The 115343-nt window shown below is 41.0% G+C and carries 109 protein-coding genes, 4 tRNA genes, 1 riboswitch and 1 other annotated feature (2 of these 115 only partly in view); of the genes, 75 read left to right on the top strand and 38 right to left on the bottom strand.

The window, feature by feature from the left end; all coding sequences use genetic code 11:
• From noc to M2369_RS08315, 4 genes are all read left to right on the top strand, one after another.
• Window positions 1–309: the 3' end of a nucleoid occlusion protein gene (noc, locus tag M2369_RS08330; RefSeq protein WP_160758321.1), read on the top strand. Its footprint begins 567 nt before the window's first position; only the last 309 of its 876 coding nucleotides appear in the window; its start codon lies beyond the left edge, outside the window; its stop codon occupies window positions 307–309.
• Window positions 310–437: 128 nt separating this feature from the next.
• Complete coding sequence (locus M2369_RS08325; RefSeq protein WP_041508097.1) at window positions 438–1271, top strand: YiiX/YebB-like N1pC/P60 family cysteine hydrolase; 834 nt, start codon at window positions 438–440, stop codon at window positions 1269–1271.
• Window positions 1272–1509: 238 nt separating this feature from the next.
• Complete coding sequence (gene soj / locus M2369_RS08320) at window positions 1510–2271, top strand: sporulation initiation inhibitor protein Soj (RefSeq protein WP_008360890.1); 762 nt, start codon at window positions 1510–1512, stop codon at window positions 2269–2271.
• Complete coding sequence (locus M2369_RS08315) at window positions 2264–3118, top strand: ParB/RepB/Spo0J family partition protein (RefSeq protein WP_017359871.1); 855 nt, start codon at window positions 2264–2266, stop codon at window positions 3116–3118. Before soj ends, M2369_RS08315 begins: the two co-directional genes overlap by 8 nt.
• 25 nt (window positions 3119–3143) lie before the next feature.
• Here M2369_RS08315 and yyaC read toward each other — a convergent pair whose 3' ends face one another.
• Window positions 3144–3770: a spore protease YyaC gene (gene yyaC / locus M2369_RS08310; RefSeq protein ID WP_025208343.1), complete on the bottom strand. Its 627-nt coding sequence runs from the start codon at window positions 3768–3770 to the stop codon at window positions 3144–3146.
• Window positions 3771–3842: 72 nt separating this feature from the next.
• Here yyaC and M2369_RS08305 point away from each other — a divergent pair, with 72 nt between their 5' ends.
• Window positions 3843–4898, top strand: a complete 1056-nt coding sequence (locus M2369_RS08305; RefSeq protein WP_080964591.1) for a YkvI family membrane protein — start codon at window positions 3843–3845, stop codon at window positions 4896–4898.
• Window positions 4899–4923: 25 nt separating this feature from the next.
• Here the strand turns inward: M2369_RS08305 and M2369_RS08300 are convergent, their stop codons facing one another.
• Complete coding sequence (locus M2369_RS08300; RefSeq protein ID WP_007497462.1) at window positions 4924–5334, bottom strand: hypothetical protein; 411 nt, start codon at window positions 5332–5334, stop codon at window positions 4924–4926.
• Between the two features lie 15 nt (window positions 5335–5349).
• Window positions 5350–6669 carry a hypothetical protein gene (locus tag M2369_RS08295; RefSeq protein ID WP_048001992.1) on the bottom strand — a complete coding sequence of 440 codons (1320 nt, stop codon included), beginning with the start codon at window positions 6667–6669 and terminating at the stop codon, window positions 5350–5352.
• Window positions 6670–6963: 294 nt separating this feature from the next.
• Here M2369_RS08295 and M2369_RS08290 point away from each other — a divergent pair, with 294 nt between their 5' ends.
• From M2369_RS08290 to wrbA, 10 genes are all read left to right on the top strand, one after another.
• Window positions 6964–7170, top strand: coding sequence for a DUF951 domain-containing protein (locus M2369_RS08290; protein ID WP_008347561.1), 207 nt, complete (start codon window positions 6964–6966; stop codon window positions 7168–7170).
• A gap of 215 nt (window positions 7171–7385) precedes the next feature.
• Window positions 7386–8486, top strand: a complete 1101-nt coding sequence (gene ychF / locus M2369_RS08285) for a redox-regulated ATPase YchF (RefSeq protein ID WP_007497458.1) — start codon at window positions 7386–7388, stop codon at window positions 8484–8486.
• Window positions 8487–8594: 108 nt separating this feature from the next.
• A complete protein-coding gene (gene rpsF, locus M2369_RS08280) occupies window positions 8595–8882 on the top strand; it encodes a 30S ribosomal protein S6 (RefSeq protein ID WP_008347557.1) in 288 nt (95 codons plus the stop codon).
• A gap of 36 nt (window positions 8883–8918) precedes the next feature.
• Window positions 8919–9461, top strand: coding sequence for a single-stranded DNA-binding protein SsbA (gene ssbA / locus M2369_RS08275; RefSeq protein ID WP_007497456.1), 543 nt, complete (start codon window positions 8919–8921; stop codon window positions 9459–9461).
• A gap of 41 nt (window positions 9462–9502) precedes the next feature.
• Window positions 9503–9742, top strand: coding sequence for a 30S ribosomal protein S18 (gene rpsR / locus M2369_RS08270; protein ID WP_008347556.1), 240 nt, complete (start codon window positions 9503–9505; stop codon window positions 9740–9742).
• 199 nt (window positions 9743–9941) lie between these two features.
• Window positions 9942–10907 (top strand): ABC transporter ATP-binding protein, encoded by a 966-nt coding sequence (locus M2369_RS08265; protein WP_259253954.1) that lies wholly within the window; start codon window positions 9942–9944, stop codon window positions 10905–10907.
• Window positions 10900–12417 carry an ABC transporter permease/substrate-binding protein gene (locus M2369_RS08260; RefSeq protein ID WP_159145290.1) on the top strand — a complete coding sequence of 506 codons (1518 nt, stop codon included), beginning with the start codon at window positions 10900–10902 and terminating at the stop codon, window positions 12415–12417. The genes M2369_RS08265 and M2369_RS08260 overlap by 8 nt, the downstream gene beginning before the upstream one ends.
• Window positions 12418–12608: 191 nt before the next feature.
• The gene (locus M2369_RS08255; RefSeq protein WP_007497450.1) at window positions 12609–13580 is read left to right on the top strand and encodes a ring-cleaving dioxygenase; all 972 of its coding nucleotides are present in this window, start codon (window positions 12609–12611) and stop codon (window positions 13578–13580) included.
• Window positions 13577–14188 (top strand): alpha/beta hydrolase, encoded by a 612-nt coding sequence (locus M2369_RS08250; RefSeq protein WP_024718443.1) that lies wholly within the window; start codon window positions 13577–13579, stop codon window positions 14186–14188. Before M2369_RS08255 ends, M2369_RS08250 begins: the two co-directional genes overlap by 4 nt.
• 59 nt (window positions 14189–14247) lie before the next feature.
• A complete protein-coding gene (gene wrbA, locus M2369_RS08245; RefSeq protein ID WP_045034926.1) occupies window positions 14248–14871 on the top strand; it encodes an NAD(P)H:quinone oxidoreductase in 624 nt (207 codons plus the stop codon).
• Between the two features lie 48 nt (window positions 14872–14919).
• Here the strand turns inward: wrbA and katX are convergent, their stop codons facing one another.
• Complete coding sequence (katX, locus tag M2369_RS08240) at window positions 14920–16419, bottom strand: catalase KatX (protein WP_236552389.1); 1500 nt, start codon at window positions 16417–16419, stop codon at window positions 14920–14922.
• Window positions 16420–16615: 196 nt separating this feature from the next.
• Here katX and M2369_RS08235 point away from each other — a divergent pair, with 196 nt between their 5' ends.
• The 3 genes from M2369_RS08235 to rsiV all read left to right on the top strand — a co-directional run bounded on the left by M2369_RS08235 (window position 16616) and on the right by rsiV (window position 18774).
• Window positions 16616–17272, top strand: a complete 657-nt coding sequence (locus tag M2369_RS08235) for a hypothetical protein (protein WP_259253953.1) — start codon at window positions 16616–16618, stop codon at window positions 17270–17272.
• Between the two features lie 149 nt (window positions 17273–17421).
• Window positions 17422–17916, top strand: coding sequence for an RNA polymerase sigma factor SigV (locus M2369_RS08230; protein WP_007497431.1), 495 nt, complete (start codon window positions 17422–17424; stop codon window positions 17914–17916).
• A complete protein-coding gene (gene rsiV, locus M2369_RS08225; protein WP_017368457.1) occupies window positions 17917–18774 on the top strand; it encodes an anti-sigma-V factor RsiV in 858 nt (285 codons plus the stop codon). It begins immediately after the preceding gene.
• 44 nt (window positions 18775–18818) lie between these two features.
• Here the strand turns inward: rsiV and M2369_RS08220 are convergent, their stop codons facing one another.
• Entirely contained in the window at window positions 18819–19748 is a 930-nt protein-coding gene (locus tag M2369_RS08220) for a manganese-dependent inorganic pyrophosphatase (RefSeq protein WP_100325664.1), read from the bottom strand.
• Window positions 19749–20051: 303 nt separating this feature from the next.
• Between M2369_RS08220 and M2369_RS08215 the strand changes: the two genes are divergently transcribed.
• Genes M2369_RS08215 through rplI form a run of 3 tightly spaced genes read left to right on the top strand, consistent with a single transcriptional unit; the run spans window position 20052 to window position 23445 of the window.
• Entirely contained in the window at window positions 20052–20999 is a 948-nt protein-coding gene (locus M2369_RS08215) for a YybS family protein (protein WP_017359883.1), read from the top strand.
• Window positions 21000–21019: 20 nt separating this feature from the next.
• A complete protein-coding gene (locus tag M2369_RS08210) occupies window positions 21020–22999 on the top strand; it encodes a DHH family phosphoesterase (RefSeq protein ID WP_017359884.1) in 1980 nt (659 codons plus the stop codon).
• Window positions 22996–23445, top strand: a complete 450-nt coding sequence (rplI, locus tag M2369_RS08205; RefSeq protein WP_007497423.1) for a 50S ribosomal protein L9 — start codon at window positions 22996–22998, stop codon at window positions 23443–23445. Before M2369_RS08210 ends, rplI begins: the two co-directional genes overlap by 4 nt.
• Before the next feature lie 40 nt (window positions 23446–23485).
• Here rplI and M2369_RS08200 read toward each other — a convergent pair whose 3' ends face one another.
• From M2369_RS08200 to M2369_RS08140, 13 genes are all read right to left on the bottom strand, one after another.
• Window positions 23486–24700, bottom strand: coding sequence for a CynX/NimT family MFS transporter (locus M2369_RS08200; protein WP_100325665.1), 1215 nt, complete (start codon window positions 24698–24700; stop codon window positions 23486–23488).
• Window positions 24701–24722: 22 nt separating this feature from the next.
• Window positions 24723–24866: a YycC family protein gene (locus M2369_RS08195; protein ID WP_008347524.1), complete on the bottom strand. Its 144-nt coding sequence runs from the start codon at window positions 24864–24866 to the stop codon at window positions 24723–24725.
• A gap of 72 nt (window positions 24867–24938) precedes the next feature.
• Window positions 24939–25673: an alpha/beta hydrolase gene (locus M2369_RS08190; RefSeq protein WP_259253952.1), complete on the bottom strand. Its 735-nt coding sequence runs from the start codon at window positions 25671–25673 to the stop codon at window positions 24939–24941.
• A gap of 89 nt (window positions 25674–25762) precedes the next feature.
• Window positions 25763–26728: an iron-hydroxamate ABC transporter substrate-binding protein gene (locus tag M2369_RS08185; protein WP_259253951.1), complete on the bottom strand. Its 966-nt coding sequence runs from the start codon at window positions 26726–26728 to the stop codon at window positions 25763–25765.
• Window positions 26729–26826: 98 nt separating this feature from the next.
• On the bottom strand, window positions 26827–28452 hold the full coding sequence (locus M2369_RS08180) for an ABC transporter substrate-binding protein (RefSeq protein WP_259253950.1): 1626 nt from the start codon (window positions 28450–28452) through the stop codon (window positions 26827–26829).
• 122 nt (window positions 28453–28574) lie between these two features.
• Window positions 28575–28802, bottom strand: coding sequence for an MbtH family protein (locus tag M2369_RS08175; RefSeq protein ID WP_024718451.1), 228 nt, complete (start codon window positions 28800–28802; stop codon window positions 28575–28577).
• 20 nt (window positions 28803–28822) lie between these two features.
• Complete coding sequence (locus M2369_RS08170; protein ID WP_259253949.1) at window positions 28823–35971, bottom strand: amino acid adenylation domain-containing protein; 7149 nt, start codon at window positions 35969–35971, stop codon at window positions 28823–28825.
• 15 nt (window positions 35972–35986) lie between these two features.
• Window positions 35987–36895 carry an isochorismatase family protein gene (locus M2369_RS08165; protein WP_039169005.1) on the bottom strand — a complete coding sequence of 303 codons (909 nt, stop codon included), beginning with the start codon at window positions 36893–36895 and terminating at the stop codon, window positions 35987–35989.
• Window positions 36896–36913: 18 nt separating this feature from the next.
• Entirely contained in the window at window positions 36914–38533 is a 1620-nt protein-coding gene (locus M2369_RS08160) for a (2,3-dihydroxybenzoyl)adenylate synthase (protein ID WP_041508081.1), read from the bottom strand.
• A 25-nt stretch (window positions 38534–38558) separates the two neighbouring features.
• A complete protein-coding gene (gene dhbC, locus M2369_RS08155) occupies window positions 38559–39740 on the bottom strand; it encodes an isochorismate synthase DhbC (protein ID WP_041508080.1) in 1182 nt (393 codons plus the stop codon).
• 26 nt (window positions 39741–39766) lie between these two features.
• Window positions 39767–40552 (bottom strand): 2,3-dihydro-2,3-dihydroxybenzoate dehydrogenase, encoded by a 786-nt coding sequence (locus M2369_RS08150; RefSeq protein ID WP_041508079.1) that lies wholly within the window; start codon window positions 40550–40552, stop codon window positions 39767–39769.
• A gap of 7 nt (window positions 40553–40559) precedes the next feature.
• The gene (locus M2369_RS08145) at window positions 40560–41441 is read right to left on the bottom strand and encodes an alpha/beta hydrolase (RefSeq protein WP_041508078.1); all 882 of its coding nucleotides are present in this window, start codon (window positions 41439–41441) and stop codon (window positions 40560–40562) included.
• A gap of 745 nt (window positions 41442–42186) precedes the next feature.
• The gene (locus M2369_RS08140) at window positions 42187–43044 is read right to left on the bottom strand and encodes a hypothetical protein (protein WP_039168997.1); all 858 of its coding nucleotides are present in this window, start codon (window positions 43042–43044) and stop codon (window positions 42187–42189) included.
• Between the two features lie 109 nt (window positions 43045–43153).
• On the opposite strand from M2369_RS08140, the gene M2369_RS08135 reads away from it, so the two are divergent.
• The 3 genes from M2369_RS08135 (at window position 43154) to M2369_RS08125 (ending at window position 46305) form a co-directional block, all read left to right on the top strand.
• A complete protein-coding gene (locus M2369_RS08135) occupies window positions 43154–44110 on the top strand; it encodes a DUF4885 family protein (RefSeq protein WP_041508077.1) in 957 nt (318 codons plus the stop codon).
• 285 nt (window positions 44111–44395) lie between these two features.
• Window positions 44396–45760 carry a replicative DNA helicase gene (dnaB, locus tag M2369_RS08130; RefSeq protein WP_003214779.1) on the top strand — a complete coding sequence of 455 codons (1365 nt, stop codon included), beginning with the start codon at window positions 44396–44398 and terminating at the stop codon, window positions 45758–45760.
• A 131-nt stretch (window positions 45761–45891) separates the two neighbouring features.
• On the top strand, window positions 45892–46305 hold the full coding sequence (locus M2369_RS08125; RefSeq protein ID WP_178929678.1) for a VOC family protein: 414 nt from the start codon (window positions 45892–45894) through the stop codon (window positions 46303–46305).
• A 232-nt stretch (window positions 46306–46537) separates the two neighbouring features.
• On the opposite strand, the gene M2369_RS08120 is transcribed toward M2369_RS08125, so the two are convergent.
• Window positions 46538–47743: a cytochrome P450 gene (locus M2369_RS08120; protein ID WP_259253948.1), complete on the bottom strand. Its 1206-nt coding sequence runs from the start codon at window positions 47741–47743 to the stop codon at window positions 46538–46540.
• 137 nt (window positions 47744–47880) lie between these two features.
• Between M2369_RS08120 and M2369_RS08115 the strand changes: the two genes are divergently transcribed.
• The 4 genes from M2369_RS08115 (at window position 47881) to M2369_RS08100 (ending at window position 51465) form a co-directional block, all read left to right on the top strand.
• Entirely contained in the window at window positions 47881–48462 is a 582-nt protein-coding gene (locus tag M2369_RS08115; RefSeq protein ID WP_282746253.1) for a TetR/AcrR family transcriptional regulator, read from the top strand.
• Between the two features lie 216 nt (window positions 48463–48678).
• A complete protein-coding gene (locus tag M2369_RS08110) occupies window positions 48679–49974 on the top strand; it encodes an adenylosuccinate synthase (protein WP_007497400.1) in 1296 nt (431 codons plus the stop codon).
• 132 nt (window positions 49975–50106) lie between these two features.
• Complete coding sequence (locus M2369_RS08105; RefSeq protein WP_259253947.1) at window positions 50107–51240, top strand: DUF418 domain-containing protein; 1134 nt, start codon at window positions 50107–50109, stop codon at window positions 51238–51240.
• Window positions 51241–51255: 15 nt separating this feature from the next.
• Entirely contained in the window at window positions 51256–51465 is a 210-nt protein-coding gene (locus tag M2369_RS08100) for a hypothetical protein (RefSeq protein ID WP_024718463.1), read from the top strand.
• A gap of 30 nt (window positions 51466–51495) precedes the next feature.
• Here the strand turns inward: M2369_RS08100 and M2369_RS08095 are convergent, their stop codons facing one another.
• A complete protein-coding gene (locus tag M2369_RS08095; RefSeq protein WP_041092094.1) occupies window positions 51496–52020 on the bottom strand; it encodes a peroxiredoxin family protein in 525 nt (174 codons plus the stop codon).
• A 332-nt stretch (window positions 52021–52352) separates the two neighbouring features.
• On the opposite strand from M2369_RS08095, the gene M2369_RS08090 reads away from it, so the two are divergent.
• From M2369_RS08090 to M2369_RS08040, 11 genes are all read left to right on the top strand, one after another.
• Window positions 52353–52428 (top strand) — tRNA-Lys (locus M2369_RS08090).
• Between the two features lie 6 nt (window positions 52429–52434).
• A tRNA-Glu gene (locus M2369_RS08085) sits at window positions 52435–52506 on the top strand.
• An 81-nt stretch (window positions 52507–52587) separates the two neighbouring features.
• Window positions 52588–52664, top strand: a tRNA-Asp gene (locus M2369_RS08080).
• A 26-nt stretch (window positions 52665–52690) separates the two neighbouring features.
• Window positions 52691–52763: transfer RNA gene (locus M2369_RS08075), tRNA-Phe, on the top strand.
• Between the two features lie 347 nt (window positions 52764–53110).
• Window positions 53111–53818: a response regulator YycF gene (gene yycF / locus M2369_RS08070; protein WP_017359978.1), complete on the top strand. Its 708-nt coding sequence runs from the start codon at window positions 53111–53113 to the stop codon at window positions 53816–53818.
• Between the two features lie 7 nt (window positions 53819–53825).
• On the top strand, window positions 53826–55664 hold the full coding sequence (gene walK / locus M2369_RS08065; protein WP_007497390.1) for a cell wall metabolism sensor histidine kinase WalK: 1839 nt from the start codon (window positions 53826–53828) through the stop codon (window positions 55662–55664).
• Window positions 55654–57033, top strand: coding sequence for a two-component system activity regulator YycH (gene yycH, locus M2369_RS08060; RefSeq protein ID WP_024718466.1), 1380 nt, complete (start codon window positions 55654–55656; stop codon window positions 57031–57033). Before walK ends, yycH begins: the two co-directional genes overlap by 11 nt.
• Window positions 57020–57883 (top strand): two-component system regulatory protein YycI, encoded by an 864-nt coding sequence (locus M2369_RS08055; RefSeq protein WP_024718467.1) that lies wholly within the window; start codon window positions 57020–57022, stop codon window positions 57881–57883. Before yycH ends, M2369_RS08055 begins: the two co-directional genes overlap by 14 nt.
• Before the next feature lie 6 nt (window positions 57884–57889).
• Window positions 57890–58684: an MBL fold metallo-hydrolase gene (locus tag M2369_RS08050; protein ID WP_007497388.1), complete on the top strand. Its 795-nt coding sequence runs from the start codon at window positions 57890–57892 to the stop codon at window positions 58682–58684.
• Between the two features lie 81 nt (window positions 58685–58765).
• Window positions 58766–59953, top strand: coding sequence for a S1C family serine protease (locus M2369_RS08045; RefSeq protein ID WP_259253946.1), 1188 nt, complete (start codon window positions 58766–58768; stop codon window positions 59951–59953).
• A 68-nt stretch (window positions 59954–60021) separates the two neighbouring features.
• The gene (locus M2369_RS08040) at window positions 60022–60486 is read left to right on the top strand and encodes a GNAT family N-acetyltransferase (RefSeq protein WP_259253945.1); all 465 of its coding nucleotides are present in this window, start codon (window positions 60022–60024) and stop codon (window positions 60484–60486) included.
• Window positions 60487–60525: 39 nt separating this feature from the next.
• On the opposite strand, the gene M2369_RS08035 is transcribed toward M2369_RS08040, so the two are convergent.
• Window positions 60526–61407, bottom strand: coding sequence for an ABC transporter ATP-binding protein (locus M2369_RS08035; RefSeq protein WP_017359972.1), 882 nt, complete (start codon window positions 61405–61407; stop codon window positions 60526–60528).
• Complete coding sequence (locus tag M2369_RS08030; RefSeq protein WP_008347476.1) at window positions 61408–62097, bottom strand: ABC transporter permease; 690 nt, start codon at window positions 62095–62097, stop codon at window positions 61408–61410.
• Between the two features lie 192 nt (window positions 62098–62289).
• Window positions 62290–62560: a binding site (T-box leader), on the top strand.
• A gap of 110 nt (window positions 62561–62670) precedes the next feature.
• On the opposite strand from M2369_RS08030, the gene M2369_RS08025 reads away from it, so the two are divergent.
• From M2369_RS08025 to M2369_RS07955, 15 genes are all read left to right on the top strand, one after another.
• On the top strand, window positions 62671–63531 hold the full coding sequence (locus M2369_RS08025; RefSeq protein ID WP_041508072.1) for an SAM hydrolase/SAM-dependent halogenase family protein: 861 nt from the start codon (window positions 62671–62673) through the stop codon (window positions 63529–63531).
• A gap of 14 nt (window positions 63532–63545) precedes the next feature.
• On the top strand, window positions 63546–64103 hold the full coding sequence (locus M2369_RS08020; protein WP_041508071.1) for an ECF-type riboflavin transporter substrate-binding protein: 558 nt from the start codon (window positions 63546–63548) through the stop codon (window positions 64101–64103).
• 19 nt (window positions 64104–64122) lie between these two features.
• Window positions 64123–65838 (top strand): ABC transporter ATP-binding protein, encoded by a 1716-nt coding sequence (locus tag M2369_RS08015; protein ID WP_041508070.1) that lies wholly within the window; start codon window positions 64123–64125, stop codon window positions 65836–65838.
• The gene (locus tag M2369_RS08010; protein WP_041508069.1) at window positions 65829–66659 is read left to right on the top strand and encodes an energy-coupling factor transporter transmembrane component T family protein; all 831 of its coding nucleotides are present in this window, start codon (window positions 65829–65831) and stop codon (window positions 66657–66659) included. The genes M2369_RS08015 and M2369_RS08010 overlap by 10 nt, the downstream gene beginning before the upstream one ends.
• Window positions 66660–66820: 161 nt before the next feature.
• Window positions 66821–66991, top strand: coding sequence for a CxxH/CxxC protein (locus M2369_RS08005; RefSeq protein ID WP_084231789.1), 171 nt, complete (start codon window positions 66821–66823; stop codon window positions 66989–66991).
• A gap of 80 nt (window positions 66992–67071) precedes the next feature.
• Window positions 67072–67551, top strand: a complete 480-nt coding sequence (rlmH, locus tag M2369_RS08000) for a 23S rRNA (pseudouridine(1915)-N(3))-methyltransferase RlmH (protein ID WP_041508068.1) — start codon at window positions 67072–67074, stop codon at window positions 67549–67551.
• Window positions 67552–67648: 97 nt separating this feature from the next.
• Window positions 67649–67840 (top strand): hypothetical protein, encoded by a 192-nt coding sequence (locus tag M2369_RS07995; RefSeq protein ID WP_235340299.1) that lies wholly within the window; start codon window positions 67649–67651, stop codon window positions 67838–67840.
• Window positions 67803–68108 carry a hypothetical protein gene (locus tag M2369_RS07990; RefSeq protein ID WP_235340298.1) on the top strand — a complete coding sequence of 102 codons (306 nt, stop codon included), beginning with the start codon at window positions 67803–67805 and terminating at the stop codon, window positions 68106–68108. Before M2369_RS07995 ends, M2369_RS07990 begins: the two co-directional genes overlap by 38 nt.
• 683 nt (window positions 68109–68791) lie before the next feature.
• Window positions 68792–70345 (top strand): restriction endonuclease FokI C-terminal domain-containing protein, encoded by a 1554-nt coding sequence (locus M2369_RS07985; protein ID WP_041508067.1) that lies wholly within the window; start codon window positions 68792–68794, stop codon window positions 70343–70345.
• A 97-nt stretch (window positions 70346–70442) separates the two neighbouring features.
• The gene (locus M2369_RS07980) at window positions 70443–71612 is read left to right on the top strand and encodes a DNA cytosine methyltransferase (protein ID WP_041508066.1); all 1170 of its coding nucleotides are present in this window, start codon (window positions 70443–70445) and stop codon (window positions 71610–71612) included.
• Window positions 71613–72024: 412 nt separating this feature from the next.
• Window positions 72025–73854, top strand: coding sequence for a hypothetical protein (locus M2369_RS07975; RefSeq protein ID WP_041508065.1), 1830 nt, complete (start codon window positions 72025–72027; stop codon window positions 73852–73854).
• A 59-nt stretch (window positions 73855–73913) separates the two neighbouring features.
• Window positions 73914–74780: an MBL fold metallo-hydrolase gene (locus M2369_RS07970; protein ID WP_041508064.1), complete on the top strand. Its 867-nt coding sequence runs from the start codon at window positions 73914–73916 to the stop codon at window positions 74778–74780.
• Window positions 74781–74886: 106 nt separating this feature from the next.
• Complete coding sequence (locus tag M2369_RS07965) at window positions 74887–77001, top strand: MMPL family transporter (protein ID WP_259253944.1); 2115 nt, start codon at window positions 74887–74889, stop codon at window positions 76999–77001.
• Window positions 77002–77673, top strand: coding sequence for a response regulator transcription factor (locus M2369_RS07960; protein ID WP_039164830.1), 672 nt, complete (start codon window positions 77002–77004; stop codon window positions 77671–77673).
• Window positions 77670–79043, top strand: a complete 1374-nt coding sequence (locus M2369_RS07955) for a sensor histidine kinase (RefSeq protein ID WP_041508062.1) — start codon at window positions 77670–77672, stop codon at window positions 79041–79043. Before M2369_RS07960 ends, M2369_RS07955 begins: the two co-directional genes overlap by 4 nt.
• A gap of 54 nt (window positions 79044–79097) precedes the next feature.
• Here M2369_RS07955 and M2369_RS07950 read toward each other — a convergent pair whose 3' ends face one another.
• On the bottom strand, window positions 79098–79340 hold the full coding sequence (locus tag M2369_RS07950) for a hypothetical protein (protein ID WP_041508061.1): 243 nt from the start codon (window positions 79338–79340) through the stop codon (window positions 79098–79100).
• Between the two features lie 14 nt (window positions 79341–79354).
• The gene (locus M2369_RS07945; RefSeq protein ID WP_058336403.1) at window positions 79355–79603 is read right to left on the bottom strand and encodes a hypothetical protein; all 249 of its coding nucleotides are present in this window, start codon (window positions 79601–79603) and stop codon (window positions 79355–79357) included.
• A 99-nt stretch (window positions 79604–79702) separates the two neighbouring features.
• Here M2369_RS07945 and M2369_RS07940 point away from each other — a divergent pair, with 99 nt between their 5' ends.
• The 5 genes from M2369_RS07940 (at window position 79703) to M2369_RS07920 (ending at window position 82722) form a co-directional block, all read left to right on the top strand.
• Entirely contained in the window at window positions 79703–80296 is a 594-nt protein-coding gene (locus tag M2369_RS07940; protein WP_259253943.1) for a Crp/Fnr family transcriptional regulator, read from the top strand.
• A 71-nt stretch (window positions 80297–80367) separates the two neighbouring features.
• Window positions 80368–80709, top strand: coding sequence for a darcynin family protein (locus tag M2369_RS07935; protein ID WP_259253942.1), 342 nt, complete (start codon window positions 80368–80370; stop codon window positions 80707–80709).
• Window positions 80710–80814: 105 nt separating this feature from the next.
• Window positions 80815–81324: an LURP-one-related/scramblase family protein gene (locus M2369_RS07930; RefSeq protein ID WP_024718486.1), complete on the top strand. Its 510-nt coding sequence runs from the start codon at window positions 80815–80817 to the stop codon at window positions 81322–81324.
• 17 nt (window positions 81325–81341) lie between these two features.
• On the top strand, window positions 81342–81848 hold the full coding sequence (locus tag M2369_RS07925) for a hypothetical protein (protein ID WP_142153380.1): 507 nt from the start codon (window positions 81342–81344) through the stop codon (window positions 81846–81848).
• Between the two features lie 13 nt (window positions 81849–81861).
• A complete protein-coding gene (locus M2369_RS07920; protein ID WP_259253941.1) occupies window positions 81862–82722 on the top strand; it encodes a LysR family transcriptional regulator in 861 nt (286 codons plus the stop codon).
• Between the two features lie 39 nt (window positions 82723–82761).
• Here the strand turns inward: M2369_RS07920 and M2369_RS07915 are convergent, their stop codons facing one another.
• On the bottom strand, window positions 82762–83658 hold the full coding sequence (locus tag M2369_RS07915) for a PhzF family phenazine biosynthesis protein (RefSeq protein WP_259253940.1): 897 nt from the start codon (window positions 83656–83658) through the stop codon (window positions 82762–82764).
• A gap of 320 nt (window positions 83659–83978) precedes the next feature.
• On the opposite strand from M2369_RS07915, the gene M2369_RS07910 reads away from it, so the two are divergent.
• Window positions 83979–84542, top strand: coding sequence for an Imm64 family immunity protein (locus M2369_RS07910; protein WP_259253939.1), 564 nt, complete (start codon window positions 83979–83981; stop codon window positions 84540–84542).
• A 38-nt stretch (window positions 84543–84580) separates the two neighbouring features.
• Here M2369_RS07910 and M2369_RS07905 read toward each other — a convergent pair whose 3' ends face one another.
• A complete protein-coding gene (locus tag M2369_RS07905; protein ID WP_259253938.1) occupies window positions 84581–85291 on the bottom strand; it encodes a GntR family transcriptional regulator in 711 nt (236 codons plus the stop codon).
• A 155-nt stretch (window positions 85292–85446) separates the two neighbouring features.
• On the opposite strand from M2369_RS07905, the gene M2369_RS07900 reads away from it, so the two are divergent.
• Together M2369_RS07900 and bglA are read left to right on the top strand one after the other, a co-directional pair.
• Window positions 85447–87345, top strand: a complete 1899-nt coding sequence (locus M2369_RS07900; RefSeq protein WP_259253937.1) for a beta-glucoside-specific PTS transporter subunit IIABC — start codon at window positions 85447–85449, stop codon at window positions 87343–87345.
• Window positions 87346–87354: 9 nt separating this feature from the next.
• On the top strand, window positions 87355–88794 hold the full coding sequence (bglA, locus tag M2369_RS07895; protein WP_100325713.1) for a 6-phospho-beta-glucosidase BglA: 1440 nt from the start codon (window positions 87355–87357) through the stop codon (window positions 88792–88794).
• Window positions 88795–88845: 51 nt separating this feature from the next.
• On the opposite strand, the gene M2369_RS07890 is transcribed toward bglA, so the two are convergent.
• Window positions 88846–89007, bottom strand: a complete 162-nt coding sequence (locus M2369_RS07890; RefSeq protein WP_041508051.1) for a hypothetical protein — start codon at window positions 89005–89007, stop codon at window positions 88846–88848.
• 160 nt (window positions 89008–89167) lie between these two features.
• Here M2369_RS07890 and M2369_RS07885 point away from each other — a divergent pair, with 160 nt between their 5' ends.
• The 6 genes from M2369_RS07885 to M2369_RS07865 all read left to right on the top strand — a co-directional run bounded on the left by M2369_RS07885 (window position 89168) and on the right by M2369_RS07865 (window position 95412).
• Window positions 89168–90403 (top strand): TerD family protein, encoded by a 1236-nt coding sequence (locus M2369_RS07885; RefSeq protein ID WP_058336393.1) that lies wholly within the window; start codon window positions 89168–89170, stop codon window positions 90401–90403.
• A 240-nt stretch (window positions 90404–90643) separates the two neighbouring features.
• Window positions 90644–92200 (top strand): ribonuclease YeeF family protein, encoded by a 1557-nt coding sequence (locus M2369_RS07880; protein ID WP_396126106.1) that lies wholly within the window; start codon window positions 90644–90646, stop codon window positions 92198–92200.
• Window positions 92201–92212: 12 nt separating this feature from the next.
• A complete protein-coding gene (locus tag M2369_RS07875; protein WP_096882099.1) occupies window positions 92213–92752 on the top strand; it encodes a DUF2247 family protein in 540 nt (179 codons plus the stop codon).
• 21 nt (window positions 92753–92773) lie between these two features.
• Window positions 92774–93439, top strand: a complete 666-nt coding sequence (locus M2369_RS07870) for a hypothetical protein (protein ID WP_045033623.1) — start codon at window positions 92774–92776, stop codon at window positions 93437–93439.
• A 346-nt stretch (window positions 93440–93785) separates the two neighbouring features.
• Window positions 93786–93911 carry a YxiF family protein gene (locus tag M2369_RS19485; protein ID WP_427243602.1) on the top strand — a complete coding sequence of 42 codons (126 nt, stop codon included), beginning with the start codon at window positions 93786–93788 and terminating at the stop codon, window positions 93909–93911.
• A gap of 307 nt (window positions 93912–94218) precedes the next feature.
• A complete protein-coding gene (locus M2369_RS07865) occupies window positions 94219–95412 on the top strand; it encodes an MFS transporter (protein WP_024720468.1) in 1194 nt (397 codons plus the stop codon).
• A gap of 47 nt (window positions 95413–95459) precedes the next feature.
• On the opposite strand, the gene M2369_RS07860 is transcribed toward M2369_RS07865, so the two are convergent.
• The 3 genes from M2369_RS07860 to M2369_RS07850 all read right to left on the bottom strand — a co-directional run bounded on the left by M2369_RS07860 (window position 95460) and on the right by M2369_RS07850 (window position 99023).
• Window positions 95460–96362, bottom strand: a complete 903-nt coding sequence (locus M2369_RS07860; protein ID WP_008344408.1) for a shikimate 5-dehydrogenase — start codon at window positions 96360–96362, stop codon at window positions 95460–95462.
• 18 nt (window positions 96363–96380) lie between these two features.
• The gene (locus M2369_RS07855) at window positions 96381–97562 is read right to left on the bottom strand and encodes an MFS transporter (RefSeq protein ID WP_024720467.1); all 1182 of its coding nucleotides are present in this window, start codon (window positions 97560–97562) and stop codon (window positions 96381–96383) included.
• Between the two features lie 444 nt (window positions 97563–98006).
• A complete protein-coding gene (locus tag M2369_RS07850) occupies window positions 98007–99023 on the bottom strand; it encodes a LacI family DNA-binding transcriptional regulator (RefSeq protein WP_024720466.1) in 1017 nt (338 codons plus the stop codon).
• Between the two features lie 276 nt (window positions 99024–99299).
• A riboswitch (glycine riboswitch) is annotated at window positions 99300–99379 on the top strand.
• Window positions 99380–99541: 162 nt separating this feature from the next.
• On the opposite strand from M2369_RS07850, the gene M2369_RS07845 reads away from it, so the two are divergent.
• On the top strand, window positions 99542–100888 hold the full coding sequence (locus M2369_RS07845) for an amino acid permease (protein ID WP_259253936.1): 1347 nt from the start codon (window positions 99542–99544) through the stop codon (window positions 100886–100888).
• A gap of 46 nt (window positions 100889–100934) precedes the next feature.
• On the opposite strand, the gene M2369_RS07840 is transcribed toward M2369_RS07845, so the two are convergent.
• Window positions 100935–101615 carry a DUF3169 family protein gene (locus M2369_RS07840; RefSeq protein ID WP_096882097.1) on the bottom strand — a complete coding sequence of 227 codons (681 nt, stop codon included), beginning with the start codon at window positions 101613–101615 and terminating at the stop codon, window positions 100935–100937.
• Window positions 101612–101818 (bottom strand): helix-turn-helix transcriptional regulator, encoded by a 207-nt coding sequence (locus M2369_RS07835; RefSeq protein ID WP_008347396.1) that lies wholly within the window; start codon window positions 101816–101818, stop codon window positions 101612–101614. The genes M2369_RS07840 and M2369_RS07835 overlap by 4 nt, the downstream gene beginning before the upstream one ends.
• A 170-nt stretch (window positions 101819–101988) precedes the next feature.
• On the opposite strand from M2369_RS07835, the gene M2369_RS07830 reads away from it, so the two are divergent.
• Entirely contained in the window at window positions 101989–102612 is a 624-nt protein-coding gene (locus tag M2369_RS07830; protein WP_024720463.1) for an NUDIX hydrolase, read from the top strand.
• A 10-nt stretch (window positions 102613–102622) separates the two neighbouring features.
• Here the strand turns inward: M2369_RS07830 and M2369_RS07825 are convergent, their stop codons facing one another.
• Both M2369_RS07825 and M2369_RS07820 read right to left on the bottom strand, forming a co-directional pair.
• Window positions 102623–103111 (bottom strand): DUF4188 domain-containing protein, encoded by a 489-nt coding sequence (locus tag M2369_RS07825; protein ID WP_008347392.1) that lies wholly within the window; start codon window positions 103109–103111, stop codon window positions 102623–102625.
• 4 nt (window positions 103112–103115) lie between these two features.
• Window positions 103116–103667 (bottom strand): PadR family transcriptional regulator, encoded by a 552-nt coding sequence (locus M2369_RS07820; RefSeq protein ID WP_008347390.1) that lies wholly within the window; start codon window positions 103665–103667, stop codon window positions 103116–103118.
• A gap of 182 nt (window positions 103668–103849) precedes the next feature.
• On the opposite strand from M2369_RS07820, the gene M2369_RS07815 reads away from it, so the two are divergent.
• The 5 genes from M2369_RS07815 (at window position 103850) to M2369_RS07795 (ending at window position 110278) form a co-directional block, all read left to right on the top strand.
• Window positions 103850–104743, top strand: coding sequence for a hypothetical protein (locus M2369_RS07815; RefSeq protein ID WP_168948350.1), 894 nt, complete (start codon window positions 103850–103852; stop codon window positions 104741–104743).
• Window positions 104744–104844: 101 nt separating this feature from the next.
• The gene (locus M2369_RS07810; protein WP_045033641.1) at window positions 104845–105723 is read left to right on the top strand and encodes a hypothetical protein; all 879 of its coding nucleotides are present in this window, start codon (window positions 104845–104847) and stop codon (window positions 105721–105723) included.
• 344 nt (window positions 105724–106067) lie between these two features.
• Window positions 106068–107927 carry a beta-glucoside-specific PTS transporter subunit IIABC gene (locus M2369_RS07805; protein WP_259253935.1) on the top strand — a complete coding sequence of 620 codons (1860 nt, stop codon included), beginning with the start codon at window positions 106068–106070 and terminating at the stop codon, window positions 107925–107927.
• Between the two features lie 4 nt (window positions 107928–107931).
• The gene (locus M2369_RS07800; protein WP_025208280.1) at window positions 107932–109398 is read left to right on the top strand and encodes a glycoside hydrolase family 1 protein; all 1467 of its coding nucleotides are present in this window, start codon (window positions 107932–107934) and stop codon (window positions 109396–109398) included.
• Window positions 109399–109429: 31 nt separating this feature from the next.
• Entirely contained in the window at window positions 109430–110278 is an 849-nt protein-coding gene (locus M2369_RS07795; protein WP_008347382.1) for a PRD domain-containing protein, read from the top strand.
• A 93-nt stretch (window positions 110279–110371) separates the two neighbouring features.
• On the opposite strand, the gene M2369_RS07790 is transcribed toward M2369_RS07795, so the two are convergent.
• From M2369_RS07790 to M2369_RS07775, 4 genes are all read right to left on the bottom strand, one after another.
• Window positions 110372–111550: a response regulator aspartate phosphatase gene (locus M2369_RS07790; RefSeq protein WP_041508040.1), complete on the bottom strand. Its 1179-nt coding sequence runs from the start codon at window positions 111548–111550 to the stop codon at window positions 110372–110374.
• Between the two features lie 658 nt (window positions 111551–112208).
• Window positions 112209–112970: an ABC transporter ATP-binding protein gene (locus tag M2369_RS07785; RefSeq protein WP_024720456.1), complete on the bottom strand. Its 762-nt coding sequence runs from the start codon at window positions 112968–112970 to the stop codon at window positions 112209–112211.
• A 13-nt stretch (window positions 112971–112983) separates the two neighbouring features.
• Window positions 112984–115311 (bottom strand): FtsX-like permease family protein, encoded by a 2328-nt coding sequence (locus M2369_RS07780; RefSeq protein ID WP_259253934.1) that lies wholly within the window; start codon window positions 115309–115311, stop codon window positions 112984–112986.
• Window positions 115308–115343, bottom strand: the end of a protein-coding gene (locus tag M2369_RS07775; protein WP_259253933.1) for an MFS transporter. Its footprint extends 1218 nt past the window's final position; only the last 36 of its 1254 coding nucleotides appear in the window; the start codon falls outside the window, past its right edge; its stop codon occupies window positions 115308–115310. The genes M2369_RS07780 and M2369_RS07775 overlap by 4 nt, the downstream gene beginning before the upstream one ends.

Here is a 115343-nt window from a genome sequence, read left to right as displayed (position 1 = left end):
ATCTCTGAGAGGCATGCCCGTTCACTTGTACCTCTAAAGCTGCCAGAATTACAGATCACGCTGTTGCAGGAAATCATCGAAAAGCAGCTGAATGTGAAACAGACTGAAGAGCGTGTAGTGAAGATGCTTGAACAAAAAACAGATCGCAAACCGAAGCCGAAACGTAAGGCGTTTAGCCGAGATACGCGAATTGCGATGAATACCATTCGTCAGTCTCTCCACATGGTAGAAGACAGCGGACTTAAAATAAATACCGAGGAAGAAGAATTTGAGGAATATATCCAATTAACGATTCGAATTCCTAAATAGAAAGAAGCTGATGAGCATTACTCGTCAGCTTTTTTGTCTTTCTCTCCCTTCAATTCATGATATTTACTTATTATTAATTAATTGGTAAAATATGATTTTCATAGTAGAAGGGAGGTGACATATAACCGATGAAAATGAAAAAGACTATTTTTGCTATTATCTGTTATTTACTAATCTCTTTTTCTCTTTTTTCAAATGAAACGACTGTGTTTGCTGTGAGCACGTCAACGAATCATGATACCCATTCAGCGGAAGAAACGATTACGAAAGAAGAACTGAGTACTCTGAAGAAACAAGGTGTGGTTTCGACAGATGTAACGGTTCAACAATTAAATCAAGAGCAAGCGTCTCAGGACGATGCGATCGATGTGATCACAGCTGATGATGATTTGGAGAACTATGGTTTAAGGCAAAACAAACAGGATGAAATGGTAACAGATGAAAGACCGAATACCATTCGCCATCTTTTTGGTAAACCGTATCCTGGAACCGATATTATGCCTCAAAAAGGGGATATATTGGTGACGAGCACTGGTGCTTTGAATGGTTTAATTGGTCATGCAGGCATCGTCATTAATGAGAAAAGCTATGCATCCATTCCTGGGTTCCGGCAGCATCCCAATATTGATTCCATTCAAAGCTGGTTTCGCTATAGTGCCAATACAAAGGTGATTCGGATTAATCATCAGGAAAAGGCAGATTTAGCTGGGGATTGGGCGCACGATTACGTGAAAGACCATCCGAAGGCTCGATATTCGATCACTATGTCTATTCAATCTTTGGACCCTACATATTGTTCAAAGATTGTATGGCAGGCTTACGCGAAAACCGGGGACGCTGTTGGACATGCCACATTTACCATTAAAGCACCCTATGGGTTTTTGAAAAAAAAGAACTATAAAACAGTGACACCTAAAGTCATTGTGAGCGAAGGTCGTAAAATTGGCGGATTAAACTTTTGATTGTATCTCCCTCACTTTTCATGAAAAGTGGGGTTTTTTTGTCTCGTTATTTTCTTTGAAAAGATATATCAATATATCTTTAGAACGCATTTTTATGCAACTATTCATGTACGGAAACACAGATTCATTCACGAATTTATAATGGGGGAACAAAAAAAGCAAACGTTTCATACTTTTTTTGATAGAATAGGAAGTATGAATGAATGAGAAACTTGTTAAGTTGAAAGTGGGTGACATCGTGGGGAAAATCATAGCGATTACCAACCAGAAGGGCGGCGTTGGGAAGACGACAACTTCTGTTAATTTGGGTGCGTGTTTAGCATACATAGGAAAACGAGTGTTGTTAGTTGATATTGATCCGCAGGGAAATGCCACAAGTGGTATTGGGATTGAGAAGGCAGACGTAGAGAAGTGCGTGTACGATATTTTAGTAGACGATGCAGATGTACTTGATGTGATTAAGACGACAGAGGTCGAAAATCTTGATGTCATTCCTGCGACGATACAGCTTGCAGGGGCAGAAATTGAGCTTGTGCCTACGATCTCACGTGAAGTGAGGTTGAAAAGAGCACTTGAATCTGTGAAGCAAAATTATGATTATATGATTATTGACTGCCCGCCATCACTTGGATTACTGACGATTAATGCGTTAACTGCATCCGATTCTGTTTTAATACCGGTTCAGTGTGAATATTATGCGCTTGAAGGATTGAGTCAATTGTTGAATACGGTTCGTCTTGTGCAGAAACATCTAAATACCGACCTTGCCATTGAAGGTGTCTTACTGACAATGCTGGATGCAAGAACAAACCTTGGAATCCAAGTCATCGAAGAAGTAAAAAAATACTTTAGAGATAAAGTCTATCAGACCGTGATTCCGAGAAATGTGAGACTAAGTGAAGCGCCTAGTCATGGGAAACCTATTATCTTGTATGATCCACGTTCAAGAGGTGCAGATGTCTATTTAGACTTAGCAAAGGAAGTGGATGCGAATGGCTAAAGGTCTTGGAAAGGGTATTAATGCGCTATTTAACAATGTGGATTCCAATGAAGAAACTGTCGAAGAAATTAAGTTGAAGGATTTGCGTCCGAACCCTTATCAGCCAAGGAAAACGTTTGATGATGATGCATTGTCTGATCTCAAAGAATCGATTCAGCAGCATGGTGTTTTACAGCCGATTATTGTTCGTAAATCGATTAAAGGATATGACATCGTCGCAGGAGAACGCCGTTTCCGTGCAGCACAACAAGCTGGTTTGACAACGATTCCTGCGATCGTCAGGGAATTTTCAGAAACACTGATGAGGGAGATCGCTCTTTTAGAAAACTTACAGCGCGAGGATTTATCTCCATTAGAGGAAGCAGAAGCCTATGCCTCCTTGCTAGATCATTTAAGTGTGACTCAAGAGGAATTAGCCAAGCGGTTAGGAAAAAGCAGACCGCATATTGCGAACCACCTTCGTTTATTAACATTACCAGATGAAGTACAAAAGCTGATTGCGGATGGAACATTATCCATGGGACATGGACGCACGCTGCTTAGTTTGAAAAACAAAAAGAAGCTGGCGCCATTGGTAAAGAAGGTCGTGGACGAAGGATTGAATGTCCGTCAGGTTGAGAAACTTGTTCAGCAATTAAATGAAAATGTTCCACGTGAAACAAAGAAAAAAGAAGCACCAAAGGATCGCATGTTGAAAGAAAGAGAATCTTTCTTACAAAATTACTTTGGTACTTCAGTGACGATCAAGAAACAGAAGAAAAAAGGGAAAATTGAGATTGAATTTCTCTCAAATGAAGATTTAGAAAGAATCCTTGAATTGCTTTCTACGAGAGAATCATCGGAATGACCATCTTGATATGAGATGGTCTTTTTTATATTCTTCCCGTGATATTTTGAATAGGGGTGAAGAGAGAACGGCTTTTTTCTCTCGTCCAATCCATTTGATCAATGTGGGATAGACTTTCAGAAAGTGTATTGGCCATAGACATTACAAGATGAAGACGTGTGTTTTGGAGAACGAAGTATTCCATAAAACCGCTCACGTTGACGATTCCATTAATATGAATATTGCCTACTTCTGGCAGCTCTTTTTGCACACCTGCACCGGGCTTTAACGGTCCTTCTCCAATTTGAAACGATCCTACACTTTTCACTCTCCCTAAACAGGCATCAACGGCTACGATAAATGGGTGTTTATGAGCTTGTTCAATTTCAGCGAGCTTTTCCTTTAAATTGACCGCATGCACTGGGTCAGAGAGAGTGCCGTATACATGCAGCTTTTTTAAATCAAGACTTGAAAGCTTTGTTCCTACAAGTGGACCTAGAGAGTCACCGGTTGAGCGGTCTGTTCCTATGCAGACGATGGCAACGGGTCTTTTTCCTGCTTTCTGAAGATGCGAGAATAAAATACTTTTAAGCTGCTGAATGGCATTTGTATCCGTATGGGACACGTATTCTTTCACCCTATTTCTTAAAAAAAGACCGTTCTTGCTATTCATAGGTCTCACTTCCTTGTCATAGTAGTTAGTATCAGTATACGGAAACAAGCTTAATTCTATACCTATGAGGTGATGATTGTGTGGAAGGCTGGTTCAAGGTGGACGCTTTTAATTTTAGGAAGCTTGATAGGAGCGGGATATGCCTCCGGTCAAGAAATTTGGCAGTTTTTTGGCCTTGATAGCGGACTAGCCATTCTACTGTTTACGCTCATGTTTATGCTGTCTACCTATGTGGTGTTAAAAATCAGTTATGAGGTGCGTGCCGATCATTTTGTGCCGGTGTTAGAGCGTCTTGTAGGTCCTTGGCTGGCCAAGGTGTATGATATTTTAATTGTTCTTTATCTATTCACGACAACAACAGTCATGATTGCCGGTGGCGGGGTGACACTTGAGATGTATCATGTGCCATTTTGGGTTGGAATCGGTGCATTTTGTTTATTCTCATTTATGATTTTTTTCTGGGATGTGAAAGGGCTCTTATCTGTGAATGCTTTCATTATACCAATTTTGGTGGCGGGGCTCATCTATGCGTTTGTTTTTTATTATATGAATCATGATCATATGTGGAGAATTGATTTTGGCCAGCAATACAATTGGCCTGCCAGTATCGTCTTTGCTTCTTTGAATATATTATCTGTTGTGGCGGTGCTGTCTTCAGTGGGGAAAGAAATGAAGGGGCTTGGAGAGGCCAAGGTTGCGAGTATATTAAGCGGTTTGATTTTTGGTGTCATTTCTTATGTGTATAACGAAATACTAGTTGATATTTCTGGGAGTCTTTCAGCAGAGGGGATTCCTTTGTTTACAGTATTAGAGGGGGCACCAACATCATTGTTTGTGTTTATGACCATTGTTCTTTGTTTAGCGATTTATACAACAACCGCTGCGGGATTATTTGGTTTATCCAGCCGCATGCTCTCTTTTGTACGAATGCCCCGCTGGCTCATTGTATTCATCATGCTTCTTTTGATGGCACCTTTAACCTCTCTTGGATTTGCTGATTTGATTGCTTTCTTGTATCCGATTTACAGCTTGCTCAATCTTTATTTGCTTGTCTGTTTAATGCTGTATCCGATTTTAAGTAAAAAGATATTTTTCCGTTCTAAAAATTATACTGATAAAATAAAATAAACACCTCTCTTTCAAAGAGAAGTGCTTATTTTATCCGAATGGAATCAATCGCTTCCTTGATATCGTCATATACAGGCATGTGCTGGAGACGCTGCATGCGTTCCTCTATTTCTGAGATGGCTTGTCCCTTTAAATGCTGGGATACATGCTGTTTGACAATGGTTGTCTGGTTCATCATGTCTTCTGTTTTGGACAATTGGTACTCCAAGTGCATGCGTGTGTTTGCCAATTCATCGTGAAGCCGCATTTTCAGCAATCGCTTTAAATCTTTTCGTTGTCCTTCTCTGCGCATGGCCTGAATAGCGGCAATTTCTTCAGGTGATTGCGATTGTGTTTGTGGTGCAGATTGACTTTCGAATACAGACATGGAGCGGCGGGCACTCACATTTTGCAAGAAACGCTGGGCGTCACTAGGAGGTTTATTTTGATTGATCATATGGCGGCTCCTTTCTTAACGAATACCCATTTGCATCGCAAGGCGTCTATCTGCCTTGGCATAGTCATCACCCATTGTGTACATATGTCTTGAAAGGGTGGAAAGTTCTTGTTCGTAGTCTCTCAAGGTGTACAAGGCATTCAGTTGTTTTTCATGAGAATAAAAGGATGATTGCGGCTGCTCCATCCTTACTTCCTCTAACAGTGCTTCTACATCGCTATGGGTTAATAAATCATAGTGACCAAAGCCGACAAGTCCTTTCAGTTCTTGTTTTACATGATGGACGGCATCTTTTACACTATCATCAATTCCATCTATTTTCTCAAATACAGTGTGTACTTCATGTTCAATAATACTTTGTAGATCATAAGATGAATTTTTTAGTAAATGGGATTTTATGATAATTTCAAGCCCGCTTTGTGCATATGCACGGCCTGAATGGATTTCTTGTAAAAGCATCGCTGTAAAACTTGTATTGTGATCAAGCTGTTCATCTAAAATACGAGCGGTTCCATTTGAATGGAATGAATACCCATTTACTTTAAACTCTCCTGAAACGAGAGCTAAAAATGCATTTGTATCAAATGATTCGTTCCATTCTATATTCATTGATGCAAAAGCTGATCTTAAAAAGGTGTCAATTTCTCTTGGTTTATATTTTATGGATTCTTGGACCGATCCCTGCTCCCGGGGCGGTACGGTGTACTTGACTTGTCCAACTCCATGATCATGGCGATTGAGTAAACCTACATAATGATTGGGTTGAATATATTCTGTGAGAACATGGGTGTATTTTCCTTCTACTGCTTTTTGCTGAATGGAAGGTGCCAGGCTGCTCCATATATTTGGGCTATCGAATGTGATGGCTTTTTTGACAGCTGGCTGTTCTGTTGCAATATAAGCACAAACAGCACCGGCAAGCGCTTGTCCAGTGAGATAGATGGTTGCATTCGGGTTCTTCTGACAGACGTCCTCGATGTATTCCTTCCCTTTAAAAAAGACATGATCTTGCTTTCCGGCTAAGGATTTTCTTTCAATGGGGTAGGCATAATCCGTTTTTAACAATGATTGGGTAGCCGTTTGAACATCTTGTGTCGATGTCACCGTCATTTGTTTTGGCAGAGGACAGTGAAACGCGACAATGAACTCATCTGACTGTTCCTGCTGCATCGTTAAACCATATAATTGATGATCTATTTTTAGAAAATCGTTGACAGTGAGCGTATGCTGACCTACTTCTATCGTATGGTTCTGCTGGTAATTCTCTGCGTTTCCAGCGTGATCGGATATGATTTTATAATCTTTGTCGGTTAATCTATCCTTTCGATTGACCATCGTACCTGCTCCCTCACATAACATTTATGCAGATATCATAAATCAAAAAATATGGAAAAACCACAGCGTTCTACCAATAAAAACCTTTTGACCTACAGTGTTTGTGACAATATTGAAAAAAAGCGGAGTTTAAGTAACTATTGGTCACAAATAAAATGATCTAAAAGAAGGGTTTTTTCTATAAAAAAGAACGGGATTGATACATGACAGCGGCTCTTTATTTTGTGCATTGCTCTCCATCGGCGTTTTTTTGTACAATAGATTTAATGAAGTGAGCAAGAGAGGTGAATGCTGATGGCAGACAAAGCATTTGGGTTACATGACGTCGTTGAAATGAAAAAACCCCATCCATGTGGTGCCAATCGGTGGAAAGTCATTCGTTTGGGCATGGATATTCGTATTAAATGCGAAGGGTGTGGGCACAGCGTGATGATCCCAAGAAGAGATTTTGAACGAAAAATGAAGAAAATTCTCGTCAAGCATGAGGAGCCAACTGCTTAAGTAGGCCTCATGCTTTTTTGATGAAATTTGTCTTTTGTTCAGAGAAACAGATGCAATTTCTTATTTTAAAGCTCCGATTTAGTCTTTTTGGTAATGTTTCTTCTATTGAAAATGCATGATGGTTAGCTTGTCTTTTCATGTAAACCTACTTATAATTGCTCTAGGTTCATATTACGCAGTATAACGAGCACGTTTCATATAGAGGAGATGAAAGAATGGCTTTAACAGCTGGTATTGTTGGCTTACCTAACGTCGGGAAGTCAACGCTATTTAATGCAATTACACAGGCTGGAGCGGAGTCTGCTAACTATCCGTTCTGTACCATTGATCCAAACGTCGGAATTGTAGAAGTTCCAGACGAGCGTTTGCAAAAACTAACAGAATTAGTGCAGCCAAAAAAGACAGTTCCGACTGCTTTCGAATTCACTGATATTGCTGGTATTGTGAAAGGTGCATCTAAAGGAGAAGGTTTAGGAAATAAATTCCTTTCTCATATTCGTCAAGTAGATGCGATCTGTCACGTGGTGAGAGCTTTTGCTGATGATAACATTACACATGTGTCAGGTAAGGTTGACCCAGTGTCAGATATTGAAACGATTAATTTAGAATTGATTTTGGCTGATCTAGAAACGGTTGAAAAGCGTTTAACTCGTGTGAGTAAGCTTGCGAAACAAAAAGATAAGGAAGCGGTAGCTGAATTTGATATTTTGGAAAAGCTGAAGGACGCATTTGAAGCTGGAAAATCTGCAAGATCGGTTGAATTTACAGATGAGCAGCAGAAGCTTGTGAAGCAGCTTCATTTACTCACGTCAAAACCTATTCTGTATGTAGCAAATGTGAGTGAGGACGAAGTAGCAGATCAGGACGGAAACGAATATGTACAGCAAATTCGTGAGTTTGCATCTGGCGAAAACGCTGAAGTCATCGTCGTTTGTGCGAAGATTGAGTCTGAAATTGCAGAGCTTGAAGGAGAAGAGAAGCAAATGTTCCTTGAAGAGCTAGGCATCAAAGAATCAGGTTTAGATCAGTTGATCAAAGCGTCTTATTCACTTCTTGGCTTAGCTACGTATTTCACAGCAGGTGAGCAAGAAGTACGTGCTTGGACATTTAAAAAAGGAATGAAGGCACCAGAATGTGCTGGAATCATTCATACGGACTTCGAGCGTGGATTTATTCGTGCTGAAACGGTTGCTTATGAAGATTTACTAGCTGGCGGAAGTATGTCTGCTGCAAAAGAAGCAGGAAAAGTTCGTTTAGAAGGTAAAGAATATATAGTGAAAGATGGAGACGTCATTCATTTCCGTTTTAACGTATAGGTTCTTGTCATAGGCCAAGTAATTTGTTATAATATACAATTGTGAGTAATATAATTTATTGCTCCTTGCCCGTATAGGGCCGCTTAGACCAAAAGGAGGTGCAATCAGATGAGAAAGTACGAAGTTATGTACATCATCCGCCCAACAGTTGACGATGAGGCTAAAAAAGCAGTTATCGACCGTTTTAATAACGTGTTAACTTCTAACGGTGCGGAGATCACTGGAACAAAGGATTGGGGTAAACGTCGTCTTGCATACGAAATCAACGATTTCCGTGAAGGCTTCTACCAAATCGTAAACGTTCAATCTGACGCTGCAGCAGTTCAAGAATTTGACCGCTTAGCTAAGATCAGTGACGATATCATTCGCCACATTGTTGTTAAAGAAGAAGAATAAATCATTGAAATATATATTTAAAGGTGGTCTTTCAATATGCTAAACCGTGTTGTATTGGTCGGAAGACTAACAAAAGACCCTGAGCTTCGCTACACGCCTAATGGTGCGGCTGTAGCCACGTTTACTCTAGCTGTGAATCGTACGTTTACGAATCAATCTGGAGAGCGTGAAGCCGATTTCATTAACTGTGTTACTTGGAGAAGACAAGCCGAGAACGTGGCTAATTTCTTGAAAAAAGGAAGTCTTGCCGGTGTAGACGGTCGCTTGCAGACAAGAAACTATGAAAACCAGCAAGGACAGCGTGTCTTCGTGACAGAAGTTCAAGCTGAAAGTGTTCAATTTCTTGAGCCTAAAAGCGGCGGTGCTGGTTCAGGTGGATACAGCGGCGGTGGCAATAGCGGAGGCCAGTATTATGGCGGCAGCCAAAATGATCAGAATCCATTTGGAAATGAACCAAGTCAAAATCCATATGGCAATCAAAACAACCAAAATCGTAATCAGGGAAATAGCTTCAATGATGACCCATTTGCGAATGATGGTAAACCGATTGACATCTCCGATGATGATTTGCCATTCTAATTGATCTGAAAAAAATGACCAAAGGAAAGGTGTGAAAACAAATGGCAGGTGGACGCAGAGGCGGTCGTGCGAAACGTCGTAAAGTATGTTTCTTTACTTCTAACGGAATCACGCACATCGATTACAAAGATGTTGATCTTCTTAGAAAGTTTGTTTCTGAGCGTGGTAAAATTTTACCTCGTCGTGTAACAGGAACTAGCGCTAAGTATCAACGTAAATTGACATTAGCGATTAAAAAATCACGTCAAATGGCATTACTTCCATACGTTACTGGTGAGTAAGTTGTTGACTTAAAAGCGAAGGGCCTTGAGCTCTTCGCTTTTTTTATTTGTCTCACTTTTATGAGAAAGTCGTTTCTGGCAGTCTAACTAGGGGAAGTATGTAAAAAGAGAGTTAACGTGACAGTTTGTTCTATACAAATACTAGGTTAATCTGTCATATTGGTATTTTAAAATATACTTGCAGTCAGGGCGTGGGAAGATGATTGAATTTAAGAATGTATCGATGCAATTTTCTGATGACCGCTATGCCGTTCAATCTGTTGATTTGGAGATTCAGAAAGGTGAATTTTTTGTATTGATTGGACCTAGTGGAAGCGGGAAAACGACGACTTTGAAAATGATCAATCGTCTCATCTCTTCTACAGAAGGTGAGATTCACATAAAGGGTCGAACCATCAGCGATTATGATATTTATGAGCTGCGCTGGGATATTGGTTATGTGCTTCAGCAAATAGCGTTGTTCCCTCATATGACCATAGAAGAGAATATTGCTGTAGTGCCAGAGCTGAAACAATGGAAGCGGGCTGAGACGAATCAGCGTGTTGATGAGTTGATGTTCATGGTGGGGCTTGAGCCTGCTACCTATCGACATCGAAAGCCAGCAGAGCTTTCAGGAGGTCAGCAGCAGCGAGTCGGCGTAGCACGGGCACTTGCTGCTGATCCTGAGATTGTCCTGATGGATGAACCTTTTAGTGCGTTAGATCCACTGACGAGAGAGAAATTACAAGATGATCTGCTTGAGTTACAGCGCCGTATTCAAAAGACCATCGTTTTTGTGACACATGATATGCAGGAAGCCATGAAGCTTGGGGATCGGATATGTGTGATGAATGAAGGAAAAGTGGTGCAGGTTGGACGCCCAGAGGAATTGATTCAGCATCCAGTGAATCCATTTGTGCGGGAGTTTGTTTCAGGAGCTGCCCGTCATGTAGACCATCAAGCATTTGAGCTGACAACTATTTCTCAGCCCATGCCTCAAGATGATCTGTTAGGCGATGAGGCGGTCTCCATCCATGCGACGCTGGAAGAGGTTCTATCTCGACTGGCAGAGCATGAAGAGCTTGTTGTTGAGAAGGATGGGGAACGGATCGGACTCATCACTCGTCAAGCGATGATTCAGTATTTAGCCGGTACTTCTGCTGAGAGGGGCGAGACACATGAATGAATGGACCAGTGTGTTATGGGCTCGAAAAGATCAGCTCGGACACGCCTTACTTGAGCATATTCAAATTTCCTTCATTGCGTTATTTCTAGCGATTTTGATTGCCATTCCATTAGGGATTTATTTAACGAGAGTCCCTAAGATAGCAGAGTGGATCATTGGGGTGACGGCTGTCTTGCAGACAATTCCGTCTTTGGCGCTGCTTGGACTGCTGATTCCTCTCGTTGGGATTGGTCAAGTGCCCGCAATTATCGCTCTTGTCGTCTATGCTCTTCTTCCTATTTTAAGGAACACATATACAGGCATTCGTGAGGTCGATCCGTCGCTGCGGGAAGCGGCGCTCGCTATGGGAATGAATCACCGCAAACGCTTATTAAAAGTAGAACTCCCTCTTGCTATGCCTGTGATCATGGCAGGTATCCGAACGGGGATGGTCCTCATTGTAGGGACAGCCACTCTTGCAGCTCTTATTGGGGCAGGTGGATTAGGGAGTCTGATTCTGCTTGGAATTGATCGAAATGATATGTCGTTGATCATCATTGGTGCTATTCCAGCTGCATTACTTGCGCTCTTATTTGATGTGGTCTTGCGGACACTTGAGAAAATCTCCTTTAAAAAAACCGTGATCTCTGTGACGGTCTTTGCTGTAATAGCAGGAGCAGTTGTCGCTGCCCCATTGCTGTTTCAACAAGAAAAGAAAGAGATCACCATTGGAGGGAAGCTGGGGTCAGAGCCTGAAATTTTGATCTCCATGTATAAGCTTTTAATTGAGCAGGATACAGATATCCAAGTCAATCTTAAGCCTGGTCTTGGTAAGACGTCCTTTGTTTTTCAAGCACTGCGGTCTGGTGATATTGACATCTATCCTGAATTTACAGGGACAGCGATTTCTGAATTTCTGAAAGAAACAGCGAAAAGCACGGATAAGGAAAAAGTGTATGAGCAAGCGCGCCAAGGTTTGGCGTCATCCTTTCAGCTTCAGCTTCTTCAGCCGATGGCTTATAACAATACATATGCTTTAGCCGTGCCTCAATCACTAGCGGATCAATATGATTTATCAAAGATTTCAGATCTGGGTCAAATCAAGAATCGTATACGTGCTGGCTTTACTTTAGAGTTTTCTGATCGTCAGGATGGATATTTAGGCATTCAAAAAGCTTATCAGTTTTCTTTTGACGATGTGGTCACGATGGAACCGAAACTTCGATATCGAGCCATTCAAAAAGGGAATATTCAGTTGGTCGATGCGTATTCGACAGACAGTGAATTGAGACAATACAAGTTGAAGGTGCTGGATGACGACAAGCATGTTTTCCCGCCCTATCAAGGAGCGCCCTTGCTAAGACAGGAGACATTAAAAGAGTATCCTGAGATTGAGGCCTCTCTCAACAAGCTCGCTGGTCAAATCACAGATGATGAGATGAGAGAAATGAATTACGAAGTCAATGTGAAGGGGAAAGATGCATTTCAAGTAGCCGAAGCCTATTTAAAAAAGAAAACATTGCTTCAATAATCAAGGGGAAGCAGGTCTGCTATATTTAAAGCGGCCTGCTTTTTGAAAAGAAAAAAACAAAAATCATTGACATCTATTTCAAAAAAGAATATCCTTAATTCGAGATAAATATATTTTTTGGACATATATCTCGAATTCGAGATAATATAAAAGCGTCAGTCAAGACATAATGAGTAGAGACATGTTACGTCATGAAGAGGAGGTCATTAGAAGTGAAGAAAACAGAAGGAATTCACCATATCACAGCAATTGTTGGTCATCCTCAGGAGAACGTTGATTTTTATGCAGGTGTTTTAGGTCTGCGTCTCGTGAAAAAGACCGTCAATTTTGATGATCCAGGCACATACCATTTATATTTTGGAAATGAAGGAGGTTCTCCAGGTACCATTATTACGTTTTTCCCTTGGCCAGGTGCACAAAAGGGACAAATTGGAGCAGGTCAAGTAGGTGTGACAACATATGTCGTACCGACCGGTGCCTTCTCTTTTTGGAAGGAACGCCTTGAGCAGTTTGACGTTTCTTATGAAATGATTGAACGCTTTGGTGAGGCCTTTCTCTCATTTGAAGATCCGCACGGTTTATTGATAGAACTTGTAGAGCGTGAAGAAGGAAAACAGAATGACTGGACATTTAATGGGGTGACACCAGAAGTAGCGATTAAAGGGTTTGGCGGAGCTGTTTTATTAACTTCACAGCCTGAGCAAACGATGCAGCTGCTAGAGCAAACGATGGGACTTGAAAAAGTCGGCACAGAAGGAGATTATGTGAGATTCCGTTCGTTTGGAGAAATCGGCAATGTCATTGACGTGAACAAGACACCTGTTGCACGAGGACGTATGGGCGTGGGTGTTGTACATCATATTGCGTGGAGAGCAACAGATGATCAGGATCAATTAGATTGGCAAAGACATGTTGCGCAAAGCGGATATCAAGTGACGCCTGTGCAAGATCGAAATTATTTCAATGCGATTTATTTTAGAGAGCTTGGCGGCATATTATTTGAGATTGCGACCGATCCTCCAGGGTTTGCACACGATGAATCTGTGGAAACGATGGGTGAAGCGTTGAAACTGCCACCGCAATATGAGGCGCAGCGTAGTCAAATTGAACAAATCGTGCTACCGATTGAGGTAAGAGAAATCAAAGGGAAAGGAGATTCATGATGAAGCATCTTTTTCAAAAAGGAAAGAATGAACAAAAGCCTGTCCTCCTCATGCTGCATGGAACTGGCGGGACAGAGCAAGACTTATTGCCGCTTGCAGAAGTGGTAGACCCTGAAGCATCTGTTCTTAGTGTGAGAGGAAATGTATCAGAAAACGGCATGCCGCGTTTTTTCAGGCGTTTGGCAGAGGGTGTTTTTGATGAGCAAGATTTAATTGAGCGTACAGAGGAATTATATACATTTATCGGGGAAGCAGCAGATAAGTATGGATTTGATCGTCACAATGTGGTAGCCATCGGCTATTCAAACGGGGCGAACATTGCTGGAAGTCTGTTATTCCATTACGGAGATGCGCTGAAAGGAGCGATCCTGCATCATCCGATGGTCCCAAGACGAGGGGTTTCATTACCTTCATTAGCGGGGAAACAAGTCTTTATAGCAGCTGGTGAAAATGACCCAATGTGCCGTCCGGAGGAATCTCAGGAACTGGAGCAACTGCTTCAGGAGGCGGGAGCATCCGTAACGCTTCATTGGGAAAATCGTGGACATCAACTAACGAGAGAAGAAGTCGATGCTGCGGCATTGTGGTATCGTCGTCAATTTAAATAAGGTGGGGAATACAGGTGGGATTTTTACAGAAGCTATTTGGACAAACCAAACAAAAGGAGATGGAACAAGTGGAAAACGTAAAACTAGCGATTATTTATTATAGTTCAACAGGTACAAACTATCAGATGGCAAAATGGGCTGAGGCTGGAGCGAAAGAAGCTGGTGCTGAAGTCAAAATTTTAAAGGTTCCTGAATTGGCACCAGAAGCCGTTGTTGCATCAAATCCAGCATGGAAAGCACATTTAGATGAAACAAAAGATGTCCCTGAGGTTCAGTTAAGTGACTTAGAGTGGGCAGATGCTATTATTTTCAGCATGCCGACACGTTTCGGTAACTTACCGGCTCAAATGAAGCAATTCTTAGACACAACAGGCGGTTTATGGTTCCAAGGGAAACTAGCAAACAAAGCAGTGAGTGCGATGACATCTGCACAAAACCCAAATGGCGGACAGGAGCAAACAGTTCTGAGCCTTTATACAACGATGTTCCACTGGGGAGCCATTATTGCCGCTCCTGGATACACGGATGATTCCCTATACGGCGCAGGGGGTAACCCTTACGGTGTGAGTGTGACTGTTGACCAAAATGGAAAGATTCAAGAGGATGCAGAAGCAGCCGCAAAACATCAGGCGAAACGTACAGTGAATGTAGCAGAATGGATCAAAAAAGGTCAAAACGCATAATAGATGTATACAAAAAGAATGCAGCCACTCCGCTGCATTCTTTTTTCATTAATAAGGATCTGAAGGGGTGCTGTTGTTGATCGCATCGTTGACAGCCTGTGCCGCGCCTGTTGATCCAATGGGTCCGCTTGGCTCCTCTTGTTTGAAGGCTTTTAAGCCATCGGCCACACGTTTTCCGTAGTCAGGATCAGCTTTTGTAAAGTTTTCGATCATTTGGTCTTGGATGTCTTTTTGGCAGGTAGCTAAGGTGTTGACTAAGTTTTTAATCAGTTCCTCACGTTCCCAATCATTGAAGCGGCGATAGGTTTCTCCCGCTTGTCCGAAATTGTTCGGGCGGTCAATGGCTTCTCGTTTGACTTCACCCTCTACAAAAGGCGTATGATCCTTTCCATCTTGCTGCGCTTCTTTTAATCCCCCGAGAATGGACGGTTCATAATTCACATGGGGGTTTTGTCCTTTTCCTTGATCCACATGATATTCCATTTGCCCATCTCGCTGATTGGTGGCAACATGCTTTTTCGGGGCATTGATCGGCAGCTGTAAATAATTTGGCCCGACACGATATCGCTGCGTATCAGAGTATGAGAAGGTACGTCCTTGCAGCAATTTATCATCTGAGAAATCTAATCCGTCTACAAGAACCCCCGTCCCAAAGGCAACCTGTTCCACTTCTGCAAAATAATTTTCTGGATTTTTGTTTAGCACCATTCGTCCGATCGGTTTCCATGGATAGTCATCCTTGTACCAGAGCTTTGTCGGATCGAGTGGATCAAAGTCTAGTTGGGGGTGGGTGTCATCTTCCATGATTTGCGCGTATACTTCCCATTCAGGATGATCCCCTTGTTCAATGGCTTCATATAAATCCTGTGTGGCATGATTAAAGTTTTCCCCTTGAATGGCTTGGGCTTGTTCTTGTGTCAGGTTGCGAATTCCTTGCTTTGGTTCAAAGTGATATTTGACCAACACTGCTTTTCCTTCATGATTCACCCATTTATAGGCATGGACGCCAGAGCCTTGCATGTGCCGGTATGTGGCAGGAATGCCCCATGGCGAGAAGAGAAATGTCACCATATGTGTTGCTTCAGGTGATTGTGAAACGAAATCAAAAATGCGCTCACCATCCTGACGATTGGTGACAGGGTCAGGCTTAAAGGCATGAACCAAATCAGGGAATTTCAAAGCATCTCGAATAAAGAAAATTTTGAGGTTGTTCCCAACGAGATCCCAGTTGCCGTCTTCTGTATAAAATTTGATCGCAAATCCCCGCGGATCGCGTAAAGTTTCTGGTGAATGTCCGCCGTGAATAACAGAAGAGAATCGAACGAAGACAGGGGTCTTTTTTCCTTTCTCTTGAAATAATTTGGCTCTTGTATAAGTGGAAATGGGTTCTTCACCGAATGTACCGTAGGCTTCAAAGTATCCGTGTGCGCCAGCACCTCGTGCGTGAACGACACGTTCAGGGATGCGTTCACGATCAAAATGACTGATTTTCTCTAGGAAATCGTAGTTTTCAAGCGTAGTCGGTCCTCTATTCCCAACGGTTCTCATGTTTTGATTATCTGTTACCGGGTGACCTTGGCGATTCGTCAAGGTTTCTTCTGACTCTGAAGATGATGTAGGCTGTTGATCTTCTTTCAAGGTAGAATCCCTCCTTCAATATCTCCTTAACAATATGGTCATGTTGCTCCCTATTTCATACAAGGATTGATATAATGAGTGAAAACTTTTATGAGGAGCGGACCTAATGATTCGATTACACTGCCTTCACGCACATCCATCTAATATTTCTTACATTGACGACGCTTTTTATGACACAGGATTTGATCTGCATCACATCGTCGATTCATCCTTTATGGAACGAGCCAAACAAGATCCCGCATTTGATCTTGAGCAGCAGCAAACCTATGCTATCAACAGACTCATGCAAGAAGGAGAGGCTGATCTTGTTTTATTAACGTGTACACAATACATTGCGGCTTTGGGGGAGCAGCAGCACCTGTTCAAACAACCAATTGTTCCGATAGATGAGCCGTTATTTGAGCAGATTTGTGAGCGAGAGGGTCCGCTTCAGCTGGTGTTTTCAAACCCAGATACAGTAGAAGGAACGATGAAGCGACTGTCTTCATATGTAAAAGAGCGGGGAAAGCAGTTGATGGCAGAAGTGGTTGTGCTAGAGGATGTCTTTCATCTTTGCTTGAACGGTGATATACAAGCCTACCATGAGCGAATTATGGAACAGTTAAGGCGATCTGTGAAGCAGCATGGAGATATTTGTGTGATGCAGCTCTCGATGGTTCACGCTGCAAAGCAGGTGGAGCAGGAAACAGGAGTGTCCATCATTCATCCGCTTTCACCACTTAAACCATTTGTTTATCAAAAAATAACGGCTTTAAAAGAGTGAACCCGTCAGGTTCGCTCTTTTTGCATAGAAACGTAAATGGGATGACATGTTAAAAAAATAATGGAGCGCAAACTATTTTTAACAGGAGCGCGTCTATCCAATGTAAGAAATAACAGATGCGCATTTAAGATAAAGGAGCTCTTTGTAAAATGAAGAAACGAAAGATTGATGATCAATTTGCGGATTACGTAATGGAGCATAAACACAGTTTTTATCGATTGTCCTATAGCTATGTCAAAAACCCAGAAGATGCGATGGATGTCGTTCAAGAGGCGATTCATAAAGCACTCAAATCTGTTCACCGATTAGAGGATGCGACCAAGATGCATAGCTGGTTTTATAAAATCGTCGTAAACGCTGCCCTCGACTTTTTACGAAAGAAGAAGCGTGTGCAAGTGACGGACGATGACACGCTGGAATTTTTATCACAGGGTGAATCGGATGTCTATGAGGATCAAGATGTCAGACGAGCGATAGAAGATTTGCCGGAGATGTATCGGGTCATCATTATATTAAGATTCTTTGAGGATTTAAAGCTAGAGGACATTGCTCATATTCTTGGAGAAAATGAAAACACCATTAAAACAAGATTATATAAGGCGTTGCGGCTTTTAAAAGTAGAATTATCGCAGGAGGAAATATAAATGGATAAGCATTTGGAACAGTTAAAAGAGGAATATCTAGAAATCCCTATTCCCCCGGAATACGATGCTATGGTTGAACGGACATTAAAACGTAAAAACAAGCAACCTCATTTTCAGAAATGGACGATCGGACTTGTTGCTGCGGCTGCTCTTTTTGTCACCACTGTAAATGTCAGTCCGCAGGCAGCAAGAGCGATTTCAGAAGTACCCGTCATTGGAGAGCTTGTGAAAGTCGTGACGTTCACAGAATTTAAAAAGAGCGATCAGGGAACAAATATTGATCTCAAAACACCACATGTTTCAGGGCTTGGGGACGGAAAATTACAAGACAGCCTGAATCAAAAATATTTAGCTGAAAACAAAAAGCTGTATCAAGATTTTGAAAAGGAAACAAAGGGTTATAAAAATGGTCATTTGAGTGTAGAGAGCGGATATGAAGTAAGAACAAACAATGATCAAATTCTTTCACTAGGTCGATACAAGGTGACGACTCAGGCTTCTGCGGCAGAGGAAATGACATATGATACGGTGGATAAGAAAAACCATGTACTCATTACATTACCAAGTCTGTTTAAAGATGACCGTTATATTGATGTGATTAGTGAAAATATTAAAGAACAAATGAAGAAACAGATGAAAGAGGATTCAAATAAGATTTACTGGATGACGAAGCAAGATACGGTTGATCCGTTTAAGAAGATTCAGCCAGATCAAAGCTTCTATATCAATTCAAAAGGCAAACTGGTGATTTCCTTCAACGAATATGATGTGGCGCCTGGTTACATGGGTGTAGTTGAATTCACGATTCCAACAAGCGTGCTAAAGGATATTCTCGTCAGCGATATGTACATTCATTAAAAGAAGAAAAAAGACTGCTGAAGGTGTCAGCAGTCTTTTTATGTTTATGAAGAAAGTGCGTCTGTTAGTGCAGGCACGACTTGTTTCTTTCTTGATACAACACCTTTTAGTAAAGCAGTGTTGTTTTCAAGTGTGACATTGAATGCTTTTTCTACTTTTGCTGCTTCAGCACCAAGGGCAAGCGCAAGAGAGTCATTTTCTAGAATGTCTGTGATCACTAAAACAAATAGATCAAGACCTTTCGCTGCGATGACTTCATTGATTTTTGCTTCGATGTCAGCTTGTCTTGCTGTTACTTCAGCGATATCAACTGTATTAACTTGTGCAATTTCGACTTTGCTGTTACCTAGTGCAAATTCTTTTGCATCCAGTGTGATTAATTCTTGAACTGTTTTTTGGCTTAGGTCAGCTCCTGCTTTCAGCATATCTAAACCATATACTTCAGGGTCTACTCCTGCGATTTTTGCCAGCTCATGCGCAGCATCAACATCCTGCTGTGTGCATGTTGGGGATTTGAATAGTAAGGAATCAGAAATGATCGCAGACAAAAGCAAACCAGCGATTTCTTTTTCAATTGTGACTTGGTGCTCTTTGTACATTTTGTTTAAGATCGTTGCTGTGCAGCCAACTGGCTCAGCACGATAGTAAAGAGGTTCACTTGTTTCAAAGTTGGCAATACGGTGATGGTCAATGACCTCTGTCACTTGTACTTGATCAATATCGGTTACACTTTGTTGGAATTCGTTATGATCGACAAGAATGACTTGTTTTGTTTCGTTTGCAGCCGTTTCAATGAAACGAGGTGCTTCTTGTTTAAAGAAATCTAATGCGTATTGTGTTTCTCCATTGATTTCTCCAAGTCTGACAGCTTCTGCTTGAACGCCAATTTTGTTTTTCAGATCAGCGTAAGCGATAGCAGAGCAAATCGTGTCTGTGTCAGGGTTTTTGTGTCCGAATACGAGTGTTTTTCCCATGTGAATTCTCCTTCTTACTTTTATTGATGATGTTTCTATTCTAACAGCTTTTGACCTTGAATTCAGGGTTTATAGCTAAGAATAATCTAAAAAATTGTAACATGCTGTCTGAAAAGTTGCATGTACAAGACGATCTAAGTTGTTCCACGTGAAACGCTCTTGGGATAGCCTGCATTTTACTTGCGATTTACGGCTATGGTAAAATAAAGGTTGGGTCAAGATATGACGGAGCGTACATCGTACGTATACATAGAAGTACACATTGAGCAAGATATAGAAAAATGATTGGATTGAGGTGAAGGTGTGAAACAAACAAAAGCGTTAGTAGAAGGCGCTATCATGATCAGTATTTTTGCGGTCATGACGCTGTTTTATTTGTATGTGCCACTTTTAGCCATTATTTTCTTCATGGCTGCTCCGATTCCGATCATTCTCTATACAATCAGGCATGGCTTGAAAAAAGGAATTGCGGCTGGCGCTATTGGCATAGTGATCAGCTTTTTAATTGGGTCTATTAATGGGCTGTTAAGTGCGCCAATGCTGATTGCTGTTGGAGTAGGTATGGGTGTTTTCTACAGCAGGAGGCAGCCAGGTCAGGCTATTATTACGGGTGCGCTGATCTACTTATTCAGTTTTCTCATTTACTTTGTTGTCAGTGTCCAGCTGTTTCAAGTAGATATACTGGGTGTCGCAAAGGAATCAATTGACCAAATCATGCCGATGGTAGAGAGTACCTTAAAACAATCTGGCGCTTCTGATCAGGAGATAGCAAAACAACTCAAGCAGTTTAGAGAGATGCAGGATACGGCATTAAATTCTTTACCTGTAGCGCTTTTGATTTTTGTCACGCTCATGTCTTTCGTCAATCATTGGTTTGTGCGGCCGTTGATCAAACGGTTTGTTCCAGACATGCCAGCTCTTAAGAAATTTAAGGATATGCGGCTGCCAAAAAGCATGGTATGGTATTATTTACTCACACTGCTTTTGATGCTGATTCAGCCGGAGAAAGGCAGCTTTTTATCGCTCGTGCAAACGAGTGCTTTTCAAATTTTATTTATACTGGTGCTTATTCAGGGCTTTTCTTTTATCTTCTATTATTGCCACGAAAAAAACATCTCAAAAGTGGTACCCATTTTTGCCGTCGTATTGACGATTCTCTTTCCGCCAATCGGTGTGATTGTGCGTATTATAGGGATTGCTGACATAGGCTTTGATTTAAGAGAAAAAGTAAAAACAAATAATTCACTCTGAATGTTGAGGAGTTGATATCAGTGCCAAGCTTCTATCGAAAACCTGTCATCAAGTATCCGATCTTCGCGTTAATTGTCCTTGCGGTGATCACAGTCCTCCTCAACCTTTATTTTAATTGGATCATAGGAGCGGTTGGTCTTTTAGTCCTTGCGGGTGTGCTCTACTTTTTAAAGTGGGCAGATACGCAGGTGCAAAAAGAGATTGATTCATATATTTCAACATTATCCTATCGAGTCAAAAAGGTTGGAGAAGAAGCATTAATGGAGATGCCAATTGGTATTATGCTGTTTAATGACCAGTATTATATCGAATGGACCAATCCATTTCTCGCTTCGTGCTTCCATGAAAGCACACTTGTCGGCAGATCCTTGTATGATACATTTGAATCCATTGTGCCTCTTATTAAACAAGAGGTTGAGACAGAAAATGTGACGCTGAATGACCGGAAATTCAAAGTCATTATTAAACGGTCAGAGCGCCTTTTATATTTCTTTGATGTCACGGAACAAGTGCAGATTGAAAGGCAGTATGAAAATGAACGAACGGTGTTATCTTATATCTTTTTAGACAATTATGATGATGTGACGCAGGGTCTTGATGATCAGGTGCGTAGCGCGATAAATAGTGAAGTCACATCGCTGTTAAACAATTGGGCACAAGAATACGGCATTTTCTTAAAAAGAATTTCATCTGAACGATTTATGGCTGTATTAAATGAGAGCATCTTAGCAGAGCTTGAAGCGTCGAAGTTTTCCATTTTAGACGAGGTTCGTGAGAAAACAGGGGCACATAGCGCCACACTTACCCTTAGTATTGGAATCGGTGCGTCTGTTCCTTCTTTAAAAGAACTTGGCGCACTTGCGCAGTCGAGTCTTGACCTTGCCCTCGGACGAGGCGGGGATCAGGTAGCGATTAAACAGCCGAATGGGAAAGTGAAATTCTACGGTGGAAAAACCAATCCAATGGAAAAACGGACACGAGTACGCGCACGGGTCATTTCACATGCTTTAAAAGAAATTGTATCTGAAAGCGGTAATGTCATGATCATGGGGCATAAGTTCCCCGACATGGACTCTATCGGTGCCTCGATCGGGATTTTAAAGGTTGCTCAGGCGAATGGAAAAGAAGGTTACATCGTCATTGATGCCAACCAGATTGGGGATAGCGTTCAACGCTTAATTAGTGAAATTAAGAATTATGAAGAACTTTGGTCCCGTTTTATCACGCCTGAGGAAGCGATGGAGCTTGCAAAGGATGACACATTGCTTGTGGTCGTAGATACACATAAACCGTCCCTTGTGATGGAAGAACGACTGCTAAATAAGATCGAAAACGTCGTTGTCATTGACCACCATAGACGTGGTGAGGAATTTATCCGTGATCCTTTACTTGTCTATATGGAGCCGTATGCTTCATCTACAGCAGAACTTGTGACAGAGCTGTTAGAGTATCAGCCGAAGAAATTGCGGATTAACATGATTGAGGCCACAGCACTTCTTGCTGGGATTATCGTGGATACGAAGAGTTTCTCCCTCAGAACGGGGTCAAGAACGTTCGATGCAGCATCCTACCTTCGTGCAAAAGGGGCAGATCCTGTCCTTGTGCAAAAGTTTTTGAAAGAGACAGTCGATCATTACATCAAACGGGCAAAGCTCATTCAGCATACAGAGCTGTATCAAAATCAGGTAGCGATTGCTTCCTTGCCGTCTGACAGATCTGAGTATTATGATCAAATTACGATCGCACAGACGGCTGATTCTCTCTTGTCGATGAGTGAGGTTGAAGCATCATTTGCTGTCGCAAGGCGAGATGACGATACGGTCTGTATTAGTGCAAGATCGTTAGGGGATATCAACGTTCAAATTATTATGGAAGCATTAGATGGCGGCGGTCATTTGACTAACGCTGCGACCCAGATTTATGGTATAACCATTGAAGAAGCGGTAGAGAAGTTAAAAGCTGCCATAGACGAATATTTCGAAGGAGGGGTTCAAAGATGAAAGTCATCTTTCTAAAAGACGTAAAAGGCAAAGGGAAAAAAGGCGAAGTCAAAAATGTAGCAGACGGATACGCTCACAACTTTCTCATCAAACAAGGGTTAGCTGTTGAAGCAACTCCAACGAACCTAAGTGCATTGGAAGGGCAGAAAAACAAAGAGAAAAAGAATGCCATCCAAGAGCTTGAGCAAGCGAAACAATTAAAAGAAACACTTGAGGCGCTGACAGTGGAACTCACTGCTAAATCAGGTGAAGGCGGTCGTCTATTTGGATCGATTACAAGCAAACAGATCGCTGATAAATTGCAAAAAGAACATCAAATCAAACTCGATAAGCGTAAAATCGAGTTGAATGATGCCATTCGTGCGTTAGGATACACAAATGTACCGGTGAAGCTTCACCCAGAAGTACAAGCAACATTAAAAGTGCACGTCACAGAACAAGCATAAACAGAAAAGAACCCGTCTCCTCGTGAGGCGGGTTCTTTTTTTATGATGGATCTGAAATATAGATGCTTCGTCCAGCACGCATACCGGATAAAAACATGAAAAATAGGACGATGATAAAGATGATAATAGATGGCGTCCATGTATGTGTCACATCAAAAAGGATACCGATCATGAATGGACCAACAGCGGCTAATAAATAACCGAGTGACTGCGCCATTCCAGAAAGGGCAGCTGCTTGTTCCATATTGGTTGTTCTTAATCCGATAAATGTGAGGGCAAGACTGATACTGGCCCCTTGTCCGACGCCGATTAATAGCACAGAGATGACAAGAATAGGCGTCGACCCTCCGAGAAGGAGACCAATCATGCCGAGTAAATACACAAGGACAAGGCCAACGACAAGCGGTCTTTGCGTTTTTAATTTTTCTGCAAAAACGGGCGTTAAGAAGGTGGATGGCAGACCAGTGAACTGCATAATAGAGAGCATCCATCCCGCTGTCGCTAGGTTCATGCCATGTGATGTCAAAATATCAGGAAACCATGCGATACTGCTGTAGAAAAGGAATGATTGCAAGCCCATAAAAAAGGTCACCTGCCATGCGACACGTGAACGCCATATTGGCTGCTCTTTGAGCGAAATGCTTTTGACAGCCGCTGTGTTCTGATGAAGAAGCTGCGGCGCCCACACCATCATTGCAAGAAGGGCAAGTCCTGCCCAGACAAGGAATGATGTATTCCAGCCGCCAGGCATTGCATGACTGAGCGGAACACTGACACCAGATGCAAGTGCAGCAAAAACGGACATCGATGTCGTATACACGCTTGTCATTAATCCAGCATGTGCAGGGAATTTATGTTTCACAAGTCCAGGTAAAAGCACATTACAAATCGCAATCCCGACGCCGACTAGCGCTGTTCCTATCATTAAAAAGGTGATGCTGCCAAATGAACGAATGACAATCCCAAAGAGCAGGACAGCAAGCCCAAGCCAAAGTGTTCGTTCATTCCCAAGACGTTTTCCGATTTTAGGTGCAATGGGAGATAGCAATGCGAATGAGAGCAGTGGTAATGTCGTGAGGAAACCAGCCAGTCCATTTGAAAGCTGTAAATCAGAACGAATGGCACCGATCACAGGACCAACAGACGTAATGGCTGGCCTCAGGTTAAAGGCAATGAGTAAAATCCCAGCAATCAGCAAAATGGTTTGCCCTGTACTGCGAGGATGAAATGTTGATTTTTCTAGTTGTTGTTCCATGAATGTAAACTCCTTTATTTCTTTAAGAACGATCTTTCTTCTGTTCAAGCTCCGCTAATTTAGCTAATAAGATGTGCTGCGGCATATGCATGATTTGCTCTAACGGTACATTGAGTGATGCAGCAAGCTTTTGTGCGGTATCGGCTGAGATTTGTAAAGGTCTCATGCGCAAATCCCTCCTCTTTCAATCTATACGTTCCAATATACCATATCGACTTTGTGACTTGCTGATAAAAAATTAAGTTTTTCTTTTATAAAACCACTTGATAGCCGATAAGAAATTTTTTTGAAATTGTTTCAGATGGTGGCCCTCTCCTTGTTCAATGTGAAAGTGAAGCTTTCGTTCCTGCATCCCTTTCTGTAATAAAAGATCATGGAGTTGTTTGTTGAATAAAGGCATGTGCTGTTGGACAGATGTTTTGCCTTTCCCTTCTTCACTGCCTACAGACAAATAGACAAGGTGGTCCACAGACTGAATGCTTTGTTGTTTAGCAAATGGTAGAAAATCTTGATACCAAAATGATCCAGAGATAGATGCGATGTTTTTAAAAAGAGCAGGGTACATCAATAAAGTATAAATTGCAAATAGCCCTCCTAATGAAGCACCTATGTGACTATGTTCATGACCGGTCTGTTTGACTGGGTATTCTCTTTTGATATATGGAAGCAAGTCATTTGCTAAAAATGACACATATGTCTGTGCCTCACCTTTAAAGTCAGGGAATCCAGAATGCAGTGATGATGCTTTCCATGGTGTATATTCGTCAAGTCGATTGAAGGGGTGTATACCGACGATGATGATTGGCGAGATGGTTTTGGCTTCAATCATGCTTTCGATCTCTAGCAGGTGGGTTCTAAACAAAGAAGAGCCATCTTGTACAAAGACAGCTGGAACATCAATAGAGGTGTCCGGTGGAAGGTAAATATCAAGCTGCCGCCCGTTCAATTCGTCATATAGAAACGTTCCGTTCATGTGTATTCTCTCCTTCAAGTTTTCAAGCTCCGCTGAAAAGAAGAACAAAGGACTAAAATGTTTAGCCCTTTGTCAAGATGCGCATCTTTTTAGTTGGTTTGATCTAGCCATTTGACAGCCTGATCAAGGAAGGTGGTTTTGCTTAGTGCTGTTCCTCCCTGAAGCATAGGATCAACGACATTTTCATTGATGTGTCCATTTTTCACAGCTTTTAGGCTGTTCCAAATTTTATTTCCCTCTAAGTCCTTCAATGCATTTGGATTCGATGAGTTTTCCTCTTGGGAGAACTGAACAAAGATATAATCAGGATTGAGTTCACCTAGGCGTTCCAATGAAATCATTGCTTGTGCTTTGGCTTTTTTGATATCACTTGGTGCTGTAAACCCTAAGTCCCCATATAAAGTAGAGTTGAAATATACGTCTTCAGGATACACGTACAGGTCGCCCTGTCTAATGCGTAAAATGACAGCTGTTTTGTTGTTGCTTTTGTCTTTCAGGGTTTCTTTCGCTTGTTTGAGATCTTTCTGATAATCAGAAATGATGCTTTTCGCTTCTTCACTTTTTCTAGTCAGTTCACCGAGTAATAAAAGGTTGCTTTCCCAGTCGGAAGAGACATGTGATACTGGGATCGTCGTTTGGACTTTATCTAGTTTTTTAATTGTTGCAGGCGGGAACTTGGTTGATCCGAGTATCACGTCTGGTTTTAGTTTTAAGATTTTTTCTAGATTCGGTTCTGTTTTTTCCCCAATGCCTTCTGTTTTTGCTGTAATGTCTTTAAATAATTCAGGGAAAGTGCCGCCGACAGTAGAAGCACCAATAGGGTCGATACCAAGTAGTTTTGCATCTTCCATCGATTCTAGGCTTCCAGCAATGACGATTCGTTTCACTGGTGTTTTCAGTTTGTACGTTTGATCTAAGTATTTGATGTTTGTTTCTGCTGCTTCAGCTGACTTGCTTTTGGTTGTGTTTGAAGCCGGTTTATTTTCTGCAGCACCACAGGCTGCTGCGATGATCGTCATGATACAAAGGATAAGCAATGCGAACCATTTTTTCATTTGTTTTCTCCTTTAACTGATAATTGTTCTCAATTAAAGATTGTAGTAGTCATTCGTCCTTTTATCCATAGACAATGATCTGTCTAGTGATGGACTTTTTACGGAAAAAAAGATAAAAGGTCCTGAATGACTCGTTGATGACTGGCTGCTGTGTATTCACGCCAAGGGTCAGAAGCGAGTGGATAGACGGCTTGTTGCGTCACAGCCTTGAGATTTTGCCAAGCCTCCTGTTGCTTTAACTTTTGATAAAAAGCAATGGTTTTTGGTTCTTTATGCAACAAGAGGAAGATGGCATCTGGGTTTAACTGCTGTATAGAGTGAATGCTGATTTTTTTTTCGATGAGCTGGCCATCATTCTGAAAAGCTGGTAGAAGGCCAATGTCATGAAAAATTACTTCTGACAAGGTGCGATTGACAGATAAGTAGAGCTGATCTTGAAAGATACGAAGAGGCAGGACGGTTCTTGGTGGATGATCAACAAGGCATGCCTTTTTCGCTTGAATGACGAGTTCTTCGTAATGAAGCAGCCATTCTTCTGCTTCCCTCGTTTCGTTTAAGAACAGAGCTGTTTGTCTGAATTGAGTGCGCCAATCCAATTGTGTGAATGGAACAAAGTGCACAGGACAGATGGTTTTCAACACTTGTTTTTCTGCCTCTGTCACATGATCATTGGCAATGATCAGCTCAGGTTGTGCTTCCTTCAATTGCTGTATATTGGCTTCAGCGTGCTCGTTGATACGATGTGCACTCAGATGGATCGGAATTTCTTCTGCATAATGCTCAAAGTCATGTGCTGTCCATTTAGGGTGAAGAGGGGCAGCATATGGGATGATATGAATAGGTGTGAGCTGCCCGAGTATGGAATGGCCATAGGCAGCTATTTTCCGTTGACGGCTTTTCATATAAGCAGAAGGAGTGATACCCGTTTTTTTCTTAAAGATGCGGCTAAAGTAATAGGGGTCTTGATAGCCGATGTCCTGTGCAATATCTTTGAGTTTTGCATGACCTTTCGCCATTAACTGTTTGGCTCTAGCCAGTCTTTTCTTGGTGATATAATCAGTGACACTCACATCAAAATGCTTTTTAAATAGCTCGCTGTAATGATTGGCGCTGATACCAGCCATATGAGATAGACTTGTAAGGCTGAGAGGTTCTTCGGAATGTTGATCGATATATTGTTTTGTTTTGAAAAGGGCGTGTGTTGTGTCACAAATGTCTTCTTTATGCAGTGTGAAAAGCTGCAGGATGAGCTGTTGAAAAAGGGTTTGGCTTCTAAAAAAGCTAATGGATTCAGGTTTTTGCCATTCTGTTGTCATGTCGGACAGTAAAGAATGAATTTGTTCAATCGAGCTAATATCGATAAATTGCCATACATTCAGTAAAGAACGGGCATGTTCAGTTGATACTTCTTCTATGTTTTGACCTTGTGGCGTGTACATCTGAAAGCGAAACAGATAGAGCTCGTGTTTTTGATAAGGCTCTGTTTTCAACATAAATGTTTCCCCAGGCATCATCGTATAGAGTGTTAGATCTTTCAATCGCCATCTTTGATCATTCAATGTAAGTAAACCACTGCCGCTTATGCTAAAGAGGAGGCAGAATGTATCTGACAACTGCTGCTCCGTATGTGGAAGATCTGCATTATTTATTTTTTCAGTATATGTTAATCGATAAATGCATTGTTCTGCATTTACCTTTGTACATAATTGATGATTGTGTCCCATAAAACCACCTGATCTCTTATTAATTGATAAATATTCTCAATTGAATTGTATCAGAAAGAGCTGGAAAATGGTGTGTTTATTCTGTCAAAAAAGCACCCTGATGGAGATCAGGGTGCGATGATTTATTCCGTTTTTCCATGTGCTAACGCAGGTTCTTTTGTTAAGCTTAATGGCCGTAAGTCCTGCCAGTGTGTCTGGATATAATCAATGCAGGCATTTCTAGTGTCTTCACCAAAGACCTTTTCCCATCCATCTGGTATTGGTGCAAATGATGGCCAAAGTGAATGTTGTCCTTGTTCATTGACAAGCACAAGAAATACACCGTCTTCACGATCAAAGGGATTTGTCATTTGTCATCTCTCCTTTATTCTTAGTGCTTTTGTTTGACCCGGTGCAGAGCGTTGTCTAAGATGACACCAATTTCTGCTAGGGGTTTAGGCTGGCACATGTCTTTGTGCCGGCAATGAATGTCGTGCTGTTCAATGGTTCCATTGATATAAGGTGCCCATGCTTCGGGATCAATCGGTGTAAACCAGTCTGGGATAATGGTAGATCTAAAGAATAATATGTCCCCTTGATAAGTTTTTGGCTGATATTCCCCGAGCAATCGCACTGAGTTGACATAGGTTTCTTTTAGATTTCTAATGGCATCTTCACTTAAGCTTGCTAGTGCACTGCCGTCTTTCTTCAAGATGTCGACAGCACTTTTCATCGTGAGCGGTTCACCTGTTAAGGTATCTGGATCATAACCGCCGAGTGCAAGAAGAGCGATTAGTGCTTCTTCTTCATCAGGTGCTTCTTTAATCGGTAAGAAATGGTTCGGATAGGCATCCAGCATCGCAACGAGAGCGATTTCTTCACCTTGCTGCTGGAGTTGAGTAGCCATTGCTTGTACAACGTTTCCGCCAAGTGACCAGCCAAGTAGATGATAAGGGCCTTTTGGCTGAATCGTTTGGATGTGCTTAATATAATCGGCAGCCATATCATCGAGTGTATGCGGATAGTCATCTTTTCTTGCGATTCCTCGTGCCTGTAATCCATAAATAGGGATGTCTTTCTCTAATGTGTTCAAGAGACCTGCATAGCACCAGCTAAGACCACCTGCTGGGTGAACACAGAAGAGAGGATGTCTTTCTTCATTTGTTCGTAGCGGCAGTAAGATTTCTAGTGCGTTTTCATCGCTTCCTGTTTCTAGTTTCTCTGCCAAGCTGGCAACGTTCGGTGCTTCAAACAACGTTCCGATGCTCAGTTTCACACCAAGTGCATCACGAATGCGGCTGATTAAACGAACCGCAAGTAAGGAATGCCCGCCAATGTCAAAAAAGCGATCGTCAATGCTGATTTTTGGCAAATCAAGCACCTCTTCAAAAAGATGACACAGGATTTCCTCTTTCGGGTTTCTTGGGCCGCGGCCATCCGTCTGCTGTATGTGCAATTGAGGTGCCGGAAGTGATTTTTGATCAAGCTTCCCGTTTGCTGTAAGTGGCATCGTATCAATCTGTACATAAGCCGCAGGCACCATGTAATCAGGAAGACTGGCTGCCGCAAAATGGCGAAGAGTCTCTGTATCGAAATGGTCTTCTTCAGTTGTGACGATGTATGCAACTAAGCGTTTGTCGCCAGGCTGATCCTCTCGCAAAATGACGGCAACTTGTGCAACTGCGTCGTGGCGTGATAGAACGGCTTCGATTTCTCCAAGTTCAATCCTAAACCCGCGTATTTTAATTTGATGATCAGCTCTACCAATGTAATCAAGTGCCCCTTCTTCTGTCCAGCGAGCGAGGTCGCCTGTACGATACATCCTTGTGCCAGGCGCTCCATAAGGATCGGCAGGGAATCGATCTGAGGTCAGGTCAGGCCTGCCTAGATAACCTCTTGCCAAACCAGCTCCAGCTACATACATTTCACCTGTTGTCCCAGGTGGAACAGGTTGTAGGTATCCATCTAGTACGTACACGTGTAAATCAGGAATTGGTTCGCCTATTAAACTGCTGGATTTCTTTGCGATCATGTCTCGATTGAGTACATTGTACGTAACGTGAACGGTGGTTTCTGTAATGCCATACATGTTAATTAATTTTGGCTTGCAGTCTGAGTGACGGCTGTACCAATCTTCTAATCTGCTAAGCTCTAATGCTTCACCGCCAAAGATGACATAGCGGAGTGATAATGCTTGACCAAGTGTTTGTTGTTCCTTGTCTATCTGCATGAGCTGATAGAAGGCGGAAGGTGTTTGATTAAGCACAGTCACACCTTCATCGACTAGAAGCTGCATCATCTCTTCTGGAGAACGAGAGATGGTATGAGGAACAATGACAAGTCGCCCGCCATATAAAAGGGGTCCCCATATTTCCCAAACTGAAAAGTCAAAGGCATATGAATGGAACATTGTCCAAACATCCTCTTCATCGAAATGGAACCAATGTTCAGTAGATGTCAGAAGACGGATGACATTTTGGTGTGGAATGACCACTCCTTTTGGTTTCCCTGTAGAGCCGGACGTATAAATAATATAGGCCGGATGCAGAGAAGATAGCGGCTCAATTCTGTCTATATCAGCCGGATTGTGATTTGGCGTAGTCAGCAATTGATCAATTGTTTCTTTTTCGTCTAACAAAATCAAATCGCAATCAGCAGGGAGATGCAATGCAGCTGCTTTTGTTGTGATGCTGCAAACTGGTTTGGCATCTTGTATCATGTATGCCAGCCTGTCTGCTGGATAGTCAGGATCAAGAGGAACATAGGCTGCGCCTGCTTTATGAACAGCTAATAAACTGACGAGCATATCAATTGATCTAGGCAGAGCAAGTGCAACGAACTGTTCTGGTCCAACGCCTCTTTGTATTAATAAATGAGCAAGACGATTGGCTTTGTTGTTTAACTCACCATAGGTCAGCTGCCTCTTGCCATCCGTTACAGCCACTCGATCAGGGAATTGTTGCACCGTTTTTTCAAATAAGGCTGGGAGATTAGGTGCTTGGTCTGACTGAGCGAATGTCTGTTTGTCAGGGAGAAATGTTTGTCGTTCTTGATCTGATAAAATGTTCACTTGACCAATCGGCAGATGTGGGCGCTCAACTATCTCTGTTAAAAAGCGCTTCATTCTGTCAGCGATTGCTCGAACGGTACTTTGTTTAAATACATCTGTGCTGAATTCAAACAATCCTGTTAATCCTGCTGCTGATCTAGTTTCAGTTCTTTGTTCTGTCAATTCGATGGTCAGATCAAATTTAGCTGATCCCACTGGTTTCACGTAGAGATCCGAATCAAGTTGTGTCATCTTCATTTCTGCCTTCGGTGTATTTTGGAAGGCAAGCATGACTTGGAATAATGGATTCCGTGATCTGGAGCGGGTTGGATTTAGGATTTCCACTAGCCGTTCAAATGGCAGATCCTGATGCTCATAGGCTGCTAAGTCAACGTTTCGCACTCGCTTCAATAGCTCACTGAAGGTTGGATTACCAGCTGTATTTGTACGTAATACTAGTGTGTTCACAAACAATCCGACAATATCGTCAAGTGCATCGTCATTCCGTCCAGCAATTGGACTGCCGATTGGGATATCTGTCCCCGCTCCAAGACGTGTCAGTAATGCTGCAAGGGATGCTTGAAGCACCATGAACAAACTCACTTGATGTTGTTTCGCAAGCTCAAGAAGGTTTTGATGTAAAGCCGGTTCGATCATAAAGTCTATCGTCGCACCGTTGAAGCTTCCTTCCTGTGGACGCGGGAAGTCGTAAGGAAGTTCAAGTTCTTCAGGCAGGTCATGTAAGGCATCTTTCCAATAGCTGAGCTGTTTGGCAAATAGACTATCCGTCTCTTTTTCACTGCCCAACAGTTTCTGCTGCCAAATAGCATAGTCAGCATATTGAACAGGTTCCGCTGGCAATGAGGTGGATTTCCCTTGAATACGAGCTTCATAAGCAGCAGCTAAGTCTCGTGTCAACGGTGCAAGTGACCAGCCGTCACCAGCGATGTGATGCAGCAACAGAAGCAGCACATATCGATTGGCATCAAGCGTGAATAATTCTGCTCGCAGTGCAGGTTCTTCTTCAATCTGAAAGCTATAGCGAATGGCTGTATTTAATTGATTCTCAATTTGTTGATCACTCGAAGCTGTGACATGGAGTTCAGGCTGAACACTTTTTGGGTGTAAAATAACCTGTCTTGGCATGCCATTCTTATTTGGAAAAATGGTTCTAAGGGTTTCATGTTTTTCAGTGATATCTGCCAAAGCACCAGTTAGAGCTTGTTGATCTAGTGTACCTGTTAGCTGAATGACAAGTGGAATATTGTAAGTTGGACTTGGACCTTCAAGGCAATGAAGGAACCAGAGCCGTTTCTGAGCAAAGGATAACGGAATCTCATCTGGCTTGTTTTCTACCTGAAGCGGCGGCCGAATGTCCTTCGCTTTGTCCAAGTGCTGCGCAAGTTCAGCAACCCGAGGTGATTCAAAAATGGTGCTCATGCTTAGGTCTGCACCGAATGTATCTCGTATACGTCGAAGCAGACGAGCGGCAAGTAAAGAATGCCCACCTAAGTCAAAGAAACTATCATCTATACCAATTTGAGATAGGCCAAGTGTTTCTGCAAATAAACTACATAACATGTCTTCTTGGGGTGTTCTAGGTGTACGATCGGAACTAACTAAAGACATATTTGGCACTGGTAATGCTTTGCGATCGATTTTGCCGTTTGGTGTAAGTGGCAGTTCCGGCAAAACGACAACAGCAGAAGGCACCATGTAGTCTGGAAGTAATGCAGCCACAAATTGCCTGAGCTCTGAAGGGTGAAGAGCTGAGTCGTCTGTCAGCACAACATACGCACAAAGCAACTGTTGTCCAGGTTGATCTTCACGAACGATCACAGATGTATGCTTTATAGCTTGATGCTGCATAATCACGGTTTCAATTTCACCCAGTTCAATACGGAAGCCGCGGATTTTAATTTGATGATCGGCACGGCTTATATAATCAATCGAACCATCTTCACGCCATCTGGCTAAATCTCCAGTACGATACATTCTCGTACCTTTTGTGCCGAACGGATCAGCGACAAATCGTTCTGCCGTTAAGTCGTATCGTCCAAGATATCCTCTTGATACTCCTTCACCTGCAATATAAAGTTCACCGATTGATCCTGCTGGGACTGGGTTTAGTCCTTCATCTAAAATGTAAATGCTCGTATTCCAAATGGGTTTACCAATTGCCGGCCCGCTATTCTCTTGATGTGCTGTGACATTTTGCATCGTAGACCAGATCGTCGTTTCTGTAGGTCCGTACAAATTGGTAATGTCGCATTGAAGAGATTGCAGTGTGTGCAAAAGGGAGGCAGGAAGTGCTTCTCCTCCAACAAGAACACGCATACCTGTGATCACGTCAGGGTATTCATCTGCCAATGCATGCCACAACGTTGGTGTTGCCTGCATGATTGTGACATGATGAGAACGAATCATGTTTGAAAGCTTTGCTGGTTCTTGTATCGTTTCTTTTTTTGCCAATAAAATAGCAGCCCCATGTAAAAGTGGGAGGAACATTTCTAGCCCGGAAATATCAAAGGCTATGGTCGTTACCGCTAAAAGCTGGTCTCCTTGATCTAATAAAAATGCATCTTGCATGGACAATATAAAGTTGACTACATTTCGCTTTGTTACAACAACACCCTTTGGTTTGCCTGTCGATCCTGACGTGTAGAGGATATAGGCGGGGTGATGTGGAGAGCCCTCGCTCCAGGTAGGATTGAGATGCGGACTGCCTGCTATCTCCTGATGAACAGTTGCATCATCCAGTTGAACGATGTGAGGATAGTCCAAACCACCTGCTGTCTCATTGATTGTGAGCAAGCACGCCGGTTTGGCATCCTCTAGCATATAGGCGACACGATCGTTAGGATAATCAGGGTCTAGTGGCAGATATGCGGCTCCCGTTTTGACGAGGGCTAATAGACTTACGACCATATCGATGGATCGAGGCAGAGCGATTGCGACGAATTGTTCTGGTCCAATGCCACGATTTTTCAAATAATGAGCTAACTGATTTGCCCGCTGATTCAACTCTTCATAGGTCAAAATGATTCCTTCAAACTGTAATGCTTTTGCTTGCGGCGTTTTGCTCACTTGTTTTTCAAATAGTTCCCGTAATGATTCTTTTGGTAATTCTCGTTTTGTATCATTCCAGTGCTTGAGAATGTTCTCTTTTTCTTCAGACAAAAGAAGGTTGAATTGACTGATTGTCTGATCTTGCTCTAGTCCGGTTATTTCCTCCAGCAATTGAAGAAAACGATGTTGATGAGCGTCAACGGCTGTCTCTTTGTAAACAGCAGGGTTTGCATCAAAGTCGATTTGAAATCCGTTTCCATCCGCACGGTCGTATATGTTGATCGATAAATCATCTACCGGTCCTGCTGAGAGATTGTGTGCTCGACCAATGCTCTGATCGAACTTGAGATCATAATCAAATGGCATGATATTGATCTGTGGACCGAATAATCGTTGATTTCTTCCGATGAGCTTAAAGTCTCTCCGCATGTCTTCATGACGATATCGTTGATGAGGACGAATGGCTTTCAGTTCATCAGATACTTGACGAACAAGTGCTGAGAGCGTCATTTCTGGTTTGCATGTTAAACGAAGCGGTACTAGGTTCATGACCATTCCAGGTGTTTGCAAGGCGCACGATCCAAGGCGCATCATCACAGGTAATCCTAAAACAATATCATGTGCACCCGTCATACGATGCATATAGAGTGCGGATGCGGCAAGAATCATTTCATGCCACGTACTACCGAAGGCTTGGGCGTTTTTTTTCATTTTGCTTACCTTTTCGGCATCGTATCTAGCCGTTTTCCGGATAAAATGATCCGACGTTCTTGGGGCAAGCTCAGCAAGGCTGACAATTTCCGGTTGATCAGCAAAACGATTTTTCCAAAATGCTCGATCATCTTCAAATCGATTGGACTGTTGATAAGTGATCTCTTCTTGGACTACATCATGTAAAGCTCCAAATGTTTGAGGAGGCACAGGTGTCCCTTGCGATAGGGCTGAATAGACCTCAGCAACACGACGTGCAATGAGCGAAAAGGCGAATCCATCAATGGCAATATGATGAATGCGCTGATACCAAATAAATCGGTCGTCAGCAAGTTGAAAAAGCACTTCACGGAATAATACATCTTTCTCTAAAGAGACTGGTGTGGAAAGATCGGCTTTCATCCATGCTTTAGCCGCATCAAACGGCTGTTTTTCATTTTGTAAATTGACATATTGAAATGGGATTTCTTTCTTAGATGTCATCCATTGCTTTGGACCGTCAGTATCCTCAACGAATTGCATATACAAGGAATCTGCTTCTAAGACAGTCTTTCGAATGGCTGCTTCAAAGTGTATGGGATCAATAGGACCTTTAATCTCTATATACTCAGCTGTATTGAAAATAGGGTTAGATGGATCAAGCTGCTGCGCATACCAAATGCCTGATTGGGCACCGGTTAGTGGGAATGAATCGACGGACTGGATCGACAAGGGCTTAAACCTCCTTTACAAGTAATCGATATTTGGGATAGATGGCTGTTTTTCTGGGAAAAGAAGAGTCCGCCAAGACATGAGCGTTGGATTTGCTGCAAGCTCAACGAAATTGACTGTTGCTCCTTGCTGTCTCCACTTTTCCGCTAGGCTCATCATTCTAATTGAATCAAGGCCAAGGTAGACGAGATTCTCGTCAAGCGGTATTTCATTTGGATTGATTTGAAGATACTCAGCTACTTGGTGAACGATGGCATCAAAGGATAGGTCATCACTGTTTGCTTCTTGTCCTGTTAAACGACTGATGATTTGGTTTGTCGTTGTGGTGACTGCACAGCGTTCAGCTGCATAGGTCATTGCCATTTTGTGATGCTTAAGTGAAAAGTCAGCGACGGCATCGGCGACAAAAAAGGTTTCAATATCGAACATGAATGCTTCTGCGGCTGTCAGCATACATCCAATATGTGCATATACGCCAGTAATGATCAGTTGATCACGTCCGCCTTCGTGAAGAAGATCTAAAAAGTTGGATTTTTTGAATGCGCTATAACGCCATTTTGTCAGCATTGTATCTGATTCAGATGGAGCAAGCTGATCAATGATTTTTGTCAATGCTTCATCATCACCAAGACCAGGTCCCCAAAAATCTGTTAATAAGGCACGATCCTTCGGGTCTTGATCACCAGGTTGAGCTGTATAGACGACTGGAATGCCGAGTTCTTTGCATGTATCACGTAATTGTTCAATATGCTGCACTAACTCTGTAATCGGTGAAGTATCTTGTTGAAATGCATTTAAAAAATATTGCTGCATGTCATGTATCAGCAAGACAGCACGTTTCGGATCAGGGATCCAGTTCACTTTATTTTCGGGTAAATCATGTATGCTTGGCATTGGATACGCAGGAATAGTAGGGATTGCCATGGTTTTCACTCCTCTTTTTTATACGTTGGCAGTATGGATTGCAGCTAATTCTCTTAATGCTTTTTTACTGATTTTTCCTACACCTGTTTGTGGGAACGCATCAATCCATTCAATGCGGTCAGGAATTTTATAGGCAGCGAGCCCACGTTCTCTTAGAAATAACTTTAAGACATGCGGTGCTGGTTTGTTGTTTCCTTTCGCAATAACAAAGGCACATGAGCGTTCGCCAAGAAATGGATCTGGCATGGACACCATGGCGGCATCATGAATGTCAGGATGCGCAAGTAAATGGTTTTCAACTTCTTCAGCAGCAACCTTTTCGCCACCACGATTGATTTGATCCTTGTCTCTGCCTTCTACAACAACATTTCCTTCTTTGGTTAATCGCACGATGTCACCTGTTCTGTAGAAGCCATCTGGTGTAAATGCTTTTTTGTTTTGTTCATCGGCTTTATAGTAGCCGCGAATCGTATAAGGTCCTCTTGTTAAAAGGTGTCCAGCCACTTCATTCGGGACGGGCTTGTCCTCATCGTCTACCACTAGTACCTCATCATATTCAGACATCGGGCGTCCTTGTGTATGGATAATGACATGTTCAGGGTCATCCAATCTGGTATAGTTGACCAGACCTTCTGCCATGCCAAAAACTTGCTGTAACTTACACCCAAGGGCAGGCATCACTCGTTTTGCTGCCTCAGCACTTAATTTAGCACCACCGATTTGTAAGACCTCAAGACTCGATAAGTCATCTGATCGATGAGGAGCGGCCTCTAGCCAAATCAATGCAATTGGTGGAACGACAGCGGTAATAGTCGCCCGTTCTTTTTCAATGAGTGGAAAGACGACATCAGGGCTTGATCCAGGTGCAAGAACGACTCTTCCACCAGCGTATAATGTCCCAAGAACACCAGGCGAGCTTAATGGATAGTTGTGTGCAACTGGAAGTGTAGCTAGATACACACTATGTTGTGTGAGCTCGCACACCTCATTGCTTTTCCAAAGACTATAAATATAGTCATCATGTGTACGAGGTATGAGCTTAGAAAGGCCTGTGCTTCCTCCAGATAACTGAAGAAACGCAATGTCGCTTGCCTCTACATGTATTTGTGGATCGAGCGCTGGGTCCTTGCGCAAATCATCCAAGTCTAGGAATTCCTCAGCTTCTCCTGCAACAATGACATGAGGTAATGAGGGAAGTTTTTCTTTCACTTGACGTGCGAGTGATCGATAATCAAAGCCGCTATCGACATCTGGTATGACATATGCGTCTGCTTCGGCAAATTCAATAAAATAAGTGATTTCACTGCTTCTATGAGATGGCAGTGAGAAGACGGGTAAAGCACCGATACGAAATAAAGCGAAAACGACTTCAAAAAAAGCAGGAATGTTAGGAAGCTGTACGACAACTCGACTTCCCTTTTGGATTCCAAGCTGATGAAAACCGGCGGCAAGACTGCTGACGCGCTCATCAAGTTCTTGATAGCTCATGTGTGTATCAGCGTATGTAATCGCTGTTTTATTCCCTAACGATACGGCGCGTTCACGAAGCATCCCGCTAAAGGTTTCTCCACGCCAACAGCCGTTTTCACGGTAGCGTTTTGCAAATTCTTCTGGCCATGTAGGTGGTTGAACAAACATGTCTTTTGTCATCTCCTATGTATTTTTATAGCTGATGGATGCCCATCGCATGAAGCATCGTGTTGAATTTTGCAGATGTTTCGGCTAGCTCTTCTTCTGCCTTTGATCCTTTGACCACTCCTGCACCAGCAAAGAGGCGAAGGGAGTGACCTTCAGCTTCTGCACAGCGAATGGTGACAATCCAATCTCCATCACCATTTGCATCTGCCCAACCGACCATTCCTGTGAAAAATCCTCGATCGAAGGGTTCAATCGCTTGAATGGCTTCACGTGCATCTGCTGTAGGTGTTCCGCATACTGCGGGTGTTGGATGGAGGCTAAGCGCTAAATCAATGGAGGACACATTGGAATCTGTTAATTCACCTTTGACCACAGTAGATAAATGCCACATCGTTTCTGTCTGTATGACGGATGGTGATGCGGGTACATCTAACGTATGACAGTAAGGAGCAAGCGCTTTAGTGACAGCATCGACAACCACTGCATGCTCATGTAAATCCTTTGCAGAAGTAAGAAGTTCATCGTGACGACGCTGGTCTTCTACGGGGTCTGAACTGCGTGGCCGAGAACCAGCGAGTGGATTGGAAATCACAGATGAACCAGTTTTTGAAAGAAGCAGCTCAGGGCTTGCCCCAAGAAGTGTGCGCTTTTGGGAAGATTTCGGATCAGCTACGTTTGCAGCAAACGTATAACCAGTTGTATTATGACGAGCCAGTCGTTCGAGTATTGTTTTCGTATGAATGTCTTGATTTGATTTGAGACGGAGAGATCGAGAAATGACGATTTTGCTAAGCTCTCCTTTTTCAATTTTAGCTAACCCTTCGTTCACACCATTCATGTAGACTTCAGGAGAAGGGACAGGTGTCACCTCATAGGATTGTGATGTCACTTCTGAATCCTCATCACCTTGATGAAATTCGAGTGGATCACTAAACTGTACATGGACTGGCACATTTAAACGAACGGGTTGCGCCGGATCAAACGGAACAGCACCAGCAACAATCGGTGCTTGAATACCAGCTTGTTTGGCAGTCTCAAAAACATGGGCTACCTTTGTGGATAGTTCATCGAGTTGATTGGTTTTAATATGCTGGAATATCCCCTCTGCAAGTAACGCTCGTTTAGGAGAAGCAAGGAAAAATGCGCCTGGCTGATAGTCTTGGATCAGCTGTACTTTTTCTTCTGTCGACAATAATGAATGTTTCATGAAAAGGCCTCCTTTTTGATAAAATGTTAAATTCCGAGTGTTGCACCACCATCAATTGTGAGATTCTGCATCGTAATATGACTGGATTGCTCAGATGCAAAGAAGATGACTGCATCAGCAATCTGTTGAGGGTCAGCGATTTTTTGTAAAGGAATACCGGTTTTATACGTCTCTAACGAACCTTTAATCATCTGATCTGCTCCTTGCTCATCAGACCATAAAGCCCATTGCATAGGTGTTGCGGTAGAGCCGGGCGAGACGACGTTGCATCTAATGCCATAGGTAGCCAGCTCTAATCCAAGCGTTTTTGTAAAAGAAGTAGCTGCTGCTTTTGAAGCAGCATAGGCAGCCATATTCATTCTAGGAATGGCACCTGCGTTAGAACTGACAGTCACAATGACCCCTTCTGATCTTTTCATCATGTATTTGGAGACAGCTTGGGATATGTAAAAGAGACCATGTGTATTGACTGCGAAGGTTTGGTGCCAATCATCTGTACTAATCTGATCAATCGAACTAATCCGAAGAATGCCTGCTACATTGACCAGTAAATAAATGGGGCCAAGCTGCTTTTCAATTTGATCGACAATGTGCTGAACAGATGCTTGATCGGTAATGTCACCTGGATAGGCAAAGGCACGTATGCCTTTATCATTCAACTTCTGCACGGTGCTTTGCAGCTGATCTTCATTTGTGTCAACTGCTGCAATGATCGCACCTTCATCGGCTAGTCTCTTTGCGACTGCTTGTCCAATACCTTGTCCTGCGCCTGTAATAAGGGCAATTTTATGAGACAGACCACTCTGTTTCATGTGTTCACTACCTTTCTTTCAAGTCTGTAGTTGTTAAAGGATCTTGATGATAAAATGCAAAACGAAAAGCGTCATTCATCAGCACCGGTAAAACAGACGTATGTCCTTCTTCAGGAAATTCGTGATAGGTCGTATGCAAGCCATACGAGGATAAAGGCAGCATACGATTGGCTAGAGACTTTGCATGAGCATTCATTTGACATGGATGATGTTTTTCTAACTCACCTACACCTACAAGTAGCCTTACATCCATAGGCACTTGACGGATGCGGTTGGTAAATTGGTGTTCTTTTTCTAGAAATAATTCTTTGTTCCAGTGGATAGAAGGACTGCCCGCAATATATGTCTGATAAGCGTCAGGGTGCTCAAATAGTGTGTGTAATACAAAAAGCCCGCCAAGAGAATGGCCAAATAGTGTTTGACGACTCTGATTAATCGGAAAGCGCTGCTCAATGTATGGCTTAACCGTCTTTTCTAAAAAAGAAAAGAAAGCAGAGGCGCCGCCATATGTATGGATGGAGAAGTCCTTTCTTTTACCCTCAATGGAAACGTCAGGGCCGGTAAGAGTGAGATCATAATGCCTAAGCGGATGATAGGGCGCTTCTGTCTGATAGCCAATTCCAACAATAATAGCAGGTACGACACCTGTTTTTTCAGGTCTTCTTGACTGTAAACGTATAGCTTCGACCATTGTGCCAAAAAGTGAATTCCCATCAAGCACGTACATGACTGGAAAACCAGTTTCGGGAGGAGTGGTATTCGGTTTAAATATAAAAAGTCTGTATGGGTGTGTTGTGATATCTAGTTGCTCCGTCCCAGGTATAAAAAAAGGACGGCTTTCTCCAAAAAGTGAATCATCAGTACCCATTCCTTCAGTGCGTTTGGTCATATGTGAAAAATCCCCTTTCTCAAATTGACCTCATATGATGATAAAAGCAGGCTTGCGGATAGTGGATGAGTGTAGTAATAAAAATTTAAATGAAAATGATTCTCAATTATCACGCAAGCAAATCAAATGATAATGTTTATCAATTAGGAAGTCAAATGTTCATAAAGTGGTATAATCGATAATTTGATCTAAATATTCAGAAAATAAAGGACTAACTAACTACCAAATGATTGGAAATAGAGAATGCCGGATTGTGTCATTAAAACAGAGTAGAAATGCCAAAAAACCTTGACAATCTCAAAACATTTACCATTTTCTTCTGTTTGAATCATGATTAAATATAGGTTTTTCTTCTTGAAATAATTTTGAGAAAAATAAGTCTATAGACCTTCTTGTGTTTTTAGAAAAAAAGAGGTGGATTTTGGGGAAAGTTAGTGTTCTTAATTCACAACTTATTCAATATCATGCTTAAATTCATAGACAATTTTCTATGGAAGACAAGATCGCAGGGAATGTAGGTAGAATGAAACCCCCATTAGGAAAACTGAGGCTAAATCTGCTTGAAAATCAGCTCAAGCTGAAAAATACGTTTACAGTGGCGAAATATCATGAAGCGAAGCAATCATGACAAGCACTGTAGAGTGGTGAAATAACATATAGCATCAAAAATGAGGCAATAAAAAAAGTAAGGGATGTGCCCTTACTTGTTGATCAATTGGTGTATATATCTGTTAACATCATTCACTTAAAATCCATCTGTGACATCATATTCGTAACGGATATCGGCTTTGACATTGCTCATAGTAGATCTCGCCGTAGCTTTTGCGTTGTACTTAAAGCTCCATTTTTGAGCGACTCTTAATTGATCATCCAGAGATATACGATAAGAACCACTTGTTGCAGAGGAGAAAAGTGATTGATACCAAATGTTACTTTCACTATCCATTAATTTGTGTGTGACATTCCCTTGGTTAGGTGTTTGAGTGCTAGTTGTCGTAATCGATTTAACGATTGCACTTTTAGGAATAGAAGAATTATTCGTTAGATCCATTGTAATGACAGAAGAATCAACTCCTAAAAAATTTAAAGAAGAATTCCCCAAGTTTGTAGCCGTCCCCGTAAAATTGAATGTCCCATTTCCAGATTTAATACGATCTTCAATGGAAACAGTAAAATACATATTCCCTGTATATGTACCACGGGTCACTTTCACAAAATAAGTTTCTGAAGTTGAAGTCACGTCCCCAGTATTTGCAAAAATAAAGGGTGTGACTGAATCAGGATTAATGACTCTAGACCTCCCGTCGGAATTTTTCGAATTATACACCTCGATTTTCATCCCAGTATATTGCTTATTATACGAACTTCTGACATAAACTCTTTCACCTTTATTGATCGTAAACTGATAATACGCTTCATTTTCACCTTCAGGTAAGATTGTCGTGTCTGAACGACTATTTTTCCAATATCCCATTGAACTTGCAGTGTTAGGACTGTTATTCCCCGTAATTGCTGCTTCTGCTGACGTTGGTGCGAAAAAACTAGTAACAAGCGCCAATAATAATGCTGGTAATAATAAACGTTTAAAGATAGTATTTGTCATATATTAACCCTCCTTGTAATAATTACTATATCGACATTAAACTAACAAATTTTAACTGAAATGCCGATATATTTAATAATCACTATTTTCTTAAAAAAGGAGAATCAAAATGAATATTAATACGTCATACACAGCCAGTTCTTCGAACAATTTGAACCAAATAGACTCTAAAGGTCAATCAGCTATTAAAAGTACAAACGAAGTGATGACCGAATCTGATAGACGAATGAAAATATTAGATGAAAAATACGAAAAAATAAATGAACAAAATAAACGATTTAAAGATCCTCATGGTCATATATACGATAAGTATCGAAATCAACACTCCCCTTATTTCAGAAGTGATTTAACCAAATCGGAAAGAGAAGCGGCTTACTCTATTGAGATTGGTTGGGCTAATAATGGAACAGGAGGACATTATAATTCTAATGATGCCGCCTTCCGTAATGAGAAACGGTACGATCCTACCCAAGAAAGTGTAGAAAAGAAACTATTAAATCGTCAGAAGGTAAACGAACAACTGCAAGCTTTGTTTTCTACCAATGGTTTGAACATTCCTAAAAACGCCAATTTAACTTTTACCATTGATCCGAATCATTTTAAATTAGTGGTGAGTGGATCAACTGACGAGTCGCTGGTCAAACAAATAGAAGACATATTGAATACAAGCAACAATACAAGAGAACTATTTTTTCATATTATGAAAAGTAGAAATGATGATTCGACTCAATTCACGCCGGATTCACTTGCAAAGTTTCACCTTGTCAATCAAATCAAAACGGTAACAGGCTACAATTTAAAAGATTTAAGTATTGTAAACGGTCAATTTGTAACGGATACCGGAGCGAATATTTTTGATATCTACAAAGAAGAACTTCTGAAAAACCCATACACAGCTGAAAATGCCCGTATTGCTGCATCACATTATGGTGCACAGCTCTTTGATCTAGCCAAGAACGGGTATGATTCTATTCCTGATTTGGTGCTATCTATTGGGTATGAAAACGGGTCTTTATATGACATTGGACAAAAGGTGAATTACGGAGTTAAGAAAACGATAGATTAAAAAACGCACCTGATATTTTCAATTTTTGATCATGTGCGTGTTCATGCCATGTTGGAGTATCGATCACATGTGTGAACAACATCAGCTACAAATCCCATTAGCGATACAAAGGACTCTATAACAATTTATGTTACAGAGTCTTTTCTATTTGAAGTGTGTTGTTTCGCTGTTCAACAAAACATCGACATGGTAATTTTGACTATAGTTGATGTTTTTCACTTTTTTATTGATGAAAATGTTAAAATGATGAGTAGCGTATTTTTTTATGAAAGGACGGTGCTTGGCATGACGGAACTTCTCGATGACCGGCTGCCGCCGCAAAATATAGAAGCCGAGCAGGCCGTATTAGGTGCTGTTTTTTTAGAACCATCTGCGCTAACGCTCGCTTCTGAGGTATTAATTCCAGAGGATTTCTATAGAATGTCGCATCAAAAGATTTACAATGCGATGCTTGTACTTGGTGATAGAGGGGAACCGGTTGACCTTGTCACGGTGACATCAGAACTTGCCAATACAGACTTACTAGAAGAGGTAGGCGGGATTTCGTATTTAACAGATATTGCGAACTCTGTCCCAACTGCCGCAAACATTGAATATTATGCGAAAATCGTGGAAGAAAAATCCATTTTAAGACGTCTGATCCGTACAGCGACAACCATTGCACAGGATGGATATACGCGTGAGGATGAAGTAGAAGATCTATTGAGTGATGCTGAAAAAACCATTATGGAAGTGGCTCAGCGTAAAAACTCAGGAGCTTTCCAAAACATTAAAGACGTTCTTGTTCAGACATATGATAATATTGAACAGCTTCATAATCGAAAAGGTGATATCACTGGGATTCCAACGGGTTTCTCAGAGCTTGACCGGATGACAGCTGGCTTCCAGCGAAATGACCTGATTATTGTAGCGGCTCGTCCGTCCGTAGGGAAAACAGCCTTCGCGTTAAATATTGCACAAAACGTTGCGACCAAGACAGATGAAAGTGTCGCCATCTTTAGTTTAGAGATGGGCGCTGAGCAGCTGGTCATGCGTATGCTTTGTGCCGAGGGAAATATCAATGCACAAAACCTAAGAACCGGTAACCTCACAGAAGAGGACTGGGGTAAGCTGACAATGGCGATGGGTTCGCTATCAAACAGTGGGATTTTCATTGATGATACACCTGGCATTAGAGTCAGTGAAATTCGCTCGAAATGCCGCCGTTTGAAGCAAGAAAACGGGCTTGGCATGATCCTGATTGATTACTTACAGCTCATCCAAGGGAGTGGACGATCAAGCGATAACCGTCAGCAAGAGGTATCTGAAATTTCTAGGGCTTTAAAGTCACTAGCAAGAGAACTTGAAGTGCCGGTCATTGCCTTATCACAGCTTTCTCGTGGGGTAGAGCAGCGTCAGGACAAACGTCCGATGATGTCTGATATTCGTGAATCAGGAAGTATTGAGCAGGATGCCGATATTGTGGCGTTCCTTTATCGTGATGATTACTATGACAAAGAATCAGAGAATAAGAACATTATTGAAATTATTATTGCGAAACAGCGTAACGGTCCAGTTGGAACGGTATCACTGGCGTTCGTGAAAGAATATAACAAATTCGTCAACTTAGAAAGAAGATTTGACGATGCGGGTGTTCCGCCCGGTGCTTAAAGCCCAGCTCAAGAAGCTGGGCTTTTTTTGATTCATCTACATCGAAAGAATGACTGAAAAACAGTCGAAATGAGGAGGAGTGGGAGAAAAAGAGAGCGTATACTAAAGGGAGAGAAAAGGAGTGATGACTGATGAAGTTTCAACAATTCGAAGCCGCTCAATTACGCATCGCACGTCCGACCGTCAACATGAAAGAGGTTGTTTCTTTTTATGAAGAAGGTTTAGGGCTGAAACGAATAGGCTCATTTGATCAGCATGAAGGGTATGATGGGGTCATGCTTGGGCTTCCTCACCAGCATGTTCATCTGGAAATCACCAAACATGAAGAAGACGAAAGCTTGCCTGTTCCCCACCCAGAGCAACTACTTGTATTCTATATTCCGGATGAAGAAGAATTTCAGCAGATGAAAAAGAGACTGATCGCATTTGGCGGACGGCAAGTCACCTCTACAAACCCGTACTGGGATCGAGGAGGCGTGACGATTGAAGATCCAGATGGATATCGAGTGGTGCTCATGAATACAGAAGGAATTACACCTGATTAAGAAAGACTCCCATCTCGTGGAAGTCCCAGCGTGTAGACAAACCCTCGCATTCGGTGTCAGTCCTGCGTGCTGGTGCTCACGAATGATAAATTCGCTCCGCGCCAGTACTCGTCCTTCCTAGGGCTGCAAAGGTTTTCTATCACGCTGAAAAAGAAGACAAAGGGCTAAAATCAAGTTCATTTTAGCCCTTTGTCAATAATTTGAGACTCCCATCTCGTGGGAGTCCTTTTTGTTAGCAACGAGGCGTGACACGGAGCTTCAGTGCTTTTAGTCCATACATACCGCTGCTTGTCATTGGGACGTAAGAGAGAAGCTCTAGTGATTCATATCGTGACTGTATGGCTTTGATGGCAGTGCAGGCTTCCAGGCGAGCAAGTGGTGCGCCTAGGCAGAAATGAATGCCGTGGCCGAAGCCAATATGAGGGTTAGGGTGCCGATGTATATCGTACTCATGTGCGTTTGGAAATTGACGCTCATCCCGGTTCGCAGAAGCAAGAAAGACAATCACACTGTCTCCCTTTTTCAAGACTTTCCCTCCAAGTTCGGTGTCTTCTGTGACATACCGGACGATGGTAGGCGCAGGGGCACGAAAACGGACAGCCTCCTCCACAGCACGAGGAATGAGGTCAGGTGATTGAGCGAGCGCTTCATACGACCCCGGATTTTCTAACAAACTAAAGATCATATTGGAGATCAGGTTGGTGGTCGTTTCGTTGCCTGCTAACAGGAGCAGATTGCAGAAAGGAATTAATTCGTCTGCGGACAGCTTGTCTCCATTTTCCTCCGCTTGAATTAAAAGCGAAATCAAATCATCACTAAGGTTCTGCCGCTTCTCTTCAATGATGTCAGCAAAAAACGCCATCATGTCCGCTTCGCCTTGATCCCGTGTTTTCTGCCATTCAACGACATCTCTTTCTTCTTCACTTTTAGGCATGCTGACGAGAATATCGGACCATTCTTTAAAGGATTGTTTATGTTCTGTTGGCACACCTAAAAGCTCTGCAATGACAATCACAGGAAGCGGATAGGAGATGTCTTGAACAAGATCAATCTCTTCCTTACCTTCTATTTGTGCAATGAGATCATCCATTAACTCTTGAATGCGTGGTTCCCACAATTTCATCACCCGGTGTGTAAAGGCTTTGCTTACAATGGAGCGGATTCGTGTATGTTTTGGCGGGTCCATCATGACCATTGTTTTCATCAGTGAATGTTTCCGGTGGTCTTGAGGAGGTTGACTAGAAAAGGTATCTTTATCGATGGTGACGCGCTTTGCTTCTTCATAGGTGAAGACACTCCATGTTTGGCTGTGTTCATCAAAATGAACAGGGGATTCTTGACGCATTTTGGCGTACCAATCAAATGGGTGATACGGGTCCTGCTTATTTTTCCCTCTTAATAACGCTTTCTGAACGGCACTAGGTGTTGTTGTTTCCATGATCATCACTCCTTATGGGTTGTCAGATGATTCCTTTTTTTCACTGTGTTAGATTTAAAGGTAATTCATCAGGAGAAAGGATTCAACCAACAGAAAAGCGAAATCTGTTGAAGAAAATGGGAAGGGGAGAGCGGCTTGTGGCGGACTGCTACAGAGGGGATAAGCGCGCAACTGAATCAAAGCAACAATTAAGAAAAGCTTTATTTCAGTTATTAAAGGAGAAGGAATGGGGGAAGATTTCTGTACAAGATTTGACGAACAAGGCAGGAATCCATCGCACCACCTTCTATCAGCATTATGAGGATAAGTTTGACTTAGCTCAGCAGGTCATGGATGAGATGTTTGATGTCATGAAAACCGCTATTTTTGCTCCTGTACATGAAAGTGAGTGGAAGAGCGATCATGCAGCATATGTGTATATTTATCGCTTTTATCAGCATTTGCAGGAACATGAAGAGGAGTATCAGATTCTCTTGAAAAGGGGAAGAGAGCTTAATATTCATCAGACGGCCAGTGCTTTTTTTGAAGAAAGCTTTACTTTAGGGCTAGAAGAAGTCACAGGTTCACCACCTGATCCACAACACGTTCCTCTCGAGATGCAGAAGCAATTTGTCATTTCTGCTTATGTTGGAACAGCTGAGTGGTGGCTGAGAAAAGGTAGACCATATTCACCCGACTTTATGGCAAGTTCGATGATTCAATTGATTGAAAATCACTGAACAAACGGAAATGAGAAAAACAGTAATTTTGATCGAAATCTTCTTGTTTAAGCGTAGAATGAGCAATTAAAGCGCTTTTCCTCACATGTAAAACGAACAAAATTTGATTTCGAGATATTAATGTTCGGATTTCACGTTGACTTTTTCAGTGTGCATTGATAAAATAAATGTGTTTGAAAGAGATAACGTTTTGAAAGGTTAACGGAGGTGCACGATATGTCTTCAGTAGTCGTAGTAGGTACGCAGTGGGGTGACGAAGGGAAAGGGAAAATTACCGATTTCCTTTCAGAAAATGCAGAGGTGATTGCCCGTTATCAAGGGGGAAACAATGCAGGTCACACAATCAAATTTGATGGAGTGACTTACAAGCTACACCTCATTCCGTCCGGTATTTTTTACAAAGAGAAAACTTGTGTCATCGGTAATGGAATGGTGGTTGATCCTAAAGCGTTGGTCACTGAGCTTGCGTATCTTCACGAACGGAATGTGAGTACAGATAACCTCAGAATCAGCAATAGAGCCCATGTCATTCTGCCTTATCACTTAAAATTGGACGAGGTAGAAGAAGAGCGGAAAGGGGCTAACAAGATCGGTACGACGAAAAAAGGAATCGGACCAGCTTATATGGACAAAGCTGCCCGCGTCGGAATCCGTATCGCAGATTTATTAGATCGTGAAGTATTTGAAGAGAAGCTTGCCCGTAATCTAGAAGAGAAAAATCGTCTTTTAGAGAAAATGTACGACACAGAAGGCTTCAAAATTGAAGATATTTTAGATGAGTATTATGAATATGGTCAGCAAGTGAAAAAATATGTCGTGGACACATCTGTTGTATTGAACGATGCTCTAGATGAAGGCCGCCGTGTTCTTTTTGAAGGGGCACAAGGCGTTATGCTTGATATCGATCAAGGGACATATCCGTTCGTGACGTCATCTAACCCAGTGGCTGGAGGCGTGACGATTGGTTCTGGTGTAGGTCCTACGAAAATTCAACATGTGGTCGGCGTATCAAAAGCTTACACAACTCGTGTAGGTGATGGCCCATTCCCGACAGAACTCCATGATGAAATCGGCGATCAAATCCGTGAAGTTGGCCGTGAATACGGTACGACAACTGGCCGCCCGCGCCGTGTTGGCTGGTTTGACAGTGTTGTTGTCCGTCATGCACGCCGTGTGAGCGGAATTACAGATTTATCTCTTAACTCCATCGATGTACTGACAGGGATTGAGAAATTGAAAATCTGTGTTGCTTATAAATTGAACGGAGAAATCACTGAAGAATTCCCAGCAAGTCTAAATGAATTAGCGAAATGTGAACCTGTCTACGAAGAAATGCCAGGTTGGACAGAGGATATTACAGGCGTGAAGAATTTAAGTGAACTGCCTGCAAATGCCCGTCATTACTTAGAGCGCATTTCACAATTAACAGGTATTCCACTTTCTATTTTCTCAGTCGGACCAGACCGTTCCCAAACGAACGTTGTCCGCAGCGTGTACCGTCCATCATTATAGACTGATCAGACACCAGTAAAATCACACATTTTACTGGTGTCTTTTTTGTTTAAATATTCCTTAATTTCTACGGAACGCTCTTCCTGTCATTACCAAAATATGATAATTGTATAAAAGGGAAGGAGCGTTCTAGTGAAAGAAAGAATACGATTATTAGATATTTTACGAGGTTTTGCGATATTAGGTACATTGGGTACAAACGTCTGGTTTTTTGCATACGCAGGGGATACCTTTGCGACAGATCAGATTGCGGATGAATATGAAAATGGCAGTTTTCTTGAAAGTCTTGTCTCTATGTTCGTTTATGGCAAAATGCTATCGTTGCTTACGATCATGTTTGGTGTAGGGCTAGAGCTGAAATACCAGCAGGCGAAAAGAAAAAATACGACTTGGCCGGGTACATATTTATGGATTCTTTTATTCTTATTGATTGAAGGCTTTGTCCATTTTGCGCTTGTGATGGAATATGATGTGCTCATGAGTTACGCCGTCACGGGTTTGCTTGTGGCGTTTATTGTCCGTGGAGGAAGTCGGCGCATCAAAAAAGGCATGATTGTCTCGGGTGTCATTCATTTGTTGGTGACGGCTTTTCTCGTTGTATTTTCTTTCTCTGAATTGGAAAATGAATCCTATAACGAGAGCAGTGAACCAGCGTACGAAGAACAACTGCCGGAGACATGGATATCTCAAGTTCAAGACCGATTACAGCACTTTTTGATGTATCGAGAAGAAGCAATCTTTATTATCCCAATGAATACCTTTTTGTTTTTATTAGGTGTGCGGATGATGAGAGCCGGTGTATTTTATGCAAATGAGCGTGGGCAATCTCTGCGGAAAACATTGTTCCGAATGGGTTTGTGGATTGGACTGCCGCTGAATGCGCTCGTCTTCGTACCAAATGAAATAGTAGAATTCGTGGTGCGCTATGTGTTTTCGCCATTCCTCTCTATTTTCTATATTGCTGTCGTGGCGAAGCTTCTAGCACGCACGGAGTCATGGTTCATGTGGACTTGGTTTGAATATGTAGGGAAAATGGCGCTTAGCTGCTATATCCTGCAAAATGTCATCTGCTCGATCCTTTTTTACAGCTGGGGATTGGGTCTTGGCGGTCAAATCAATGCGCCCCTTATTGTCTTGGCATGGCTGTTGATTTCACTTCTGCAAATCGCGATTTCAGCCCTTTGCTTACACGTCTGGCGAATTGGGCCAATGGAGTATATCCGATCACGGGCACTTCGCCGTGTGACAATGAAGAAAGCATCTTAAAGGGGAATAGATACAATGTTTTTCAAAAAAACGACGAAAAGAGAACAAGCCAATGCACAAAAAGCAGCAGGATCGGCGTTTGTTTTTTATCTTCTAGCATTAGGAGGACATGCGTCTTACGCTTTTTTTCAAGGTGAGAGTACACCTGTGACTTTTGTGATTTTAATGACAGGTCTTCTTGTGTTTTTCACCGCAGATTGGCTATACAACAAAAAACATTCATAAAAAAGAAGCCCTCTGATGAGAGCTTCTTTTTTATTTTAGGCTTTTATATTGGCCTTTTAAATTTTTACGAATGTATTGAATGATTTTGCGCAGTTCGTTGGCATGCGGTCTGCCAAATGGACTTGTTTGTCTTTGCTGATAGAGGACTTGGCCTTTTTCATTTAATAAGAAATAGGCAGGTTCTCCGTGCACCCCGTGATCTTCATATGGGGCATCGTCCCCGTGATAGAAGACTTCATAGGCTTTCAATGATGTGAGGTCTTGGTCAGACATGATGGGGAAAGAAAGTCCCTCTTTGTCTGCAAATTCTTTCAAGTCTTCAGGGTTATCCGTTGAAATCGTCATTAAGTGAATATCCTTGTCTTGAAAATAGGATTGCTGTTTTTCCAGCTCTTTTAATTCCTCGACACATACTGGGCACCATGATCCTCTAAAGAAAACGATAAGGTGCCAGCTTTGATGCTCCTCTAAATGTTTGTAAAACTCAATGTGATCGCCCTGCACTGTTGGCAGTGAAAAATCGGGCATTTTATCTCCTAATTTAAATGAACTCATCCTATGCTTCCTCCTTTTTCAATCACCATGCTGTTTGTTTCTTGTATAACCAATATTGGTCAGAATCAAACGTTTCTGTGTGCTGGATTGGGCAGTAGCCATTAATTGAATGAAGGCGCTTTCGGATTTAGGCGATGTAACAGAAGATATCAAATCCGACACTTTTTTTAAAAAAATGTCGAAAAACGTATTGCCATATGTAATTACTCTATGATATTATAAATCTCGTTGTTGCAAAGGTCTCTGAAACTTGTTAAGATGCGATTTTCCAGCTTTTAAAGCGATTGGTTTGACGCAATACAGCTTCTTCAGATTCACTTTTCACAAACCGAGAGCCATTAGCTCAGTTGGTAGAGCATCTGACTTTTAATCAGAGGGTCGAAGGTTCGAGTCCTTCATGGCTCACCATGTTTTGGCCCGTTGGTCAAGCGGTTAAGACACCGCCCTTTCACGGCGGTAACACGGGTTCGAATCCCGTACGGGTCATTGATTTACTTTAGCGTTAAGCTAATTTTTCCTCACTTGCTTGAAGGAGCACCACGATTGCTTTTTCGGGCAAGTTACTGAGGTCCGGTAGTTCAGTTGGTTAGAATGCCTGCCTGTCACGCAGGAGGTCGCGGGTTCGAGTCCCGTCCGGACCGCCATTTATACATATTCATCTTTTGATGATGGCTCGGTAGCTCAGTTGGTAGAGCAACGGACTGAAAATCCGTGTGTCGGCGGTTCGATTCCGTCCCGAGCCACTTCCAAACGCATCTGCAATCGCAGGTGCGTTTTTATTATGAAAAGAAGGCATAAAAAGGGAGAAGCCGGACCTAGGTAGGGCCCGGCTCCATAAGAAGAAGACGTTACATGTATATAGACGTTTGGTGACTGGAAAAGTTTCAATAAAAAAGGAAAAAGTCATCAAATCTTTTGGGTGAAGTTCTTCTATCCAACGTTTACTAGCAAAGAAAGCCGTTATTATTTTTATCTTTGCCTCGTAAAACGTTATAATAGACAGTGAGCCTTTTTTTCGTAAATGAAAAAGGCGTAATGAGACATGCAAAATGGAATGACATAGATGCTAAAAATGCAGGAGGAAATCACAATGGAAAAAAAGATTCTTGTCGTAGATGATGAAAAGCCGATTGCGGATATATTGGAATTTAACTTAAGAAAAGAGGGCTACGAGGTTCATTGTGCGTATGATGGAAATGAGGCCCTTGAAATGGTAGAAGAAATTAAGCCAGACATTATTTTGCTCGACATTATGCTGCCGAACAAAGATGGCGTTGAAGTATGCCGTGAAGTGAGAAAGAAATATGACATGCCGATTATCATGCTGACAGCAAAAGACTCTGAAATCGATAAAGTCATTGGTCTTGAGCTTGGCGCAGACGATTATGTCACAAAGCCATTCAGTACACGCGAGCTGCTTGCACGTGTAAAAGCAAATTTAAGAAGACAGACGGCTGCTCCGCAATCAGAGGAAGAATCTGAATCAAATGATATCGAGATTGGTTCACTTGTGATCTACCCAGATGCGTATGTCGTGTCTAAGCGTGACGAAACGATTGAGTTAACGCATCGTGAGTTCGAATTGCTTCATTACTTAGCGAAACATATTGGACAAGTCATGACACGTGAACACTTACTACAAACGGTTTGGGGCTACGATTACTTCGGAGATGTCCGTACAGTAGACGTGACAGTCCGCCGTCTTCGTGAAAAAATTGAAGACAACCCTAGCCACCCGAGCTGGATCGTAACAAGACGAGGCGTCGGCTACTATTTAAGAAACCCAGAGCAGGACTAAGATTCTTATGAGTAAAGTAGGTTTTTTTCGCTCGATTCACTTTAAATTGACCTTGATTTATGTGCTGCTGATCATTGTCGCCATGCAGATTATTGGCGTGTACTTTGTGAAGCAGCTAGAGCAGTCCTTAATTAATTCCTATGATAATTCCTTGAATCAGCGAATCTACTCGTTATCGTATTACCTAGAACAAGATTCATCGAAAAGCAAGGCAGAATTAAAAGAGGATGCTCAAAAGATATTAAACGATTTTAACAACAAAGATGAGTCTAATGAAATTTCTGAAGTCAGCTATATTGACGAAAGCAGAGAGGTCATTGCCTCTGTGAATAATGGCAGTCAAGAGATTGCCGGGAAGAAAATCACAGATCAAATCATTAGCCGTATTTTCGCGGTTGGCAAAGACTACGAGAAAAAATTCTATGACCCAGAATCGAATAAACGAGTCCGCATATCAGCGACAGCCGTGAAAAATGAGAACCAAGAAACCGTTGGTGTCATTTATGTGGTCTCATCCATGGAAAGTGTTTTTAACCAAATGCGAACGATCAACACCATTTTGGCGACGGGTACACTCATCGCACTTGGGACGACCGCTCTACTTGGTATATTCATATTCAGAACCATTACACACCCAATTTCGGATATGAGAAAGCAAGCGATCGAGCTCGCCAAAGGGAACTTTTCCAGAAAGGTCCGAAAGTATGGACATGATGAGATTGGTCAGCTAGCGACGACATTTAACCATCTGACGAGAGAGCTGGAGGAAGCGCAGCTGATGACAGAGGGTGAGAGGAAAAAACTTTCTTCTGTTATCGCCTATATGACCGATGGCGTCATTGCCACGAATCAAAACGGGGCCATTATTCTATTAAACAGCCCGGCACTAGAGCTTTTGAATGTTTCACGTGAAACAGCTCTAGAGATGCCGATCACATCCTTGCTTGGCTTAGAAGAAACTCATACATTTGAAGATTTAGTCGAAAATCAAGACTCCATGCTGCTAGAAATTGAACGCGAAGATCAGCTGTCTGTTTTGCGTGTCAATTTCTCAGTGATTCAGAAAGAGCATGGGAAAATTGATGGTTTAATTGCAGTCATTTATGACGTAACCGAGCAGGAAAAAATTGATGCGGAACGTCGTGAATTCGTGGCGAACGTATCGCATGAGTTGCGCACACCGCTTACGACGATGCGAAGCTATCTTGAGGCACTCGCTGAAGGTGCGATTGGTGATAAAGAGCTTGCGCCAAGGTTCCTCAGTGTCACGCAAAATGAAACAGAGCGCATGATTAGACTTGTGAATGACCTGCTCCAGCTGTCTAAGTTCGACAGCAAGGATTATCAATTCAATCGTGAGTGGACGAATTTTATCAGGTTTATCTCGCTCGTCATTGATCGTTTTGAAATGACGAAGGAGCAGCATGTCGATTTCATCCGCAACCTGCCGCAGCGTGAAATATATGTGGAAATTGATCAAGATAAAATCACTCAGGTGCTCGATAATATCATTTCCAATGCTATGAAATACTCGCCAGAGGGTGGACACATTACGTTCACTGTCGATTTGGATGAGGAGCAAGGTCTTGTGTTATTCAGTGTCAAAGATGAAGGAATCGGTATTCCGAAGAAGGATATGGATAAAATCTTTGAACGTTTTTATCGAGTGGATAAGGCGAGAACAAGAAAGCTTGGCGGAACCGGCCTAGGCCTTGCGATTGCAAAAGAAATGGTTCAGGCTCATGGCGGAGATATTTGGGCTGACAGCATTGAAGGAAAAGGAACAACGGTAACCTTTACCCTTCCGTACAATGAAGAACAAGAGGATGATTGGGATGAAGCGTGAGACCTTTAAAACCATTATATTGACAATCCTAATTGCGATCAGTCTTGTGTTTACGTGGAATATTTGGATGTTCCAGCCCGTCATGCAGGATCAGGCGGATGCCGGCACACAGGTCGTGGAAACGAAGAAGATTTCAAGCGACGAGCCTCGGAGTCTCATTGATGTCGTGAAGCCGCGTGAGATGTTCATCCATTCCAATGGAGAGCATTTCAAAGTGGATCAAAAGGAACTCTTCCAAAACTTTTGGAATGATGTAAGCCTGTGGGATGTCAAAGAGATTGCTGATGTGTCGGACCAATATTCCGAGCAGAAATTTAAGAATTTCTTCTATGGACGCGAGGGGCAAGGCAAAACATTGGATCTTGTGTTCAATGATCCGATTCCGATTGATATTTTTCAAGCGCTGTTTAAATGGCCGAATAAATCCATTGAATACAACTCGTTTGACCGGATGATTGTGCCGTTCGCTCAACCGGATAAGGCCAATAAGAAAGTCTATTTGGTTTCATACAGCAAGGAATCGGTGCTTGAGCTAACGATTGAATCTGCCAACTATCGTAATTTGATGGATAGTATTGCAGCCGCTCAAAACGAGATGCCGCGCTATGATCTATATACTTTCTCTACAAATTCAAAACGAGATTTCCTGCTGCCGCAGAAGCAAAAGCAGCTTGAAGCGAAAATGTTCTTTATCGAAACGATTAAGACAAGCAAATTCAAGGACGCTTTGTTTACAGACCCAAGTCTAGTTGGGGAGGAGTCTAATTTAAACCGGACGGTATATACAGATGGAACGAGTCGTCTTGAAGCAAATCAAAAAGACCACCGCATCCAATATCAGCATCGTAATATCAATTCTAGTACCGTATTCCAAACGGGGGATTTGATCAAGCGAAGCGTGAAATATTTCAATGATACCGGAAGTTTTACCGATAATTATCAATACTTCGGCATTAACAGCAACCAACAGCTGTCCTTTAATATGTTTATGGATGGACTGCCGATCGTCAACAGCACAAAACATCCATTTGGTATGACATCACTTGAAGTACAATGGGCGAATGATGACATCTTGAGTTATAAGCGTCCAAACTACATTCTCGGCAACAAAGCGAGTCAGAGTGAACAGGTCAAACTGATGAATGGGACAGAGCTGAAAAACTTGATCATCAAGCAGACGAAGTATGATGATTTAGAGAAAATTGAACAGATTTTCCCTGCCTATCAAGCGACATCCACGGCATCAGATCAGGATCAAGCGATGTTTGTCTGGCTAGAGCCGGTATGGTGTATGAAATATAACGGAAAAACCGTCATTTTATCGAATGATTTGCTGACAGAGGGGAGCGAGAATCATGGAGTGGAATAAGACCAAAACGATCTTTATCCTAGCCTTTCTCGTTCTCGATATCTTTCTAGGTTTTCAATACTTTGAAAAGCGATCAACCGATCATTTTGCGATTATCGAAAAAACAGATACGCTGGAAGAAATGAAGGCAGACGGAATCAAATATGGCAATCTATCAGATGAAGCGAAGATTGGATACCGCATTACAGCTGAGAAAAAGCAATATACGAAAAAGGATGTCGACGGATTAGCTGATCAAAAGACGAAAAGCACATTCCCGAAAACCGAGAAAGATGATCCTGTCACCCTGCTTGAAATGACCTTCAATAAACCAGTCGCATTGCCGAAAAAAGATATGAAAACAGCAGCGACCAATCTTGTGAGCCAGCGTTTACTGGATGGCAAGAATTATAAGCTCTGGAGCATCGATGAAGAAACAGGTGAAATCGTCTTTTTCCAAACGTATAAAGGAAAATACATCTTCCAAGAAGGTCTTGATGACACCGAAACCATTGGGAAGATCACATTGGATGTGAACGATCAAAACGAGGTCGTCTCGTATCGGCAGTCGATGGTGACATCGATTAATGAAGTGAGAAAAGAAACCCTTGTCCCGGCGCTTGAAACGGTGAAGGACTTATATACACAAAATATGCTGAGCCAAAACACGACAGTGAAAAAAGTGGAGCTTGGCTACTACACGCAATACCCAGGTGCAAGCACTCAAGTGATGGTTCCTGTATGGCGAGTAGAGATTGAAGGCGTGGCAACTGGTTCAAAGAAAAAGACAGAAGAAGAATATTTGATCAATGCCATTGATGGCTCAACACTTGATCATATAGAGAAAGAAGACAAATCTTCATTGGAGTGAGAGAACATGAGCTTGCAGTTCAGTGTACTAGCGAGCGGAAGTACGGGGAACGCTTTTTATTTAGAAACCGATGAGCATGCTTTTTTAGTAGATGCAGGCTTAAGCGGCAAACAGATGGTGGAGCTGCTTGGTCAAATCGATCGCAAGCCGGAAGACTTGGACGGAATTTTTGTCACACACGAGCACTCAGATCATATTAAAGGACTCGGTGTGATGGCAAGAAAGTACAAGCTTCCTGTCTATGCAAATGCAAAAACATGGAAGGCGATGGAGTCACATATTGGGAAAGTGGATACGGAGCAGAAATTCCACTTTGATATGGAGACGGTTCAATCATTTGGCGGTCTCGATGTTGAATCATTTGGCGTATCACATGATGCGGCAGAGCCCATGTTTTACGTATTCCATTATGGCGGGCGTAAACTTGCCCTTATGACGGATACAGGCTATGTGAGTGACCGGATGAAAGGGATTATTAAATCAGCCAATACGTTCGTATTTGAGAGCAACCATGATGTCGGCATGCTGCAAATGGGACGCTACCCCTGGAGTATTAAACGCAGAATTTTGAGCGATGTCGGACACGTATCCAATGAAGATGCAGCTCTTGCTATGACAGACGTGATTGGAGACGCCACCTCACGCATTTATTTGGCCCACTTGAGTCAAGACAACAACATGAAGGACTTAGCCCGTATGGCGGTCCAGCAGACGCTTGAAATGAAGGGCTTTGTTGTAGGGGACGGCTTTGATTTATATGATACGGACCCGAAAAAAGCAACCCCGCTTTGCGCCGTATGATTTTTACAATCGTATGATTAAGATAAGAGCTTCTTACCAACACTATATACATCATCTATTCACTGAAAGGAAGGAAACATAGTGGATTATCGCGATGTAGAGTGGAAGCCGAGACGAAGCAGAAAAGGATATTTCCTATCTGGTCTGATCGGTGTATTGGTAGGAGCTTTTTTAATGGGATTCTTTTTCCCCTATGTGTCTGGACAAAGCGGCAGCCCCTTTGGCTGGCAATCAGCTGGAGATCAGCAGGCATCAGATGGCCCTTTAAAGACCGTCAATGTGAACGTGAATGATGCGGTCACAAAAGTGGTATCGAGTATGTCGGATACGGTTGTCGGCGTCATTAACATTCAAAAGTCGAGCTTTTGGGAAGAAGGCGGTGAAGCAGGCAGCGGGTCAGGTGTGATTTATAAAAAAAAGGGTGACACCTTTTATATTGTGACCAACCATCATGTCATCAAAGGCGCAAACCAGCTTGAAGTGAGCCTTCAGGACGGGACAAGGATCGGGGCAAATCTTGTCGGCAGTGATCAGCTTATGGATTTAGCGGTACTCACGGTCAAAAGTGATAAGATCAAAAAAACCGCCGCCTTCGGCAATTCAGACCATGTCAAACCAGGTGAGCCTGTCATCGCCATTGGAAATCCATTAGGCCTTGAATTTGCTGGCTCCGTCACACAAGGTGTGATTTCTGGAACGGAGCGTGCGATCCCTGTTGATTCTAATGGTGATGGACAGACGGATTGGAATGCGGAAGTTTTGCAAACGGATGCCGCCATTAATCCTGGGAACAGCGGCGGAGCCTTGATCAATATGGATGGCAAAGTGATCGGCATCAATTCAATGAAGATTGCTGAGTCAGAGGTGGAAGGGATTGGGCTGTCTATTCCTGCGAATCTGGTGATCCCTGTCATAGAGGATTTAGAGCGCTATGGAGAGGTGAAGCGTCCGTACCTTGGTGTTGGGATGAAATCACTAGCAGATATTGCGAGCTATCATTGGCAGGAAACGTTAAAACTGCCATCAAAGGTCACAACCGGAGTCGTCGTGATGAGTGTCGAGCCTTTGTCTCCAGCAGGGAAAGCAGGGTTAAAAGAGCTGGATGTCGTGACGTCGTTTGACGGCAAGGAAGTACAAAATATCGTCGATCTGCGTAAATATCTTTATCAAAAGAAAGTAGGCGACAAGGTAAAGGTGCACTTTTACCGAAGCGGAAAGAAAAAATCAGTCGAGATCAAACTCTCCCAAACCGATCGGTTCGGTGGCTAGCCAGTTCCTATAAGGGACTGGCTTTTTTTACATGCCCGGCATATGATAAAGAAAAGGGGGAGATACGATTGATCACATTACTACCAATGTCGCAAACAGATTATGACGTCTTGATAGAGAAGGACATTAAGCGGTACGCAGAAGAAAAGGTACACGCAGGGACATGGAATCAGGAAGAAGCGCAAAAGAATGCAGAGGAACAATTTGACCGGCTGCTTCCTGAAGGACTTCAGACAGAAGATCATGAGTTGTGGACCTTCATGCATGGAGACGAAGCCATTGGATGGGTATGGCTTTGCTATGATCCAGATCATCCCCAGCATGAAGGCTTTATTTATAATTTTATTTTGTTTGAAGCGTATCGAGGAAAAGGGTTGGCAAAACAGGCCATGGCGGCATTAGAAGAGCAGGCAAAGTCATTAGGTGTGAAGAAACTATCGCTGCATGTCTTTGCCCATAATCAAATCGCCCGCTCACTTTATGAGAAAACGGGATTTGCTGAGACTGGGATTTACATGAGTAAACCTTTATAAAAAAAGAGAAGTACCGTGCAGAGAGCGTACGGTACTTTTTTATGTGGACATCATGGCATCTTGCGCCGTGACTCGGTATAGGTCGACTTTGCATTTCACAAACGCACGGATGATGGCTGGGACTTGAGCTTCTGAACGAATCAACAATGAGGTCTCGTCATCTCTGATCACAAGGTCTGTTCCCACACTTTGTAAGTACTGCGTGAGAACAGGCTTCACCTCATCATCAATCCATGCATGCTTGAAGGTGGCACGTATGGTTGAGGACGTGATGGTTTTCTCTTGAGGATGAGTACTTGAGGACACGATTTTTCCTTCAGATATGAAAGCTGTTTTGGTACAAATAGGCTGGGTGAACCTTGGCTCGTCTGCTGTTAAAAAGACAGTTTTTCCTTCAAATTTTAACGATTCAATCACCCGCTGGATATGTAAGATAGAATCTGCATCAATATCCGCAAAAGGCTCATCAAGTAAAATAAAGTCAGGCCGATGAGCGATGGCCTGAGCCATTCCGAGCCGCTTCTTCATCCCAGGTGTAAAGGCACCGACTTTCTCTTGATGATAACGATGTAAGCCAACAAATTCGAGTAATTCTTCATAATAGCTCGTTTTCTGGCGAGTACCCGTAATTTTCGATAAATAGGCAATATGCTCAATAGCAGTCAGCCCTTCATATAAATCTGTATATTCAGGCAGAACACCGATATGATGACGTACTTTTTTTAACGACGTCATGTTCATCATGATAAACGTGCCAGAGGTGGGGCGGGAGATCCCTGTAATGATATTAAAGAAGGTTGTCTTACCAGCACCCTTCGGTCCAATGAGGCCGAAGATATCCCCTTGATGGATATCAAGATCAATATGATCTATTGCGACTTTTGTCCGATATTTTTTTGTCAGCCCTTTTGTGTGAAGCACTTAGACATCCCTCCTCTGAAACAGTAGTGCAGTTCCAACGAGTAAGACAACAGTCAATGCGGCATTCATCAGCACATAGGTCAGCGGTTCACTCCAGCGCGCATAATAATAAGGCGTCACGTATTGGAACCAGTGAATCAACCGTTCTGAAGAAAGAACAGACATCATGCTCATGATCGGAAATAGAAAGGAAAACAACATGCCAACAAACATCGATTTCTGTGGTGTTGGAAAGAGCATGGATAAAAACAAAGCACAGGAGATGCCGACACTGATAAACGTTAATATTTTTAAGGCATCAGAGAACAGAAAACGATGTGAAATCACCATATTTAATATATATGTGGTCATAATGCAACTGAGCCAAAACAGCATCAGCCCAAGATATTTCCCGATGACAATGTTTAAACGGGTCGTTTTGCTGACGAGAAAACGAATGGTTTTCAAATGAATTTCGCGGCTCAAAATATCATGAGATAATAAAAAAATAAGGAAGAAACCAAATAAAGAAATTACTAGTTCATTCCCAATGGAATAAGGGTCTTTTGCCTGTTCCCACTTCCCTTGATAAGCAGCTATAAATGGAAGACTTGATACAAAAGTAGATAAAATGAAAATAATAACAATAGTTAAGATGGATTTTGTGCTTTTGAAGAGCTGCTTAAATTCATTCATACAGATGGTCCACACACACTGTACCTCCCTTCATCTTTATTATACCGCTAGAAAAGAAAGACACCATATCTCGCTCTTTAACATTTGCTTAAATTTTATAAAAAAGAAGACTCTTCCAGAACAGTTAACTCATTTTTAAAAATGTTCAGAAAAATATCTTGATTTATCAAAAAACATCATGTATGATAGCTTTAATTCAAGATAGTTAAACAGGCAATGACGAGAGAAAGTACAATCATCAATTTTTCCACAGAGAGCTTCGGCAGCTGAAAAGAAGCAAAAATAATGATTCGAAAAATGGTCTCTGAGCCTCGTGCTGAACATATCCATGATATTAGTAGGTGACGACGAGAGTTGGTACTCGTTATCAAAACCACAGTATATGAGCCAAATTGGAGCTTTGTACTTGTAGAGGCTGTTTAGCGCGAGCAAACAGTAAATAAAGGTGGTACCACGAGACAAATACCTCGTCCTTATGATTCATAGATAAGGATGGGGTATTTTTTATTGTCCACTTTTTTCATACAAATGTTCAAATGTTCCACGTGAAACACCACAACCATTTTTTCAAATGAAAGGGAGATTAACATGAGTGAACATGCATTGGTTTTACAATCAGATTTCGGTATTGATGATGGAGCGGTCAGCGCAATGTACGGCGTAGCCAATACAGTGAGCAACGGCATCCGCATTTTTGATTTAACTCACAACATTCCCCAATATGACATTTGGGAAGCGTCTTATCGCTTGCTTCAGACGGTTACATATTGGCCGGAAGAAACGGTATTTGTCTCCGTTGTTGATCCAGGCGTTGGATCAGAGCGAAAGAGCCTTGTCGTCAAAACAACAAGCTCACACTACATCATCACACCTGATAATGGGACACTTACGCATGTCGCACAGGATATTGGCATCGTGGAGGCTCGGTATTTAGATGAAACCATCAACCGTCTGCCGAAGTCAGGAAAATCACATACATTCCATGGTAGAGACATTTACGCCTATACAGGCGCGAGAATTGCTTCAGGTGTGATTTCTTTTGAAGAGGTCGGGCCAAAGGCGAATATAGAGGACATTATTCACCTTCCAGTCGTACAAGCTTATGCGGAAGAAGAAGTGATCACAGGGACGATTGATATTTTAGATGTGCGGTTCGGAAACCTATGGACAAACATTCATCATACGTTATTCGAACAGCTTTCAATCAATTATGGGGATGCAATAGAAGTTACCATTGCCAACGGGCCAAAAAATGTGTATAAAAATATCATGACCTATGGACGATCTTTTGCCGATTTAAAGGTAGGCGAACCACTCGTATATGTCAATTCACTCGATCATTTAGGCGTGGCGATCAATCAAGGGTCATTTGCAAAGGCTTATAACATCGGTACAGGCACAGGCTGGCGCCTTTCGATTCGCAAAGCTCCGCGCATTATATATGAATAAGAGGAGGAAACATCATGGCAGGTAAACAACTTTCAACGAAAACTGTCGTTGCCATCGGAATTGGCGCAGCCGTCTTTGTCATTTTAGGACGCTTCGTCTCCATTCCAACTGGGATTCCGAATACACAAATTGAAACATCGTACGCGTTCCTTGCGTTAATGGCCGTGCTATTTGGTCCTGTTGCAGGCGCATTGATTGGATTTATTGGTCATCTCATTAAAGATGCCACCACATTTGGACCTTGGTGGAGCTGGATTATCGTTTCGGGTGTTGTTGGTTTATTGATCGGCCTCATTTCGAACCGTTTAAAAGTAGAAGAGGGCGACTTTGGCTGGAAAAAAATCACGCTCTTCAACGCCGTCCAAGCTGGCGCACAAGCATTAGGCTGGTTTGTCATTGCGCCGGTACTCGACATTGTGATCTATGCAGAACCTGCAAATAAAGTGTTTGTTCAAGGCATCGTAGCAGGAATCTCAAACATCATCACAGTCGGTGTACTAGGCACCATCATCATTGCGGCTTATGCGAAAACAAGAAGCAAAAGCGGCAGTCTATCGAAAGAAACATCATGAAGCAAGGTGGAACACATAAATGAAGAAACCGATGATTCAGTTCGAACATTTCGGATTCAAGTATCGCAGTCAGGCAGAACCAACATTGAAAGATATCAACCTGACCATCTATGAAGGAGAAAAAGTCCTCATCGCAGGCCCGTCTGGATCGGGAAAAAGCACACTAGCCCATTGTATCAATGGGCTAGTTCCTGCGTCTTATAAAGGTTCTATGGAAGGAAGTCTTCACATCGGCGGGAAAAATGCAGAGAAAGAGAACATTTTCTCTCTTTCACAGCTCGTCGGAACGGTACTGCAAGATCCTGATGGACAATTTATCGGGCTGACCGTTGGAGAAGATATCGCGTTCACACTAGAAAATGATCAAGTCACACGCGAAGAAATGAAAACACGTGTCGAGAAAGCGGCAAAATTAACAGAGGTAGACGGCAAACTGGCATCATCCGTGCATGAGCTGTCAGGCGGTCAAAAACAACGTGTCGCCATCGCAGGCGTACTTGTCAACGATGTCGACATTTTGCTGTTTGATGAACCACTGGCAAGCCTTGATCCCGCAACAGGTAAAGAAGTGATCGATCTCATTGACCGTCTGCAAAAAGAAACGAAAAAAACGGTCGTGATGGTGGAACATCGATTGGAAGACGTCCTCTTCCGCCATGTCGACCGCATCATCGTTGTCAATGACGGCACGATTGCAGCGGATATGACACCAGATGAATTGCTCGCCTCAAATGTATTAGAAGCGGCGTATTTACGTGAGCCTTTATATGTGAGAGCGATGAAATATGCAGGCATTCCGATTGCAGCAGGAGATCTGATCGCTGATTTACAGCATCTCACCTTAAATGACGAGGCAAAAGAGAAAATCGAGCAATGGATGGAAGCATCTGAGCCATCAGTTGAGCAGAATGCAGCGCCGGATTTACTAGAAGTGCGTGAGCTGAGCTTTGATTATCCGACAAGACCAAACACGCTGAGCAACATCTCTTTTACCGTCAAAAAAGGAGAAATGATCAGCATCGCCGGTGCCAATGGTGCAGGCAAGACGACACTATCCAAGGTGCTCTGCGCATTTGAAAAGCCAACAAAAGGGACAATCCTTTTAAATGGCGATGACATCACAGGAGACACCATCAAACAGCGCTCCGAACGAATCGGTGTCGTCATGCAAAACCCAAATCAAATGATTTCGAAACAAATGATTTTTGATGAAGTCGCCCTCGGTCTCGTTTTAAGAGGTGTGAAGGAAGACGACATCAAGGAACGAGTGGAGCGAGTCTTAAAAGTATGCGGGCTGTATCCATTTCGAAATTGGCCGATCTCAGCACTTAGTTTTGGACAGAAAAAACGCGTCACCATTGCATCCATTCTTGTGTTAGAGCCAGAAATCATCATTTTAGATGAGCCAACGGCCGGTCAAGATTTTAGACATTACACAGAGATGATGACGTTTTTAGAGCAATTAAATCAGCAGGGCGTCACGATTTTGATGATCACCCATGATATGCATCTCATGCTCGAATACACGACAAGAACCATCGTCATTTCAGATGGAGAAAAAATCGCAGATGATACACCAGCCAAAGTGTTGACAGATCAGTTGCTAGTCCAAAAGGCGAGCTTAAAGGAAACATCGCTGTATGAACTGGCGCTAAAAGCAGACTGGCCAAATCCAAATGAACTCGTGGATCGCTTCATTGAGGTTGACAGAAAGGAACGAATGACATGGCTGTAGACATGCTGTCTTATATCGATCGCCCATCGCCAATTCACCGGCTGACAGGGGCAACCAAACTCATTTGCTTTATCCTCTGGTCATCCGCAGCGATGCTCACATATGATACAGGCGTATTAGTGTTTATGCTAGTTGCCAGTATCGTGTTCTTTCAGCTATCAAACGTACGATTTCGTGATATCTCTTTCGTAGTGATTGTCTTGGCGATTTTTCTTGTCATCAATAACATCGCCATTTACGTCTTTGCGCCTCAGCAAGGTGTCGCCATCTATGGAGCGAAGCACGAGCTGTTTCACATTGCAGGCTGGTACAATGTCACACTTGAACAGCTTTTCTATCAATTGAACATTACACTGAAATACGTGACCGTGATGCCAGCGGCGCTTTTGTTTATCGTGACAACAAATCCAAGTGAATTCGCCTCATCGCTCAGCAGAATCGGGGTCAGCTACCGGATTTCGTATGCGGTAGCGATTGCGCTGCGCTACATCCCAGATATTCAGCGTGATTTTCGAACGATCGCGATTTCTCAGCAAGCAAGAGGTATTGATTTATCGAAGAATGAAAAACTGGGAAAACGGATTAAAAATGGGCTGTCGATTGTGATGCCGCTGATTTTCTCCAGCCTAGAGCGGATTGAAACGATCAGCAATGCGATGGAACTGCGCGGGTTTGGAAAGCATAAAAAGCGCACATGGTTTACGGCGAAAGACTTTCAAAAAGCAGATTATGCGGCGTTAATCTTTGTTGGAGCGGTACTGATTGTGTCGCTAGTGATTACATTTGTTAGAGGAACGAGATTTTATAATCCATTTTTATAGGAAGGAGCCTTCACAGGAGTGGAGGCTTTTTTATTTGGTTTGTGGATAAAAGGTGTGGAAAATGGTAAAAGACTATTAACATGTGAATAAATCGGTTATATTGAACAATGAGCGAAACACTTGTGAATAACCAAACAACATATTGGAGGAATTAGAAACTTATGAACAAATCAATTTATGCTTGTGCAGAACATATAGAAACCGTACTAGACATGTACATAGATGATCACGAAACACCGCCAGAATTCAGAAAAATCGAACATACACACAGCTTATCCACAACCTGTGAATTGTGCGATGAACCTGCAATATATATAGTGGGGAACGAATGATCGGACACAAAATACACAAATTTTATCCACAATTGTTGATAACTTATATGAATAACTTGTTCTTAAGGTGGGGATGACCTGTGAATATATCAATTATCACAGTAGGAAAACTAAAAGAGAAATATTTAAAGCAAGGCATAGCCGAATACACAAAACGATTACAGGCATACGCAAAAATCGAGATCATTGAGCTCGCAGACGAAAAAGCACCCGAGAATCTCAGCGAGCAAGACATGAAAATCATCAAAGACAAAGAAGGCGAACGCATCCTAAGCAAAATCAACCCAGACGCCCACGTCATCGCCCTCGCCATCGAAGGAAAAATGAAAAGTTCCGAAGAATTAGCCGATACAATAGATAAGCTGGCAACATACGGAAAAAGTAAGGTATGTTTTGTCATAGGCGGATCCCTTGGGTTAAGCGATGCTGTCATGCAGCGTGCGAATGAGAAACTGTCGTTTTCGAGGATGACGTTCCCGCATCAGTTGATGAGGTTGGTGTTGGTGGAGCAGATTTATCGGGCGTTTCGGATTGTGCGGGGGGAGCCTTATCATAAGTAAACGGGGATTTTAATTTTCAAAGTAAATAGTTTGACTAATCCTTAGTCGGGCTATTTTTTTTATAATAGATATATTAGTATATTGGAGGTCTTCGGTAGTGAAAGAAGTTTTTGTAAATAATGTTTCTAATTACATAGAAGAAATAAAAAATATATCCTCTAGAGGCTTTTCATTTTTCAGAGGACAAGGTTCAAATAAACATCAATTGCTTCCTTCTCTTTTAAGGAAGAATAATAGTTTAGTTGATGTGTATGGAACAAATTGTGACAAAAATTTTCAAAAGATATAATACCGGTTCACATCCTTTAAGTAGACAAGAAATACGACATGCAGTTTATAGAAGTGCAGTGAATGATTGGTTAAATCAACATATAGAAACCTATTATAATTCAGTTTCAACATATAAATATATATATAATATGACTAAGAAAAGGTTTTCGGATAAAACCGCACACGAAAATATTCAAACTATGCTTTACATATTAGAAATTGGACTAGAAAGTAAATATGAAACGTCTCCAGAGTATGCAGAAGAGTTTATGAAAAAAACACCATAACAATAAATCAAGAAAGCCGAATTGAGAAACTATCAATTTTATTAGATAAAGTAAATAATTTCTATGAAAAGATATATTGGGAGTACGGTATTAAATACCCTTTTTCAAAAGAAATTTATGGAGTTGAAAGTAGAAATTACAAAGTGCAAATACCTATTCTAATGATTATTGCAGATTTCTTGCGGAAATTAATTGAACGGGATGTAGATTTGACTAAAACAGTGAACACTGGAGTTATTCTCAAAGTAATATCAGATGTTATGAAAGATTCTTACTTAGAGAATAATTTTAAAGGTTCAAGTACAAGACCAGAATTATTAATAGAAACATCAAATAAATTGTTTGAAAAATTAGCTAAGGGTGATCTCGTTTAGATACATCACGGAGAGCCTTATCATAAGTAGCTTCAAAAGAATTGAAAGAACGAGCCTCAACTTCTAATGTAATATTGTTAATGTGTTGTTCGGATATTCTCCATCTGCTTTTCGAAAGTACTCAACAGAGTTTGAATGTTTATGGTTTCGATCTAATAAATTTCGGATAAATAAGGATATTTTTTAAAAAATAAACATTATAAAGTGAAAATGACCCATAATATACGAGTTCTACAAGAGATAGATAACTTAAATTTGGTGAAATTTGATACAATAAGACTATAGTTTATATGAAACGGAGTGATGAGTATGATTAATAATTGGCAAGTACCTCGAAATAAACGAAGACTTTATCCTGTTGTAGATATATTATCATTATTCACATTACAAAATTTAGGTGAGAATTGGAGAGGAAGTTTATCACGTCAATTAGATTTTGAAACAGAATTAGAAAGATATGGATTGAAAAGAGTGGGACAACGTAGGGATAGGAGAGCTGGTGGGGCGAGAACATACGAATCATGGTTATACAATTTAGGTCTTGTCTATATAGAAACAGAGACGAACATCACTCGTACTACATTAGCAGGAGATGCATTGCTTTCTGGTCAGCCACCAGTTCCTATTGTCACAAATCAATTAATGAAGTTGCAGTATCCTTCTCCTTACTCTTTAAGAAGAAGAGTAAATATCAATAAGCGCTTTCAAATTCGACCATTTCGCTTTCTATTAAAACTCCTATTAGATAATCGTGTACATACTTTGTCTAAAGAAGAGATTGGGAGATTTGTAATTACAGAAGGAGAAAACGAATCACAAGGGTGCTTTGAAAACGTGGTACAACGTATTTTAGATTACAGGTTACTGGGGGATGCTGTTTTACCCGAGAACTTTGAGGAGCTATATCCAAGTAGTACCACTGGTGTTAGAAGTCGAGAGAAGACTATCAGTGGATTAGAGGATATTGCTAATACCCTAATCAATTACTTGGAATATACTCAGTTCATAAGCAGGAATGATAATGGAAGTATATTTATTTTGCCTGAGAGAATTGTAGATGTGCAATCGATTATGACTGACGGGACCACATTGAGAAGGTTAGACGCTAATCATCAATTTGGCATAGAAAACTTTCAAAGAAACTTTGGATTAGCTCCAGGTCAAAATCGTGATAATCGTAATTTTGGTGGGCAAAACATTACAGATAATATATACAGAGAGAGGCGAATTCGGAGTGAACTTCTGCACATAGCGGGTACGACGCCAATATCCACCATAACCGATGACATATTAAACAGGATTTCGTCTGCGACCGGTTATACGACAAATGAGGTAGCAAGAGCTCTAGATGGATTTCGACCGGATACTTTTTCGCTGTTTGAAGCTACCTATATGAACATGGCTGTCAGCGGAAGAGAACTTGCTACCGAGTTTGAGTTGGCTACCCAAAATGTTTTTGAAGAGTTAGGGTTTAATGCCCAGCATGTGGGAGCTAAACCACTACATCCTGATATCTATGTAGAATCACCGTTGAACTATTCGGGAATCATTGATACTAAGGCTTACAGAAGGTACTCGATTACAAATGACCATAGAAATCGAATGGTCAGGAACTACATACCAACCTATAGAGATGATGACTTCACATTCTTTATGTACGTAGCAGATGGATTTGGTTCTAATATTTCTTCACAGATACAAAGTATTGCTGAAGAAACAAATATCAATGGAACGGTGATTACTGCATCTAATATAATGAGGCTTCTACAAAGGAATCAAGTCGCTACAATTGATCACGCTTCTCTTAGAAACTTGTTCACAAGCAACGAGGTAGTCTCGATTTCTGATATTAATTCATTGTAATAGAGAGTGTTCGTACTACAATTATTTTCAACCGTTTAACTATGGTGTATAATAAATAAAAGCGAACAAAAGTACGAACACTTGGAGTTGTGAAGTAATGATATTTAAAAAAGGCGAGCTCTTTTGTGGGCCAGGAGGATTGACGCTTGGGGCAAGAGAAGCTCAGATTGAAAAAAATGGTGAAGTATTCAAAGTAGAGCACCAATGGGCTAATGATTACGATGAAGCGACATGTAATACGTTTAGACATAACATATGTCCAGGAAATCCTGAATCAGTTATTTGGGAAGATGTTAGACAGTTAGATGTCACAAAGTTACCAGCAATAGATTGCTTTGCATTTGGCTTCCCTTGTAATGACTACAGCATAGTAGGCGAATCAAAGGGCTTGGAAGGTGAATACGGTCCTTTATACACTTATGGTATAAAGGTATTAAAGCATCATAAACCCAAATGGTTTATAGCAGAGAATGTAGGTGGGTTGGAAAGCTCCAATGAAGGAAAAGCATTTATAAAAATAATGCAGGAAATGGAAGAGTCAGGGTACAACATTACTCCTCATTTATACAAGTTTCAAGAGTATGGCGTACCGCAAGCTCGACATAGAATTATAATAGTCGGAATTAGGAAAGATTTTGGTTGGAAGTTTAAAGTGCCTAAAGCTCCTTTTAAGAGTCCTACACAGTGGAAAACAACAAGAGAAGCACTGGAAAATCCACCTATACCAGCAGATGCTTTTAACCATGAGTATACAAAACATAAAGGCAAGGTAATAGAGATGTTAGAGTCAATACCACCTGGTGAAAATGCATGGTTTGAAGGTATTCCAGAGCATTTGCGATTAAATGTAAAAGGTGCAAGATTATCTAACATCTATAAAAGGCTTAATCCTGATACCCCTGCTTATACGGTCACTGGTTCAGGTGGGGGTGGTACTCACATGTACCATTACGATGAGCCAAGAGCTTTGACTAATAGAGAGCGAGCGAGATTGCAAACTTTTCCAGATGACTTTGAGTTTTTGGGTGGGAAAGAAAGCGTCAGAAAGCAAATAGGCATGGCAGTTCCTCCAGACGGAGCAAAAGTTATAGTTGAAGCAATACTCAAATCTTTTGCAGGTATTGAATACGAATACGAAACTTCAAAATGGGAATATGAACTAAGTGAGATGTTACTTACTGGTCAAACTAAAAAGAGCAGAAAAAAGTCAAAATCCATTGAAGAAAAAGTATTAGAAGATGTAGTGCAAACAAAATTGTTTAAGTAATCTCATTAAAAAGTATCGTTTGAGGTAGTGTCCTTAGACGATACTTTTTTTAATTTCGGTAATTGAAGAAATTATAAAAAACATAGCATTCATACTTAGTTAAAGGAATATTTTATCTAGAGATAATATTATTTCTTTAAGAGCCCATATCAGTGATCATAAAGTAGATGTCTTTACTATTGGTCCTGATTTCAAGTTTTCCCACTTTATATTCTATAATTTGAAATGAGTAAAGGTTTTTTAAGTAGTTTGGTAAATCACCTAGTAAAGTGAAGTGGTAATTGGTATGGTTAGTGTCTGCCAAATTTTTATAGTAAAGTATATATTGGAAGATAAGAAGAATTATTTATTGTTTAAAAGAATCTCTTATAACGGAGATTAAGGGAGATCAATAGAATTAAAGGAGACTTCCATGAGTTTTAAAGCTGACTTTAAACATGAAATACGTAACGTAATAAAAGACGTAGAAAAAGAAATAAATAAAACATGGAAAATTGAATATAAAGGGCATTCTATAGAAATTACAAACCAAATAAAAGAAGAGCAACTAATCATTGATGGTGTGACAGTTGATAAAAAACAACGAAAAAGTTTATTGACTCATATAATTCCATATTCAAAATTGTCGGGGATATTGGAGCTTCAAGATGGTACAAAACACAAAGTGTCCGTTAAACTTGGTGGGTATGTACGATTTCGTTGTATGGTGAAGGTAGATCATGAAACGGTTTTAGATGAATCAATGAAGATAGACTTTCTACCATGGGATCATAAAGAGAAAATCGTTCCCTTTATTCAACAACAAATTCAATCACATCATAAAATAGTAGACGACCGTTTACCCGATGAAGATTATTTATTTGACGAAAATGAACCACGATTGACTCCCGGTTTATCTGATTATTATGTAGATGAACGACCTGCCCCTTTTTATGTGAAGAAGCTATTGAAGCTTTTTGAAAAACAACTAAATCATCCTGCAAATGAAACAAGAAAGAAAACATATGAAAAAATCATTTCTAACAATATGGCGAGCCGCAGCAGTGAGTTAATTGAACGATTTCAGCAAACGCAATGGGATGAGTCTCTTGTACAGCAAGAAGCGTTATGGCTTCTTGAGCATGCAGCGCATCGGGAGGTCGTCAAATTTGCAGTCATGATACTGGGATGTACGAACTGTGAAAAATACAAAGAGCTCTTATTCACAATAGGTATGCATGAAGAATTTACTTCTTATGTCGTGATTGCATTGAAGAATGGCACAATTCAAGGAAACGAACATGTTTGGCGTCTTGCAAAGTCCGTCGATGGATGGGGGAAGATTTCGGCTGTTGAGCAATTGGAAGCATCGACGCCAGAAATAAAACGATGGCTACTAACAAAGGGCTGCGAAAATACAATCATGAATGAATACTCAGCTTATACTTGCGCTCTTAATGGTGATTTAGAAACCGCTTTATCAGAAGATGAAATTTCCAAAGAATTATACGATGGAGCGAGTCTCATCATTCAAGCATTATTAGAAGATGAGGTTTCTATCTACGGAATCGATGAGTATTCAAATGCAAGCTCAGTTCTCTGCCGATTTATTCACCATGCTCATAAGCACTGCCAAACAATTGAGGACTTTTATCCAATATTGAAAATAAATGAGTTTTTAAATGATGAACAAGAGATTTGGGAAGACCGATTGAATGATTCATGGAAACAGGACGATTATAAGGCTATCCAGGAAGCTGTTCAACCGTTTATCAATGACAGTAGATGGTCAAAGCTTGCAACCGATTCGTTACAACAGGGTTTTAGCTCCCAAGCACTTGAAATCGCTCTCTTTTATCGTTTAGATGTGATTGAGCATCTATTTGCTTTACTTGAGAAAGATCCGACAAATAGTGAAATATACTTTGCTGTGATGGACACAAATCATCACCAGCATATTAGAGAGCTTTGTACATTTGCAGAAACACATTTATCGTTATCAAACCTCTCAGATGATGAAGTGGCTTGTCTACAATATATTGTGCAAGATTTATATGAACACGACGGTGTAGGATTGCCATTGATTCAAGCTGCACTTAGATCAAATGATGGAAATTTACAGTATCATGCTTTAAGTGTATTAAAAGAATGGCCTCCTTCGTATGCGCAGCAAGCGGCCACAAGAGAATTGATTGAACATATTGCTGTGAAGACAAAGGATAAAGAAGATCGAAAGTTAGCCAAATACTTATTAAAGAAATAGGATTCGGTTTACCTTCGCACTACGAGAATAAAATCTAAATATTAGAAAGCAGGCACACCATGCACACAATCAAAAAAATAGGCCAAACCTTCTCCTACATCACACCAGTATCACTCACAGACCGCCCTATCCTAGGCATGGTCGTAGGCAATAAAAAAACATTAATGATCGATGCCGGTAACTCAGAAGATCATGCGAAATATTTCATCCAAAAAACTTTAAAACAAGAGAACGCCACGCCGGATATGGTTGTCCTCACGCATTGGCATTGGGATCATATTTTTGGTCTGCCGGCGCTTCCTCATACGGTTTCAATTGCTTCTGCAAGAACCAGAAAGGAAATGGAGAAACTTCTTCCGTTTTCTTGGTCAGATGAGGCGATTGATGAGCGGGTGAGGGAAGGAACGGAGATTGAGTTTTGCGCGAAGGCGATAAAAGAAGAATATAAGAATCATCGAGAGATTCAGGTGGTTTTACCGGATGTGACGTTTGATCGTCGGATGGAGATTGATCTTGGCGGGGTCACTTGTGTTGTGCAGCATGTTGGGGGCGATCATGCTGCAGATTCAGTGGTCGTGTATGTGAAAGAAGAGAAAATTCTATTCCTAGGAGATTGCATTTATCCGAAAATGTATGCTGAAAAAGTACATTATACGGTAAAAGAAATTTTGCGTCTTTTAGATGAGTTAGATGCTTTTGATGCGGAGACATATATTCCATCGCACCAAAGACCGTGGACAAAAGAGGAGTTTCGTCAGGAAACAGACAAGCTTCGAATGATGGCGAACTACACTGATCTTTATGGTGGAGATCAGGAGAGAATCAAGAGTGAATATCAAACACATGTGAACAGAGAACTAAAAGAAGATGAGTTAGAGACGATCGCATATTTTGTAAATGGTTATGAAGGATTAGCAGAGGGATAAACCTCTGCTTTTTTTATTTTCATGGCTCGTCCTTTTCCCTGAGTTTATATCAAGTTTATATACGAGCGATATACTCGAACCGGTGAGAAAAGGAGGAGAACCATCAATGAAAGGATTCAGATCATTTATTGATAAAATGTCTACAAAAAAAGGAGCTTGGCTGACTGTTATCATTTGGCTCGTTTTCATGATCGGGTTGAGTGCTGGGCCTAAATTGGGCGATCATAAAGTAAGCAATTTTCAATCTTTACCTAGTGATGCTCAGTCCATCGTGACACAAAAGAAGTTAGATCAGTATTTCCCAAATGATAAAGGGACTCCGGGATTATATGTGTTCCATAACCCTAATGGAAAGCTGGTTATTCAAGATGTAAAAACGATCATTCAAGGAATCAAAGAGGCAAAGATTGAGGGGATTGAAGATATTGTCGATGTGTCCGCATTGCCTCCTCAAGCGTTATCCGCTTTTATATCAGAAGATGAAACGACCATGATTGTGCCAATGAATTTGAAAGCGGGATTAGGCAATGCTGATTATGCAAAGATTAATGATGAGACAACGGATGTCGGTACAAACATAGCGAAAGGGCTAGATGCTGATTTTTATATTACGGGTCCAGCAGGTATAGCGGGGGATACGGTGAAGCTGTTTGAATCTGCCGACTTGAAACTGCTATTAGCTACTGTTGCAATCATTTTGGTTTTATTGATCGTCATTTACCGTTCTCCGTTATTAGCGATCATTGCATTGTTCGCAACGGTAATTGTCTATCAAGTGGTCAATCAAGTTGTGGCTTTACTTGGCGTGGGTGGACTTGAAATCAATAACTCAACCACCTCGATTATGAGCATTTTGTTATTTGCTGCTGTGATTGATTATTCATTGTTTGTTTTCTCACGTTATCGTGAGGAGTTACAACATCATGAAAATCAATTTGAAGCGATGAAAGTGGCGATGCGTTCAACAGCCAAACCGGTCTTATTTGCAGGCGGTACAGTATTTGCGGCGATGATCATATTATTTGTGGCGGATTTCCGTGATTATCAAAACTTTGCGCCAATCTTTGGTGCTGCGATGGTGGTCATTATGATGGCTTCTGTCACACTGATTCCAGCCTTGTTTGCATTATTTGGCCGCAAAGCATTTTGGCCGAAAGTACCGACATATGGTGAAGCAAAAGAAGCAAAACATGGCATATGGGGACCTCTTGCCAAATTCGTGGTTCGAAAACCAGGATTAATTGGTGGTGCGGTCTTGCTGTTTTTACTTGTGACAGGTGCGAATATTTTCAATTTACATTATGAATTTAACTCGGTGAAAAATTTCCCGAAGGATTTACCTTCTCGTGTTGCATTTGAAATCGTTGAGGAAAAATTTAATAAAGGTGATCTAGCCCAGACAACAGTACTTGTGACTGGTCAAAAGCTAACTCAGGAACATTTACAAGAAATCTCCGCCCAATTCTCAGAAAATGAAGAGATAGGATCGGCTCGTCCTTCGGGGGTAACCAAAGATGGAGAGCACGGCAAAATGACGATATCATTAAAAGTGAATCCATACAGTATAGAGGCCATTGAATTTTTAGGAGATTTCCGTACAGATCAAGCCATCTATCGATTATCAGATGGTCAAAAGGTTCAGTTATCTTTTGCTGGCACAACAGCTAAATTAGTGGATGAGCAACAAGTGAATCAATCCGATATTAAAAAGATCGTATTACTGGAAACATTACTCATTCTGATCTTGTTACTCGTTTTGACACGTTCCATGAAAATGTCGATTTATATGATGGCGACGATTTTAATCTCATTTGTGTCTGCATTAGGCTTAGGTATTTTCTTAGTCGATGTGTTATTTGGATATGATGCGATTTCAACTCGCGCCCCTGTGTATGCCTTTATCTTTCTCGTGGCATTAGGAATTGATTATAACATCATCCTTGTGAGCCGTTTCTTAGAAGAACGCCAAACGTTACACGTCAAAGCTGCATTAGAAGTAGCGATACGAAACACAGGCGGGGTGATTTCTTCAGCGGGGATCATTCTTGCTGCAACGTTTGCCGCATTAATGACCATGCCGATTACGGATTTATTTATCTTTGGATTTATTGTCGCTATTGGGATTATCATCGATACATTCTTCGTGCGAGGAATGTTGCTGCCGTCACTCATATTATTCTTTGAAAAAGACAAAGCTAAGGAAATAAAGGAGGAAGGATAATTGCATGTATTGGTTGTGGATGATGATGAAGCCATTTTGCAATTAGTGTCCATCCATTTAGAGCAGGCGGGGTACCAAGTGACAAAAGCAAGCAATGCTGAGGCAGCGCTTGCTTTTTTGCAACAACAGTCATTTGATCTCATGATTATTGATGTGATGATGCCTGGGATGGATGGCTTTCAGCTGGCGAACATTGTGACGAAACAATATGAACTGCCGGTCATTATGTTGACAGCGAAAGGGCAGATTGAAGATAAGCAACAAGGATTTGAACAAGGGATTGATGATTATATCGTCAAACCATTTGAAACGAAAGAACTGCTATTCCGTGTAAATGCGATTTTACGACGATATCGTAAATCTATAGAAGCTATAACAACTGCGGGAAATGTTCAGATTGATACGAACCGCTGGGAATTAACGATTGCCAATCAGCAATATATCTGGCCTATGCGGGAATTAGAAATTCTATATTATCTGCTGCAGCGGGCAAACCGCAATGTAAGCCGCTGGGATTTAATTGATGACATTTGGGGGGATACGTTAGATCAACCCGAATTCACATTAAACACGCATATTAACCGCATACGAGAACGTTTAAAAAGGGCGGAAGCGACGATTGAAATTGTCACAATACGTGGTTTCGGCTATCAACTTGAGGTAAAAGAATGAAACTACAACAACGTTTTATGCTATATACGTGTTTGATTGTTTTGATTAGCATCTTCATTGGATTTATTTGTTCTAACTTGATTTACAATCATGTTGTCAAAGAGCAAATGAATGATCGATATTTAGCCATTGCCGAGCAGTTATCTAAACAAATCAAAGAACATGAAATTACCTTGCAGGCCTCTTCTGATTTTTTGCAAACCATGAGCGATCTAGGGTACCAAATCGCTTTGGTTAAAGAAGATGGGGAGATGAAGATGTTTGGCGAACCATTTAAAACGAAAAAATGGAATGACCAAATGCACGCCTTATTTGAAGGCGGAAAAGCGTACAATGGGATCAAATCCTTTAAAAATTCATACTTAATCATGAGTCATTTCGCAAATGATATACAAAATACAGTGGGGACGAAAATAGAAATTGACGGGGAAGAATGGGGCTTATTTTTACGCCCGAATAATATCAGTTTCTTTACAGAGTTTCATTTGATTATTTTTGGATTTATCTTCGCCGTTTTTGTGAGCAGTATCATTGGCATTTTATTTATGTCTCGAAAGGTCACCCAATCTCTTTCAGAATTGACGAGTGCGACGCAAGAGATGGCAAACCATAATTTTCAGTATCCATTAATGATCAATCGAAAAGATGAAATTGGTCAGCTTGCTGATCGTTTTCGGATGATGCAGCAGAAATTAGAGAATACCGATCAAGCAAGGAAGAAATTTGTGAATAACGTCTCGCACGATTTTCAGTCACCACTATTAAATATAAGAGGGTATTCTGAATTACTAAATGAGGAGATTTCATCAAGCGAAGGGAAAAAATACAACCACATTATTCAAACAGAAGCAAAGCGATTATCTAACTTAACGAAACAACTTCTCATTTTAACCTCTATTGATCAAGGGACATATCCAACGAATAAACAAATCGTCAGGGTGGATGAGCAGCTTCATCAAGTGGTCCATTCGATGCTATGGCGGATAGAAGAGAAAGGTCTAGAAATTAAGTTGGATCTACAGCCTGTTTCGGTATATGCGGATCGGACTTTGTTGATCAATGTTTGGGAGAATTTAATTGGCAATGCCATTAAGTACAACAAAGAGTTTGGGGAAATCAGTATTCATTGTAATGAAAATGAATCGAAAGCGGTTGTGACGATTAGAGATACGGGGATTGGCATAGAACAACACACATTAGAAAAAATATTTGAACGCTTTTACCGGGTAGATCAGGCACGAAATAAAGAGGGAATGGGTCTTGGATTATCCATCGTGCAAGAAGTCCTGTCGTACCACAATGCTTCTATTGAAGTAGAAAGCAATGAAAAAGAAGGAACGACCTTTACGACGGTTTTTCCAAAGAAATAGTATTTGAGAAAAGTCTCGTTTGCGTGTGTCAAATGAGACTTTTCTTTTTAATGTTTATGGTAAACCTACAAAGTCTTCTGCATCACGAACTGTGACAGACATCTGTTTTGCATTTACAATAATGACACAATCCCATGTCGGCTTTATTTGCAGTTCATCATTTTCATCAATACGGAGCATTCCTTTAAATTCAACCGTTTGTTCTAGAAAAACCATTTTCTTTTCTGTATCATCTTTGACTGCTGTTAAATGGTCAGGATAGTGAATCGTCCAATCATAAAAAGCGGTTTTCTTCATAGTTCCTCCTATTTTCATTCGTACACATCTCCGAATACTTCTTTTGTTTGCCGGATTGTCAGTGATTTATTGGTTGGATCAATTGAAATGACACAATCCCAAGTAGGTTTGATTTGTAGCTCGTTGTTGTCATCCATCCAGATGATGCTATTTAGTTCAATGGATGGCTCTAAAATGACCATTTTCTTTTCATAATGATCGGTAATCGCTGTTAAGTCCGCTTGTAAATGGACGGTCCAGTCAAAAAAAGTGATTTTTTTCATTGTTTCTCCCCTCATCATCGCTTATATTTCCATTATAACTTGAGTGTTTCCTGATACAATTTTTATCAAGTCTTCCATTACTAGAGAGGTAACTTACAGATGGATAAAATAACTAACCCATACGACACGTTCAAAACCAAAATATCGAAATATCTTATTGAACATAAGCATTGGCAAGCCTTTAAAGATGGAACAACGATTAAACAATTAAAAGCGGGTACATGCATAATCAAGGCTGGCGATCCAGTGAAGCATCATGCCTATTTCTGCATAACAGGTCTCTTCCGTCTCTTCTATTTGTTACCGGATGGAAGGGAGTACAACGTGGCTTTTACGTTGGAAGATGATTTTGCTACTTCTTATGCAAGTATGATCAACGGGCAGCCTTCTCCTTATTCGATTGAAGCGATGGAGGATTCTATCGTGATTGAAATTCCGTATGATCTGCTTCAAATGTTGATGGACAGCAGTCATATGTGGGAGCGGTTTGTTCGGGTGAGTGTAGAAAGGCTGTATACGAGAAAGGAAGAGCGTGAGAGGGAACTGCTATATTTGCCAGCCATTGAGCGATATCAGGCGTTTTTATTGAAATATCCCGGGTTACATCAACGTATCGCTCAATATCATATTGCCTCATATATCGGTATTTCTCCAGTTTCGCTGAGCAGGCTGCTGCATCCTGCTGAACATTAACCTATGTTAATGCACATTCTCTAGATCTGGCGTACAATCATCACATCATAGAAGAATCGAGGGGCTTGATGATGAAATATATGATGGTTGTTTTATTAGAGTTCTATCCATCTTGGCTTGCTTTACCACGAGAGGAGCGCAGAACCCATGCGGCTTCGCTGCAAGAGTTGATGCAGAAATATGAGGAACATGTGACGGTGCGTTTTTTTGATGCTGAAGCTCTTCCAGGTAAGGATTACACAGATTTTGTGATGTGTGAAACAGATGACCTGAAGTTCTATCATTTTATGTGGGAAGAGATTAGAGGTTCTATTCCTTACACAAGTGGTTATGTCAAAATGAAAGAGGTCATCATGGGAATGGAAGATGCTTTTCAAACATATGAAAAAGAATCTCTGAAAATGGATCAGTAATCGAAAACCACCTGCTATCAGGTGGTTTTTTGCACATTCTATTATTTGGTATAATCAGGGGTAAGGGAAGAACGGATAAATTTTTGAACGGAATCGGAGGTACTTATGAAGCAGCTGTATATGAAGCAAAAGGTATTTAGTCTGAGCGGCAGGTTTACGGTAAAGGACCAACAGGAGAATGATGTATATGTGGTCGAAGGTAGCTTTATGAAGGTGCCAAAGACGTTTACCATTTTGAATACAGAACGAGAAGTCATTGCTGTAATCACGAAGAAAATGTTTAGCTTTTTACCAAAGTTTTTAGTAGAAGTCGATGGACAAGAGGTATTGACGATCAAAAAAGAGTTTACATTCTTCAAAGCAAAATATTCAATTGATGCTGCTGGTATCGAAGTACAAGGGAACTGGTGGGATATGAATTTCCAAGTGCTGCAAAGCGGCGAAGTGATCGGTCAGGTAAAGAAGGAATGGTTTACTTGGGGGGATAGCTACAAGGTGGATATTTTGAAAGAAGAGATGGAGCCTGTGATGATTGCATTGGTTGTTGCGATTGATTGTGTGAAGGCGGATGAAGCGGCGTCTAGGTCTTCGTCGACGACAACGATGAATAATTAATTGGAGGTTTTAAAAAGTTGGACAACCTCACCCGCATTTTAAGATTAAGAGATGCAGAGATATGGGCGTATGAATTTCTCGATAATAAAGACATCATCGTCTATTTCTCGATTACAGATTTAAATAGAAAAGCAACGATTCATGATAACCCTCTGGCTACTCAAGAAGAACTGGATGAAAGAGATAATTACATATCAATGGATGTGCACAGCCATCTAGATCTCAAGAAAACGCTAGAAGAAGATATATTTGATGACTTTATCACCAATATCTCAGCTTTAGTAGAGCATATGCATGATTTTCACAATGCGCATGTTTTTATTCATATGCATGTTCATGACAAAATCGAATTGACAGATTTTCAGTTAGAAAAAGATGAAGAGATGCATGGCGATGAAAAAGAACAACTTTATACATTTAAACGTTTATGGATTCAGCAGGCATGTTTTCAATTGGTCGAACAACAATTAAATCGAAAAATCACAGACATGTCTAACAGTAGGTTTTGCCAAGATCTAAAGTGAGGTGAGCAAACGAATGACATTCCCATACAAAGTATTTCAAACAGTCGTCGAATGCGGTAGCTTTACAAAAGCTGGTGAGAAGCTTGGGTTGACGCAGTCTGGGGTGAGTCATAATATGGCGAAGCTTGAGTCAGAGCTTGGGATTGTGCTGCTTCATCGGAATCGAAACGGGCTGTCGCTGACAGATGCAGGTGAGCGGGTGATGCCCCATATTCGCCAAATCATTCATCATGCGTCATTGCTTGAGCAGGAGGCGGCGTTGATTCAAGGGATGGAAGTGGGGAGCATTAAGATCGGCACGTTCTCTAGTTTTTCTTCAAAAATGCTTCCGCAGCTCATTCATCGTTTTACGAAAAGTTATCCCAATATCCAATTGGAATTATACGAAGGCGGCTATGAAGAGATTGAAGAGTGGATCGCGTCTGGCACAGTTGATCTTGGGTTTTTAACACAGCCATCTAGAGATTTGGAAACTGTTCCACTGTTTCAAGATGAATTGGTGGTGCTCATGCAAGAGAGTCATCGTTTCCATACAAAGAAGGTGATGGAAGTGGCTTCGTTCCAAGATGAACCATTTATTATGCCAAAAGCGGGCTGTGATCAACTCATTAAGAAATTATTAAAAGACAGAGGCGTGAAGCCCCATGTTTTATTTGAGATTGGGGACAACAATACGCTCATCTCTATGGTTCAGGAAGGCCTTGGGCTCACGATCATTCCAAAGTTGATTTTGCCGCCTCAGGTGTCTCATGCGAACGTGATTCCACTTGAGACCAGTGTTTATCGCGAAATCAATATGGCATTTAAATCTTTTAACGCAGCCTCTCCCTCTACTAAAAGATGGATTGAAGCAGTCAAAGATCATTTTAAATAGATTCAGCTTGAACGAGAGTCTCTGTTCAAGCTGATCAATTTATAGCGTGATCACCCCACGAATGGTAATAACCGCTGCACCTGCTACTTTAATGACCGGCTTTGTTTCATTCGGAATGACCGTGATACGAAGCAATCCTGGTCTGCCGATTGCATCACCTTGAGCAATGCGCAGATGAGTGGTTTCTTGCTGAGAAATGATCCCTTCCAAATACAGATATCCGGCCAATGCCCCGTTGGCTGCTCCCGTTACAGGATCTTCGGGTATACCAATGCCAGGTGCAAAATCCCTTGTATAAAGGTCACAGTCCTTTGTGGATTGAAACGTATAAAGATGAGTCGTTGTGATGTCCTGCTCTTTATTCATTTTTCCTAAAGCTGCTAAGTTTGGTGCTGCTTGATCAATGTCATGCTGGTGTTTCAGCGGAACCAGGAGATGCCAGTTTCCGGTGTTTGCTAATTTTATAGGATAGGATGGATCAATTCTGTCACTGCTTATACCGAGCATGTCACTAAGCTCTTCTACATCCATGATAAAATCTCGCGTCTTTGGCGTGACCTGTGTCATCTCCACACCCACAAGTTTTCCATTCTCTTCGTGCCATACAACGGGAACATGGCCGATCTTTGTTTCTAACACCACCCCTGATTTTTCTTTAGCCATCCCTAGCTCTGTCGCTAAAAGCCAAGTCAACCCAACCGTCGCATGCCCGCAGAAATTGACCTCTTCCGTTGGAGTGAAATATTTCACTCGATAATCGGCTTTCTCATCATGTGCCGGCAGCAAGAAAACGGACTCGGGTAAGTTCAACTCCTTGGCGATATTCTGCATCTCATCCTCCGTTAACCATTCCCCATCCAACACCACCCCAGCGGCATTACCTCCAAATTTCTCAGTTGTAAACGCATCGACATGATACACCCTAATATCTTTCATCTGACGAATCCTCCTAAACATGTTGTTATGTTCATCATAAGTGTGTAGGATGCATTCGTAAAATGAATCTTTTTGATGTGATGTATTGGAATTGTTTATGTAATATCAACCAACTAGGCGCTAAGGGCGGGAAAGTCTACGTACCATTACAGGAAAAAGATTGTCAGAGAGTGGTAAGACGGTAAAGACATTTAAGGGAAAAAATAATGATGGATCGAAAGGGAGGTACGAAGGAACCTGCTTTTTTGTAGTATGCTTGAACAAAACAAAAAGAAGGCGAGGGATTCAGCATAGCTTTAGGAGGATATATCAATATTGGATTGGTATTCTATGATGACATTCATTTAATAACCACTTTTCACAAACTGACTGACTATTTAACAAAAAAAGGAATGTCAATAACGAAAGTAAAGTTTAGTCAAGACGCTAATGGCGAAGCATGGATCGAACATGATGTAAAAGATAATAAAATCAAAAACAATTACTTGGAAGGTTTTTATACAGAATTTGAATTGGAGGGGACATGTCTAAAACATACAACCATGAACATACAAAAAGAAGCTGGTTTTGTTGGGTTCGTTCTGTGTTTAAATTGGACAGAGGTTTTTTCACATGATGTCGTTCGTATTCAACAGGAGATCGTACAGTGTCTTGTAGAACTTTATCATACTCTTCCGTTTGAGTATGCATTCATTGGTCATGAAATGGAAGTCGAGCTTCATCCAGATGATGTTGAAAAGAGTATGCAAGAACATCATGCTTTTCCAGTTGTTCTTATAGGTAAAGGGGATTATTTAGTCATTTTTTATGGTGATACTCTCATTGACGGGCTAACTACTCAAGAGAGAGGGAAGAAATATTTAAAGGTTAAAAGAGAACAGTAGAAAAGCCTCCTGAATGTATCAGGGGCTTTTTCCTTTCATCACCTATAATAATTATTCGCCTGAATAAAAAATTGGGATTGCATGTAGTTATACGTGATTTTCGAGAAGTCGAAGGGCTGTCCGTTTGTGAGATGGAAAACGGTCTCAACGCGGAGGGCAGGATCGTCTTGTTTAAGTCCGAGATGCTTCGCTTCAGTTTCGTTTAGTTTGCCAACTTGCAGGTACATGTCAGAAAAGCCCACTTTAAGACCAAGGCCTTCACTAATGAATTTAAATACAGAATCGGCTGCAATTTCTGTGTTGAGGTAAGGAATAATGGTTTTCCGGTAATAGGACTCTTCTAAACATAAAGTTTGTCCATTGATGTAACGAATGCGTTTAAGGTAGAAAACATCCTCATCTAGTTCAATGTTTAAATTCAGCGCAGCTTCTTCTGGCGGTTTGACGGTATCTAACGTGAGAACTTCTGATGTCAGTTGAAATTCCTCTAAATCTTTTTTAAACCCTTGGTTGGATAATAGGCTAATATAGCCTTTGCGCCTATGCCTTCTCACAAAGATGCCGCTGCCCCTCACCTGATAGACAATCCCTTTTCTTTCGAGTAAATCTAATGATTTGATAATTGTACTTTTGCTCACAGCAAATTGATTCATGAGCGTCTCAAGCACAGGGAGTTTGTCTCCTTGCTGCAGCTCATGTGTGACAATATATTTTTCAATATCGCTCGCAATTTGTTGATACTTTAACATAGCCATTCCTCTTTGTTTTCACGATTTATTGTCTTTGTATTATAGCACATCCCGATTTCTCTTTGATATGCAAACTCAAATTATATATGTATTGATAAATTGTACCGGTATAATTATAATGTACGTATACTAGTAGTGATAAAGGGGGGGTTTATATGTCAAAAGTGAGGGATTATCAAAAGCTTGCAGAAGACATCTTAGAAGCAGTTGGTGGAGAAGAAAATGTGGTGAGTGCCGCAAGATGCGCCACGAGGCTTCGTTTGGTGCTGAAGCGTTCTAATCCAAAGGCAAAAGAAGCAGTCAACGCCATGCCTGGCGTCATTACAGTGGTGGAAAACGGTGGTCAGTTTCAGGTTGTGATCGGTCAGCATGTAGGTGAGGTATATGAGCATTTTTCCAACCTTATTCAGCTCCAAACGTCGGATGATGACCAGCCGAATGAAAACAAAGGAACGATACTGAATCGGGTCATTGCGACCATGTCCGCTGTGTTTGCGCCATTTGTGTATATTTTAGCCGCAGCTGGTATTTTGCAAGGTGCACTTATCTTAATAAATTTGATATTTCCAAGCTTCTCGAAAACAGGCACTTATGAAGTGTTTAGCTTTATTTCTTGGGCACCGTTTACGTTCTTGCCCATTTTTATTGCGATAACTGCAGCCAAGCATTTCAAAACGAATATGTATATCGCGGTTGCTTGTACAGCTGCGCTTGTCAGTCCTTCTTGGACAGAGATTGCCGGACGTGTAGCATCAGGGGAAGGTGTGACCTTTTTAGGGATTGCGTTATCTGAAACGGTTTATACATCATCCGTCTTGCCACCGCTTTTCTTAGTATGGATTCTTACCTATGTAGAAAAATTCTTAAACAAACGAATTCATGAGGTCGTCAAACCGCTATTTGTCCCATTTTTATGCATGGTCGTCATGGTTCCGTTAACCATACTATTAATCGGTCCTCTTTCGACAGCAGGTGCAAATGGGATTGCAAACGGATACAATATTTTAGCTGAAAATGTACCAGCTCTGGCAGGGGCCATTATCGGCGGTTTCTGGCAAGTACTCGTGATTTTCGGTGTTCACTGGGGCATCACGCCAATGGTACTTGCGAACTTTGAACAATATGGACGTGACTCCTTTCAGGCATATCAAACCATCGCTGTTATCGCTCAAGTCGGTGCGGTGCTGGGAGTTATTCTAAAAGCAAGAAATCGGGAAACACGGAAAGTTGGGGTTTCAGCTGGAATCACAGGACTCTTCGGTATTACGGAGCCTGCGATTTACGGTGTCACCTTACGTTTTAAAAAGCCGTTTATTTTCGGGTGTATTTCTGGAGCGGTCGGTGCCGTTGTGGCCAGTTTCTTTACGCCTTATTACTTTGCATATGCAGGACTGCCTGGCCCGCTGACCATTGTGAACGGAATCAGTGCAGATTATCCAACGTCTATCATTGGTATTTTGATTGGTGTGGCCATTGCGCTCATTTTACCAGTTGTGCTTATTCAAATGTTCGGATATGGAGAAGATACGGTAGAACAGTCAGCTGGTGAAACACCTGTTAAAGATCAAGACGGAGAAACGACACAAGCTTCTATGAACAATGAAGAAATGATCACGGCTCCATTTACAGGAAAGGTGCTTTCGTTATCTGAAGTGCCAGATCCCGTATTTAGCTCTGGGGCGATGGGGAAAGGTTTTGCCATTCATCCGACCGATAACAAACTGTTTGCACCGTTTGACGGCAGTATCGTCATGCTTGCACCAACAAAACATGCGATTGGTCTGCGTTCTGAATTTGGTGTAGAGTTACTTGTTCATGTAGGAATTGATACGGTTTCTCTAGATGGATCGGCATTTACACTCAATATCAAAGAAGGCGACAAGGTGAAAAAGGGTGACTTGTTGATGACATTTGATCAGGAAGCAATTGAAAGCAAAGGATTACAAACAATCACACCTGTTATCATTACCAATACCCAAGCATACGAAGATGTGATTGTAGAGAAACATTCGACATGTCAGCCAACTGACGTCATGATGACAATTGTGAAATAGGAGGAATAGATAATGACTTTACCAAAAGATTTCTTATGGGGCGGGGCATTAGCCGCTCATCAATTCGAAGGTGGATGGAATGCAGCTGGCAAAGGGCCGAGTGTTGTAGATGTGATGACAGCAGGTGCTCATGGTGTACCAAGACAGATCACGGAAACGATAGAAGAAGGAACTTTTTATCCAAACCATGAAGCCATTGATTTCTACCATCGTTACAAAGAAGATATCGCCATGTTTGCTGAAATGGGATTAAAATGCTTGCGAACATCGATCGGCTGGAGCCGAATTTTCCCTAAAGGGGATGAAGAAGAGCCGAATGAAGCAGGCTTACAGTTTTATGATGATGTGTTTGATGAACTGATTAAACATGGAATCGAGCCTGTCATTACGCTGTCTCACTTTGAAATGCCCCTTCATTTGGCAAGAGAATACGGCGGATTCCGAAGCAGAAAAGTCGCTGAATATTTCGCGAATTTCGCGGAAGTTTGCTTCAATCGTTACAAGGACAAGGTCACGTACTGGATGACATTTAATGAAATCAATAACAAAATGGACGTCAACAACCCGTTGTTCCTTTGGACAAATTCAGGGGTATCTGTCAAAGAAGGCGAAAATGCCAAAGAAGTCATGTATCAAGCGGGCCATCATGAATTGCTTGCAAGTGCATGGGCAGTGGCAAAAGGAAAAGAGATCAATCCTTCCTTTCAAATTGGAGCGATGGTGTCCCACGTGCCAATTTATCCATATTCCTCAAACCCAGAGGATGTCATGCTGGCAGAAGAATATATGAGACAGCGCTATTTCTTCCCAGATGTCCAAGTGCGTGGCTACTATCCAAGCTACGCGTTAAAAGAATTTGAGCGCGAAGGCTATCACATTCCATTTGAAGAAGGCGATGAAGAAAGTTTAAGAAAAGGAAAAGTAGATTACCTTGGCTTTAGCTACTACATGTCTACAACGGTCAAAAGCGATGCAGTATCTGATCACAACGGAGACATTGTCAATGGAGCATTGCCACATGGTGTAGAAAATCCGTATATCAAATCAAGTGACTGGGGCTGGTCCATTGATCCGACAGGCTTAAGATATACATTGAATCGTTTTTACGATCGCTATCAAATCCCGCTATTCATTGTGGAAAATGGCTTTGGTGCCATTGATCAAGTGGAAGAAGACGGCTCTATTCATGACCCAGAGCGAATTCAATATCTCGCTTCTCATATTCAAGCACTGAAAAAAGCGGTTGAATATGACGGTGTGGACCTCATCGGCTACACACCTTGGGGCATCATTGATATCGTGTCATTCACAACCGGTGAAATGAAAAAACGCTACGGCATGATTTATGTTGACCGTGATAACGAAGGTAATGGTTCAATGAAGCGTCTTAAAAAAGATTCGTTTACTTGGTATCAAAACGTCATCGCAACGAATGGTGAAGAAGTGTAATAAAGAAATGACTGGCCCGGATGAGCGTGGGATGCGCTTGTTCGGGTTTTTTTATTTCCTATGCTTCAATGTGGCCTGAATACAAATAAAAAAGAGAGTGATCACAATAAAATAATTCATTGGATTGTGGAAGACATTGATACTAAATGCTAATTGAAGAAGAATCCAAAAACCGAATATCACTGTAACAGCTGGGATGATTTTTTTATACACATTGATTCTCCTTTCGAGAGTAGTTTGTTTTTAGGTGGCATTGTCTCATATCATTGCAGAGATGAAAAGAGAGAAAGATATTAATAGGTTCTATTGCACTATTTGGTATAATTGGTCTATAAAAACGATAAATGGTAGATAAAGAATAGGAGTTGTTGAAATGAATCAAACTCTGCAAATGGGTGCCAATACCGTACTAAACTCTCCAAAGGGGCAATTATCCATCAGTTATGAAGTGTCATCTGCAATTGATATTTCTTTAACGGCGTTTCTCTTAACAGATTCAAATCTAGTTCAAGGAGATAATGGCATTATTTTTTACAATCAGCCGGAGAGTACTACGGGTGTCGCAACACTTTTACCAGCAGAGATATCAGATCAGTTGAAAAGACATCAATTGAATTTTGATATGAGCAAAGTGCCTGTCGGAATCACAAAGATGGCTATTACACTAACAGAGGATCGAGGAATCGGCTTTTCTCATGTGAAGAATCTGCAAGCAGAAATTCGAACAGGTGATGAGGTCCTATACCTAACACCAGTAAGCTTTACAAATGAAAAGGGCATTGTCGTAGTAGAGCTATACATAAGAAATAGTGAAACGAAAGCACGATCCATCTGGCGTGGCTTCGATTCTGGATTGGAAGGGCTATGCAAGCTTTATGGGGTGGAGGTTGAACCTGATGAACAGGATGTTTCTACACCTCCTGAAATGGTTTCTGAAAAACAAATTAATGAGCCTGCTCCAATGAACACAGCGGCTAAAGAGAAAGTCGCTGCACCTATTAGCTTAGAGAAAGTTCAAGGTAAAATTAGTCTAGACAAAGGTCATAAACCGATCATCATTGAAAAAACACCAGAGATTACGGCTACAGTATCTTGGGAGTCTGGAACCGATTATGATATTTACGCATTGGTCTATACGAAGTCAGGAAAACAAATAGATGTGGCCATGTTTGGCGCAAAAGGTGTTCCCGCTCTCAAAAGTTACGGTAACGGGGCTGTTGAGCATATGGGAGATGTCGGTAGAGATCGTGAATCAATGAAAACAGAAGTCATTAAACTAAGGTTAAATGATGATATCCTTGCGGTGGTACCCGTTGTTTACTCTGCTCAATCAAATGGAACAGGTTCTTTCTATAGATATAGAGTGTCTATGAGTATCGATAATCATCAAGGAACGTCTGTCACGATTCACGCGAAACATGCAAATGACAATGATCGAATTTATTCTTGTGTTCCAGGTATTCTTCAAAACACAAATGATGGCGTGATCATCCGTCCACTAGAGCTTTACAGTAAACCAAACTCTGAGCGTAGACCGAAGTTAAAAATGAAATATTCAAATGAGATCGATGTTTTGATGGATAAAGGACCAATCAATGATTATAAGTAACGTGAACATGTGGCCAGACAGAGTATAATGAACTGTCTGGCCTTTTCTATATCTCTACAATGGATAAACTCGTTTATCCATTGTAGAGGGTAAATTGAATAGAGAGTCCATTCCATTTTTTATGTCATTTAGCCTATTTTTCCGTTTTGGAGGTCACGGTAAAATAGACTTTATGATCAATAATGAAGGGAGTGGCTTAATCTGGGCAAGATACTTGATGCAAAAGCACTAACCAGTGCCATGGATACAAGGGCAAAACACTATCAGGAACTCCGCGAACAAATGATAGATTTAAAAAAGGCACTTCAAGGTGTTGCCAACCTCGGTGACGACTTCACTGGAAAAGGTGCCGATAACATTAAAAGCTTCTACAAAGAACTCGCCGGAAATGTGGACATGTTTATCAGCTTCATCGATAAGCAAAAGGCCTTTCATGAAGGTGTTTCTGGGACGCTTGATGATACAAATTTTGGCGGCGACACCTTTGTAGAAGAACACTTTTTAGACAACGCTGTACATATGGGAATCAAGAATGCCAAAAGCATCGTGAAGGATCAAAAAAAGGCACTCAAAACGATTTTTCAAGATATTGATGACCTCATTTCTCTGGAGGTATTTGATAGTAAAACCTTTGACGAAAAGATTGCAGATGCGGAAGATGAACGGAAGAAAACGGTTAAAGATTTAATAGAACTTGATCAAAATCTAAAAGATGAATATGCTTTGTCAGAGACTGAGGAGAAGGCTACAATGGCATTGTACGCAGAAATGATGAATGCGACAAATGACGGAAAATCCATTTTGCCTATGAATTTTGACAAGAAAGCGTATCAAAATAGCGAAATCTACAAGGCAAAAAGCGATATTGAGAAGCAAACTTCTGAATATCTAAAAATCAAAAAAGATCAAGAAGAAGCCCGCAAGATCGCAAAGGAACAAGAAGCGCTCGCCAACCGTCCTTGGTATGAAAAAGCTCTTGATTACGGAGGAAATATCGTCAATGAACTGACAGGCGTGAACGATGCAAAACGTGCCGCAACAGGTGTCGATCCGATCACAGGTGAAGAACTCACCGCAGGCCAACGGGTCGCCGCAGGCGGCATGGCAGCAGCAGGCTACATCCCGATTGTCGGCTGGGCAGGCCGGATTTTCAAAGGCGGTAAAGCCGTTTATAAAACGACTCAAGCCACCTCAGCCGCAGTAAGAGCGGTCGACATTTACAAGACATCACAGAAGTCTTTCGATGCGTTGAAAACATCACAAAAAGGCTTATATGGCCTCACCGCAACAAACGGCTTCAGTGAAGCGATTACGGGTCGAGATATGTTTGGAAATAAAGTCTCGAAAGAACAGCAGGAAGCGAGTATGAATGCGGCTCTGGGGATGCTTTTGCCGTTTGGGGCGAAAGGATTTCATGGGAAGATGGGGATTAAAGGAGATAAAATTGAACATCCGGTAATAGATAGTAAAAGGGTCGGGAGTGCGTTGAAAAAGCCAGATGGTCAACATGGTTTCAATGATATAATTGACAATTACACACCATTGGCTAAAGAGTTTGATTTGGTCGGTGGTGATAAAACAAAGGTTAAGCTGTATCAAATAGAGGGTGGTATGAAATACTATAGCTATAAGGATGTTTATAATAAAGATTTGCGAATAATTGAAAGAGTGTTTTCGGTTAAAGATCAAAATGGTATTTTTGAGTGGATTGTCGATCCAAATAAGGGAGTTACTCATAGAAGGTTTATTCCAGAAGGTGAAATTACAGGATTGCCTAATCAAAATCCTAAGAGATAGGAATGAAGAGAAATGAAATTTTCTATAGAGGTCTTAAAAACATATAATATTCACTATGATTGGAAAACTATATATGTAGGAATTAGGCTAGATTTGATCTCATACAAAGAAATAAGCAAGTATGCAGTGGAATACTTATCTAATCATACTGAATGTGAAAATTCTTTAATCCTAGAATTAGCTTGGGGTGCTGGCGATCCAGATGAGGATTATAGAAAACTCCAAATGATATTAGTAGAATTATACAATGATTTGGTAGAAGAAGAATCTAGCCAATGGGACATTGAAAAAAGGAAATGGAGATATGGTATAACGTCTCACTTAAAAGAAAAAAATAAGAAGTCACCTGAAGAGTTATTGGATGAATTGTGTGAAGTATACGCTGATTTTGGTTACCCTGAGGATATGGAACCATTTATTCATTATATGCCTCCTTCAGATGGTTATAATCCGTTACTGTATTCAAAAGAAGAGAATATAAATAGATTAGTATCTCTTTTTGATGAGTTTTTACAAAAAGAAAAAGCAGTTGTCCAATTCGAGCAATTTTAATTACTGATTAAAAGGTGACTAATGAAAATAAAACTTGAATTCGAACAAGGTGTGACAAACTACTATAAGTGGTTAGATCAGAAAATAAATGAATGTAAACAGTTAAGTGTATATAGTATAAACGGATATCACTTTTTAAATGATGGTGGAATAGAGGCTTTTCAAAGTTATTGTCAAAATGAATTAATCGAAATTTTTAGCGGGCAATTAACTAATTACCATGTTTATATCTTTCTAAGTAAGAAAGTAAATGATGTACATTCGCGAATAGAGAGATTCCGAAAAGTATGGAAATCAATTGATTCGGAAATAAATACTTCAGGTTTTGAAAAGGGGCCAGAATTACTTTTAGATGAACAAGAAAATCAATTTTATGTCAGTATGGCCAAAGTACCTCAATCTGATTTAGATAAGGCATTGCGAATAGTGGATCAGTATCAATCTAGTTTCATGATTGCCAGTAGAAGAGATTCTATGCTCACAGAGGAACCTATAAAAGATTTGTTTTTCACAGGATTGGATCAGAATAGTCATGAAGTAGATTATCAAGCGCTTTTTTTGAAGTATGGTTTGAATGGTGAAATTATCTTTAGATGGGGATCTGTTCTAGATGAGGCCGAATTGGCAATGATTTTAAATCAAGATCATACCCAGAAAATACAGGAGCGAATACAAAGCCATTCATAGTATCTCTAAAAGAGAATAATCCGTAATATTTTAAACAATCCCCACATTTGGGACTTGCCCTCCCGTTTTGTGAGACTGGGAGCAAAACACCGTATGAAACAGCCAGTTGTCGAAATTCTTTCGGTGACTGGTTGTTTCATTTCCCCCTTTTTTAGAGATCAAAGAAAATCATTTGTTTTGTCAGCAGGTATTTACTTTCCTGCAATCAAGAGAACATAAAAGTCAAATACATGGAGACAACTAACTAGAGCATATAGAAAAGCCTACACAACTGTTAACGGAAATGGCCTTAAGGGTGATAGCGACTCCTAAACAAGGGAGATTGCTGTTTTTCTGAGATCATGAAATTGAATCGCTCTTGATGAATGTAAATGAAGTGTTTCATCATTTAACGAAACTTCTTGAGCACATCAAATTCTCAAGTGGATACGGTGATTTCATTTTAATAGCAGAGGATTTTCATTTTGGATGATGCATAGAGCGTAAAGAATATTTTTATGAGTTTAGTCTTTGGGGAATGTGAGTTTAGAGGAATTTTTTCTATCACAATTTCCCTCAAATTTAAGCAATTCACTATCATTACCTTTCACATTCATATAAAATAAGAGCTAGTGAAAATTTGAAGAGATGCTTGATAAATGAAGGGCATGTAAGCTGTATGAAATGATGAGATGTTTCAAGTACGTGAAGGTTGCAAAGCTGTTTCTCCTCACGCATGAATCTTGTAAGCGTAACCATTATTTGTCACTTCATTGCAATGTGTTGAGGGGTGTGTCAGCATGAGGAATCCGTATTTGAGAACGGCCTCTAGTCTTTATATCAATTATTTTTTATTAGGTATGGTCAATATTATTTTGGCTTCTAATATGCCATTTTTGATCAAACAATTAGATACAAATAGTGCGGGGATAAGTTATATGATATCTGCACTCGGTATTGGCAGGGTGCTCACGTATGGTTTATCGGGCGTACTGTCAGATCGTTTTGGACGAAAGCCAGTCATTTTGGTTTCCGGGGTGCTGATGGCGGTGTTCCTCATCGGAATCCCGTTGTCTCCGAATTATCAAATCGCGTTTGCGTTTGCGATTTTGGCAGGGGTGGCGAATTCGGCGATGGATGCAGGGACGTATCCGGCTTTAATGGAAGCTTTTCCTCAAAACTCGGGATCTGCAAATGTGATGGTGAAGGCGTTTATTTCGATTGGGGCGACCATTCTGCCGCTCGCTATTTTCTTTTTAGCAGAGCATGATCTGTTTTATGGATTTGCGTTTTTTGTACCTGCTTTTATCTATTTAGTGAATGTGATGATGCTGTGGACATTGCCATTTCCAAATCATCGCAAGGTGGAGCAAGTTCAGGTGACGGAGCATGATGGACTTCCGCGCTTCTCATCAGAGCCTACGTTTTGGAGAGAAGGGGTCGCACTGATTGTGATCAGTTTTACATCAAATGGTCTGTACGCCTTGCCGCAAATTTGGCTGCCTACGTACGGTGAGGAAATATTGGGAATGGCTTCTGGCAGTGCTGTGAAGCTGCTTAGTTACTATAGCATGGGCGGTTTGCTGTCTGTCTTATTACTCGCATTTCTTTTGCGCCGCATTGTTCGTCCGGTCACCGTGCTGCTACTCTATCCGATTATTACATTAGCCTCTATCTGTGTGCTATTGGTCGTGAAGTCTCCAGTCATCGGGACCGTCAATGCATTTGTATTGGGCTTTTCAACAGCGGGTGTCTTTCAGCTGACGTTAACCGTAATGGCTGAGTTCTTCTGGAAAAACAAAGGGACGATGACAGGAATTATCTCAACAGCAGGCGGAGTGTCCGCCATTGTGATTCCAGTCGTCACTGGTTTGATCGAAACCCACTCGACCATTTTGCAAATCTTTATATTTGATGCGGGTGTGGCTGTTGTGGCGATCATCGGCGCGGTGTATATCCTTTATCGATATCGCCGTGTGATGATACACGAATAAAAAAAGACGACTTCCAAAGCGGAGGTCGTCTTTTTTCTGTGTTTCGTTTAGAAACGGTCATTTTCAAATAGAATTTGTTTCACTTGTTCAACAGGCATATCCTCGCCAGTAAAGAGTTTGTACGCAAGGGCACCTTGCCATAGCATCATGCCAAGACCGTTAATCGTTTTGGCACCAGCTTCTTGTGCTTGAGCAAGAAGTTTTGTTTTTTGCGGGTTGTAGACGACATCTGTCACGATTAAGTCTTTGCGTAATACATCAAGGGTATCGTCAATAATGCTGAGCTCATCTAATGGTTTCATGCCAAGGCTTGTCCCGTTTGCTAAGATCGCACTTTCAGCTACTTCACGACGGAAAGCGTCTTTGTCTTCAAGTGGGAAGATATTCGCTTTGACACCGAATGATTTCATTTCGTTGTTGATGTAATTTACATTTTCCTCTGCTTGAACAAAGTATTGATCATTACGAGCAAAAATACTAATTTCACGAATACCTGATTGTGCAAGCTGAATGGCGATCGGTGTTGCAGCGCCGCCAGATCCAACGAGTGTAACCTTTTGTCCAGCTAATTCAACGCCGTGTTCAATTAAGTTTCTTACGTAACCAAGACCATCTGTGTTGTAACCAACCAGCTTGCCATCTTTGTTCACAACTGTGTTGCTTGCGCGAGTATATTTTGCAGAATCATCTAGTTCATCTAAGTAATCGAGTACTTTCATTTTGTTCGGCATGGATACGTTAAATCCAGCTGCACCCATTGCTTTCATCCCGTTTACTGCTGCTTCTAGTTCATCATTTCCTACCTCAAAAGCAAGGTAAGCATAGTTGATTCCTGTTAGTGTATAGCCAAGGTTGTGCATCCGTGGTGACAGGCTGTGCCCGATTGGTGTTGCAAGAAGACCGACTAATTTTGTTTTTCCATCAATATTACGTTCGTGTATGTTTGTCATGATTGACATCTCCTTTAATTATCTAAACAATTTTTTCATGCGTCGTAAAACAAAGACTGCTAACAATACGCTGATGACCGCAATGATCATATCGAAGAATAAAGTCATTTTAATATCGTACGTGCTGACGAGTCCGCTTGTAATCAGCGGAACAAGGATAAACGCTGAGCTTGCCGCAATGTTGACATATGATGAAGCCGTTGCTTTGTTTGTAGGGAATAATTTCATCATAATACTCATCGCCAACTGGAAAATGCCGGCTGTAAATAATCCTAAGAAAAAGGTACTAACAATGACAATGCCGTACGTTTCAATTTGAAATAGTGAAAGCATGGCAAGGAATGCCCCGATTGGGTAAATAATGGCGACCATAATCGGTGAAATGAATTTATCTAATACGATTGAAAGCAATAGAACAGATACGAGTGCACCAATACTAAAATAAGAAAGAAGCTGTGTCGCTTGTCCTGAGCCAAGCCCAATCAATTTCAGCCCGAGCTGTGGAAGCCAAGTTTGCCATACGACAAATAATGCAGTAGACGTGAATCCCATAAGTACAACAGCTAAACCTTCACCAAACATTTTCGGTTCTTCCTTCATTTGCTCTTGAACGGGAAGATCGTTTTGAGAAGCCGTTTGCTTATGATTTGGGAACGGCATAAAGATCAAGTAAATGCCTACAAGTAAATAAAGAAGTCCTAGACCAAAGAATGCCCAGCCCCAGAAGATGTCATGTGCAATAAGGAATGCCAAGATAAATGGAAGAACAGTCGCACCAATTGATACAGACGCCTTCACTAATACAGAAGCTGAACTTGCTTTTTTAGGAAATGACTCTGTCAAAGCAGGATATGTTCCTGAATCAAGTAATGAGTTCGCAATCCCTGCGGAAATGGCAAAAATGAAAGCCAATGTATAATTGGTCGTTATTGGAATCCCAATTAAGAATAATAAGTAGAGAAAGTTACCTGTAATAATGACAGGTTTTCGCCCCCAGCTGTCTGCCAGCCGGCCAGAGAAAAAGAGAGCAATTAATTTACCGATCCCGATTGCTGATACAAGCAAGCTGATTTTTGGAATATCTACATGGTAGCGTTCAGATAAGCTTTCCATGTTTGATGCCACAATAATATTGATCATGCCTAGCATGAAATAGTTTAAGTACATGCCAAGTGATGATTTAATGTATGGATTTTTCATGTTCCCACTCCTATATTTGAAACCCTGTTCGGGCCAAATTCTTGTTACCCTTTGTTATTTCCTTAAACGTAAATAATATTAAGTCCATCACAACACCCCTTGTGTGATTGATGAAAAAATAATGAATATTCATCTGTTCTTCAAATAAGTACATCGTTCTACTAAATAATTAAAAATAATAACAGTTATCATAAGTTGATGGACTTCCTCGATTTGATCAGAATCAAAAGATCCATCTTTAACTGTAGTTGATATGATAAATAACGATATGTTCACAAAAGGTATAACGATATACTAAAAGAAGCAACGAGATAAATATACTCCTGTGTATAAAATGTGTCAAGTTTATGACTTTGCGATTTAAAAAAAGAAAAATGTAATAAAGAAATAGTTGACTTGCTCAATAAAAAAAGGAGAATCGCTTTGCAATTCTCCTTTTCATGATCATGTCGAGGTTTCTCGAATATGAAGTTGAGGCTTTAATATCAATCGCTGCAGTTCTTCATCCTGCTCGTTCATTTTATGATACAAAAGGTTGGCTGCTTTGACTCCAATGGATCGTGGAAATGATGAGACTGTGGTGAGCGGCGGGTGATACATCTCCGCTTCAGGGATGTTATCGAACCCAACTACATCAATGTCTTCACCAGGCTTGATGTCACGCGCTGCCAATTCTTGAATGACCCCAAACGCCACTAAATCACTGAAGCAAAAAATAGCAGTAGGTGGTTCGGGAAGGTCAATCACTTGGGCAAGGGCTTCTTTCCCGCCTTCACGGGTAGGCACCATATCGATAATAAGAGATTCATCCATCGTCAGGTCCTCATCATCATGGGCTCTTTTGAACCCTTTCATCCGTTCAATCCAAGTCGAGGAGGATTTGATTCCACCTAAGAAGGCGATGCGGCGATGCCCTTTTTGAAGAAGATGACGGACCGCCATCCAAGTGCCTTGTTCATAATCAACGCCGACATAATCACAATGGACATCTGCTAATTCACGGTTTGCCAATACTTTTGGTGTGCGAATGTTGTTTAATTGTTTCACCGTTCGTGTCGAACTTTTCGATGCTGGATTTAAGATGATTCCACCCACTCGGTGCTCTACCATTGTGGAGATGAGCCGCTCCTGCTTATCCACACTATCAAAGGTTGTCCCAAGTAAAACGGTATAGCCAAGTGACTCAAGGGTGGTTTGCACACCGATTAAAAATTCAGAAATAAAGGTGTTTGAAATATCCGTGACTATCACACCTACAATATTTGAACTTTTCGACCGCATGTTGGCAGCGACGCGATCGTACACGTATCCCAAATCCTCCATGGATTGCAGCACTTTTTTCCGGGTGGCTTCAGAGATCCTAGGGTTGTTGCGAACAACGAGTGAGGCCGTTGAAGTCGATACACCGGCATGCCGAGCGACTTCTTGTAATGTCACACGCTGTTTGTTCATTTTTTTCATTTGTCTTCACCAACTTCATTGGATTGCCTAACTATGGTTCATCATCAAGATGGATGTCTTCACCAAACGAGCCGAACATTCTTTGTTTCATTATACCTTAATCAAGGGGTGTTGATGAAGTGATGTCATATCAGCTTCAGATAAGGAGGAAACAACATCTTAAAAGATTACCATTGACAGCTTTCTTTTAGAGGCGTAAAATATAAAATTATTCAGAAATAGCAACATTTAAAGTAAATATCGAAGGCTATGATTGCTGTGGGTCACACTATGGCAGGAGCAGCTTCTGGAGAGACCGCATGTATGTGCGGCGCCGAAGGGTTCACAATCTCAGGCAAAAGGACAGAAGAGTACGAAATATTGTATTTGTGATGCATGGATCATACTGTGTATTGCTTTTCTCTATTTTGCTATTCTTTTATGACCGTGAGATTGGAGCGCATCCAATCTCTTTTTTTATGGACTTTTTGAGAGTTCATTATTTCAGTATAGGATCGTGTCGTAGGAGGGTGTTGGAATTGGCACAACAAGAGTTAAAGCGAGATTTATCAAACCGTCATGTTCAATTAATTGCCATTGGCGGAACGATTGGAACTGGGCTGTTTTTAGGGTCTGGAAAGGCCATTCAATTGGCTGGACCATCGATCATTTTTGCGTACTTAATTGTCGGAATGGCCATCTTTTTTGTCATGAGGGCACTTGGAGAATTGCTCTTATCTAAGGCGGGCTATCAGTCTTTAACGGATATAGCAGAGGATTATCTTGGACCATGGGCTTCCTTTGTGACAGGATGGACGTATTGGTTTTGCTGGATTATGACAGCGATGGCGGATGTTATTGCGGTCGGGGTGTATGTGCAGTACTGGTTTGATATTCCGCAGTGGATTCCTGCTATTATTTGTTTATTGATTTTGCTAGGATTTAATTTATTAACGGTGAAGCTTTTTGGAGAAATGGAATTTTGGTTTGCACTGATTAAAGTGATTACGATATTACTGTTGATTGGCGTTGGAATTGTCCTGTTAATCATTGGTTTTCAAACAGATGCAGGGACCGTGACGGTAACGAATCTGTGGTCACACGGAGGATTCTTTCCAAATGGTGTGACAGGCTTCTTATTGTCATTCCAGATGGTGATTTTTGCGTATGTGGGCGTGGAACTTGTCGGTGTGTCAGCAGCAGAAACAGCGAATCCGCAAAAAAACATCCCGTCTGCGATTAATAAAATTCCATTAAGAATTCTATTTTTCTATGTAGGTGCGATTTTTGTATTACTATGCATCAACCCATGGACAGAACTCAGTGCATCAGAAAGTCCTTTTGTGAAAACCTTTGGGCTCATTGGGATACCAGTAGCGGCGGGACTCATCAACTTTGTCGTCCTGACATCTGCGGCGTCTGCTTGTAATAGCGGTATGTTCTCAACGAGCCGAATTTTGTATAATCTCAGTCATCAAAAACAAGGACCGGCATCCTTTGGCCGTCTAAATAAACATGCTGTTCCAAGTAATGCCCTGTTTGTGTCGACAATTGTGGTGTCAGTAGGGGCTCTTTTAAGCAAGCTAATTCCTGAACAAGCCTTTGGTATTGTGACAACAATCAGTGCCATTTGTTTCATTTGGGTATGGAGTATTATTTTAATATGCCATCTGAAATATAAGAAAACACGTCCTGAACTGCATAAGGCGTCTACCTTTAAAGCGCCATTTACACCTTTTGTGAATATAGCGGTTCTTGTGCTCTTTGCTGCCATTCTTGTCATCATGCTTTTTGCTGACGCAACACGTCCAGCCCTGTTATTGACACCCGTATGGTTTGGGTTCTTATTTTTGATTTATGCACGACAGAAACGTCGGTCAGCATAATGAACAAAAAAGCACAGCCTTTTTAAATGGCTGTGCTTTTGCTTATTTAACGATTTCGAATCTTCAACATATAGTATGCATTAAGAATGATCAGAACAAGTCCAACGACGATGATGGAGAAGAGCTGAGAGTGATTGGCGCCAAGAGAATAGACAATCAAAATAAACATGGCACCGGTCAATAAAATATTCATCATTTGAAAAGTGTGAAAAAGCCCATCGAGCATCACATGCTTTTCGCCTTCATCAGAAATGGCGAGCAGTTTTTTGCCATAATCTTTATCGGTTGGACTAGGTAGGTGACGATTAGGATAGACGAGCTTTAGGACAGAGGTTGACACATAAGAAAGAATGACGGTGATCAAAAATAAGGCAGCATTTGCGAGAATCAGCCAAAGTGGCTGCTCGGTTACGATGGAAATTCCAATTGCAATAATCGATAAAATGGTACTCACCGTATTAGCTAACGTTACATCAGTAAAGGTTCGGTACTGTTTTACCTCGAGTTCATCCTCCTCATCACCAGATACCGAAAGAGAGACTCTTTTCTTCATGCGTGAAATGCCTGAAAAACAATAAATGATGAATAGAACTGTCAAGCCAGTGATGACAAGAGTCGCTTCAAATGCAGTCTGCAGAAGTGTCAGCTCAAATTCGGCTGCCAGCAAACAGTAAGCACCGAGAAAACCAAGGAGAGCACCTAAGAGCATTTTATATACAGTTTTCATGTGAGTTCATCCTCCTCGAATAGAAAAATATGTTCAATGGGTTCTTGAAAAATACGTGAAAGCCTCATAGCAAGTAAGAGAGACGGCATTAATTCATCTCGTTCCATTAAGCTGATCGTCTGGCGGGAAACCTTTGCCCGTTTCGCAAGCTCCGTTTGGTTTAAACCATCACGTGCCCGCAGCTCTTTTAGCCGATTTTTCATTCTGTCACCTCAACTCTGATCAAAATGTTATCTTGATTGTAAAGTATTATATTCATTTTGACAAGTATAGTTGTCAAAATGATAAAAATAATTGTCAGAAAGATCGCCTTTATTCAAAAGGAAATCAATGATACGCTAAAGAAAAGAGAAACGGAAAATAGGTGATGCCCATGTTCATTGATCAATTAAAAAGTGACTTACATCAATCACAGCCGCTATTTATCGGAGAAGAGACAGCGTTCAAAGCGGCAGTCCTTGTCCCTTTGGTGCAAGTAAACGGGGAATGGCATGTTTTATTTGAAGTGCGATCACTGACGATGAGAAAACAGCCTGGCGATATTAGCTTCCCTGGCGGCAAACTCGACGGCGACGAAACCGCACAAGAAGCTGCACTGCGGGAAACATATGAAGAACTAGGGATTCCGCCCGAATCCGTCAAGGTGTTAGGACAGCTCAGTCCTTATATTGCCTCTCCATCCTTTGTGGTATATCCATTTGTCGGAATCATTGATGAACAGCAGGTCAAACATTCCTTTAATCAAGAAGAAGTAGAGGAGACCTTTACTGTGCCTCTATCATGGCTCAGCCAATACGAACCATACTTACACCATGTATCGGTGCAGCCAACACCAGGAGAGGACTTTCCTTATGAAAAAATCATGAATGGTGAAAAATACAGCTGGGGGAGTCGTTCGATTGAGGAGTGGTTTTATGATTACGATCGTTACACCATTTGGGGATTAACTGCCCGCATATTAAAACATTTTGTGATGGTTGCAAAAAGAAATTCCTAGAGAATCAGCTCTAGGAATTTGTTGTAGAAAGGCGTTCTTTTGCGGTTTCTTTTCCTTTCCCTTTTCCAATTAGGATGGGCGCTTTAGCTTGGCTCAATCCATATGAAGGCATGTTCACGTAGATAGATTCATATGATCCGGCTTGAATTTGATACGTTTCATGATAAATTCCGACCGCGTCATTATTTCGTGCTCTTTGGTTAAATCCTTTCCAAGCAGCCAAATGCTTCTCCATCTTGGCGTAGGCAAGGAGGTCCTCTGTTGATTTCCAATATTGGATCATGGTGGTGGTGCGTAAACCGAAGTAATTTTCTGTCCCGAGAAAACCAAGTTCTTCTTGATGTGTATAAAGTTCTTTGATCATCCCCGGCATCGCCTTAAATACTGGCAGCCATTGATGGACAGCCCAGCGTTTATTGATTCTCATTCCGATAATGAACACAACAATCGGCTCAGAATTGTCTGTTGTATACCTGCCAGCACGTATATTTTTTTTCATTTGTTCATCCTTCTTTCTTCATCGATTCACAGGTCTCCACGCACCAATCAATTCCAGCCTGCGCCACTTTCTTTCCGTAATCTAACGTATACAGCCAATACTTCGCATCAGCTTCATCTGGATACAGCTCTTGAATGTTTTGTTCAATCGCAACATATGTCTCATAACGGATACGGAGCTGCCTCTCATAATCCTGTAAAAGCACCAATTTTTTCTCAAACGAAAGATATTGACCAAAGAATAACTTTAATAACACTTCATTTCGTTCTGATGGTACTTGATCGAGCGGCTGCGCCAGCCATTGCCTCAACGTGTCCAGCCCTTTTTCAGTCAGATGATACTCCCGCTTGTCTGAGCGCCCAGTTGTAGAAGCGGGTGAAACCTTCGCAAGCCCTTCCTCGACTATTAACTTTAAAGCTGGATAAATTTGTCCGTAACTAATTTTCCAAAAGTGATGCAAGCTCCTATCAATTAATTGCTTCACTTCATACCCAGACTTACAATCTGTCGTTAAAATCCCCAAAATCGCATACGTCGTATCATTGTATTTTTTCATTGATCAACACACCTATCTAAAAGATATATCATTTAGATATATAATAAACGATGTATAACTGCAGATACAAGAGGTATGAGAAAAAAATAAATGCTAGAAAGGAGGTGAAGAGATCACTGATTTGTTAATCAATGAGATGAATCCTTCATATAGAGTGAACGATCATAGTTTGGGGGGGACATATGAGTAAATCGAAAATCTGGATCATGACTATTCTGGCGGTACTACTGATTGGTGGAGGCGGCTGGATAGCCTATCAAGCAATCGCAAAAAAGAGTGGTTTGAATCATCCCTACGCCTTTGCATATAAGACTCATGATCGTGTGAACTGGTTCAAGGTAACGGAAAGAAACGGAAAAGTAACAGGTCATCTGAATGAAACCATTTTAGAGGAAAACCCGAAAAGGCATTATGATCCCAATCTATTTATCAACAAATATCAATTAACTGGGAAATCAATTGAAAACGGTTACGAATTTCATGTGAAGCAAGAGAAAGAAACGGTCACATATGAAGTTCACCTTGCCGAAAAGGATCTTTCTGTGAAAAGACAAGGTGAAAAGCACAGCATCACATACAAAGCGGTTGATCAAAAAAACCTACGTGCTGTTCAACAGGACATTCATACTCGATATGAGAAACTGATGGATGACACGGAAAATAGATTTCATGATTATGTACGAAACTTCATTAAGAAAGTAACAGGCGCTTATGGTTATCTGTATACGGCAGAGGATGGTTCATACCAACTATTTCTAAAAGTAAAACGAATGTATATGCAGTCTGAATGGGCAGGTTCTTTTCTAATGAGAAAGGCCCCAGGAGATGGTGGTGAACCTTATAAAGAAACGAAACATACAGCCGGTGGAGTTTCTGATGGGATGATGTTTGATTTGAGTACTTATCCTGCAATTGAAAAGGGTTTTATTTTAGGTGAAACTGACCGAGACGCAACATACATTAAATTTCCTTTTAAAATGGCAGGCGGGACAATAGAATTTAAAGTGGTCACGAAAGAGGAATATCAAGAACAAACAGAAGCATTCAAAAAGAAGGCGAAAGAATGGCAAAAGTAGATCGTGTTGGAACAGATGAATGTTGTGAATGGCATTTCAGGGCGATCAGAATAAATAGGGATCATGAAGGTTTTTCAAAACATATATGAGTGGAGGTACGTATGAGTAAACTGAAAATGTGTGTCGTGTCTATCCTGGCAGTACTCATCTTAGGTGGAGGCGGCTGGACAGCATATCAAGCAGTCGCACAAAAGAATTCATTGAATCATGCCTATGCATTTGCGTATAAAACGAAGGATAGAATGAGCTGGTTTGAGATATCTGAGAATAAAGGCAAAGTAACGGGGCATTTGAATGAAAAGTATATAGAAGAAGTGAGGTGGGATCCGCAAATCTATAAAAAACAATTTGTCGTATCTGGCAGTTCAAAAGAAAATGGGTATGAATTCAAAGTCACACAAGGTAAAGAAACGATCGTATACGAAGTTCACTTTTCAGGAAAAGACCTTTCAGTAAAAAAACAAGGTGAAAAGAAAGGCATGATATATAAGGCAATCAATCAAAAAAAGCTAGATAAATATCATAAAGAGATTCAAAAACGATATGATTATCTATTCGATACCGCTGAAGATAGGTTTTATGATAGTATGAGAAACTTCAAGGAGAAAGTGGCGAAAGTATATGGTTTTCTCTATACGGCAAAGGACAAACAACTATTTTTACAGGTGAAAACCATGCATATTGAGCTTGGATGGTCCGGCTTCCTTCTAATCACAACTGTTCCCGGAGAAGAGTGTAAGCCTTATAAAGAAATGAGATTAGAAGTCATGGGTGATACGGATGGAAGAAATTTTGTAATGGGCCATGAGCCTTTAATTGAAGATGGGATCATTAAAGGTTCCACTGATCGAGATGTAAAATCAATCAAACTTCCATTTAAAATGACAGGCGGTACTGTAGAGTTAAAAGCGGTTACGAAACAGGAATACCAAAAACAAGCGAAAGCATTCAAAAAGCAGGCGGAAGAAAGAAAAAAATAGATGATATGAAACCAGATGAGTGAACTTATCTGGTTTTTTATTAATAAAGAGTTCTTATTGATGATAAAAAATATTGGTGTATAAAAAAAGTGAGAAAGGTTGCTTCAACTAAATTAAAGAAAATTAATTTAGGTATATAGACCTCAATAATTTTTAGGAAAATAAATGTTGACGCTTTCATATAATCAATATATACTAAAAGCAAATCCAATATAAATAAATTAGACATGTGACTGGTCATGCAGGCAGGATCTAAAAACGATGAATTTCTTTAATTTGTCGTTTTAGGTCCTTTTTTTATTGCCAAAATATAGGTCCCATGTATGAGAAAAGGAGGAGAAAAAATGGATTACACACAAGTCGCCAAAGATGTTTTACAGCATGTAGGTGGTAAAGAAAACATTGCGCACCTTGAGCACTGCTCAACAAGACTTCGCTTCACACTAATTGATCAGAAAAAAGCAGATGTACCAGCATTAGAAAAAACACCAGGTGTCATAGCTGTCAGAATGTCAGGACAATGCCAAGTGGTCATTGGGAATGACGTGATTGAAGTGTATCAAAAGGTAACAAATTTAATGGGCGGCAGCTCATCCGGGCAAGGCGTGCCATCCAATCAGCCAAAAGAAAAAAGAAAAGCAGGCACAGTTCTATTAGATTTCATTGTGGGTGTCTTCCAGCCGCTTGTTCCGGCTATCGCAGGCGGAGGGATTTTAAAATCATTTCTTCTCCTTTTCTCTTTATTAGGCTGGGTGGATGCAAAAGGCCAAACCTATCAAATACTGAACATGGTGGGTGACGCACCACTATACTTCCTGCCATTACTAGTCGCTGTCACAACGGCAAATAAACTAAAGGTAAACCCACTGGTCGCATTATCAGCAGTCGGTGCACTCCTTCTTCCGAACATGACAGCCATGCTTACTGAAGGTGCGCAATTAATGTCATTCGACGTAAAAAATATAGCTTATGCGTATCAAGTGTTTCCAGCAATCCTTTCTGTATTGCTTTACGCTCAAATGGAAAAATTCTTCACACGATTTTCACCAAAACCAATTCGGATTTTCTTTGTCCCAATGATGTCATTAGTCATTACTGTACCAGTTACGTTACTGTTATTAGGACCACTTGGTTTTACAGCAGGACAAGGGTTTTCATCCGTTATTCTTGCGATGTTTAATACAGTAGGCTGGGTAGCTGTCGCAATTTTAGCAGCGGTACTCCCGTTTATGGTTGCATCAGGCATGCACAAAGCAATGGTCCCTTATGCAGTGACAACGATGGGGAACCTCGGGAAAGAAGCACTTTATTTACCAGCATCACTTGCGCATAATATTGCGGAAAGTGGGGCATGTTTCGCAGTGGCACTTCGCACGAAAGACAAGGTACTCAGATCAACAGCCATATCGGCAGGAATTTCAGCATTTTTTGGCATCACAGAGCCTGCTTTGTATGGTGTGACACTTCAAAATAAACGCGTACTTGGAAGTGTCATGATTGGTTCGTTTGTTGGCGGAATCTTCATTGGATTAGTTGGTATAAAAGCTTTTGTACTTGTTGGTCCTGGATTAGCAAGTATGTCGATGTTTATATCAGATGAGCTTCCTCGAAATCTAATGTTTGCTGTCATTGGAGCTGTCATTTCCTTCGTTGTTGCTTTTATCGCTGCTTTTGTATTAGGTAAGGATAAAAAAGTAGAAGAAAAGACAAATGATCAAGAAGCATTTGCTGAACAAATTGGAGCAGGGGAAACTTTCAAAAGCCCTGTGATTGGTCAAATGATCTCTCTATCTGAAGTAAAAGATGATATTTTCTCTTCAAAGGTCATGGGAGACGGAATTGCCATTGTTCCTTCAGAAGGAGCGTTATATGCACCAGTAGATGGTGAGGTCACCTTGCTGTTCGAAACAAACCATGCACTTGGTATGAAAACGGACAAAGGGATGGAAGTATTATTCCACATTGGCATTGATACTGTACAGTTGGAAGGACAGTATTTTTATCCAAAAGTGCAGGCAGGAGATCGTGTACAAGCAGGGGATTTACTCATTGAATTTGATGTAGAAAAAATCATGGAAGCAGGATACGATCCAGTTACGCTTGCTGTCATCACGAATACAGATCAATATGATATTAAGGTACAGCCATTACAAGAGGTCAATCGCCAAGATACATTGATGGTTATCACCCAATTAGGAGGCTAAACATATGACGACAATAAAAGGTTTTCCAAAAGGATTTTTATGGGGCGGCGCCATTGCCGCCAACCAAGCAGAAGGCGCTTGGAATGTAGATGGAAAGGGCCCATCTGTTGCTGATATTGCGATGTACCGGTCTAATTTGAGTGTAGAAGATTATGAAGGGCATCTAGCTGTTACTTCTGAAAATATAGATCGAGCGATGAAAGACCCAGATGATAAAAAGTACCCAAAACGCAGAGGTGTTGATTTCTATCACCACTATAAAGAGGATTTGGCTCTATTTGCTGAAATGGGTTTTAAAACTCTTCGCATTTCTATTGCATGGAGCCGTATCTTCCCAACTGGAGAAGAGAAAGAACCAAATGAAAAAGGACTCCAATTTTACGATCGTTTATTTGCAGAAATGAAAAAACACAACATAGAACCGATTGTGACGCTGTCACATTATGAAATGCCGTTAGCACTGAGCGTGAAATATAATGGCTGGGTTGAAAGAAAAGTCGTTGATCTCTTTGTTAAGTTCGCCAATGTATGTTTTGAACGCTATAAACATGATGTGAAATATTGGCTTACCTTTAATGAAATAGATAGTATTCACCGCCACTCTTTTATTACAGCAGGAATTATTCCTGATCGCTGCCCAGAAGGGAAAGAGGAAGAGACGGTTTATCAAGCACTCCATCATCAATTCATTGCCTCTGCACTCGTAACAGCAGATTGTCATCGCATCATACCAGGCAGTCAAGTAGGGTGTATGCTGACAAAATTAACAACGTATCCGCACACTTGTCATCCGAATGATGTGGAGCGGGCATTGAAACAAAACTTAGAAAACTATTTCTATGCAGATGTTCAGGTATTTGGTGAATACCCGCCGCTTATCAAGCGCATGCTTGAGAGAAAAAACATTCATATCCAAATGGAATCAGATGATCTTTCTATTTTAAAAGAAAATACAGTAGATTTTATCTCGTTCAGCTACTATATGTCTTTAACTGAATCAGCTGATGAAGGATTAGAAAAAACGGATGGAAATACCATCCGTGGGGTCAAAAATCCTTACCTTCCATCTACTGATTGGGGATGGCAAATTGATCCGGTTGGTCTGAAAATTTCTTTAATAGAATTATATGATCGTTATCAAAAACCACTGATCATTGTAGAAAACGGCATGGGTGCAAAAGATGTTGTTGAAAGTGATGGATCAATTCACGATGATTATCGTATTAACTATTTCAAAGAGCATTTCCGCCAAATGAGAGAAGCGGTGGAAGAAGGCGTTGACCTCTTCGGATATACGAGCTGGGGCTCAATTGATATTATAAGTGCAGGTACATCACAGATGTCAAAACGATACGGGTTCATTCATGTAGATCAAGATGACGATGGAAACGGTACATTAAAACGTTCTCGTAAAGACTCATTTTATTGGTACAAAAAGGTCATTGAAACAAATGGTGAATCGCTTGATTGAAAAACCACAATCATGAAGACAGGTGATGACGATGTTTAAAATCAAAAAAGTTTTAAACTCGAGTGTGGTTCTGGCTGAAGATCAGAACCAACAGGAGATGGTTCTATTCGGCCGGGGGATTGGTTATGGACAAAAACCAGGTCAAATGATTGAAGAAAAGAAGGCAGATCAAGTGTTTATGTCTGTCGATAACATGAGAGCGAAGGAATTTCTCCAACTATTAGATTCAATGCCACAAGAGTTTATCGATTTAACTCAGCATATTGTTCAATATGCTGAAAAACGCTTAAACTCAAGTCTGAATTCTGGTGTCTATTTTACCTTGATGGACCACTTGAATTTTGCAGTAGAACGGCACAAGAAGAATATTAATATTACAAATCGAGTATACTGGGAAATCAAAAACTACTATACCGAAGAATTTGAAGTAGGTAATTATGCGCTTGAGTTAGTCAACAATACATTGGGCATACAATTACCAAAGGAAGAAGCGGCCAATATCGCCTTCCATTTAATTAATGCGTTAGGTGAAGAGTCCGATTCTAAAGATGGCATGAAGTATGCCAAGATGATCGGAAGTATTGTGAATCTCGTCCGCTATACGTTGAATATGAAAATGGATCAAGAGAATATTCATTACAGCCGATTTATTACACATGTGAAATTCTTTGTTGAAAGATTTTACGCAAATAAATTATTATCAGATCAAGAAAATGAGTTGTTTGAACAAATTGCACACTTGTATCCTCAAGCGATGGATGTAGCTTTCAAAATAAAAGATTATATTAAACAGGTGCATAGTATTGTTATTCCAAATGACGAACTTACGTATCTGGCGGTACATATTCACCGCCTCATTTCTTATCAAGAACTAAAATAAATGTGGACCACTTGCCTTGTAATGAGGCAAGTGGTTATTTGTATTGTATCGTTTTATGTTCCGATAGGTCGTTCTGTTGGGCCAAGATTTGTATCATTTAACGAATTGTAAGACACCGTTTGTCCGAAAACAACGATGGCTAAAGCGAAAATGAGTAAACTCACTTTTTTCATCATAATTCCTCCAATTAAGTGTAGTGTGTTCCAATTGATAGGCATCCTTCAAAAAGAGGTATGCTTGGTGAATTGAACCCAGCTCTTCAAAGTGTTTGGCAGCTAGTGCACTTAATTCACGGGCACCTTCAACATCCTTTAATTCTTTCAGAATACTGATGTCATCGAAACAGGTTTGAGCTTTTTTGGATATGTCTTCAGTGAAATATAGGTGGTAGAGAAAATTCATTTTTGCTGTATAGATGGGGTTTCTGTCTATTTCTTGTTTTTGTTTGACTAATTCAAAATAATAGAGAGCTTGCGACTTTTCATCAATGGAGAGTAGCTCTTTTAGTAACATAAACATGGAGTGTTCGAAATAACAAGATGAAAGGTAGTCATCATCACTAAGAGCCTTTTCTAGGGCATCAATACATTTTTTTGATTCTCCAGCTTCGGCATATAGAATACTGATATTGTGATAAAGCTGTGATGCTAGAAAATGATCGTTTAATTGATTTGAGATGTGTAATGCTTTTGTGTAGTAATTCTCAGCTCTTTTGAAATCGCCAATATCCATGAAGTTGGTGGCTGCGATCACAAAAGCTGCTGCCAGTCTTCTTTCATAGCCATCATGACCTTTGAAAATATCGATAGCATTCTGAATATAATGAAGTGAAATCAGGCTTTGGCGAAGCAGCATATATAGGTTTGCGACCTTCGTATGGAATTCTGCTACTTCTATTTCATCAGGAATGTTTTGTAGTTTTTTCTCAGCAATTTTAAACAGTCCGATGGCTGATGCATAGTCTCTGTTATATGAAGCGTAAAGGGCTTTATATAGGTAAAAATAATATTCAATTAAGTCGTTTGTTTTAGAAGGGTATTCTAGCACTGTCGGTTCATTCAGTTTTTTACCTCTTCGTTCATATAACATGAGCTTAAACTTGCCTTCTAGCAATGAATAGTAGGTCAAGACCTCCTGATTCTCTTCCATCTCTTGAAGTAATTCCTTTAATTCTGTGTAGATTGTCTTTGCATTGTGCACATCATGCTTACGAATGGCAATTCGCCAATCATTTAAACGGTTCCCCACCTGTTCAGCTGAAATGATTTTCATGGAAATTTCACCTCTTTAACATCCTTTCGCCTGTTTCAATAAAAAACGATATCACAATTTTTGGTAAAATATAATCGTTTCTGGGAGGTGATTGACAGGAGGTAATAAAAAGGACCTTATGTCATGAGATGTACGTTATTGTATTGATGATTGATTGTTTATTCAAATGAGTAAAATCTTTTTTTGGAAGTCTAAAAACGTTATAGATACTATTAGTTTTAAGTTTATGGTCGAAAATACCATCCGAATATATGAAATAAAGCTTTTTTAGCTATGAGAGAAGAACAATGAAAGGTCGATCTAGAAGGGAAAATCAGTTATGATGTTGCTAGATGATTTTGGAAAAGAAACTGGTAGTTACTGAGAAAGGCGAATATCCGAGACAAGTGTTGACCTTTCAGAAAGGATGTTGAAATGAAAAAAAGATTTCAAATGTTAAACTGGCAAATGACAATTGTGATGACGACGCTTTTACTTGTTTTAGTCACTCTTTATATCTCAAAGAGATACTTTTATAGCAAAGAAATTGAGTTGCTGACAGAATCTTGTCAACAAGAAGACGGCAAAATCATACTAGAAACAAATAGTTTGACTATGGATTACTCCTTTGAGTGTAAGAAAAAATAAAACAGGCAGATTTCTGCCTGTTTGACACCAATTAAAACCCTAAGTTTTGTAACCACTTGTTTAACAAGGCCTCTCGTTTCTCAGCGGTAAAGCGATCGTATTTTCCTAAATTTAAATGGGCTGAAATTTCACCGTCATTCATAAACAAAATTCTTTCAGAGCAAAGGGCCACTTTTGGATCATGGGTGACGAGTAGCAGAGTTGTTCCTTCAGAATTGATTTGTGAAAAAATATCCATGACTTCCTTTGTGGTGCTTGAATTAAGAGCACCTGTGGGCTCATCGGCAAAAAGAATGTTTGGTTCATTCATAAGAGCTCGACAGATAGAGGCTCTTTGGAGCTGTCCTCCTGATACTTCTGATAAATATCTATCAGCTAAATGATCAATATCAAGTTTCTCCATTAAATATTTCGCTCGTTCATTGATTTCTTTTCTCGGCATTTTCTTCGCTAAGTAAGCTGCAGCAATGATGTTATCAAATAGATTGAGGTTTTTTAGTAAGTGGCTGTGTTGAAAGACGAATCCCATCTCTGATAAGCGCAAAGCTGTTAACTGTTTGTCTGTCATTTCTGATAGCAGTTGACCGTTATATTTGATTTCCCCTCTGGAGGATGTCTCTATACCGCTAAGTTGATAAAGCAAAGAGGTTTTTCCACACCCTGAAGGTCCCATAATGGTGACAAATTCTCCACGTTTAATGGTTAAGTGAATATTTCTAAGAATGGTCTGTTTTTGTCCTTTTAATGAATCAATTTGTAAAGACAATTGCTTCGCTTCAATTAATTGTTCCATGTGAAACATCTCCTTATGAAAGAGTATGACGACTGATTTTACTAGAAAAAAAGGACTTCAATAACCACGAGATGACAGTTAAATTCACCATAAACATCAGGAGAGGATACACGATCCAAACCCATTTCGGGGCTAACCACTGAAGGCTGGATGCTCCTAATGATGCTCCGCCTGCACTCATCAACGCCGGACCAATAGTATGAACAGTGATTGCTCCAATGAAGGCGCCAATAGAGAGAACGACGATAAAACTTGTTAAGTATTGATAGGTTAAATCTTTTTGAGAAAAACCAATCGTTCTTAACAAGTGAGTACGATTTAAATCTTTCGCCCTTAACATGTGCAGAAACATCATTAACATTAGGCTGGCTGTTCCAAAAGCTGCGATGGTTGAAAATAATGCAATCACTTTTACTAGAGATGCGGTGCTTCCTATTGTTTGATGCACATATTCTTTCATATCTGTCACTTTTGCAGGAGACATATTTGTTTCAAGTGCTGCTTTTTTCTCTGCCATATCTATTCCTTGTTTTAATTGTATTTGAATGGTTTTCCAAAGGGATGAATGAGGAAAAGGCTGAGATAATGCTTTAGCTGTTTTCCCTCCGTTGGTGACGTCTTGATAAATGCCGGTAACCATTTTTTGAACTTGCTGTCCATTTGTGGCGAGAGTGACTTTTTCGCCTATCTTTTTCTGAAGTGAGTCAGCACTCAACACCGATAAAGCAATCTCTTCCTCCTTCAACGGTTCCCGTCCTTGTAAATAGGTGAGAGGGAATGCTGATAGATCACCTGTTTCTAAATAGAGCGTTTCTAATGTATTCTCCATTGTTTTGGCTTGTAGAGAAGTTGTTTCATAGACGGCAGATGTTTGAATGTCTTGGTCTACGCTAATCATAGACTCTATTTTATTTGTACTTTTCTCTAAATGATTTCCCTGCCGAATATCAATTCGAAGGTCACTTTTTCCTGAGCCAAGATATGTGACGAAATCGGGTGATTGTAATGTGTACCATAACTGAATCGGCATTAACATTAAAAATGTACAAAGCGCAATAATACAGGTAATTGTTGAATACATCTTTATTCGCGAGAACAGATCTTTCAATCCAAACCAAAAATTGACTGGGAGGAATCTGTTTTTCTGGAGGTACATAGGAATTTGTTTTTTACGGCTTGGTGAGCTTATGCCGCCTTGAATAGCTTGAGCGGCTGATATTTGACCAAATCTCCTTAGGACAGTATAGCTGAATGAGATGACGATCATTGCCGTCAAAATTGACACCAAAAGCGGAATCACCTGATGAATAAAAGAGAAGCGATTCCCCATATATTGCTGAATATTGGCTGTAAACAAATCACCAAACATGAGTGTCATCAAATATCCTGCTATACACCCTATACAGGCAAGCACAGCATACTTCCCAACGTATAATTGTTTGATTTTTGATAAAGGGATTCCTAGTACTTTTAAGATTCCAATTTCACGTTCATCCTCTTCTATAGCGGCGGTCATAGCGAGACGAAGAGAGAGGAGGGAAATGCTAATGAGCAGAAAGCAAACAAGAAGGAGAATGGCGATCACCATACCATCTGTTAGGGCATTCAGCATGCGAAGCAGGGGTAATGTGACAGCAGGCCCCTGTTGTGGCAGCTCAGATGATTGATAGAGTGATTGAAAAGCATCTGCTTGACTAGCATCATGCAATAAAAATTCAATTAAGTACTCCTTTTTTTGAAACACTTGATTCAGTGCTACCCAGTCCGCATCATGCAGAAGAAACCTCTTTGAACTGACAAGACTTGGATTCATTTGGGCATCTCGTAAGAACGTTTTGATTTGAAAAGAGAATTGATGAGAGCCTTTTGAAATGAGTAACCTTTCGCCAATCTTTAAATGGTATTTTTGTTGAAAATAAATAGGGACTGCTACTTCTCCTTTATTTACAGTGAGCTTTTCATTTCGTTCGTTTAAAAGGAAATCAAAATAGCGATTTTGCTTTACAAATAAATGATCCATCACACCCGCTTGAGCAGGCTCCTGCCCGAACTTGATGCTGACGTGTTCGATCGGAATCATTGGAACAATTTGATGTGCCTTCACCATCGACTGTTTACTTGAAAATATATCGACCGCTTTTTCATCTAAGCTGCCATCGTGCATTTGGACAAAGTCTGGTGCTTTGGCTGATTGGAGTAGATCAGAAATGGAACCATTCAGCTGGACCGTCATTTGCGCAGCGCTTGTTGCTAAAAATGATGTCATCATGATGCAAAGGGTTAAGCCGATTGAAATGAGACGGTGGCGGGTTAGGTCTTTCTTGATAAACGTCAATCTCATGAGGCTGATTCTCCTTCATGTCGAAGCATATT

It is taken from the genome of Bacillus sp. JUb11 (assembly GCF_024807925.1).
Lineage (GTDB): Bacteria > Bacillota > Bacilli > Bacillales > Bacillaceae > Bacillus > Bacillus altitudinis.
The sequence above is the reverse complement of the archived record's forward strand: the minus strand, read 5'-3'. Positions and strand labels throughout refer to the sequence as shown.

What these genes read in the sequence shown, in the direction of transcription:
- M2369_RS08325 (WP_041508097.1), top strand. Translation starts at nt 438, where the DNA reads ATGAAAATGAAAAAGACTATTTTTGCTATTATCTGTTATTTACTAATC.
- M2369_RS08315 (WP_017359871.1), top strand. Translation starts at nt 2,264, where the DNA reads ATGGCTAAAGGTCTTGGAAAGGGTATTAATGCGCTATTTAACAATGTG.
- yyaC (WP_025208343.1), bottom strand. Translation starts at nt 3,770, where the DNA reads ATGAATAGCAAGAACGGTCTTTTTTTAAGAAATAGGGTGAAAGAATAC.
- M2369_RS08305 (WP_080964591.1), top strand. Translation starts at nt 3,843, where the DNA reads ATGATTGTGTGGAAGGCTGGTTCAAGGTGGACGCTTTTAATTTTAGGA.
- M2369_RS08300 (WP_007497462.1), bottom strand. Translation starts at nt 5,334, where the DNA reads ATGATCAATCAAAATAAACCTCCTAGTGACGCCCAGCGTTTCTTGCAA.
- M2369_RS08295 (WP_048001992.1), bottom strand. Translation starts at nt 6,669, where the DNA reads ATGGTCAATCGAAAGGATAGATTAACCGACAAAGATTATAAAATCATA.
- M2369_RS08290 (WP_008347561.1), top strand. Translation starts at nt 6,964, where the DNA reads ATGGCAGACAAAGCATTTGGGTTACATGACGTCGTTGAAATGAAAAAA.
- ychF (WP_007497458.1), top strand. Translation starts at nt 7,386, where the DNA reads ATGGCTTTAACAGCTGGTATTGTTGGCTTACCTAACGTCGGGAAGTCA.
- rpsF (WP_008347557.1), top strand. Translation starts at nt 8,595, where the DNA reads ATGAGAAAGTACGAAGTTATGTACATCATCCGCCCAACAGTTGACGAT.
- ssbA (WP_007497456.1), top strand. Translation starts at nt 8,919, where the DNA reads ATGCTAAACCGTGTTGTATTGGTCGGAAGACTAACAAAAGACCCTGAG.
- rpsR (WP_008347556.1), top strand. Translation starts at nt 9,503, where the DNA reads ATGGCAGGTGGACGCAGAGGCGGTCGTGCGAAACGTCGTAAAGTATGT.
- M2369_RS08265 (WP_259253954.1), top strand. Translation starts at nt 9,942, where the DNA reads ATGATTGAATTTAAGAATGTATCGATGCAATTTTCTGATGACCGCTAT.
- M2369_RS08260 (WP_159145290.1), top strand. Translation starts at nt 10,900, where the DNA reads ATGAATGAATGGACCAGTGTGTTATGGGCTCGAAAAGATCAGCTCGGA.
- M2369_RS08255 (WP_007497450.1), top strand. Translation starts at nt 12,609, where the DNA reads ATGAAGAGGAGGTCATTAGAAGTGAAGAAAACAGAAGGAATTCACCAT.
- M2369_RS08250 (WP_024718443.1), top strand. Translation starts at nt 13,577, where the DNA reads ATGATGAAGCATCTTTTTCAAAAAGGAAAGAATGAACAAAAGCCTGTC.
- wrbA (WP_045034926.1), top strand. Translation starts at nt 14,248, where the DNA reads ATGGAACAAGTGGAAAACGTAAAACTAGCGATTATTTATTATAGTTCA.
- katX (WP_236552389.1), bottom strand. Translation starts at nt 16,419, where the DNA reads ATGAGAACCGTTGGGAATAGAGGACCGACTACGCTTGAAAACTACGAT.
- M2369_RS08235 (WP_259253953.1), top strand. Translation starts at nt 16,616, where the DNA reads ATGATTCGATTACACTGCCTTCACGCACATCCATCTAATATTTCTTAC.
- M2369_RS08230 (WP_007497431.1), top strand. Translation starts at nt 17,422, where the DNA reads ATGAAGAAACGAAAGATTGATGATCAATTTGCGGATTACGTAATGGAG.
- rsiV (WP_017368457.1), top strand. Translation starts at nt 17,917, where the DNA reads ATGGATAAGCATTTGGAACAGTTAAAAGAGGAATATCTAGAAATCCCT.
- M2369_RS08220 (WP_100325664.1), bottom strand. Translation starts at nt 19,748, where the DNA reads ATGGGAAAAACACTCGTATTCGGACACAAAAACCCTGACACAGACACG.
- rplI (WP_007497423.1), top strand. Translation starts at nt 22,996, where the DNA reads ATGAAAGTCATCTTTCTAAAAGACGTAAAAGGCAAAGGGAAAAAAGGC.
- M2369_RS08200 (WP_100325665.1), bottom strand. Translation starts at nt 24,700, where the DNA reads ATGGAACAACAACTAGAAAAATCAACATTTCATCCTCGCAGTACAGGG.
- M2369_RS08195 (WP_008347524.1), bottom strand. Translation starts at nt 24,866, where the DNA reads ATGAGACCTTTACAAATCTCAGCCGATACCGCACAAAAGCTTGCTGCA.
- M2369_RS08190 (WP_259253952.1), bottom strand. Translation starts at nt 25,673, where the DNA reads ATGAACGGAACGTTTCTATATGACGAATTGAACGGGCGGCAGCTTGAT.
- M2369_RS08185 (WP_259253951.1), bottom strand. Translation starts at nt 26,728, where the DNA reads ATGAAAAAATGGTTCGCATTGCTTATCCTTTGTATCATGACGATCATC.
- M2369_RS08180 (WP_259253950.1), bottom strand. Translation starts at nt 28,452, where the DNA reads ATGGGACACAATCATCAATTATGTACAAAGGTAAATGCAGAACAATGC.
- M2369_RS08175 (WP_024718451.1), bottom strand. Translation starts at nt 28,802, where the DNA reads ATGACAAATCCCTTTGATCGTGAAGACGGTGTATTTCTTGTGCTTGTC.
- M2369_RS08165 (WP_039169005.1), bottom strand. Translation starts at nt 36,895, where the DNA reads ATGGCAATCCCTACTATTCCTGCGTATCCAATGCCAAGCATACATGAT.
- M2369_RS08160 (WP_041508081.1), bottom strand. Translation starts at nt 38,533, where the DNA reads ATGTTTGTTCAACCACCTACATGGCCAGAAGAATTTGCAAAACGCTAC.
- dhbC (WP_041508080.1), bottom strand. Translation starts at nt 39,740, where the DNA reads ATGAAACATTCATTATTGTCGACAGAAGAAAAAGTACAGCTGATCCAA.
- M2369_RS08150 (WP_041508079.1), bottom strand. Translation starts at nt 40,552, where the DNA reads ATGAAACAGAGTGGTCTGTCTCATAAAATTGCCCTTATTACAGGCGCA.
- M2369_RS08145 (WP_041508078.1), bottom strand. Translation starts at nt 41,441, where the DNA reads ATGACCAAACGCACTGAAGGAATGGGTACTGATGATTCACTTTTTGGA.
- M2369_RS08140 (WP_039168997.1), bottom strand. Translation starts at nt 43,044, where the DNA reads ATGACAAATACTATCTTTAAACGTTTATTATTACCAGCATTATTATTG.
- M2369_RS08135 (WP_041508077.1), top strand. Translation starts at nt 43,154, where the DNA reads ATGAATATTAATACGTCATACACAGCCAGTTCTTCGAACAATTTGAAC.
- dnaB (WP_003214779.1), top strand. Translation starts at nt 44,396, where the DNA reads ATGACGGAACTTCTCGATGACCGGCTGCCGCCGCAAAATATAGAAGCC.
- M2369_RS08125 (WP_178929678.1), top strand. Translation starts at nt 45,892, where the DNA reads ATGAAGTTTCAACAATTCGAAGCCGCTCAATTACGCATCGCACGTCCG.
- M2369_RS08120 (WP_259253948.1), bottom strand. Translation starts at nt 47,743, where the DNA reads ATGGAAACAACAACACCTAGTGCCGTTCAGAAAGCGTTATTAAGAGGG.
- M2369_RS08110 (WP_007497400.1), top strand. Translation starts at nt 48,679, where the DNA reads ATGTCTTCAGTAGTCGTAGTAGGTACGCAGTGGGGTGACGAAGGGAAA.
- M2369_RS08100 (WP_024718463.1), top strand. Translation starts at nt 51,256, where the DNA reads ATGTTTTTCAAAAAAACGACGAAAAGAGAACAAGCCAATGCACAAAAA.
- M2369_RS08095 (WP_041092094.1), bottom strand. Translation starts at nt 52,020, where the DNA reads ATGAGTTCATTTAAATTAGGAGATAAAATGCCCGATTTTTCACTGCCA.
- yycF (WP_017359978.1), top strand. Translation starts at nt 53,111, where the DNA reads ATGGAAAAAAAGATTCTTGTCGTAGATGATGAAAAGCCGATTGCGGAT.
- walK (WP_007497390.1), top strand. Translation starts at nt 53,826, where the DNA reads ATGAGTAAAGTAGGTTTTTTTCGCTCGATTCACTTTAAATTGACCTTG.
- yycH (WP_024718466.1), top strand. Translation starts at nt 55,654, where the DNA reads ATGAAGCGTGAGACCTTTAAAACCATTATATTGACAATCCTAATTGCG.
- M2369_RS08055 (WP_024718467.1), top strand. Translation starts at nt 57,020, where the DNA reads ATGGAGTGGAATAAGACCAAAACGATCTTTATCCTAGCCTTTCTCGTT.
- M2369_RS08050 (WP_007497388.1), top strand. Translation starts at nt 57,890, where the DNA reads ATGAGCTTGCAGTTCAGTGTACTAGCGAGCGGAAGTACGGGGAACGCT.
- M2369_RS08025 (WP_041508072.1), top strand. Translation starts at nt 62,671, where the DNA reads ATGAGTGAACATGCATTGGTTTTACAATCAGATTTCGGTATTGATGAT.
- M2369_RS08020 (WP_041508071.1), top strand. Translation starts at nt 63,546, where the DNA reads ATGGCAGGTAAACAACTTTCAACGAAAACTGTCGTTGCCATCGGAATT.
- M2369_RS08015 (WP_041508070.1), top strand. Translation starts at nt 64,123, where the DNA reads ATGAAGAAACCGATGATTCAGTTCGAACATTTCGGATTCAAGTATCGC.
- M2369_RS08010 (WP_041508069.1), top strand. Translation starts at nt 65,829, where the DNA reads ATGGCTGTAGACATGCTGTCTTATATCGATCGCCCATCGCCAATTCAC.
- M2369_RS08005 (WP_084231789.1), top strand. Translation starts at nt 66,821, where the DNA reads ATGAACAAATCAATTTATGCTTGTGCAGAACATATAGAAACCGTACTA.
- M2369_RS07990 (WP_235340298.1), top strand. Translation starts at nt 67,803, where the DNA reads ATGGAACAAATTGTGACAAAAATTTTCAAAAGATATAATACCGGTTCA.
- M2369_RS07985 (WP_041508067.1), top strand. Translation starts at nt 68,792, where the DNA reads ATGATTAATAATTGGCAAGTACCTCGAAATAAACGAAGACTTTATCCT.
- M2369_RS07980 (WP_041508066.1), top strand. Translation starts at nt 70,443, where the DNA reads ATGATATTTAAAAAAGGCGAGCTCTTTTGTGGGCCAGGAGGATTGACG.
- M2369_RS07975 (WP_041508065.1), top strand. Translation starts at nt 72,025, where the DNA reads ATGAGTTTTAAAGCTGACTTTAAACATGAAATACGTAACGTAATAAAA.
- M2369_RS07970 (WP_041508064.1), top strand. Translation starts at nt 73,914, where the DNA reads ATGCACACAATCAAAAAAATAGGCCAAACCTTCTCCTACATCACACCA.
- M2369_RS07965 (WP_259253944.1), top strand. Translation starts at nt 74,887, where the DNA reads ATGAAAGGATTCAGATCATTTATTGATAAAATGTCTACAAAAAAAGGA.
- M2369_RS07955 (WP_041508062.1), top strand. Translation starts at nt 77,670, where the DNA reads ATGAAACTACAACAACGTTTTATGCTATATACGTGTTTGATTGTTTTG.
- M2369_RS07950 (WP_041508061.1), bottom strand. Translation starts at nt 79,340, where the DNA reads ATGAAGAAAACCGCTTTTTATGATTGGACGATTCACTATCCTGACCAT.
- M2369_RS07945 (WP_058336403.1), bottom strand. Translation starts at nt 79,603, where the DNA reads ATGAAAAAAATCACTTTTTTTGACTGGACCGTCCATTTACAAGCGGAC.
- M2369_RS07940 (WP_259253943.1), top strand. Translation starts at nt 79,703, where the DNA reads ATGGATAAAATAACTAACCCATACGACACGTTCAAAACCAAAATATCG.
- M2369_RS07935 (WP_259253942.1), top strand. Translation starts at nt 80,368, where the DNA reads ATGAAATATATGATGGTTGTTTTATTAGAGTTCTATCCATCTTGGCTT.
- M2369_RS07930 (WP_024718486.1), top strand. Translation starts at nt 80,815, where the DNA reads ATGAAGCAGCTGTATATGAAGCAAAAGGTATTTAGTCTGAGCGGCAGG.
- M2369_RS07920 (WP_259253941.1), top strand. Translation starts at nt 81,862, where the DNA reads ATGACATTCCCATACAAAGTATTTCAAACAGTCGTCGAATGCGGTAGC.
- M2369_RS07915 (WP_259253940.1), bottom strand. Translation starts at nt 83,658, where the DNA reads ATGAAAGATATTAGGGTGTATCATGTCGATGCGTTTACAACTGAGAAA.
- M2369_RS07905 (WP_259253938.1), bottom strand. Translation starts at nt 85,291, where the DNA reads ATGTTAAAGTATCAACAAATTGCGAGCGATATTGAAAAATATATTGTC.
- M2369_RS07900 (WP_259253937.1), top strand. Translation starts at nt 85,447, where the DNA reads ATGTCAAAAGTGAGGGATTATCAAAAGCTTGCAGAAGACATCTTAGAA.
- M2369_RS07885 (WP_058336393.1), top strand. Translation starts at nt 89,168, where the DNA reads ATGAATCAAACTCTGCAAATGGGTGCCAATACCGTACTAAACTCTCCA.
- M2369_RS07880 (WP_396126106.1), top strand. Translation starts at nt 90,644, where the DNA reads ATGGATACAAGGGCAAAACACTATCAGGAACTCCGCGAACAAATGATA.
- M2369_RS07875 (WP_096882099.1), top strand. Translation starts at nt 92,213, where the DNA reads ATGAAATTTTCTATAGAGGTCTTAAAAACATATAATATTCACTATGAT.
- M2369_RS07870 (WP_045033623.1), top strand. Translation starts at nt 92,774, where the DNA reads ATGAAAATAAAACTTGAATTCGAACAAGGTGTGACAAACTACTATAAG.
- M2369_RS07865 (WP_024720468.1), top strand. Translation starts at nt 94,219, where the DNA reads ATGAGGAATCCGTATTTGAGAACGGCCTCTAGTCTTTATATCAATTAT.
- M2369_RS07860 (WP_008344408.1), bottom strand. Translation starts at nt 96,362, where the DNA reads ATGACAAACATACACGAACGTAATATTGATGGAAAAACAAAATTAGTC.
- M2369_RS07855 (WP_024720467.1), bottom strand. Translation starts at nt 97,562, where the DNA reads ATGAAAAATCCATACATTAAATCATCACTTGGCATGTACTTAAACTAT.
- M2369_RS07850 (WP_024720466.1), bottom strand. Translation starts at nt 99,023, where the DNA reads ATGAAAAAAATGAACAAACAGCGTGTGACATTACAAGAAGTCGCTCGG.
- M2369_RS07840 (WP_096882097.1), bottom strand. Translation starts at nt 101,615, where the DNA reads ATGAAAACTGTATATAAAATGCTCTTAGGTGCTCTCCTTGGTTTTCTC.
- M2369_RS07835 (WP_008347396.1), bottom strand. Translation starts at nt 101,818, where the DNA reads ATGAAAAATCGGCTAAAAGAGCTGCGGGCACGTGATGGTTTAAACCAA.
- M2369_RS07830 (WP_024720463.1), top strand. Translation starts at nt 101,989, where the DNA reads ATGTTCATTGATCAATTAAAAAGTGACTTACATCAATCACAGCCGCTA.
- M2369_RS07825 (WP_008347392.1), bottom strand. Translation starts at nt 103,111, where the DNA reads ATGAAAAAAAATATACGTGCTGGCAGGTATACAACAGACAATTCTGAG.
- M2369_RS07820 (WP_008347390.1), bottom strand. Translation starts at nt 103,667, where the DNA reads ATGAAAAAATACAATGATACGACGTATGCGATTTTGGGGATTTTAACG.
- M2369_RS07815 (WP_168948350.1), top strand. Translation starts at nt 103,850, where the DNA reads ATGAGTAAATCGAAAATCTGGATCATGACTATTCTGGCGGTACTACTG.
- M2369_RS07810 (WP_045033641.1), top strand. Translation starts at nt 104,845, where the DNA reads ATGAGTAAACTGAAAATGTGTGTCGTGTCTATCCTGGCAGTACTCATC.
- M2369_RS07805 (WP_259253935.1), top strand. Translation starts at nt 106,068, where the DNA reads ATGGATTACACACAAGTCGCCAAAGATGTTTTACAGCATGTAGGTGGT.
- M2369_RS07800 (WP_025208280.1), top strand. Translation starts at nt 107,932, where the DNA reads ATGACGACAATAAAAGGTTTTCCAAAAGGATTTTTATGGGGCGGCGCC.
- M2369_RS07795 (WP_008347382.1), top strand. Translation starts at nt 109,430, where the DNA reads ATGTTTAAAATCAAAAAAGTTTTAAACTCGAGTGTGGTTCTGGCTGAA.
- M2369_RS07790 (WP_041508040.1), bottom strand. Translation starts at nt 111,550, where the DNA reads ATGAAAATCATTTCAGCTGAACAGGTGGGGAACCGTTTAAATGATTGG.
- M2369_RS07785 (WP_024720456.1), bottom strand. Translation starts at nt 112,970, where the DNA reads ATGGAACAATTAATTGAAGCGAAGCAATTGTCTTTACAAATTGATTCA.
- M2369_RS07780 (WP_259253934.1), bottom strand. Translation starts at nt 115,311, where the DNA reads ATGAGATTGACGTTTATCAAGAAAGACCTAACCCGCCACCGTCTCATT.